The organism is Serratia sp. NA_13 (assembly GCF_052691735.1).
Genome location: NZ_JBQZFV010000003.1, coordinates 285,672 through 376,240, shown reverse-complemented (window position 1 = coordinate 376,240; position 90,569 = coordinate 285,672). Strand labels below are relative to the sequence as shown.

Genomic DNA, 90,569 nt, shown 5'->3' with positions numbered 1-90,569 from the left:
AACCTGCCAATGGCAGGTTTTTTTGTTTGTGACCCGCCACTCAGTATTAATCAGGCTGGCGGCGATACAGCGCTATGACAAAATCGGTTTCACAGGCAAAAGTTTCGCAACCGCTCAGGTACTGCTGAACCCCAGGCGAAGCGCGCCAGGCGAAAGGTGTCATCTGCAGCAGGTTGGCCGCCTGCTCGCCCGGCAGCGTCATCGGGTACGCCAATGACTCAACCCGTTCGCAGTCAAAACCGGCAAACTGCTCATCCTGTTCGACATGCAGTTGCACCTGCTGATACACCTGCTCTTTCAATTGATACAGGTGACGTGGGCCAGGCGACACCGTTACCACCACCCCACCGGGTTTTACTACCCGAGCCAGTTCTTCAACTTTGCAAGGAGCGTAAATACGCAGTATGGCGTCCAGAGCAGCATCCGCAAACGGCAGTCGATGGCTCGACGCCACGCAAAATGAGACGGCCGGGTAACGCTTGGCAGCATAGCGGATCGCCACCTTGGCGACGTCCAGGCCGTAAACGGTGATATTACGCTGCTGCGTCATCCGGGCGGCCACTTCCGCCGTGTAATAGCCTTCGCCACAGCCGATATCCAGTAACGCCCGTGCATCGCTCGCCAACGCCTGATCCAACAGCTCTGCCACCCGCTGCTGCAAGGGTTGATAGAAACCCGCATCAAGGAACGCACGTCGCGCCTGCATCATTTCCACACTGTCTCCCGGCTGCTTTGAGCGCTTATGCTGTACCGGCATCAGGTTGACATAGCCTTCTTTGGCGCAGTCAAACTGATGGTTAGCGTCGCAACGCCATTGCAGATGAGAAAAGTGAAGCGGCTGATGACACAGAGGGCACTGATAAGACATGGCTTGGATTCCAGAGAGATACGGCGCGGCTAGTCTAAAGAAGCCTTCTGTACGATGCAAGGCAGATGCCGCAAGCCCCTAGTCAGCGAGGAAAAAAACTGGCTACACTGACGTTAACTTTTCTGACGCAGGTAAAGACGTGATATGACCGATTTTTCCCCACTGCTCAACGCCATCCCAGCCATTCAGCACGGTTTCGGCAACAAAAGTGCACTGCTGCCTGGCCATCTGTTGGCCTACCAATCCACCCTACCGGAAAAAAAACAGGTGCATGGCGCACGTATTGTTGACGTGACGCAGGCGACGCAACAGTGCGGTGAAGCCGATGGCTTTTATACCACTGAGCCCGGCATTCTGCTGAGTGTGTTAACGGCAGACTGCCTGCCGGTGATTTTCAGCCGCAACGACGGCTCTGCGATTGCTGCCGTCCATGCCGGTTGGCGTGGCCTGCTGGATGGCATACTGGAGCAATTGGCATTACGTATCAGCCGTGATGACTCAACGGCTAACTGGGTGGCTTCCATCGGCCCTGCCGCCGGCCCCTGCTGTTACGAGGTCAACGAAGAGCTGGTCACCCGCTTCAAGCAACAGCTGCCACTGCCCGCGGCCTTAATCAGCCCTCGCTATCGCCACCTGGACCTGGCCGCCATCGCCGAATCCAAACTGTGTGAACTGGGGTTTGCCGCCGTTGACCATGCCGGAAGCTGCACCATCTGCACCCCCAATACGAACCCGCAGCAGCCACAGCGTTTTAAATACACCAGCTATCGTCGCAACAGTCACCGACGCGAGCAAGATCCCTCGCATCCAGGCATTACCGGTCGGAATCAGTACGCAGGGATTATCATTACCGGCAGATAACAAAAACGAAAAAACCCGCACCAAGGCGGGTTTTTTGTACAGCTGACGCTGATTAGATTGCAGTAACGTTTACTGCAGATGGGCCTTTCTGGCCATCTTGGATTTCGAACTCAACGTTCTGGCCTTCAGCCAGGGTTTTGAAGCCGTTACCCTGGATTGCAGAGAAGTGTACGAACACGTCTTTGCTGCCGTCAGCTGGAGTGATGAAACCGAAACCTTTAGATTCGTTGAACCACTTAACTTGACCTTTGATCTTTGCCATCTTGAGTATTTCCTTTGGATTGTTTAAACCGCCCGGAGGCGTTACATAGACAAACTAGAGTCGTTACTGCTTGAGGCACTAAGATAAGGATCGGCAGAGAAGCGGTATTCAACGCTAACGTTTTTACTCAGAACTTCTTTACTGAAAATGCCACACATATACAGAACTGTACCTCGTTTTACCCAGATGCGTTATCACATACTCTGTATTCGATGGCAAGCCATTTTTAATCACTGGTGGAGCTGTCGCACATATTTGAAACGGTCGAGAGCAACATAAGCTTAAATAGGCTAAAAGATGTTGAAGCCTTAGCTATTTTCTGCTTAACAGTGTCACCCCGCTACACTCCGCACCCAGACTGAATTTTAACAATTCTTTCATCCAATTGAACAATGTATGTGGCAACATATAACCCCTGACGAACGCTTAGAACGTTAAAAATTTTGAATCTTTATGAAATTTCTTATAAAACTTTTGAATATCGATGAACGGGTACATTTGATATCGGATGATCCGACCATTGAGTCACCATCCGGACGGCCCAACGCTGGAACCGCCTCACATCTGTGACCTCACCCGCCTGTGACAACGAAATAATACTGAAGAACATTATTGCCCTCAGTGAGGGTGCGCACAATTTGTGCAGCGGAGTTCTCGCGACAAAAATCAAATAACGTGCCACTTTAGGGTGCATAAGCATGCAAAATCAGAATTTACGCACTATTGCCGTGCAGTGGCCGAGAAATACATCACTGTTTACAGGGGTTAAATAACGGCAATAATCTTGAGCATAGTGGGAATCTATAGCTGAATTAAATCTTAAAATCGGTACAGGTATTTACGTCATCAATAACAATGCCATGCGGACGTATTTATTTTATCTTTTTCTACGCGTTGTCTCTATTCATGCCAACAGGCTGGATCAGACCCGAGATAAGCAAGGCCCTACACTAGCCAATGGCTACAACCCGCATCGGGACTGGCCTGCAGACGGTGGCGACAACCGCCCCCGCCATACAGGGCCAGAAATAACGCTTAAGAGTTAGCTTCAAGCGCAATGTGCTCACCAATTTTGATGGGTCGGAACCGGTGCTGCTCTATTCCCGCTGCACTCAGAGCCAGATTTAATTGCTGCGGCGGTTCATCCAATGACTCATCGGCCAACTCAAAAACGCCCCAATGGATCGGAATGACCCGCGGCGCATTTAATTGTTGATACAGCGTCACCGACTGCTGCGGATCCATATGCTGTTCCTGCATGAACCAACGTGGTGCGTAGGCGCCAATCGGTAATGCCGCCACGTCAAACGGCCCTAAACGAGCTCCAATATCGGCCAGGCGATCCGAATAGCCGCTGTCTCCGGAAAAATAGAAACGCAGCGCTGGGTGATGGATCACCCAGCCGCACCAGAGGGAACGATTGCGGTCCCACAGGGTGCGCATACTCCAGTGACGAGCCGGTGTGCAATGGAAAGTCAAATCGCCCAATTGCAAGCTATCCCACCAGTCCAACTCTTCTACCCGCTGCAGCCGGTAACGTCGGAACCAGTTTTTCAGCCCCAGGGGCACAATAAAGGTCGCGTGCGGAAAACGCCGAGCCAACTGCCGCACGGTGCGCCGATCGAGATGGTCATAGTGATTGTGGGAGATTAAAACCACGTCCACTGCCGGCAACTGTTGCACCGTCAACGGCGGCGGTGTTTTGCGCTTCGGGCCATAAAAACTCAGCGGCGATGCACGTTCAGACAATACCGGGTCGATCAGGATATATCGGCCATCCAGGCGCAGCAGCATTGAGGCGTGCCCCAGCCACCAAATGCTGTTTTCACCGCCGCCAAGGTCGGCACGCTGCCACCAGCGCTGGGTAAACTGCTGATAGCCCATTTGCGGAGGTTTGGGCAACCCCTGCTTTTTACGCTCGTTCTGCCAGCGTTTCAAATCCCCATCCTGACGCTGCGAAGGCTCCGGGTTACGAAACCCCTGCGGGGTATGGTGCGTTTTGCCGGCATCATAGTAACGATTGGTTATCTTCAAATTGCTCTCCCGACCACTGCGGACACCCAACACGGGCAGGTGGATAACATAACAAGATACTCGAGCAGCGTGCTTTGTGAACCGTGCTCACCTTAGGCTGTTTCCCTTAATTGTACGTGAGTACCGCTGGCGGTCATTTGAGCGCGCCCCAAAAACCCGTACTCCGCGTTGTCGGGCTTGAACGTAGGCCCGGTCTTGATTACAGACTTTTGGGTCTGCGACGGCACCACATCCAATTAAGGGACACAGCCTTGAGTGACCTTTTCGGCTATTGTGTTGTCACAGTCCTTGTGAGAATGCCAGGGCCGACTAGAGCCTGTTAAGCATCTCTTAAGATCCTTGTGATTTACTTATAGGACATTCAGAAAAGGAGAAGTTATGAGCCGTTCTACATCACGCAAGTCAGGTGTTCGACTGGGCCGTATCCGCAGCGCGATGCTGGCACAGATGCAGTATTGGAAAATGTATGCCGCAATGAAACTGCGCCGGGTACGCGTACCGGTACCGCTGGTGCTATTGTTTGGTGCGCTGGTGAGTTTCTTCATGCTGGGCGTACTGATGCTAAGCGTGGTGGCTATCGATGTCATCACCACCCTGTTCCTGCTGTGCAGGAAGCTGTTGGGATTGGGTCGCGCCACCCCAGGCAATGCCTTTATGCCACGCAGCTAATGAATGGAACGGAGGCGCCAGATAGCGCCTCCGTTAAAAATTACCGCCGTACTTTAGCGCCTTTGCGGCGCGTCAGCAGAAAACCAACCCACAACAGCAAGATCCACACCGGCATCAGTAATACCGATATACGGATCCCCTCGCTGAAATACATAATCACCAGAATCAGGCTCAGGAACACCAGGCACAAATAGTTGCCGAAGGGATACCACAAGGCCTTGAAGACCGGGATCACGCCCTGGCGGTTCTTCGCCGCGCGGAATCGCAGGTGTGCCAGACAAATCATAACCCAGTTAATCACCAGGGTGGACACCACCAACGCCATCAGCAACTCAAACGCCTTACCGGGCATGACATAGTTGATCAGTACACCGACCGAAGTCACCAGCGCCGACAGCGCGATCGACAATACCGGAACGCCACGCTTATTCACCCGGGTCAATGCCTTGGGAGCATTCCCCTGTGTCGCCAGGCCGAACAGCATCCGGCTATTGGCATAGACCCCGCTATTGTACACCGACAGCGCTGCAGTCAGCACCACCACGTTAAGCAGGGTCGCCACCAGGTTGCTGTTCAGCGCATGGAATATCATCACGAACGGGCTGCCGCCTTCCACCACTTTGTGCCAAGGATAGAGTGAAAGCAGCACCGTCAACGAACCGATATAAAAAATCAGGATACGGTATACCACCTGGTTGGTGGCTTTAGGAATACTGCGACGCGGATCGGCCGCTTCGGCGGCGGTAATACCCACCATCTCCAGCCCACCGAAGGAAAACATGATCACCGCCATCGCCATCACCAACCCTTCGATGCCGTGCGGCATAAAACCGCCCTGCTCCCACAGGTTGCTGATACTGGCTTGCGGACCGCCGTTGCCGCTGGCCAATAGCCAGGCACCGAAAACAATCATGCCGACAATGGCTACCACTTTGATAATGGCAAACCAAAACTCGGTTTCGCCGTACAGCCGCACATTAACCAGGTTGATCAGATTTATCAGGACAAAGAATACTGCGGCGGAAACCCAGGTAGGGATGTCCGGCCACCAATATTGAATATAGATGCCAACTGCGGTCAGTTCGGCCATGCCGACCAAAATGAACATCGCCCAGTAGTTCCAGCCGGAAAGAAAACCGGCAAAATCACCCCAGTATTTATAGGCAAAGTGGCTGAACGAACCAGCAACCGGCTCTTCAACCACCATCTCACCCAATTGCCGCATGATCAGAAAAGCGATAAAGCCGCCGATGGCATAGCCCAGCAGCACCGAAGGGCCAGCCATTTTTATGGTCTGTGCAATGCCGAGAAACAGGCCGGTGCCAATGGCGCCACCCAGGGCGATAAGTTGTATATGTCTGTTTTTTAAACCGCGTTTTAGCGGGGTATCCTGCTGCTGACCGCCCATATTATCCTCATATGGCGTGGGATCCTGCCGCTTTTGCACAAGATTTCGCCAATCAATAAATGTATCTGCGGGCGGCTTTTTAACACTTAACCCCGTGAGCATCAAGGAGTAGCGCCCCGGCAAAGATGGCCAGGGCGATATTTTAGACTGGAAATAACCCTATAGAGAGGAGGTTTTTAGCCGGACAGGCCGCACAACTTGGTCAGATTGCGCGCGCCAATCATCAGCGTTGCGACGTAGGATTGACGGCGCGTGACCACTTCGACCGCCACGCGATCGTTTTGATATTTTATCAGATAGGTTGACGGCCAGCCCTGTCGGCGCTGACCAAAGCTTTCGGCATGACGATCGATTGCCGCATGGGCAACCACCAGATGTGACAAGTTTTTATCACCTTTAATAATGCGCTTCATAAACAGGCTCCGCCAGAGACAAGTTCTGTTGTCATAAAAAGGGAAAGTCATCAGTAATTCTGGTGTTTCAACGTACCATTTCGTTAGTTTGCTGGCTCAACAGGAAACAGATCATTGCCGCGCGCAGTGGGCTGCTGCAGTCCGCCTGCCACTCGCCACACTGGGTGCTCATGCGTGCCTGCCACTGCGAGCTATCGCTTTGGGTATCGGCATTCAGACTGATTTTATTGGCACAGATAATCGGCCAGGCATCGGAGGGGTTCTTACAATAATCTTTACCTTTCACGCCGCCGTAAGGATACCACTTGTCCGGATTTTCTCCGGTGATCAGCGCAATGCTGCGGTTCACTTCGGCGTCGCTTTCTTCATACCATTTAATCATCGGCTTTATCCATCTTTCGTAGAGTTGGCGCTACATTACGACGTCAAGACGACAGATTTATGACAATGGGATGGCTTTTCATATTATCTATACTAATGTTTTCAGCACAACGCGGGTGGCAAGGCCACCCGGTAGGAAGTTTGCTTAACGCTCGGGGATAAAACCTTTGAAATCCAGCGCCGGGCTGAGATCGTCATCGTCCGTCACACTATCACCGCGCGCGCTTTGCGCCAGGCTTTTCAATAATGCGGTTTGTTGACGCTGCTGCTCGGCAATTTCCTGCAGCAGGCGGATCTGCTCATTGGCTCGCACACTGGCGCGATTCACCAGGAACCAGATCCATAATCCCACCAGCACTGCCAACACGGCGACAACCAGCGACACCAGGCTATTCGGACCAAAACCTAAATCGTACATGGACAACCCTATCTACTGCTAAAAACAGGCGGACATCTTAGCACTCCGGACGCCAGCTCGAACATCCCGATAGAAAATTGTCACGCACCGCTACGCAACTCACCAGGGAACGAAACGGGTGACGGAGCAAACTCCCAACGCAAATGTCCCCCCCGCATCGCAATAACTATCCAGCGCCAACAGATAAAAGAACAGGCAGGCAGCAAGGAAGGCAATTATCACGAGGATTTTTTTCCGCAACAAATTTAGCAATCTCACTGTTATCTTGATAATTTGTTCCGAATGTATCACAGCCAACCTAAACGAACTTTAACCTGTCGTTTAGAAGCCAGCGCCAGAACCACTTTTCAGATTGTTACCATTGCGGCCCGTTCTGCCGCGTGGCTATATCGCAATGAAGATAAATAACAAGGAGTCACAATGGGTAAGCTGATTAAATGGGCGGTTCTGCTGGCGGTAGTTTATGGCGCGTTTTTGTTCTCGGGATATGGCGTATTGGTCGGCAGCAATAAAAACGTCGGGGGGTTGGGATTGCAGTGTAAGTACATGACGGCACGTAACATGGTGATAGCTCAGTATCTGCATGGTGACAACGGCCTGATTGGCGTTGCCGACTGTCCGCTGTTCAAGAAAATCGAAACGGTGGTGGATTAATCACCACCGCTCAAACCGTCGCTCAGCGGCGGTTCCCCATCAGTTGCGGGTAAACTTCATTTCAATCAGCGCGATCGCTTTTTCAATCGCCCGCCGGGTCACGGGATCGGCACCGGCTGGGTGAGTGGTAAAATCGATGCTTTTCAACTGGCTGGCCATCTTGTCCCGCACCTCGGTGGGTGCAATTACATCGATAACATCCAGGATCTGTTTGATCACCAATTGGCAGGCTACCAGATCGGAAGCCAATTCCTGATCGTTGCTCAGCATGTCGGACATAATACCTTTCCTTCTTGATTCAGACGCCGCACACAATAGCATGCCGACTGGCGCTTTGCTGCCCCCTGGCCGTTTGCCGCTGAATTTTCAACGTTATTACGCATTGGCCGTCAAAACACCCGGTTGAATTGACCTATACTTGGGGCTTGAGCGGCGCGCATTTAGGCGTATCCCTCAGCCACACCCCAACAGGAGAAAGTTATGGCAAACCACAATGTGAAATCCTGGGCTACCGTGCGTGAGACCTCGGTTGAGATCGCCGAGGCTATTTTTGAACTGGCAAAAAATGACGAGGTTTTGGCACAAAAAATCTGGGAAGAAGGTAGCGACGAAGCGTTGCAAATGGCGTTTGCCAAAACCAGCGCCGACCAGTTGTACTGGGGCGAAGAAACCGTGGAGCGGAAAAACGTCTGATCGGCAAACGCTCACCAATAAAAAGCCCGGGTCATTGATTGCCCAGGCTTTTTCGGTAGTCTGTCAAACCCCTTTTGGGGCCATATTCTGCTCTGACTTCACGGCTCTTCACCTCCCATACCTTCCGCATTATTCATTCTCATCACCGGTGTCACCATAAAAGCGGCTACACCTACAATTACAACCAGAGTAATAATCACTGTCATTAACATGCGATCACCCCATCAACGCTGAATTGTCACGGCTGATTCTGTTTAGGCTGTTATTTTTTTCGACCTGACCCACTTCGGTAGCAGTGGCAGTGGGCAATCCCAGATTAGCCGTTTTTCGTTTCGAATGACAAGCCACCTGACGATGGTTTTTCCGAATAATTTCCCCCTGATGTCAGCGGCTTTTTTGTCCAGGGCGGCAAGTTGTGTATACTTCAGCGCTATGTAGATCTCACACAGACGCACTGATGATACAAGAACACCACCTCTCATTAGTCTGCGCCCTCAGTAAATGGGTCGAAACTCACCTTGGAAGAGTGATCCATCTCGAAGAGCTGGCCAAGTATTCCGGCTACTCTCTGTGGCACATGCAGAAGTTGTTCAAAGAAGCGACCGGGATTTCGCTGGGCAAGTACATCCGTGAACGCAGGCTGGCCGGCGCGGTATACCAGTTGCGAAGCAGTGACGCCTCTATTTTCGACATCGCCCTCGATTTCGGTTTCGGCTCACAGTCACACTTCACTTATATGTTCAGAAAGCGCTTCGATATTACGCCTTATGATTTTCGTCAGGATTTAAGCGTGGATCTGCATATCACCCCACCGCTGCACGTCATTCATCAAAAAACTGCCTGACCGACTTTCCCGCCGCCGCTAACGGCGGGTTAATGCGTCCACAGTACTGCCACCAGGCCAATCAAAGCGGGTAATGCCTGTACCCTTAGAATTTTACGACTGGCCGTCAGCCCGCCAAATATGCCCGCTACCAGCACGCAGCCGAGGAAAAATAGCTGTATTGCAGGTTCGTCTCGCCAGACGCCCCATGCCAGTCCTGCCGCCAGAAAGCCGTTATACAGCCCCTGATTGGCCGCCAACACCCGCGTTGCCGCGGCAAACTCGGCGGTAGTGGCGAACACTCGTCTGCCGGTGGGCTTCTGCCAAAGGAACATTTCCAGGATCAGGATATACAGATGAATCGCGGCGATTAGCAGCACTATTATATTAGAAATAATTATCATTTTATTTTACAGGGTTAATCAGGTATCAGGTTTAACAAGTATAACCACACTCTGAATATTTCGAATATACAGACATAAAAAAACCCGCCTGGGCGGGTTTATTGCATAATCATTCAGAGTTAGTTAAGAACAACAACCAGCATCGCTGCGATCGAGATCCAAAAAGCCGCCGTTGCAATAACAACATGGGATAATCTTGCACGATAGAGTACTTGGCTCATAATGACCTCACAGGCTTCTGACTAGCGGTGGACAACATCACTTCTTGAGATTTATCTTAATCCACTGCTCCGACCTTTTATTTGCGCCAGATCACTATTTACCAGATAAACTATATTTACACCCAAACATGCAATTTCGATCACATTAATTTAACGTTAATAGAGCGAAATGAATAAAGCCATTAGTTTGTTATAGCCTGACGATATCAAACATCGCTCCAGGGCAGGCGGGGCGCGGCCATACGCGGACCACAATAGCCAACAACATCGGGAAAACGCCTATTCCCCTGCTCCCAGTCATGCTGCGCACGGGCAATCTCCTGCTTGTTGTGCCCAACAAAATTCCACCAAATGAGAATCTCTTCGCTTAATGGAACTCCGCCGATTAATAATCCCCGACTTCCTTTCTTGGCATGTAACCCGATACGGTTAAGATTCTTACCTAAATAGGCAAACTCATTGGGTGAAAAATTTTCATCATTAAGCTCAAATGCACCAATAAGGGGCAAAAAGCCTATTTCAAAATCTTCCCGCAGGGGCAACTGCAAATAACTATCGGCCTGCCATTCCAGGTCAATGGCTATTAATGGTGAAAAAGCAATCACCGGGGAGTGATATTGTTCAAACTCCCCCACCAACAAAGTCTGTTTGACCCCATCACCTACCCAACATGGCAAATCAGGATAATGATCAAAACGCGGTGCCATATCGGCATGTTCGGCAGGCAAGGCGATCCATAACTGCGCGGCATGCAAACGCCGCGGTTCTCCCGTTGATTGCTCGGTATGCGTGATACCCTGCCCTGCGGTCATCAGATTGACCTGCCCGGGCCGTATAATCTGCTCGCTGCCCAAGCTGTCACGGTGCAGCACTTCCCCTTCAATCATCCAGGTAAAGGTCTGCAGACCAATATGCGGGTGCGGGCCAACATCCATCCCCTGCGAAGAGCCGCTGAAAACCGAGGGACCGGCATGGTCGAGAAAGCACCAGGCTCCCACGGTGCGCCGTTCACGGGTAGGCAAGGCACGATTAATCCCTATGCCGCCGACTTCGGCGTTGCGTACGGCAATACGCTGGATCTGACGGACGCCGTCAACCACGGGACAATCGCGGGAAGATGAAGAATGAGTTGGGCGGGAATTGCTCATGATAAAACGCTCCAGAACGTCACACAGGTGAGTGAACAGCTAGAAGCCAGCTTAGCATGAGCCGGCATCCAGAACGCAATCTGTGAGGCCCCGGCGCTAGGACGACTTGATATAGCAGCCCTTGATATCGACTTCATCGCGAGCATGCTTCAAATCGGAGAAGTAAGTCACACCAAAGAGTATTGATACTACTAACAACACGGAAACCAGCAGGCCGATAACGGCCAACAGCTTGGTTTCATCGTGGAGATTGTGCTCCATTTTATCCCCTGTATTGAAAGACGTCATGTCAGCCACAGCGTGACTGACAACGTAAAGATGATCAGGGAGCAGGACGCTATCGCCAGCACAATGACAGCAAATTGCGCATCTCCCAAAGTTTCACGGTAGTTTTTATCTTGTGAGGGATTACGTTGTTGTTTCACAGAATCTATCTTAACTCATCACGCGTTAACGTTTTTGTGAGGGGTGATTGATAAACGCCCGCTATTGCGGGTTTTTCAGATTCCGCGCCAATACCGCTCAGACCTCAAGAGTGGCAAGACGCTATCAATTTTCCTGCCGAGGGTCAACATTGGCCCAGAACTGAGATAGCGTAGAACCTATAACATTCGAAATTCTTATTACCAGAATAAAATAATTAACCTAACTTATACCAAATGAAATAAAAAAGCCCGACCAAAGATCGGGCTGGTAATCATTCTCCGGCGTTACTGCGGAATACGCAGAACCTGCCCTGGATAGATTTTGTCCGGGCTGGACAACATTGGCTTGTTCGCTTCGAAAATCTTGTTGTACAGATTGGCGTTGCCATACACTTCTTTCGAAACTGCGCTCAGGGTGTCGCCCTTTTTCACGGTATAGAAGCGGCTTTCTGCCGCAGCCTGTTCAACCGACACCTTGTCTTCCACACCGCTGATACCGGCCACATTACCTACGGCCACCAAGATCTTCTCTTTAAGCTCCTGGCTGACTGCGTCCCCAGTCACCACCGCTTTACCGTCAACCACCTGCACATCAACCTTGTCGATACCCGGCAAGCCGGTTTTATTGAGGTGATCCTTCAGCTTGGCGCTTTGATCTTCGGCAGTGGCATTGCCGGTCACTGTGTCCCACAGTTTTTCGCCCGCTTCTTTGACGAAGTTAAACAAACCCATATTCACTCCTTTCGATGGTTACAATGTTGCATTGACTTAAGGCTAGTTAAGCTTAGCACTGCAAGAAGGATATTCCATGGGCCCTGAGGTATTAAGCGGTTAGAGTAATCCGAAAGTGTCCTCTTTGGTTGCCGATCTGTCCGGTTGCAGCGAACCCAGGATGAAACAATCACCGACTTTACCTACAATAGGGTTATGGAAGGATCGGTGAAGGACTTGAGACGCGATGTACGCCTTGGTGATGTTTGTCTGTTATCTGGATGGCGGCTGCGCCGATATCGTGGTTGACGTACTGCGCGATGAACGCCAGTGCCTGATCAGCATGAAAGAACAGAACCTGCGCCATGCCGGTTGTTTTCCGTTTGAAGATTTTATCGATGGTTTTTGGCTGCCTGCCAACGAATATGCCCCGATGTAAGATCTCGGACAACTTTTCCGCTATTTTCCTTTGAGGAATTTCTGAATTCACCGGAAAAGTGCCATACCGGCGATGCTTTATAGCGCCAGTTTGCTAAATTGCTTCACCCGAACGATATGGAGACGGCGTCATGCCCGGATCTACCCCCTCAAACGAACATTATGAAGCCCTGTTACGCGACGTCAGCCTGGTCTTGGGCGGTGCGGTGATCCAGCTGATCAATCTCAATAAAAAAATTTCCGGCAATACTATTTTGGCCCATTTGGTTAACGAGATTGAGCATGAGACCAATCAAGAGCGCTTTGCCACATTACGCTCGGCAATTGAAGTGATGGGACAAGCACCCAAAGGATAATCGCTCAATAATAGAAAAGGCAGAGCTCACGCTCTGCCTCAGACTGATGACAAACCTCATTCCTGCCCAGAGCGAGTAGAAGCCGATAAATAAAAATCAGGAAAATCAATTCATTGATTTTCGGCTGCTCACCACAAAGCAGGAAAAACCACGCTTTTTCCTGCTTTGTCAGCAACTTAAAGGCAGAGCTCACGCTCTGCCTGTTTACCTTTTGATTCCCGACACAGGAAGAAGGTAATAGTCTTGAAACTTAGAAGCGATAGGTCAGGTTCACTGCCACGATATCGTCAGTGCTCAGTTTCAGCTTGTTATCGTCGTTCAACTGGTTGATTTTGTAGTCAACGTAGGTGTACATGTTTTTGTTGAAGTAGTAAGTCGCACCCACTTCCACGTATTTCACCAGATCGACATCACCAATCCCTTCGATATCCTTGCCTTTGGATTGCACGTAGGCCAGAGAAGGACGCAGACCGTTCTCAAATTGGTACTGAGCCACCATTTCGAAGTTCTGCGTTTTGTTGGCGAAGCCAGACACGCCGTTGCCGCTGATTGGCGTCATGTTGCGTGTTTCAGCATACATGGCAGCCAGATAAACCTGGTTGGCATCATATTTAACGGCCGTGGTCCAGGCTGTAGCGCTGTCACCTTTGCCGTAAGCCAGTTCTTTTTGCGCACTGGTGCGGTTGGAGTCAGAGAACGCTGCCGCCACGCCAATGCCAGAACCGCCGATGTCCTGATAATCCAGGGACATGCCGTAACCGTCGCCGTTCTGTTTGATCACGTCACGGCCGTCACCGTCGTTTTTACCCTGGTACTGCAACGCCAGGTTCAAGCCTTCTACCAGACCGAAGAAATCACGGTTACGGTAGGTTGCCAGACCATTGGAACGTGCGGTCATAAAGTTATCGGTGTAGCTGTAAGTATCCCCGCCGAATTCCGGCAGCATGTCGGTGTAAGCTTCTGCGTCGTACACTACGCCGTAGTTGCGGCCGTAATCGAATGAACCGTAGTCAGCAAACTTCAGACCGGCAAAACCCAGACGGGTTTTGGTGCCCGAAGTACCCTGCGCTTCGTCGTGGTTGGCCTGAACGTTGTATTCCCACTGACCGTAACCGGTCAGTTGATCATTGATTTGCGTTTCGCCTTTAAAACCCAAACGGACATAAGTCTTGTCGCCGTCTTCGGATTTATCATCGCTGAAAACATGCTTGGCCGATACACGACCATAGAGGTCGAGTTTATTGCCATCTTTATTATAAATTTCAGCCGCGTTGGCAAAGGAGGTGATTGCCCCGAGGGCAATAGCTAAGGCTAATACACTGCGTTTCATCATTTATTTTCCTAGATATTATAATTTTAATTTCTGCCCATCACGCCCAATTTATGATTTGGGCTGTGAACTTTATCATTTAGCGTTTTATGAGCGCCCCTAATAAAGGAGCCATGTGACATTAGCATCATGAATCCCAACTTCAAATAAAAAAGTTCATAAAACACCGTGGATAAAGCATGTTTATTTGTAAATAAATATTACAATTAAATATAAATTAACCCATTGATTACCATTGAAATTTACCACATAAATTATAACCAACTTGTTGAGTTGCACTAGTTTGGTGCAATTTGGTTTCTTTTTGCATACTTTCCATGCGATTCATAAATACCATGAAAGTTAGCATGGTTATGAATAACGTTACTTATTTCACATTTTTATCTGAGTAAAGTCATTGAGCTGATTTAGGGCCGCCCCCCGATTTTAAGACGAGCTTTTACCGATTCGAATAATTAATTCGATTCAAATCACCAAAAATGCCCACATGAGAAGGAAAAAGATAAAAAGCAAAAAAGAAATCGCAGAATATAAATCAGAGGGAAAATAAGAGGAATGAGCAGCATTATATACCGAGGTTATTTAAGGTTGCAGCCAACATCGCTACAACCTAAAACATTAAAAGAATAAACCCGCCTGACAAAACGTTCGTTCAATACAGCGTGCTGCGCGGTGCCTCAACCAGCACCATACCGGCACGCAACCCAAGCGCAACCCCAGGGTTAGGAAACAATATCCACTCGCTGGCATGCTGAACCCGGTACTCTTCGCCCGGTTGCTCACACAGCAGCGTTCCCCGCTTCAGCTCGGTAAAGTTGGCAGTATCATCACTGAGATGCAGCCTGAAGTCTTCACTACGCTTGATCAGCGAACGCTCTACGCGGAATAGCCGCAAAGCATCCCCCGCTCGTTGCGGCAAAGGCTCATCACTCACCGCCGTCTGCAAAGCACGGTTAATGGCGGCAAACTGCTGCAGATCGTTCACGCCGAACGGCCGCGCCTTGCCCAGCTCCAGCGTGCAGCTGGCGGCGCTGGCATGTTCGCTGGTGAAATGGCTGAAGGTACCACCCGGTGCACTGTGGAGCACCAATGCATCCAGATCGGCGGCGTCCAGCAAGGCCAGCATCTCTACACTATAAGGCCGCGTCTGGAACGGCAGAATGCCAAAGCGCGGCAGGCGCGAATCACGGATGGCCGTATGCAAATCATAATGGAAACGTGCAGCGCTCTCATCGGCGAAAAACGCCGTGATAACCTGCTCCAGCTGCTGTGCCCGCGCGGTTTCACCGCTATGGTCAAAATCGCGATAGCGGCCGCCAAACATCCGGTTCATATCACTGTGCAGATAACGCTTTCCGGCGCGCATCGCCGCCGGGTTACCCAGCACCACCAGCAGGCGAACCGCCAGGGAGCGATCGCCGTTGAGCAGGTCTTTGACCAACTGATTCAACAACTCAATCGGGGCGGTTTCATTACCGTGGATACCTGCAGAAAGCACTACCGCCTGGCGGTAACCCTGCTTAGGAGTGATTTCCAGCAGGCCTTCCGTTAGCCAACGCCAGTGCAAATGCGCATTTTCGCCCTGTTGCTCAGCGGGAACCTGCCCCGCCAGCGTCAGGGCCAACAAATCAAACATGGTGGCTCCGTCTATTGTTGGAAAGGATAAACCGAACCCAGCCCGAGGATGGTGGTCAGGGAATCCAGCGCTTCACGCCCTTCACGCAGCAGTTGCGGATCGGCAAGGTCATTTTGCGTCAGGCGATCGCGGTAATAGCGATCGACCCATTCATTGAGCGTGACGAACAGACTATCGTTCATCATTACGCGCGGATTAACCGCCCGCAGCTCCTGCTCATTGAGCGCCACACGCAGCCGCAAACAGGCAGGCCCACCGCCGTTGCGCATGCTCTCACGCAGATCGAATACCTTGATTTCATCAATAGGCCCGCCGCTGGCCGCCATCTCGCTCAGGTAACTCCAGACGCCGCTGTGCTGGCGCGACTCTTCAGGTACCACGATCATCATCTTGCCGTTGGGCTTGGTCAGGATCTGGCTGTTAAACAGGTAGGTTGCCACCGCATCCGCCACGGAAACCCGCGTCGTCGGCACCTCAATCGCTACCAGTTCGCTGTCCAGCGTCGCCATCTTGCGGCGCACTTCATCCAGCGCCTGTTGCTGCCGATAAAAAGCCTGCTGATGATGGAACAGCACGTTCTGGTTGCTAACGGCAATCACGTCGTTATGGAACACGCCCTGATCGATCACCTCCGGATTCTGCTGCACAAACACCGTATGCTGCTCGTCCAACTGGTGCAGACGGGCAATCGCCTCCCCGGCTTCACGCGTCTGACGCGCCGGATAACGCGTTGGTGCAATTTCGCCACCAAACTCCTGACGGCCGTAAACAAACATCTGCACGCTGCGTTTAGCGTAGTCGCCACCCAACCGGTTGTGGTTAGCCGCCCCTTCGTCACCAAACAGCGCCACCTGCGGCAAAGCCTCATGGTGGGCGAAATGGCGGGGGTCGTTAAACATCGCTCGCAGTACGCCAGAGGTGGTTTCAGCCTCTATCGCGCGATGGAATTTATTGTTCAGATTGGCGGCTGTGAAATGCACCTTGCCATCAGCACTGTCCGCGGAAGGCGATACCGTGGCCGCATTGGCGGTCCACATGCAGGAAGCGGAACTGAGCGCGGACAGCAGGCGTGGGGATTGCTGCATCGCCTGCGCCAACACGCTTTCATCGCTGCCGCCAAAGCCCAGTTTACGTAACATTGGCACATGCGGGCGTTCCTGCGGCGGTAAAACCCCCTGCTGGAAACCGAGATCGGCCAACGCCTTCATCTTCAGCAAGCCTTGCTTGGCCGCCAGCTTCGGGTTCGACACGCTATTTTGGTGCTGGGTCGAAGCCTCATTACCAAACGACAATCCGGCGTAGTGATGCGTCAGGCCCACCAGACCATCAAAATTGACTTCATATCCTGACATGCTGTTCTCCTGATATTGCAGGGGCGCTGCATGCTGCGCCCCTGCAGAAACAACGCTGTGCCTTGAAAAGCGGCGGGTAAAACTTAATTAAATGACAGCCCCGGCGACAGGCTGGTCGGCAACGTCAAACTTTCGCTTTCCAGCGACGCCATTGGCCAAGCGCAATAATCCGCTGCGTAGTAGGCGCTTGGTCGATGGTTGCCGGAAGCCCCCACGCCGCCGAACGGTGCCGCACTGGAAGCACCGGTTAACGGTTTGTTCCAGTTGACGATACCGGCGCGCGCTTCCAGCAGTAGGTGATCAAAGCGCTCACGCTGCGGCGATACCAGACCGACCGACAGTCCATAACGCGTCTGGTTGGCGATACGCACGGCTTCATCAAAGTCGTTATAGCGAATGATGGTTGTCAGTGGGCCAAAGTACTCTTCGTCCGGCACGTCACGCACGCCGGTCACGTCAATAATGCCGGGGCTGAGCAATGCGCTGCCGCTTTCCAGGCGCTGCATGGTCAGCAAGGCTTTGCCGCCCAGTGACAGCAGGTGATGTTGTGCCGCCAGCATTTTTTCTGCCGCCGCTGAAGAGATCACCCCGCCCATAAACGGCTGAGGTTCAGCGTCCCAACGCCCAATACGCAACGCACTCGCCACCTGCACCAAACGCTCGATAAAGGCATCGCCCTCATTACCGCGTTTCACCAGAATGCGGCGTGAACAGGTGCAGCGCTGACCGGCGGAAATAAACGCCGACTGGATCGCCAGGTTGACCGCCGCATCGCAGTCTTCAATCTGGTCAACAATCAGCGCGTTGTTGCCACCCATTTCCAATGCCAGGATTTTTTCAGGCTGCCCCGCCAACTGACGATGCAGGTGATAACCAGTGCCGGCGCTGCCGGTAAACAGCAGACCGTCGATATCGCTGCTGGCGGCCAGTGCTTCGCCGGTTTCACGTCCGCCCTGCACCATATTGAGCACCCCGGCAGGCAAACCGGCCTGCTGCCACAGCTTCAGGGTTTCCTCGGCGGTCTGGGGGGTCAGTTCACTCGGCTTGAATACCACCGTGTTGCCCGCCAACAAGGCCGGCACAATGTGCCCATTGGGTAGATGGCCGGGGAAGTTATAAGGCCCAAACACCGCCAGCACGCCGTGTGGCCGGTGGCGCAGCACCGAAGCACCGTCCGCCATCGCGGTCTGGCTAACGCCGGTACGCGCCTGATAAGCCTGCAGGGAAATCGCCACTTTGCCGATCATCGCCTGGACTTCGGTCAGCGTTTCCCAGCGCGGTTTGCTGGTTTCACGGCTGATGGTGGCCGCCAAATGCGACTTGTGCTCTTCCAACAGCGCGGCAAAACGTTTCACCCGTTGTTCGCGTTGTTCAAACGGAGTGCGCGCCCAGGCAGGGAACGCCGCACGAGCCGCTTCGCAAGCGGCGGCTACATCGCTGCCGTCGGCGGCCTTAGCCTGCCACAGCGGCTGATTGTCGACCGGATCGGTTTTGCTGAACTCAGCGCCACGGCCCTGCTGCCAGGCGCCATTAATAAACAGTGCAGGATGTGACATTACGCTTTCTCCTGTGCAATAAGGGGGATAACCCGCACCGGGCTGCCTTGCTCAACGCCCAGCGCCGCAGCGGTGGCCGCATTGAGGTGCAGACGGTCGTCATACAATTCGGCATTGACCAACAGTGCGCGGTAATTTTGATAATGATCGTTAGCCACCAGATGAACCGGCACATCGGCGCGCATCGGCGTTTCATCCAGCACCACTTTCACCAGGCGGCTTTGCTTGACCGCGCGGATATGGTCGATTTCCGCTTCCAGCGTCGGGCCACCGTCGAAGATATCGACATAGCCCTGATAACGCAGGCCTTCCGACTCCAGTACCCGGCGTGCCGGTACCGTTTGCGGGTGCACTTCACCAATCACTTTTTGCGCGTCTTCGGCCAGGAAATCGACATACAGCGGGTGCTTTGGCATCAGTTCGGCAATAAACGCCTTCTGACCGGTGCCGCTCAGGTAGTCCGCCTTGGCGAACTCGATGGAAAAGAAATGATTGCCAACGCTCTCCCAGAATGGGGAACGGCCCTCTTCATCGGAGAAGCCACGCATTTCGGCAATCAGGCGCTCAGAGAAACGTTCACGGAAAGCGGCAATAAACAGAAAACGCACCTTTGACAGCAGCTTGCCGTTTTCGCCGTGACGGTAGTCCGGATCGAGGAACAGCGTGCACAGTTCGGAATGGCCGGTGTGATCGTTGCTGAGGAACAGCGTCGGAACCGATTTATACACATTCAACTGCTTGGAGGCATGCACCTGAGTGCCAACGCGGAAGCTATACCAGGGTTCGGTCAGGCCAACCGCCACTTCAATGGCGCAGACCCCGACCGCCTGTTGACGCTCCGTGTCTTCCAGCACAAACAGATAACACTGCTCACCACGCGGAAGTTCGCCTTGCCAGGTTTTTAACGCCCGCTCAATGCGTGCCAGCAAGGTATCTTCGTCTTGCGGCAGTGAAGTGAGACCGATGCCGGACTTACCGGCGAGCGTCAGTAAATCAGCCAAATCGCGACGCTCTATAGGGCGAATAATCATCATAATGCGAACCTCTTCTTAATCAGGCTGCGCAGGTGTTGGCGCAGCCCGTGTGTTAGCTGCAAATCCGTGCCACGGCTCGCGCGAATCGCGCCAGCCCCTCTTTCACATCCTGCTCAGGAATGATCAGCGAAGGAGTGAAACGCACCACATCCGGGCCGGCGATCAGGGCAATCACACCCTCTTCGTTGGCCAGTTGGGTGATCTGTTTCGCTTTGCCGGCATAATCCTGGGTCAACTGGCAGCCAATCAACAGGCCGCCACCGCGTATTTCAGAGAAAATCGGGTATTGCTGGTTAATCTTGTTCAGGCCATCAAGGAACCACTGGTGGCGTTGCTTAACCCCATCCAGCACCTCCGGCGTGTTGATGATTGAGAACACCGCCCCCGCTACCGCCGTCGCCAGCGGGTTGCCGCCGTAGGTGGTGCCATGGGTACCGACGCCCAGAGTTTTAGCCAGTTCGTCCGTGGTCAGCATCGCGCCGATAGGGAAGCCGCAACCCAGCGCCTTCGCCGTAGTCAGCACGTCCGGCACCACGCCGTATTGAGTATAGGCGTACAGCTCGCCGGTACGGCCCATGCCGGTTTGCACTTCATCGAAAATCAGCACCGCGTCGTGACGGTCGCACAGCTCGCGCAGCCCCTGCAGGAAGGCTGGATCGGCCGGCAACACACCGCCTTCACCCTGAATCGGCTCGACGATCACCGCGCAGGTGTGATCGCCTATCACTTCAGCGGCGGCCGCCAGATCGTTAAACGGCGTGTGGGTGATGCCGCCCGGCAATGGAGCAAAGTCTTTGGAATATTTCGGCTGGCCACCGGCAGAGACGGTAAACAGCGTGCGGCCGTGGAAGGCGTTGTTAAATGCCACAATCTGATTCTTGCTGCTGTTGCCCTGGTCCAGCGCACGTTTACGTGCCAGCTTCAGTGCCGCTTCGTTGGCTTCCGCCCCGGAGTTACAGAAAAACACCTTGTCGGCAAAGGTGGCGTCAATCAACTGTTTGGCCAAACGCAGCACTGGCTCGTTGGTGTAGCCGTTGCCCAAATGCCACAGTTTGCCCGCCTGCTCCACCAATGCTGCCGTCACCACCGGGTGAGCATGGCCCAACGCGTTGACCGCGATGCCGCCGGCAAAATCGATGTAAGACTTACCCTGTTGATCCCAGACCTGCGAACCTTCTCCCCGTACCAGAATAAAATCAGCGGGGGCGTAAACCGGAACCATCCAGTCGTCGAAAGACTGGCGGGTAACTGCGATTGGCTGTTCCATAATGACCTCATAACCTCAGCAAAGACTGAATTTTGACTGTAAGGGCCGCTCCAGCCCGGATGTTCCGCAACAAAACAACAAAAACTGCGCCACAAGTTCGACTTTTCGACCGGTGATAACTCTGCCTTTCACCGCCTATTCAGAAACAAATCTGTTACATCAAACGCGTTTTTCGCTATTTATGCCGGGTATCGGCTCCTGGAACGGGGAATAAATGTTAACGAGCAGTTAAAATACATGCCGTTTGATAAAGAGTGTAGAGCAGCTATCGTGCCAAACTGGGATTTTTGGTGGATTTTTCGTTTTTTTACGCTAAAACAACGGGTTACAATGCATACTTATTCAATAAATATGCATTGGTAATGAATAATTGGAAAAATAAGGCCAAAAATCATCATTGGCCGCGAAATCCTATTCAATTACAAAAAACTTCAATAATTCTGATCGCGCTCGCAAAAATAATTTGGCCCGATCTGCGCCCGATCACACTTTCGCGCCACTTCGGTGCAAAAAACGCACCAAACACGGGCAAACCCGCGTCAGATCAGGCTCTGCGTGGCGGGGTGTGAACCATCATCGGGCGTATCTATGGGCAACTTCCGCGCCAGATCTCATATTTGTTAACTTACCGAACAAATTGTTGACAGTCTGGGAACGCGATAATAGGTTAATTTCAATGGAACACGTGTTCCATGATGAAAAAACACACACCACATCGACTGCACAGCATCGGAGTTATCATGGCTCATTTCTGCTTGCGTACTAACCATAGGATCACCGGGGCCGCACTGGCCGTGCTGCTGGCCCAGCCCATTTCCGCCAGCGCCAACACCAGCATTACCTTCGCCAACTATTTGCCGAATGATTACATCAACAAGGTGATTAAAGACTTTGAGACGGCACATCCGGATATCCAGGTGCAGTCGATCAAATGCGGCTTCGCCGACTGCCATCAAAAGCTGACGACCGCGCTGGCCGTCGGCCAGGGCGCCGCCGATATTTTCAGCGTCAGTACCATCAAGCTGGGCAGTTTTGCCAACTCCGGTGGCCTGAACAACCTGAGCGCCCCGCCATTCAGCATCGATAGTCAGGGTTGGCAGTTTGATCCTTCGATGATCAGCCTGGCAAAGGGCAACGATGGCAACATCTATGGTGTGCCCTACGACACCGGCCCGGTGATCATGATCTACCGTAACGACATGGTGCACAAAGCCGGCGTGAAGATTGAAGACATCACCAAAAGCTGGGACAGCTTTATCGCCTTCGGTGAAAAATTGAAAAAAGAGCAAGGCGCCTACCTGCTCCCAGCCGCTACCAGCCTGATCAACCCGCTGGTGGTCGGCATGAACAGTGAACCGGGCAAGCCGGTCTACACCAAAGACGGCAAACCCAATCTTGATTCGCCGCAAATCAAACAGCTGATGACGGTGATTAAAACGCTGTATGACAAAGGGCTGGCGGCCTCGCTCGACGGTTCAACCAACTCGCAGGAATACATCAAACTGTACCGCCAGGGGAAACTGTTCGCCGATATCGACGGCCCCTGGGACGAAGGCCGCATCGAGCAGGAACTGGATCCGGACGGTGCCAAAGCCGGGCTGTGGCGCGTAACCGGCGTGCCGGGCAATATCAAGGTCAATGCCGGCGGCACCACGCTGGTGATCCCGAAACAGAGCAAAAACGCCCAGGCGGCCTGGCAGTTCATTCAATACTTTATGCAGCGTGACGTAGTGATAGACGCGGCGAAAACCGCCGGCACCTTACCTGCCCGCCTCGACGTGTATAACGCGCCCTACTTTGACACACCGAGCAGCATTCTCGGCGGTCAGCATTCGATGCGCTACTACGCCAGCCTGGTGCCGGATTTGAAACCGGTCGCCTCATCACCGGAAGACAATATCGCCAACGAAATTCTTAACGAAGCGGCGAAGAAAATTCTGGTGCAGCATCAGGACATCGACAGCACCCTGCGCGATGCCAACAAGCTGCTCGAGCGGCGGATGCGCGCTTTGTAATCATCAGATACGGCGGTCAGTCGGCCGCCGACTTTATGTTTTCCGTCGGTTCGGGGAGTCTATGCGTAAGCGATTTTTCAAAGGGCTACTGCACGATCACCGCACTGCCTACCTGCTGCTGCTGCCATTTATGCTGCTGTTCGCGGTGTTCAACGCCTTCCCGATCTTTTTCTCGGCGTTTCTGTCATTTCAGTCGTGGAACCCGGTCAAAGGCCTCAGCTCGATGAAGTTTGTCGGGCTGGACAACTTTTACTATGCCTTCACCGACGATGCCTTCTGGGTATCGCTGGTCAACACCATCAAAATTACGCTGGTGTCCGGCCTCTGCCAGCACCTGTTCGCCATCACCCTGGCCTACTCATTGCTGCACATCATCATGCGCGGCAGACGCTTTTTGAAGGCGGCGATCTTCCTGCCCTACATTACCTCTTCCGTCGCCGTCAGCCTGATTGTGTTCAACCTGTTCTCCCCGGTCGGCATGGTTAACGAACTGCTCAGCGGGTTAGCCACCCGACTGCACCTCGGTGCGATGGCGGCTGCCTTGCCGATCAACTTCTTTGACAGTGACTGGATCCGCTTCACCATCGCCAATCAGGTGACCTGGAAGTTTACCGGCATCAATACGGTGATCTACATGACCGGCCTGGCGTCGATCTCACCGGACCTGTACGAAGCGATAGAGCTGGACGGCGCCGGCCGCTGGCAAAAATTTCGCTATATCGCCCTGCCGCTGTTGGCACCCTTTATCTTCTTCGCCACCTTGATGACGCTGATTGGCAATATGCAATTGTTCAATGAACCGATGATCCTGACGCAAGGCACCGGCGGGGTCGACAACAGCGGCCTGACGGTATCGATGTACGTGTACAAAACCGGTTGGTCCTATCTGGACATGGGTACCGCTTCGGCGATCTCCTGGATCCTGTTCCTGTTGATTGCCGTGGTCAGCGCCCTGGTGTTCTGGGGCTTTGGCAAGCGTGGAGGATTGAACGATGACCGCTAACGGCCGCCGTTTTGACACCGGCAAGCTGGTGATTTACCTGCTGGTCTCACTGTTTGCTTCGCTGTCATTATTCCCGTTCTATTGGTCGGCCTTGCTGGCGACGCAGGATACCCGCAGCATCATGGGCATGTCGCTGCGCTTTGGCAGCCATCTGCTGGAAAACTACCAAGGGCTGGAACAGCAGGTACCTTTCACCCGCGCGCTGCTCAATACCCTGTATGTCACCGCCATGGCGACGCTGACCAGCGTGCTGGTGTCCGCCGCTGCGGGCTACGCCTTCAGCGTTTATCAGTTCAAGGGCAAAAAGGTGCTGTTCACCACCCTGATGCTGACCATGATGGTGCCCAGCGTGGTCAACCTGGTGCCCTATTTCTTCGTGATCAAAAGCGTCGGCCTGCTGGATCAGTTCGCCGCCGTCTGGCTGCCCGCCGGGGTCAACATCTTCGGCATTTTCCTGGTACGTCAGTACGTCAGTTCCTCGCTGCCCAGTGAAATTCTCGACAGTGCGCGTATGGATGGCCTGAACGAACTGCAAATATTCCTGCGTATCGGCCTGCCGCTGATGCGCCCGGCGCTGCTGACGGTGGCGATCGTAGTGGTGGTCGATACCTGGAACAACTTTATGCTGCCGCTGGTGGCGTTGCAGTCGCCGGACAAACAAATTCTTCAGTTGGTGTTGCGCAGCCTGAGCGGTGCCACTGCCACGCCGTGGAACCTGGTGATGACCGGCAGCTTCCTGGCGATCGTACCGCTGCTGATCGCCTTTATCTTCTCGTCCAAACAAATGATGGAGAGCCTCACCCGTGGGGCGGTCAAAGGGTAACTTATGCAATCAATCGATATTTACCGCGTTAACGGCGCGAGCGAGCGTCAACAAGTGATCCTGTTTGCTGCCGCAGAAGACCAACTGCCTGCCACCTTGCAAAATGCCGGTCTGCAACGGGCAGGGGTAAGCACGCTTTATCCACTGGGTGACGGCCGTTTTGCGCTCAACATCGGCACGCCGCTGACCCCTGCCGCACTGCAGGATGCCGGGGCGACGATCGCAGCCGGGCAAAAAGACTACGGGCTGCAACAACTGCGCCTGACGTTGGCCCCAGAGTTGCCGACGGATGCCGAGAACTGGCGCTGGTTACTGTTCGGCCTGCGCCTGGGCGCCTATCATTATCAACATCACACCAACGCCCGGCTTGCCGATCCCACGCTGCCACTGAACAGCCGAGACGCGGCCACCCAGGCTCTGTGTGACTGGGCTAACCTGCACGCCGAGGGCGTGATCGCCGGTCGCGAACTGATGAATAAACCGGCCAACATTCTCTACCCGGAAAGCTTTGTTGAAGCGGTAGCACAGTTACCCTTCCGCCATCTGCGCCAAGAGGTATTGGGGGATGAACAAATGGCGGCGTTGGGCTTTGGCGGCCTGCTCGGGGTTGGCCAGGGCAGCGCCCGTGCGTCGCAGTTGCTGATCCTCGATCACCATCCGGCCAACGCCCGCCACACGCTGGCGCTGGTCGGCAAAGGCGTCACCTTCGACAGCGGCGGCATCAGCATCAAAGGCGCGGCACGCATGAGCACCATGAAGTTCGATATGGGCGGTGCCGCCGCGGTGGTGGGCGCAATGCGCATTATCGACGCGCTGCAACTGCCGATCCGCGTCATTGGCCTATGCGGGCTGGTGGAAAACATGCCCTCCTCCCGCGCCCAGCGCCCTGGTGACGTTGTCACTATGCACAACGGCAAATCGGTGGAGATCATTTCCACCGACGCCGAGGGCCGCATGGTGCTGGCGGACGTGATCAGCTATGCCCAGCAACGCTTCCAGCCGGATTATCTGCTGGATATCGCCACCCTGACCGGCGGCGCCGGCGTGGCACTGGGCAAGGAATATGCCGCCATGATGGGCAACGACCCGGCATTTCTGGCGCAGGTCACCCAGGCGGGCCAGATCAGCGCAGAACCGGTGTGGCCGATGCCGCACGGCGGCTGGTATCGCGGCGTGCTGAAGTCTGAATTTGCCGACTACCGCCACGGCGGTGAAGATCCGCACGGCAGCCCGTGCGTGGCGGCGACCTTTATCAGCGAGTTCGTACAACCGGGCCAACGCTGGGCGCATCTGGACATCGCCGCCATGTCGACCGATATGCCGCACCGCAAGCTGTATGCCAACGGCGCGTCCTCATTCGGCGTGCTGCTGCTGGCGCGGCTGAGTTCCCTGCTTGCCGAAACGGAGCACTGATGGCTTACGTAGAATTGCTTGATATCAACAAACGTTATGACAACGGCTATCAGGCCGCCAGCAACGTGAATCTGCAGGTGGAAAAAGGCGAATTTGTGGTGCTGCTCGGCCCATCGGGCTGCGGCAAGTCCACCACCCTGCGGATGATCGCCGGGCTGGAAACCCTGTCCTCCGGCGAATTGCGCATCGACGGCGAACGCATGAACGAAGTGCTGCCGAAATACCGTGATATCGCCATGGTGTTCCAGAGTTATGCGCTGTATCCGCACATGACGGTGTACGACAATATGGCGCTGTCGCTGAAAATCAAAGGCATGAGCAAAACGGAGATCGCCGGCCAGATTGCCGCCGTCGCCGAAATGCTGCACCTGAGCGAATTTCTGCAGGTCAAACCCGGTCAGCTTTCCGGTGGCCAACGCCAACGGGTGGCGCTCGGCCGGGCGATAGTCCGACGGCCGAAGGTATTCCTGTTTGATGAACCGCTGTCCAACCTCGATGCCAAACTGCGCAACCGCATGCGTCAGGAACTGTCGGCGCTGCACAAGGCTATTGGTGCCACCATTATCTACGTCACCCACGATCAGGTGGAGGCAATGACCATGGCGGACAAAGTGGTGATCATGAACCAGGGCAAAGTCCAGCAAATCGGCACGCCGCTGGATCTCTACCACCGTCCGGTTAATCGTTTTGTCGCCGAGTTTATCGGCTCACCGCAGATGAATCTGTTTGAAGTGCAGGTACAGGTTCAGGGGAGAAGGATTATGCTGCAAGGCGATTCGGGCCTGGTGCTGCCGCTGGCCGCCGCCGATTTCCCAGCGTTGACTCAGCAACAGGGAGCCTGGCTGACGCTGGGCTGTCGTCCGGAAGCCTGTCGTATCAGCGAACCTCTGGCAGAACCGCATCTGACCGGGACGCTGGTATACAGTGAAAATCTGGGGGCAGAAAGCAATCTGTTCGTGCAGGGCGACAACGGCGCGCAATACATCGTGAAACAGCATTCCCCGTTGCAGCAATCTCAAGGGCAACCGCTGGCGGTGACGCTGGATACCAGCGCGCTGCACTTTTTTGACTCACAAACCGGCGAACGGCTGGCTACGCAGGGGGAAACTGTATTACCGAGCGGTATTCTGTGAGACCCTATGTCCGCTGCGCGACCCTACCGCAGCGCCCTGTTTACCCTTGAGTATGCGCACCATGCCGATTAAAAAAGTCACCTCTCACGATGTCGCCCGCGTGGCTGGCGTTTCACGCACCGTGGTTTCCCGCGCCTTTTCCAATCAGGGCCGGGTATCGCAGAAAAACCGCGAACTGGTAATGCGTGTCGCCAGCCAATTGGGCTATGCCCCGGATGCCATCGCCCAGAGCCTGCACACCGGCAAAACCGGCTTTGTCGCGGTGGTGGTAAACCACTTTCATGACCTGTCCGACCTGGAGTTTTTCGACCGTTTAGTGGAGCAGTTGCAAAACAGCAACCGGCAGGCGGTGATGATTCGGCTGGAAGGCATCGAAGATCCGGCCGGTTACCTGAAGCAAACCATTTCCTATCACGTGGATTCTGCCGTGGTGTTCGCCGACCATATCAGCGCACGCGCCGCCAAGGATCTGTTTCGCGTCGCCACGCCGATTATGCTCAACGGCCTGGCGGCCGATGCCCTGTGCGATGCGCTCAACGCCGATGAGGCCCCCAGCCTGCAACAATTGGCGGCACTGATGGCGCAAAAGGGTCAACAACGGGTGGCAGTGCTTGGCGGGCGTAGCAGCGCCAAAGGAGAACAACTGCGCCAACAGACCTTTTTAGCCCAGGCGGCGCAGCAGCAATTGCAGATCGTGGCCCAGCTCAGCGGGGATTACAGCTATCTGAGCGGTTTCAAACTGGCGCCACAGCTGCTGGCGGCACAGCCGGCTCCACAGGCGATCTTCTGCACCGCAGATTCCATGGCGATGGGGGTGATGGATTATATTCGTTTGCATACCTCGCTGCGCATCCCGCAGGACGTCGCGGTCTACGGCTTCGACGATATCCCGATGGCCGCTTGGCCGAGCTACCAACTGACCTCGGTACGGCGGGATATCAGTGCGATGATCGCCGCCATTGTGCAACTGATCGAACTACGCAGCAGCAGCCCGAAGGCTGCGCCGCAACAGGTGACCATTCCCACCGAACTGGTGGTGCGCGCCTCCTGCTAACCCCACCTTTCAGCGGGTAGTCATCATCTCGGCATCGCGTAATTCCGGTGCTGCCATGCCGGTTTGCCACAGCCAGTATTGGATCGGGCCGGGGCAATTGAGGCTGACCACCTTGTGGTTGCCCTGCTTATCGACGGCATGGATCGTCACCCCTTCGGTATAACCGTCCTTCAGGTAGTTCAAATCCTCTATCGCTTCATACACCGCCTGATCCAGCGTCATGCCCATCTTCATGTATAACACCACGGCGCGGCTGGTACCGCAGCGGATGGTCATTTCCCCAGTGTGAGTGCAGGCACAGGCGCCATAGCGGCTGTCGGCATAGGAGCCGCTGCCAATGATCGGGCTGTCTCCCAACCTTCCCGGGTATTTCCACGCCCAGCCCGAGGTAGAAGTAGCGGCACTGAGGCTCCTCCCGCCATCCTGCGCTAAAAACACCGTGGTATCACGCACTCGCTCCGGATCGGTGGCGTTGTTCGACAGCCCGGCCAGCGGAATATTTGGCCAGTCACGACGCTGTTCGGCACTCATCGCCTGCTCCAGCTTTTCCCACCAGACGCGTTTGGAGTCGGCAATCAGATTGTCACCGGCCAGTGCGCCAATTTCGGCAGCAAAACGCGCTGCCCCGGCTCCGACCAGGATCTCGTGGTTAAGATCTTCCATCACCCGGTACGCCACCTCCACCGGATGCAAATAGCCTTGCAATGCCCCTACTGCACCAGTGCGCAAGCTGTCGCCGTCCATCACCGAAGCATCCAGTTCCATCTCACCCAACACATTGGGCCAGCCGCCATAGCCCACGGTGCGCACGCTCGGATCCAACTCCACCAGCTTGATGCCATCAACGATGGCGCGCAGGCCATTGTGCCCCTGCTGCAGCCGTTTGGCCGACAGACCGATGCCCGGATGTCCTTCAGAGTTTGCAATCACAATCATAGGGTTCTGTTTCCCGCACGGCGTTAAGCGCCCAAAAGAAGCACCGGGTTATCCGGTGATCGGCACCAATGGAACACGTGTTCCATTGGTGCTTAAAAAGTATCTTCGCCCCGTAGAAAAGTCAAACTCAGACGGCCGAAAGCGTGGCGTGGCACGCCTTTTCTCAACGTGCTGTACAACCAGCAAACGGCAGTCATTCAACTACACTGTGATCTCGACCGAAAAACGCTTGAGGAGCCATGATGTCCAAGAAAACTGTAGATCCCACCCAACCGGCCGCACAGCATGATATTCGCACCTTTCTGGATGCGTTGAATGCCGGTGGTGGCAAGCCGATGGAACAAATGAAACCGAAGGAGGCGCGCAAGGTGCTGGAGGGCGCGCAGCGTAGCGTCGAAGTGCCGCTGCGCGAGGTCGAAATCAGCGAGAAAACCCTTCATGTCGAAGGGCAGGATATCCTGCTGCACATTGTGCGGCCGGCCAAGGTCAAGGAAGCACTGCCGGTGTTTATGTTCTTCCACGGCGGCGGCTGGGTGCTGGGCGACTTCCCTACCCATGAGCGGCTGGTGCGTGATTTGGTTTACAGTTCAGGGGCGGCAGCGGTGTTCGTCAACTATACCCCGTCACCGGAGGCCCATTACCCGACCGCCATCAATCAGGCCTATGCCGCCACCGAATGGGTGGCCGAGTACGGCGACAAAATCAACGTTGACGGCTCACGGCTGGCGGTGGTCGGCAACAGCGTCGGCGGTAATATGGCGGCGGTGGTCAGCCTGATGGCCAAAGAAAAAGGCACCCCGGCGCTGCGCACGCAGATCCTGCTGTGGCCGGTAACGCACGCCAGCTTTGATACCGGCTCTTATCACCAGTTTGCCGAAGGCCACTTCCTGACCCGCAACATGATGAAGTGGTTCTGGGACAACTACACCACCGATAAAGCGCAGCGTAAGGAGATTTACGCCTCACCACTCAATGCCACGCTGGAGCAGCTAAAAGGCCTGCCGCCGGCACTGGTGCAGACCGCTGAACTGGACGTGCTGCGTGACGAGGGCGAAGCCTATGCCCGGCTGCTCAATGCCGCCGGGGTAGAGGTCACTTCCACTCGCTACAATGGATTGATCCACGATTACGGTCTGCTAAACCCCATCGCCCATGTGCCAGCGGTGCATTCCGCCATCCATCAGGCCGGACGAGCGCTCAAGCATTATCTGGCCTAGATCACTCGACGTAATGGCAGGCCACCCGATGCCCCGCGGCCACCGTACGTAATACCGGGGCCTGTTCCCGGCACTGTTCGTTGGCCTGCGGACAGCGGGTGTGAAAGCGACAACCCTGAGGCGGTTGCGCCGGGTTAGGCAATTCGCCCCGCGCCATCGCCTGCGGCTGGCGCTGCGGATCCAGACTTGGCACCGCCGCCAACAACGCCTGGGTATAGGGATGGCGCGGTTGACCAAACAGGCTGTCGCGGTCTGCGCTCTCGACAATCTGGCCGAGGTACATCACCGCCACGTCCTGACACAGGTGCTCCACTACCCCGAGATCGTGCGAAATAAACAGAAAGGTCACCCCCTGCTGCTCCTGAAGATCGGAAAACAGGTTGATGATCTGCGCCTGGATTGAGACGTCGAGCGCCGAAATAGGCTCGTCGGCGACGATAAACTCCGGCTGCAAGATCAGCGCGCGCGCAATACCGATGCGCTGCCGCTGACCACCAGAAAACTCATGCGGAAAACGGCCATAGTGCTGCGCCGACAGCCCACAGATCTCCATGGTGTCGATCACCCGATCGCGCAGCTCGTTTTTCTGCGCCAGCCCATGTTGCAACAGAGCTTCGCCAATCGCATCGCCAATGCGCATCCTCGGGTTCAGCGAACTGTAGGGATCCTGAAACACCAACTGCATCTTCGGACGCATCTCACGCAGCCGTCGTGGGCTGAGCGCATCCAGCGCCTGCCCCTTGAACAGCACCTCGCCGGCGGTTTTGTCATGCAGCCCAAGCAGCGTGCGCCCCACGGTGGTTTTCCCACTGCCGGATTCGCCCACCAGGCCGAAAATCGTGCCTTTTCGAATGCCGAAACTGACGTCATCCACCGCCCGCAGCTGCCCGGTAGTGCGGCCGAACAGGCCTTCCCGCAGCGGAAAATGCTTCTTCAAGCCTTTGACTTCCACTAACCACTCAGCCGACATCAACACGCCCTCCCGCATTCAGAAAACAGGCCGACTGGCGCCGCAATGGGCCATACAAGGGTGGAATGCCGTCGCGGCAGCGCGCACTGGCCTGAGCGCAACGATCGGCGAAGGCGCAATACTCAGGCAGTTTGGCCAAATCAGGAACCTGGCCGGGGATCGAATACAGCCTGCGCAGCCGCTCCCCGGCCACCGGCCGCGAAGCCATCAGCCCCTGAGTATAGGGATGCAGCGGGTTAGCCAGCACTTCTCGCGCTGCCCCCTGCTCCACTATCCGTCCGGCGTACATCACCACCAGTCGGTCGGCCATCTGGGCAATCACGCCAAGGTCGTGGGTGATCAGCATCATCGCCATATTATTTTTGCGGGTCTGTTCACGCAGCAGTGCCAGGATCTGCGCCTGTACGGTGACATCCAGCGCGGTGGTCGGCTCATCGGCAATCAACAGTGCCGGACGGCAGCTGATGGCCATGGCGATCATAATGCGCTGCAGCATGCCGCCGGAAAGCTGGTGCGGGTAGCTGGTCATCAACTGCTCCGCACGCGCCAGCCCGACCTCGGTAATCAGCGCCGTCGCCTCGCGCCAGGCCGCCTTCGGCGAAGCGCCGCGATGACGAGTCAGCGGTTCCACCAGCTGTTCGCCGATGGTCAGCACCGGGTTCAGGGCGCTCATCGGCTCCTGGAAAATCATCGCCAACCGATTACCGCGCAGATCGGCCATCTGCTGCGGCCGCAGCTCCAATAAATCTTGCCCATCGAAATGGATTTCGCCGCCGTCAATTTGCGCCAGCGGCTGCGGCAACAGCCCCATCAGCGCCATGGCGGTGACGCTTTTACCACAGCCGGATTCGCCGACCACCCCCAGCGTCTGTCCGGCATGCAGTTCAAAACTCAGTTGCTGCACCGCCTGCACCCGGCCCTGTTCGCCATTGAAAGTCACCGACAGTTGATTAAAAGCCAGCAGGGGTCTGCTCATGGTCTTGCTCCGTTCATTTTCGGATCGAGCGCGTCCCGCAGGCCGTCACCCAGAATATTTATCGCCATTACAGTGATAAAAATCGCCAGGCCCGGCGGCATCCACAGCCAGGGGCGACGCTGAAAATCGATCAGACTGTTGGCGGCATCCATCATGTTGCCCCACGACGGCGTCGGCGGTACCACACCCAGCCCCAGGTAGCTGAGCGCCGACTCACTGAGAATAGCGTTGGCAACGCCCATGGTCGCCACTACCACCAGGATGGGAATGGTGTTCGGCAACAGATGGCCAAACAAGCGCCGCCGGGTGGACAGCCCGAGCACTTCGGTCGCCAGCATAAAATCGCGTTCGCGCAGCGACAGGATCTGGCCGCGCACCAGCCGCGCCAGTGAAGGCCAGCCCAGCAGGCTGAGCATGATCATTACCATGTAGATACGGTAATCCGGCGAGACGTCCAGCTCAGACAGCATCACGCCCATAATGATCAGCAGCGGCAGGCTGGGGATGGTCATCAACAGATCGGCAAAGCGCATAATCAGCTTGTCCACCATACCGCCCAGATAGCCGGACAGCGCCCCCAGCAGGTATCCAAGCGTGACGGACAACAGCATCGACACCAGGCCGATGGTCAGAGAGATACGCCCCGCAAGCAGCAGGCGAGTATAAATATCGCGACCGAGAAAATCGGTGCCGAGCCAGTGTGCCGCATTAGGCGCCTGGTTGATATTCAGCGCATCACCGGCATCGTCCAGCCAGGGCGACAGCATCGGCCCGAAAATGCACAGCACCGCCAGTATCAGCAGCAACAGCATCGAGGCCATCGCCAGCCGGTGACGCCGCAGACGTTGCCAGGCCTGAGCGGTCGGGGGTGGCGACAGTTGCGCCAGCGCCGGAAGTTGCGCCTGCCGCCAGCGGCGACGGCGTCCAAAAAACAGCGTTGCCAACATCTTCACCTCAAACGAATTCGTGGGTCGGCATAGGCGTACAAAATGTCCGCCAGCAGATTGCCCAAAATGGTCAGCACCGCCAGAAACAGCGTAAAACCCATCAATACCGGATAGTCACGGGCGGCCAGCGAGTCGATGTGGATGTGCCCCGCGCCAGGCCAATTGAAGATTTTTTCGGTGATCAGCGCGCCGGAAAACAGCGCCGGTAATTCAAATCCCAGCAGTGTGATGATCGGCAGCAAGGCATTACGCAACGCGTGTTTGACGATCACCGTTTTCTCCTTCAGGCCTTTGGCGCGAGCGGTGCGGATGTAGTCCATGCGGATCACATCCAGCATGCTGGCGCGGAAATAGCGCGTCAGGGTGCCGGCCTGCAACATCACCAGCGCCAGTACCGGCAATAGCAGGTGCGCCGCCACTTCCAATACCCACGCCAGTCCAGTGGCCTCACTGCCGGTGCGCAGCATGCCGCCCGCCGGCAACCAATGCAGATCAACGGCGAACCATTTAATCAACAGCAGGCAGAGGAAAAAGGTCGGAAATGACATGGCGCCGAACACCGCCACGGTGACCAGATGATCGAACAGCGAATAGGGTTTCATCGCCGACGCCACGCCCACCGCCAGCGCAATCCCCCAGTACAACACCAGGGCGACCGAAGCCAGCAGGAATGAGTTCCAGATGTACTGGTTCAACAAGGTACTGACCGGGATTTGGTATTGCAGCGAATAGCCGAGGTTGCCTTGCAGTAACTGGCCGAGCCAGTGCCAATAGCGGATCAGCAGCGGTTGGTCCAGCCCGTACAGCCCGCGTAATTCGGCGGCGCGCTGCGGCGTCAGGTTAATGTTGCCGTCAATAAAATCGCCGGGCGTCAGCGCGAATATAAAGAAAATCAGCAGTGATGCCAGCAGCAACATCGGCAGGGTTTGTAGCAGGCGGCGCAGGATAAAATTTTTCATGGTGTTTTCCATTACCGCCGCGCGGAGGAGCGCGGCGGTACCTTGCCGTTACTGAGCCAGTTTGACGTCCGGCAGGCTGCCGGTCAGGCCATTGTAGACATCCGGTTTAAAGCCGGTGACGCGGGCGCTACTGGCACTGAGGATCTTCCGGTTACCCAGCAGGATCACCGGTGGGTCTTCCGCCAGCACCTGATACAGCCGGTGATACAGCGGTTTGCGCTGCCCGATATCCAGCGTGGCGTTAGCCTGAGTGATCAGCTGGTCTGCCTGCGGGTTGTGATAGCCGGTTTCACTCACCTGACTGATGAAATCGCGCACCCCGTCATGCGGGTCATTCAACCCACTGGTACTGAGCGACGCCAGGTCATAATTCCCGGCCTTGCGCTGTGCCAGCAACGCATTGAAATCCAATACCTGCGGCTTCAGTAGCACGCCTATCTGCCGATAGTTGTCTTTGGCGATCGGCACCAGCGCATCGTTAAGCAGTTTTTTGGTCACCAGCAGCGTCAGTTCCAGTTTCTTGCCGTCTTTCTGGCGAATACCGTCTGCACCCGGTTTCCACCCGGCCTGCTCGAGCAATTGTTTCGCTTTATTGACGTCATAGGCGTATGGATTGATACCATTCGCATCATAAGCCCAAGAAACGGGTGAGATCGGCTGGTTAGCCACCGTGCCGTATCCCTGATACACCACAGTAATCAGCTTTTGGCGGTCCAGGCCGTAGATCAGGGCCTGACGGACACGCGCATCCTGCAACACCGGCCGCTTAAAGTTGAAATCGATACGACTGTAGTCGCTTGAGCTGTACAGGTTGATATTGGCAAAGCCGAGCAGCTTCAACTGCTCAATATCATCGGGCTTGGCGGTAAAAGCGTCGTAGTCGGTTTCACCGGTTTGGAACAGCTGGAAGTTGGTGGCCGGGTTGGTCACGCGGTAAATAAAGCGCGCCACCGCAGGCTGGCCGAGATAGAAGTTCGGGTTGGCGTGGAAGCGGATCTCCTGCCCCGGAATGTATTTGTCGTAAATATAGGGGCCGTTGCCCAACGGCTTACCATTCAACGCGCGCACGCTTTCCAACTTGCCGCGTTGATAATCCTTGCCGTAATAGGCTTTCGACAACACCGGCCCGCCGATCAGTTGCAGCGTGGTCGCACCCGGCTGGGTGGTGGTGATCTCAATTGTGCGCTCGTCAATCACCTTCAGCCCGCTGACGCTGGGTGCGGTGCCGTTTTTGTATTCCGCACCGCCCTGAATGTGCGCCGGGGTAATGTCGGTTTCACCGTCATAGGCCGGGTCATGCAGAAGCGTCAGCGTAAAAGCGATGTCTTCGGCTTTGATGGGCGAACCGTCGCTGTAGAGCAGGTTCGGGCGTAGCTTGATGGTATATACGCGATTATCCGGGCTGACCTGCCAGGATTCAGCCAATCGCGCCACCGGTTTACCTGCACTGTCCAAGCCAATGAGCCGGGTAAAAATCACATCGGTGACGTTCTCATCCCAGCCGTTGGTGAACAGATAAGGGTTAAAGTTGCCCTGTGGTTCAAGTATACCGGCCACTACGGTGTCTTTACGCATCTTGGCGGCGTTCGGTACCAGGCTGGCATCGGTGGCCGGTGTGATCCCTTCCGTCAACGCTTCCGCCTGCGCACCCAATGAAATGCCTATCGCACTAGCCAGCGCCAAAGGCACCAGCCGTTTTTGCAACAGTTTGTTTATATTATTTTTTTTGCTCACCCACTGCCCCTTGTCTACCCGTTGATAAAATGTGACAAAATTTATCGCAGAGTAATGGGCAGCCGGAGGGCTGTCTAACAACGAAACCGGCATTCCTTTGCCGGAAAAAGCAATATGAGTTTTTCTATTGCGATACCAACCGATCCGGGTGTTCAGCCTGCGGGTTCGAGCTGACGGATAAGTTTGGCCAAGGTTTTGATTGCCGCCTCGTGTTTGTCGCTCCAGTCAAAAGAGGCGTTCAAACGGAAGCAGTGGTTGAAATGGTTGCCGGTGGTGAACATGCGGCCCGGCGCGATACTCACTCCCAATGCCAGCGCTCGCTGGTAGAGTTCCATCGACGACAGAGCCGGATCCAGCTCCAGCCACAGGAAGTAGCCGCCGTCCGGCTGGCTGACTTTGACGGTAGGCGGGAAATGGTGGGCGATCGCCTGGCGCATCATGCTTTGGCGCTGCGCCAGCAAGCGGCGCAGACGCCGCAGGTGAGTATCATAGCCACCGTGCAGCAGATAGTCGGCAATCGCCAACTGGGTCGGCACGCTGGTCGAGACGGTGCTCATCAACTGCAGCCGTTGGATCTGCTGTGCGTAGCGCCCCGCCGCCACCCAACCGACGCGGAACCCCGGTGCCAGACATTTGGAGAACGACGAACAATGCAGGACTTGCCCACCGCTGTCCCATGCCTTAGCCGGCTGCGGCCGCTCGGCACTGAAATACAGCTCGCCGTAAACGTCGTCCTCAATCAGGGAAATCTGCCTCTCACGCAGCAAACTCACCAGCCGCTGCTTGTTGTCGTCCGACAGGCTGGCCCCCAGCGGGTTCTGGAAGTGGGTCATCAGCCAGCAGGCCTTGATCGGGTACTGCTCCAGCGCCTGCTCGAGCGCATCCAGATCTATGCCGTCCTGTGGGTGAGTGGCAATCGCCACCGCCTTCAAACGCAGCCGCTCCAGCGCCTGCAACGCACCATAAAACGCCGGTGATTCAATCGCCACGTAGTCCCCCGGCTGGGTCACCGCCTGCAGGCTGAGGCTCAATGATTCCATCGCCCCGGCGGTAATCACGATTTCGTCCGGTGCCACCTGCATACCGCTCAGCGCATAACGCTGGGCGATGTGGCGGCGCAGTGCTTCATTGCCGGGCGGCAGATTGGCCAGTGAGCTGTGCGGCGTAAACTTGCGTGCCACACTGCTCAGCGCCCGCGCCAGCTTGGGTTGAGCAAATAAGGTGGCGTCGGGAAACGCCGAACCAAAGGGCACAATCTCCGGATCCTGGCACGCCTGCAACACATCGAAAATAAAGGTGTTGATATCGACCTGCTCACTCAGCAACAGCTTTGCGCCGTGTGCCGGCTGCGGCAATGGCTGCGGACGCGCCGCCACGTAATAACCGGATTGCGGCCGTGCGACGATCCACCCCTGACTCTCCAGCAATTGATAAGACTGCACCACCGTCATCAGGCTCAGTCCGGCACGTTTGCCGCTCTCGCGTAGCGACGGCAGCTTGTCCCCCGCCCGCCATACCCGGTTCTGGATCTGTTCACGAATCTGTTGTGCAAGCTGCTCGTATCTGGTCATAAGCCTTAACTGTTATATGAAAAAGTGAAATAACTGTCACTATTATAGTTAATGTACTCCGTGCTTAACTTGACGCCAAGCTTTCAATACAAAAATTACCGCCATACTGAAGAGGCCATTTTATGTACAATCCAAGGAGGCGCCATGCTGGGTCTTGATGCACTGGAACTTGCCAGAATACAGTTCGCCTTCACCGTTTCTTTCCATATCATTTTCCCTGCAATTACCATTGGCCTGGCCAGTTACCTGGCGGTGCTGGAAGGGTTGTGGCTGAAAACGCGGAATGAAACCTACCGCGATCTCTATCACTTCTGGTCAAAAATTTTCGCCGTCAACTTCGGCATGGGCGTGGTGTCCGGCCTGGTGATGGCCTATCAGTTCGGCACCAACTGGAGCTTCTTCTCCGAGTTTGCCGGCAGCATTACCGGCCCGTTACTGACCTACGAAGTACTGACCGCCTTCTTCCTGGAGGCCGGTTTCCTCGGGGTGATGCTGTTCGGCTGGAACCGTGTCGGCCCTGGCCTGCACTTCTTCGCTACCTGCATGGTGGCGCTGGGGACGCTGATTTCCACCTTCTGGATCCTGGCCTCCAACAGCTGGATGCAGACCCCACAGGGCCACGAAATCATCAACGGCCAGGTGGTGCCGGTCGACTGGCTGAAAGTGATTTTCAACCCGTCATTCCCGTACCGGCTGTTGCATATGTCCACCGCCGCCTTCCTGTCTTCTGCGTTCTTTGTCAGTGCCTCCGCCGCTTGGCATTTGCTGCGCGGGCGCGACACTCCGGCGATGCGCAAAATGCTGTCGATGGCAATGTGGATGGCGCTGATTGTCGCGCCGATACAGGCGATGATCGGCGATGCGCACGGCCTGAATACGCTGAAATATCAGCCGGCGAAAATCGCCGCCATAGAAGGACACTGGGAAAACCCGCCGGGTGAAGCCACTCCGCTGATCCTGTTTGGCTGGCCGGATATGGAACGTGAGGAAACCCGCTTCAAGCTGGGGGTACCTTACCTGGGCAGCCTGATCCTGACCCACAGCCTGACCGAGCAGGTACCGGCGCTGAAATCCTTCCCACCGGAGGATCGGCCGAACTCCACCGTGGTGTTCTGGTCGTTCCGCATTATGGTGGCGCTGGGCATGCTGATGATCCTCGCCGGGGTCTGGAGCCTGTGGCTGCGCTGGCGTGGTGGCCTGTATCAGTCCCGGCCATTCCTCTACTTTATTTTGTGGATGGGCCCTTCCGGGCTGCTGGCACTGCTGGCGGGTTGGTTCACTACCGAGATTGGGCGTCAGCCATGGGTAGTCTATGGCCTGCTGCGCACCAGGGATGCGGTCTCCGCACACGGAGACCTGCACATGAGCATCAGCCTGCTGGCGTTTATCATCGTCTACTGTTCGGTGTTCGGCGTGGGTTACTCCTACATGATGCGGCTGATCCGCAAAGGACCGCAGCAGCATGAAATACATGAAGATGACACCGAAGGCCGACCGGCACGTCCGCTGTCTGCGGTGAAAGAAACTCTGGATGACAGGAGCTGAACATGGGCATTGATCTTCCGCTGATTTGGTTTGTGATCATCGTATTCAGCACCATGATGTACGTGGTAATGGACGGCTTTGATTTGGGGATCGGCATCCTGTTCCCCTGGGTTAAGGGCAGCGGTGACCGTGATGTGATGATGAACACTGTCGCCCCGGTGTGGGACGGCAATGAAACCTGGCTGGTACTGGGGGGAGCGGCGCTATTTGGCGCCTTCCCATTGGCTTACGCGGTGATCCTCGACGCGCTGGCCATTCCACTTACCCTGATGTTGTTTGGCCTGATTTTCCGCGGCGTGGCCTTTGAATTTCGCTTTAAGGCCACGGCAGAAAAACGCCACATTTGGGACAAGGCGTTTATCTGGGGCTCCATTTTCGCCACCTTTAGCCAGGGGGTGGTGGTGGGTGCCATCATCAACGGTTTCCCGGTCAATGGCCGCAGCTATGCCGGTGGCGCTCTCGACTGGTTGACCCCGTTCGCGCTGTTTTGCGGGTTGGGGCTGGTGGTGACCTATGCGTTGCTCGGCTGCACCTGGCTGGTGATGAAAACCGCCGGTGACCTGCAGGCGCGCATGTACTGGCTGGTGACGCCGTTGCTAGCGACGCTGCTGCTGGTGTTGGCGGCAGTCAGTATCTGGACGCCGTTCGCTCACCCGGAGATCGCCGGCCGCTGGTTTACGCTGCCAAATCTGTTCGTACTGCTGCCGGTGCCGGTACTGGTGCTGCTCAGCGCCTGGGGCATCCAGCGCGGGGTAACACGCGGTGCACACTATTCGCCGTTTATGCTGACCCTGCTGCTGGTGTTCCTCGGCCTGAGCGGATTGGGCATCAGCATCTGGCCACTGTTGATCCCGCCATCCATCAGCCTGTGGGACGCCGCCGCTCCGCCGCAAAGCCTTGGCTTTATGCTGGTGGGCGCGCTGTTTATCATCCCGATTATTTTGGTTTACACCTTCTGGAGTTACTACGTGTTCCGCGGCAAGGTCAGCCATGAGCATGGCTATCACTGATGAGGGAGGAGAACATGCACGATAAAACCGCAATCGCATCCACTCCCTGGTGGAAACGCGTCGTCTGGCTGGTGATCATCTGGAGCGCCAGCGTGCTGGGGTTGTTCCTGGTCGCCTCGCTGTTCCGCCTGCTGATGACCGCGGCAGGCATGAAGTCGCATTGAGCTGCCAAGCCATAGTATGCCGCCGGCGTTATTTGCCGGCGGCATCGTCAAGCGGCAATATGCCGTTTTTCAGTCACTCAAGCGTCTGAGCAGGATCATCCCAAATGCCAGACACGTTCTATTCAGGCACTGATTTGATACCGTGCAACGCCATCAACTCGTTGACCATCGATTGATGTTCCGCAACCCATTTACGCGCCGTTTTATGTTGTTCCCACTTAACATCGATTAAATGTTTCATATCAAATTGCGGTTTATCTGCCTGCGCCAATGGATACAACGTTGGACGTATAATTTCAAACATCGCCTGCCCACACGCAGCGATTGCCGCCAAGGCGACGGGATCCAATGTTGCTAATTGATCTTTATAATAAAAACGGAATGGGTAATCACTGCCGGCCGGCTGAACATGCTGCGAGTTCAATCCCAGACTGCTGAGATAAATGTGAGTCAGAGAGGGCTTACTCTCATCCTGACTGCGTGGGATCATTATTACCGGATAGCTGTCGAGAATGCCGGTCGTCGGCGAATCTTTACGGAAAATAGACTTGAAGAACGCCTGATCGACCGGAATTTTCGACGTATCCAGACCATTCTCCAAACGATCGCGATAATACTCACGCATCTGCGAGGAGAACATCACGCCATAGCACTGTTGCCCGCCGGGCTGTACTTCAACATTGAGAAAATCATAAACCGGCAACGCCTGCTCATCCGATTCCCCTGTCGTTTTGCAGAGCAGCGAGTAATAAAACACCCGCAACTTTCTGTCCTCCCCCCCGTCAGCACAGTTTCGTTTGAACAACGCATTTGCCCGATTCAAGAACCACTCGATGGTTGCAGGACCAGAATGCGCCATATCATTAATATTGTTGTAACGCAGATATTGGTTGGCGTGCCTTTGCAAATCGCTAACGCGTAAATTCGGTGTTATTTCTATCTGCCGGGTAAAAAAGATGCAGTTCATTAATGAAACCCCACAATTAAACATAAGAGTTAATTATGCATAAAATGGAAGAAATGCAATAAAACAACAAATTGATATGATTTTAATTAAAATTATTTACGTTTTAATTATTTTTGAAGAGGACGTCAAAATGCAATAGATAAAAAATAATGACATTTAACCTTTAATCGGGCCGCCACCCGCAAAGTGGCGGCCTGTCAATCAGCGGCGGTTACGCACCAGTTGGTAGCGACGGGTCAGGTATTCCACCGGTACGCTCCAGATATGCACCAGGCGGCAGAACGGGAACAGCACGAACAGCGTCATGCCCAGCACCATATGTAGTTTAAAGATAGGTGCAACCCCCACCAGATGTTCTGATGCACCAGCGTGGAAGGTCACCACCGCCTGTGCCCAGCCCACCAACTTCATCATCTCGCTGCCGTCCATATGCTGGGCGGAGAACGGAATGGTCAGCAGACCCAGACACACCTGCACCACCAACAGCGTCAGGATCATGATATCGGCAAAGCTGCTGGTCGCCCGTACCCGTGGGTTGGTCAGACGGCGTTTTAGCAACATCGCCCCACCGATCAGTGTCATCACGCCGCAGACACCACCGACGATCATCGCCAGCTTCTGCTTCACTTCAATCGACAAGAAGGGTTCATACATCCAGTGCGGCGTCAGCAGGCCGAGGAAATGCCCGCCGAAGATCCCCAGAATGCCGATGTGGAACAGGTTGGAGGCCAGCCGCATGCCCTTTTTATCCAGCATCTGGCTGGATCCGGCACGCCAGCTGTATTGGCCGTAATCGTAACGCAACCAACTGCCGATCAGGAATATCGCCCCCGCCAGATAAGGGTAAATATCGAAAAAGAACTGATTTAAAAATTGCATGATTAGCTTCCTTTGGTTCCAGTTAGCGCATCCGTCAGGTCAAGGTATTGTGGGGCCACCGCGCCGGCAAAGCGGCGTTGGTGCGCCGTCTGCTGCGCCGAGGCACAGCCCTGCTCACCCAGACTGCCCTGTGAAATAAATCGCACCTGTTCCTCTTCCCATACCGCATCCAGCGCCTGTGGAGTATCGTCTCTGGCCTCACCTGCAACCTGACTCTCCAGGCTCCCGCTTTTAACCCCACTGCCAGATAGCGCCAGCAGCAGATCAAACAGCACCGCATACGGGCTTTCCCGCTGTTGTAATCTTGCACCCAACAGCGCCAGGATCGGCGCGATGTCCTGCAGCCCCTCGACGGCCTGATCCTTGCTGCGGCTGGCGAGATACTCCAGATACAGCGGCAGGAAATCCGGCAGTTCGCGGCTGTCGATCTCCAGCCCGGCTTCGCGGTATTGCGCCATCAAATCGACCATCGCCTGGCCGCGATCGCGCGACTCGCCGTGCACATGCTCAAACAACAACAGTGAGCTGGCGCGCCCCCGATCGAACAGCTCGCAGTATTCGGCCTGCACATCCAGCAACGGGCGAGCGCAAAAACGGCGAATAAACAGGATCAGTTGCGCACTGTGGTGCAAATCCAGCTCGCTGGCCGGCTCCAGTGCTTCGACCAATGCCTGCTGATGGTCAAACAGCGCCTGCTCCGGGTAATCCAGCAGGCGGGCAATCACTTTCAGACTGATCATGAGGCATCCTCCTGACGCGGCGTTTTTTGGCTCACATCAATAGCGTCAATGCGGCGGCTGTTGAACAGGTTGAATTTACCGTCGCTGCCGTGGCAGCCGTCGCCAAAGCTAAAGCCACAGCCTTTGCTTTCCGGAAAGGCTTCACGCGCCAGTTCACGGTGGCTGGACGGGATCACAAAGCGATCTTCGTAGTTGGCGATCGCCAGATAGCGATACATCTCCTGCGCCTGCGCTTCGGTCAGCCCCACCTGTTCCAGTGCACTGGTGTCCAGCACGCCGTCAACGGTTTCTGCCCGTTTGTAATGGCGCATCGCCAGCATTCGCTTGAGCGCCAACAGCACCGGCGCGGTATCACCGGCGGTCAGCAGGTTGGCCAGGTACTGCACCGGGATCCGCAGACTTTCCACGTCCGGCAGTACGCCGCTGTGCGCCAGCTCACCGGCATCGGCGGCGGATTGAATCGGTGACAATGGCGGCACGTACCACACCATCGGTAACGTGCGATATTCCGGATGCAGAGGCAGCGCCAGCCTCCAGTCCATCGCCATTTTGTATACCGGCGACTGCTGGGCGGACTCGATCACCCCTTGTGGAATGCCGTCGGCCAACGCCTGGGCAATCACCGCCGGATCATGCGGGTCGAGGAAGATATCCAGTTGGCTCTGGTACAGATCCTTGTCATTTTCGACCGCTGCCGCCTGCTCGATGCGGTCCGCGTCATACAGCAGCACTCCCAGATAACGGATACGCCCCACGCAGGTTTCCGAACACACCGTCGGCTGGCCGGATTCAATGCGTGGATAGCAGAAGATGCACTTCTCGGACTTGCCGCTTTTCCAGTTGAAATAGATCTTTTTGTACGGGCAGCCAGTCAGGCACATGCGCCAGCCGCGGCATTTATCCTGATCGATCAGCACAATGCCGTCTTCGCCACGCTTGTAGATAGCGCCACTCGGACAGGTCGCGACACAGGCCGGGTTAAGGCAGTGTTCGCACAGGCGCGGCAGGTACATCATGAAGGTGTTTTCGAACTGGCCGTACATCTCCTTTTGCATATTGTCGAAGTTTTTGTCCTTCGAGCGCTTGGAGAATTCACCACCGAGGATCTCTTCCCAGTTCGGGCCATTTTCAATCTTCTTCATGCGCTGGCCGGTGATCAGCGAACGCGGTCGGGCGATCGGCTGTTGCTTGCCCTGCGGCGCGGTATGCAAGTTCTGGTAGTCGTAGTCGAACGGCTCGTAATAGTCGTCCAGCGCCGGAACGTCCGGGTTGGCAAAAATCTTCGACAGCAGACCGACGCGGCCGCCCATGCGCGGTTCCAGCTTGCCGTTGATTTTACGGATCCAACCGCCCTTCCATTTTTCCTGATCTTCCCAGGCGTGCGGATAACCCACGCCTGGCTTGCTTTCCACGTTATTGAACCAGGCATATTCCATGCCCTCACGGCTGGTCCAGACATTTTTACAGGTCACCGAACAGGTGTGGCAACCGATGCATTTGTCCAGGTTCAGCACCATGCCAACTTGTGAACGAATTTTCATTTTGCTTTCTCCTGCTGGCTACCCTGCGAGTCGTCGTTGCCTTCACCGTCTAACCAGTCGATGCGGTTCATCTTGCGTACCACCACAAACTCATCGCGGTTGGAGCCGACGGTGCCGTAATAGTTAAAGCCGTAGGCCAACTGCGCGTATCCGCCGATCATATGGGTCGGTTTCGGGCAGACGCGGGTCACCGAGTTATGGATGCCGCCGCGCTGGCTGGTGATTTCCGAACCGGGAATATTCACGATGCGTTCCTGCGCGTGGTACATCATGGTCATACCGGCCGGAACGCGCTGGCTAACCACCGCCCGCGCCGTCAACGCACCGTTGGCGTTAAAGGCTTCGATCCAGTCGTTGTCCTCAATCCCCAAGTCTTTGGCATCTTCTTCACTCATCCAGACGATCGGCCCACCGCGCGACAGGGTCAGCATCAGCAGGTTGTCGCTGTAAGTGGAGTGAATGCCCCATTTTTGGTGCGGCGTCAGGAAGTTCAGCGCCTTCTCTTTGTTGCCGTTCGGCTTCTGGTTCAGCAACGGCTGTGCGGCACGGGTGTCGATCGGCGGGCGGTACACCAGCAGGCTTTCGCCAAAGGCACGCATCCATTCATGATCCTGATACAGCTGCTGGCGGCCGCTGAGGGTGCGCCATGGGATCAGCTCATGCACGTTGGTATAACAGGCGTTATACGACACATGTTCATCTTCCAGGCCTGACCAGGTCGGACTGGAAATGATTTTGCGCGGCTGGGCCTGAATATCGCGGAAGCGGATTTTTTCGTCTTCCTTGTTCAGCGCCAAATGGCGGTGATCGCGGCCGGTCATCTTGCCCAGCGCGTCCCACGCCTTGACCGCTACCTGTCCGTTGGTTTCCGGTGCCAGCGTCAGGATCACCTCAGCGGCATCGATGGCGGTTTCAATCTTCGGCCGCCCCGCAGCCGGACCATCAGCCTTCACGTAGTTAAGTTTTTTCAGGAAGTCGACTTCGGTCTGGGTGTTCCAGCTAATGCCCTTGCCGCCGTTGCCCAGCTTATCCAGCAACGGCCCCAGCGAAGTGAAACGCTCGTAGGTGGCCGGATAATCACGCTCTACCACTAAGATATGCGGCGCGGTAATACCGGGGATCAGATCGCACTCGCCTTTTTTCCAGTCTTTGACGCCGTAAGGCTGCGCCAGCTCGGCGGCCGAGTCATGCTGAATAGGCAACGTCACCACGTCGGTTTCCTGCCCCAAATGCCCGACACACACCTCGGAGAAGGCTTTGGCGATGCCCTTATAAATCTCCCAGTCGCTTTTCGAATCCCAGGCTGGATCGACCGCCGCCGACAGCGGGTGAATAAACGGATGCATGTCCGAGGTATTCATGTCGTCCTTTTCGTACCAAGTGGCAGTCGGCAGCACGATGTCGGAATAAAGGCAGGTGCTGGACATGCGGAAATCGAGCGTCACCACCAGATCCAGCTTGCCCTCGCCGCCGTTATCCAGCCATTCCACTTCCTCGGGTTTGGTGCCGCCCTGCTGGCCCAGATCTTTGCCCTGAATGCCGTTTTCGGTGCCCAGCAGGTACTTGAGCATGTACTCGTGGCCCTTGCCGGATGAGCCCAGCAGGTTGGAACGCCAGACGAACAGATTACGCGGGAAGTTCTGCGGGTTGTCCGGCTGCTCGGCAGCAAAGTTCAGGCTGCCTTTTTTCAGCCCTTCGACGGTGAAGTCCAGTGGCGACTGTCCGGCGGCTTTCGCCTGCGCCGCCAAATGCAGCGGGTTGGTGCCCAATTGGGGTGCCGACGGCAGCCAGCCCATGCGCTCGGCGCGCACGTTGAGGTCAATCAGGCTACCGCTAAAGCGGGTCTTGTCCGCCAACGGCGACAGCAGCTCTTCGGTGCCCACGGTTTCATAACGCCACTGGCTGGAGTGGTTATAGAAGAACGAGGTGCCGTTCATATGGCGCGGCGGACGTTGCCAGTCGAGGCCAAACGCCAGCGGTAGCCAACCGGTTTGCGGCCGCAGTTTTTCCTGGCCGACGTAGTGCGCCCAGCCGCCGCCGCTCTGACCAACGCAGCCGCAGAAGATCAGCATATTGATCAGGCCACGATAGGTCATGTCCATGTGGTACCAGTGGTTGACACCAGCACCGACGATAATCATCGAACGGCCATGAGTTTTCTCGGCGTTGTCGGCAAACTCACGGGCGATCCGGATAATGTTGTGGCGTGAGACGCCGGTGATCTGCTCGGCCCAGGCCGGAGTATAGGCTTTGACGTCGTCATAGTCGGTGGCGCAGTTGGCATCGTTCAGACCACGATCGAGGCCGTAGTTGGCCAGGGTCAAATCGTAAACGCTGGTCACTAACGCTTCGCTGCCGTCCGCCAGACGCAGGCGTTTGACCGGCAGCTTGTGCAGCAGGATCTCGTCCAGTGCCACGCTGTTGAAATGCTCGCTCTCGGTACTGCCAAAGTAAGGGAAGCCGACTTCGGCCACTTCGTCATGTGCGCCCAGCAGGCTGAGTTGCAACTCGACTTCCTGCCCGTCTTCACCGGCGCGCTGTTCCAGGTTCCATTTGCCCTGCTCGCCCCAGCGGAAGCCAATCGACCCCTGCGGCGCCACCAGCTCACCGTTGCGCTGATCGATGGCGACGGTTTTCCACTCAGGGTTGTTTTCCTGCCCCAGGCCATCCACCAGATCGGCGGCACGCAGCAGACGCCCGGCGGCGTAATAGCCTGCTTCGCGCGGTTCGAGCATCACCAGCATCGGCATGTCAGTGTAGCGACGCACGTAGTCACGGAAGTAGCCCACCTCACGATCCAGATGGAACTCTTTAAGCATCACGTGGCCCATTGCCAGCGCCATGGCGCTGTCGGTGCCCTGCTTCGGATTAAGCCACTGGTCGCACAGTTTGGCGACTTCGGCATAGTCCGGCGTCACCGCCACGGTTTTGGTGCCTTTGTAGCGCACTTCGGTGAAGAAGTGGGCGTCCGGGGTACGCGTCTGCGGCACGTTAGAGCCCCAGGCGATGATATAGGAGGAGTTGTACCAGTCGGCGGACTCCGGCACGTCGGTCTGCTCGCCCCAGGTCATTGGCGAGGCCGGCGGCAAATCGCAGTACCAGTCGTAGAAGCTCAGGCAGGTGCCGCCAATCAGCGACAGATAGCGGGCACCGGCGGCGTAGGACACCATCGACATCGCCGGGATCGGTGAGAAGCCGATAATGCGATCCGGGCCGAAGGTTTTGGCGGTGTAGACGTTGGAAGCGGCTATTAGTTCGTTTACCTCCTGCCAGCTGGAGCGAACAAAGCCGCCGCGTCCGCGCGCGACCTTGTAGCTTTTGGATTTTTCGGCATCGTTGACGATCGAGCCCCAGGCATCGACCGGGTCACTGTGCAACGCCTTGGCCTCACGCCACAGCTTGATCAGGCGTTTGCGCATCAATGGGTATTTCAGTCGGTTGGCGCTGTACAGATACCAGGAGTAGCTGGCGCCACGTGGGCAACCGCGAGGTTCATGGTTGGGTAAGTCCGGGCGGGTACGCGGATAATCGGTTTGCTGGGTTTCCCAGGTCACCAGGCCGTTTTTCACATATATCTTCCAGCTACAGGAGCCGGTGCAGTTCACCCCATGGGTGGATCGCACAATCTTGTCGTGCTGCCAGCGGCTGCGGTAGCCGTCTTCCCAGTCGCGGTTGGTGTTCAGCGTCTGGCCATGTTCGCCAGAAAAGGGTTCCGCCAACTGCTTAAAATAGCGGAATCGGTCTAGAAACTTGCTCATCCGGAATTCTCCTGAAGACTTTCATTGTTATATGAAGTGACATTGCTCAATCTGCCGCCAGCCTACTGAGGCCAGAACTGGGGCAAATTGATTGCGATCAAGAGAACGAAGAGAGAATAACGGCGACAGCGACGCACCTACCCCTAAAGTGTCAGAGCAAAAAATGGCGTTAATTAATTGAAAATAGGATAGAAATTATGACTTAGATATTCGGCGGGATGTACTGCGAAGTCAGCCGGGGTATTTGGGGGTAGGATGCGGATCGCGCCCGCATCCCTGGCTGCTATGTTGATGTTAGTGGAGGCAGAAGTGCGTTAGCCTGCATCCATTTCATGACCGATCCACTCGCCGCTGTCGCGATTAATAAACCGCAGATATTGCTCATACTCCTGTTCGCCGTAGAACAGGTTCAACAACGGGGTTTTATAGAATGACTGCCACATTTGGCCCAGCATGATCGGCCGACGTGGGACATAGATGTTTTCGATCAGGTTATAGCCAGTGGCCATCAGCATAAAGCACAAGAAGAAGTAGTTAAACCTGCCGCGAATGAACGAGCCCTGATGAGCCACGTAGTAAAACAGCAGGAATACCGACGCCACGCTGGCATAGCGGCTGGCCGCCTGCAACGAACTGGAACACAGGAACACAAATACCACCAGCCAGGCTGCGGTGTTTTTGATGTCCCCCACCTGGTTACGCATCGGGTTCGCCAACATGAAGACCCCGAGAAACAGCGCTGGGAACAGCACGATCAGGAAGTTAATCATCCCATTGGCATTGCCGGAGGTCAGGTAATCGCTGGCATACATACCGGATGTATAGACGTCGGAGTAACTGTTAATGCCAGAAATCGTAATATGAGAAAGGATAAACGGCAGTGCGAACTTGGCGGTCAGCAACGCAATGGCGCTAAACACTACCGTCAGCAAACGGTTTAGCCGCATTACCCGGCTGCACAAAAACACCCCGACCAACAGCATGCTGGAAAAGTGGGTCAGCATGGCGAATAACATCAGGCCGGCGGCCAGCGGCCGATTCTGTTTATGGCAAAACAGCACCATAGCCAACGTCATCACCGCCATCGAGAAGCCAAAACGCAGCCCCATACCGATGATAAACGGGTTGATCAGAAACAGCACCGCCAGATGCAGCAAGACAAACTGCCGAGGTGAAAACGCCTTGCCGGCGTGCAGCATGACAATATTGAGCGCAGCGAGATAGCAGTAAACCGACAGGCCAACGTACAGCCCCGGAATGACGTAAAAAGGGATAGTCAGCTTTTTGAAAATATAAAAGTTGGCGTACAGTACCACGTCCACCTTGCCCTGAATAACATCACCCAGGCTGGTGGCCGAGTTAATCGCATCATAGTTGGCAAAGTGACGGTAGAGATCGGCCAATGGTGGGATTTTAATAAAGAAGAAGAAAAAACACAGCGCAATCAGCAGATAAGCCACCGTATTTTTCTTTCCCGCCCGCAGCGTACCAATGCTGTGCAGCAAGGCAAACAACGGTACCGTCAGCAGCAGCACGCCGCCAATCAGCGTAGAACGTTCAAAGCGCATAATCATCCTCTGGCTAAATAATCCCCTCTCATGTGGGAGAGGGCCGGAGAGAGGGAGATGTTTACCTGACTAATTTCGTAATTCAGAATGGCACGCCACGGAAAAACACATTGCGGATGATATTTTTCATATACACCCCTGCCATCAGCCCGCTATTAACGTAGACAATCCCCTTCAGCCCGTATAACACCCCGGCCAGACGGCTCCTGCCGTCGGCAATGATGCGCGAGTTAATGCAGGTGTGGCGCAGACGCATGATGTTGCGCGCCCGGGGCGAAATCTGCGGCATCAATCGCTTTTCAAACTGCATTTTATTGCGGTAACCCAGGATGCCTTTCGGGCTGGAGGTGATGCGTTCGCCGTCATGATCGTTGTGCACTGCCAGGCGTTCATGCAACGTGCCGATGTTCGCCCCGGCTGCCAACAGCCGGTACAGGAAGATATGGTCCTGATAGCGCGGGGTATTAAAGAATCCGCGCACCGCAATGGCCATGCTACGCCGCAGCATGATCATCGGCGTGTAGGCCACGCCGGCCAGCATAAAGTCTTCCAGCCCTGCGCAACGCGCCCGGTAATAATGCTCGGTGCTGATCTGCCCGTCCTTGAGAATATCCATGTCGCACAGGCTGACGTCGTAACTGCCCTGCTGCATAAACGCCAATTGCCGGGCGATTTTCTGCGGATGGTAGTAGTCGTCATCATCCAGAAAGGTAATGTATTCGCCACTAGAGCGCAGGATCCCGCTGTTACGCGCCTGCGCGCCGCCGCCGTTGTGGCGACGTGGGGAGTAAATGATCTGCCCCTGCTCGATATAAGCAGCCAGGCGTTCACGGGTCGCCAGGCGATGCGCATCGCCCTGCGCATTGTCATCCACCACGATAATTTCCAGCGGACGATGGGTTTGCGCCAGCACGCTCTCGATGGCGCGTACCAACAGTTCACTGCGGCCATAGGTGGGTATGATGACGCTAACGGTAGTACTCATAATTTGATTCTGCCTGTAGGGGGCGAATACACCCTGCATACTTGAAGCTGCATCTTTGTTGGCCGCCCGCACTTACCCCGGTCACGTACTACTTGTACGCTCCCGGGGATGCGTTTGGTTGCCGCCGCGATGCCACTCCAATTATCTTGGGTATAGATTTGCCCCAATTGACATAGATGCGCCGCTATCCGCGCAGGTTATACAGCCGCGCCATCAGGTAGTAAGCCAGCGGGCTGCGGTAGAACAGCCGGTTCTTGCGGCTCAGCATTTTGCGCTCCTCCGCTCGCAGGCCGGAGTAGCGACGTTTCAGCTCGCGGGTTTCGCGCAGCGCATCACGCAGCCCGAAAAAGTCCAGCCCGACCAGCAAACGCGCCTTCAGCGTGGTTACGAAGAGTACCGAGTACAGCCCGTGCCCCATCCCCTCCCGGCGTGCCGTGTCGGCACCGTCGAGTGCGTAATCCAGGTCATCCAGATCGCGTCGTTTGGGCGCACGCGTGATGCCATTGGGGTTGGCCCGGTAACCCACCAGCGGCGTGTCGCAGACCACAATACGTTCCGCCTTCAGGTACAGTTGCGGGACCAACTGAATATCTTCGAAATTGCGTCCCGCCGGGAAACGCGCCTGATCGAACAGCGTCTTGCGGTAAATACGCGCCCAGGCAAACCACATACTGCGGTTGAAGCTGTCCGCCAGCAGCGCCATGTGAGCATCACGCTGCTGCGGGGCGGCATTGCCGGGCACGATAGCCATAGTGCCGTCCGACTGGATTTTGCCGTTGTTGACCGTCGAGAAACGCTGGGCGTTGAAGGCCACGATGTCTGCCCGCGGGTTATCGGCCAGCAAGCGCCCCAAAATGCTGAAATACCCTTCCAGCAGCACATCGTCGGAGTCAAGAAAGCCAACATAGCTGCCCTGCGCATGGGCAATGCCTCTGTTACGCGCCTCGCTCAGCCCCTGATTTTGCTGACGCAGAATACTGACCTGCAGTTTGTGCTGCGGATAGCGGCACAGCACATCTTCGGCAATGGTGATAGCGTCATCCGGGCTGCCGTCATCCACGATGATCACTTCCGCCCAGTCCGGCAGCTGTTGCAGCACTGAGCACAGGCAGGCCTCAATATAAGCCTCAACCTTATACACCGGAATAATCAGGCTCAGAGTGGTATTCATCATCGGTTATCCTCGGTTTTCTTTTTGACGTTGTACCCACACCGCCCGACTGCCCATCGACGGCAATTGGGCCTCAATCTGCCGTTGCCCCTGCACCTTCCAGCCGGTCGGCAGGTCAAAGCGCGCCGACATTGGCCGATAGTAAGGGTTGGCGATCAGCACCAGACCCTGCTCGCCGTTGATAAACAGCCTGGCCGGAATGGCAGTATTGTTGCCCTGCAACAGGGTGCTTTCGCCGGAAAGCAGGTAAGGGTTAAAGCTGACAATCTGCTGCGCCACGCTGGCCACACCGTGCCAGATAGCATCAAACTCCTGCTGGCTAAAACCGCCACGCTGACGCTTGTAGAACAAGTCGGTGTAGGAATAAAACAGGATGCCCTTCGCGCCGCCAATCAGCCCCAACCAGGCCTGATTGCGCATCTCCGCCTCCGTCGGTTGGCGCGGTTTACGCCCCGGCGCATAAGCGGCGTGATCCATAATCTGCATCACCAGCCAGGCCCCTTTGACCTGCCGCGCGACCTGGCTGGTAATGCGGCTGTACTCCAGCGTCCGCGTCAGATCGGCGTCTCTGCCGACCGGGTAAGGATCGCTGGCCAGCACATCCGAACTGTTGAAATAGGCGTTGAGCGTGCCGGTCTTGTCCAGCACCTGGAACGTCAGGTGATCCGGATCCAGGCGTTTTACCTGCAGATGCTTTTGCTCGATCTGCGGCACGTATTCCGGCCCCAGTTCATCATTGATATACCAGGCCAGCAGGTTCGGCTGGTGTTTGAACCTTTCCACATAGTTCGCCGTCAGTTGCGGATAGCTCAATTTGGTTTCCGGCGCGAACCGGGTACCGACATACATGTCCTTGAGCGAGAAAATCACCTGCAAGCCGTACTGCCGGGTTTTGCGGAAATAGTTATCGGGATCGCGACCGGTACCGTAGTTGTAATTGAGCAAGGTGTTGAAACCGGCATCGCGGATGCGCGCCAGATGCTCATCCGTCACCATCTCGCCGTACATATAAATACCGAGCGGGAAGAAACGCTCGCCCTGTTTCAGGGTATAACCCTGCGCGTCCAATGCCACTTTGGGCTGTTCGCGACCGACACTGATCGGCATTTCACTGCGCTGGCTCTGCTGGGAAGCCACGTCCGTCACCTGCTGCTGCAGGCGATACTCCCCGGCGGCAAGACCGGTAGGCAGCGGGAACTCCACCTGCTGTTGCCCGCTAATGCGATAACGGCGGCTGTCGTACTTCACGGCGGTGTTTTTGTCGTCGACCAGCGTGCTGTCCACCTGCACCTGCTGCGGCTCAACCACTTCAATCAGGCTCGATGCCGTCCCCTGGCCGCTGCGCATCTGGTATAGCTCCGGCGCGACCGGCTGCTGACAGGCATAGACATCATCAAACCAGGCGCTGCCGGTGGTCCCTCGGCGTAGATAGACGCCCAGCACCACCTTTACCGCGCGCGGCGGTACCCGAAAACCGCCCGTGACCGGTTGCCAGCCGCTGGTGCCCAGCAGGCCCTGCGGATAGCTGCCAGCCAAAAAACGCCCCTGACTGTCATAACTTTCGATAAATACCCCGGCTCCCTGATCCTCCCCCTTGCCCTTCAGGTTCTCACCGCGCACCCAGGTGCCAAAAGCCAGCTGCTGGCCCGGTTTAACCGACAGCGTCTGCAGCATGTTGTGGTAACTGGCGGGGTTGTGATTTTGATAGAACAGGCTGCTCTGGCCGCCGTGACCGCCCGCCACCACCTGTGACGAGGCCAGTGACCAGCCAGAGCCTCCCTGCTCGAACCCAGGATCCTGTACCAGGTTGTTGCTGCAGGGGGCAGCATTGACCAGACCGGAACCGAGCAGCAGGCAGGCGGTGGTTAACTTGCTGAGTTTCATTGTCTTTTCATCACCGCGTTGTACAGATAAGAGAAGAACAGGTAACAGGACTTCTGGTAGGAAAGCCCCAGATGACGGCGATAAATCTGCCATTGCCAGTCGGCCGCCTGAATTTTATTGCCGGATAGTGACTGCGCAGAGAGACGGTAAAAGGCCAGCGGCTCGGGTATGCAATACGCCAAATGGTTGCGCGCTTTTTCCAGCACCGACAGCCACATCACATAGTCCTCGTGCCCGACCTTGCTTTGGTACACCTTGCCAACCTGGCGCTGGTTGTACATCCCGGTCAGGTTACCGATCCAGTTGCTTTTCAGCATGTCCCGGTAGGCGATGATCTCCCCGGAACCTCGGTAATTTTTCACCCGCGTTGGGTCATCTTCAAAGGTGTAATAGTGTGAGCACACCACGTCATAACGGTCGGTTTTCAGGATGCCGACCTGACGCGCCAGCTTGTTGGGGTGCCAGACATCATCGCTGTCGCAAAAGGCAATATAATCGCCGCGCGCCGCTTCAATCGCGATATTGCGGGTTTCGGCCACGCCCTGGTTGGTGTTATTGCGAATGTAGGTCAGACGATCGTGAATAAAGGGTTTCACCACCTCAGCGGTCTGATCGGTGGAGGCATCGTCGATCACATACAGGTGATAATCCTGATAGGTCTGGTTCAGTACCCCGAGGATCGACTGTTTGATAAAGCCTGCGGCGTTGTAGGCCGGCATGATAACTGAAACTTTTTCCATCTTAACCTCCAGCGATAAGCTGTTGCCATTGGGGATAAATCCGCTCAGGGATGAACTGCTGCGCCCGCTCCAGCGAGTGCATAGAAAAGCGCTGCCGTAATTCACCATCGTCGATCAGCGCCAGCGTGCGTTGGCTGAAAGCCTCGATATCGCCTTCTGCCACCAGATAGCCATTCCTCGCGTCAACGATCAGCTCGGCTGGCCCGGTCAGGCAGTCAAACGCCACCAGCGGCAGACCGAAGCTCATGGCTTCAATCAACACCATCGGTAGCCCTTCGTAACGCGAAGTCATCAACAGCATTGCCGCCTGACGATAGTGGCTGGCAATATCCGCGGTCGCCGGTAGCAACTTCACCTGTTCAGTCAATCCGGCGGCGTCAATCTGCTGCTGTAGCGCGACGCGATCCGGGCCATCACCGACAATATGCAGTTGCCACCCCGCCGTTTGCCGTGCCACCCGTTGCCAGGCGGCAATCAGGCGATCAAAACCTTTCTGATGGCACAGCCGACCGACCGCCAGCGCCACCGGCTGTTGCAACTTTGGCTGCGGCGATTGCACCGGGAAAGGTGAAACGTTTTCGATCACCTGACATTTGCGTTCCGGCACCCAGCGGCTGATGGTGGCCAGATCTTTTTTCGTCAGCAGTACCGTGCGGTCGCCTAACCGATAAACCAGCACCTTCAGCCACTTCATCGGCCAGGCATATTGATGGAAGCTGACGTGTTCACTCAGCAGCAGACGGCTATGCGGACAGAGTAAACGCAGGTAGGGCACCATCAGCGCCGAGAGTTTCCCCATCGAAACGGTGACTATCACGTCATAACGGCCACGCCGCAGAAACCACGCCAACCGCCAGGGCCACAGCAGCGTTCTGCCGGGCATAAAGCGCAGCTTCACCGCAGAGTCCAGCGGGTAAAACGCCCGGTCACCGCTGATCGACACCAGATCCACCTGATGCCCCAGACGCGTAGCCAGCGCATTGGCCAGGCTGCTGGCGACCCGCTCGGTACCGCCTTTTTCGGCGATGTTCTCAATCACAATCGCTACTTTTCTTTGCTGCATGTCATCTCCGAAATCCCTCGCGGGCGCTGCGCAACAGACGCCCCCCCAACGGAAACAGCCCCAATCTGGCCAGGCAGTCGCCGTACAGTTTGATCGCCCTGAACTTGCTGCTCAGAGCCTGGCGTTCCGTACGCGATGAGTAATAGTTGAAAGCCTGCAGGTTTTCGCTGTACAGCGAGGCCAGCAGGTGTTTGCAGGCAAACCCGCTGATGTAACGGCCACTGGCGTTCAGATAGGCATCAATAAACTGTTCGCTGTCGTCGAGGTTCATCCGGCAACGATCCGTATCGACATCCCCGCAGCGGATGAACACCCCAAGCCCTTCGTCAAAGGCCACTTTGGCCCCCAGATTGGTGGCGTTGACCAAAAACCCCCAGTCCTGGTACTTGTAGAGGAACTCCGGGAATAAAAACCGTCGGTCCGCTTTTTTACGCAGGCTGATGGTGGAGGTACGAATATCACCCATGTCGAGAAATAAAAAATCTGCCCCCGCCACCCCCTCCTTGTAATCAAATCGATAGCTGCGAATATTTTTGTCACTCACCGTGGCGTAATTACCAAAAATAATGTCCAGCCGGGTGTCCTGATGGCGTTCCAGGCGACGGATAATATAGTTGGTACTAAAAGAGCCCTCCGGCTCCAGAAAGAAAACCACTTCCGCACGCGCCAGACGAAAACCGGTATTACAGGAAAAAGCCGTATTACTGCGAACTTTATTTTCATGTAATCGTGCTCGGCTGTTGGCGGCCAATAAGCCGCGCATATTATCCAGCTCTGGTTGGTCGGAAGCATTATCAACCACGATAATTTCATAATCGAACCCCAGGCAGGCATTAGTCATCCTGACTAATGTAGCGGCCAAGCTGGCTGAGTTATTAAAAACGGGCATGACAATCGATAAGTCCATTTATTACCTCAACAATATATTATCATTTGGCAAAACAGCATTATTGCCAACGGAATAGTTTGTTATCCCAGAATATCCTTGTCCGGTTATTCCCCCCCGTTCTGACGCGGGTAAAATCCGCGCAGCCTACCGGTTATTCAACTACTCCTGGAAATAACCTCCCCACTCCTGTTCAATGGTTTCTGGCGTCAGCCTTTGCAGACCGGCCCCTGGGGTGAATGTCAGCTCGCCAAAATAGATACGTTGCTGCACCTGATAAAAATCGACACGTACATAAGAGAATTGCTCGGCAACCTTGTGTGCCAGTGCCAGCATCTGTTCCAGCCGGCAGGGTTTATCCATCGGCACCTCGCTGTTGGGCACGCCCAGGCGGATTTCGGTGCGGTTCCAGTCGGCGTCAAAAAAATCACGCCGGTGATCGATAAAACGCTGGTAATCAATCTGGATGAAAAAGCGCACTTCGCCGCCGCGGTTAAAGCAGTGGATCTTGATGTCATTCGGCGTCTTGCCGTCTTCCAGCAACATTTTTTCCACCATCACACGGGGGGGGATATCTTTATAGTGGCGCTCGCGGTAAACCTGATAAAAATTCTGTCGCAACCAACTGTTGGTAAGAACTCTTAATTCATTAAAGCTGGTCTGGCTTTTATCAAACACCAGTTTATTATAACCACTGCCGTGGTTGGCCTTAATAACGAATGCATCAGGCAATGCCTCATACATCTCCTCAGTCAATTCTTTTCCCTGTGCGTAAAGTTCAATCAGGTACTCTTCCCCCCACAGTTTTTTAATATAATCCCGCACCTGATACTTATCGGACAATTGCGTGTACATTGCCAGGGGATAGACTTTTCTACGCATCAGTTTTTCGCTATACCCCACCGGCCTGGCCAAATGCGGCATCTTGCGAAAAAATAATGCGTACTTTAACTGATGATATAGTGCATCGGGTATATTACGGTAAAAACCCTCCACCAGATTATTTAGCATAAAGTTCTCGCACCTTCCCTATTAGTTGAGGTAAACAACGGTAGCAGGTGACCTGCAGCCGGGTAATTTGTCCTCTTCTGAAAAAACCATTAAGTACAAAAAATGAAATAAACTCGGTGATCAGCGTTGCAACCGCCGCGCCCGCAATGCCGTAACGCGGGATCAACACCAGATTCATCAACACATTGGCCAAGGCGGCCAGCGGCATTTTTATCGCGATAAATCGGTAACCGCCAAACAGCACAATCGCCCGATAGGACACGGTGCCCATGACCGAGAACAACGAAGTCACCGAACACAACGCCAGGATAGTGGCGGTTTCACGGTAGCTGTCACCAAACATCAGCGCCACTATTGGCCCGGGAAGCAGCGAAAGCAGCAAAATCACCGGCATCGAAAGCAGCAGCACCACCAGATACAACAGCCGGATGCGAGCTTCCTTTTCGACCTGGGTGCGGGCATTCGCCACTCCCGGCATCATCGAGGTGATCAGCGCAATCGGCACGAAGATCCAGCCCTGACTTAGGGTGATGGCGGCGCTGTACAACCCGACGCTATGCTCGCCCAGATAATTACCGATCATGATCTGATCGATACGGGTGTAGATAACTATCGACAAGCCCGAAACCGCCAGCGGCAACCCCACTTTTAACAGGTAGCATCCGTAACGCCGTTGATGACGCCTGCCGATAGGCCGCAGCCCACTGCGCTCTCGGCGAAACAGCACCCAGCGCACCGCGTAAGGGATCAGGCTGCTCAACACATAAGGCACGGCAAACCACTCCAGCGGCAATTTGACATGCACCAGCGCCAGCCGAACCACGATCGACAGCAACAGCGCCAGGTTGTTGATCATCGTGTTCAACTTCGATTTAAGCAGGGCGTCGTAATAGATTTTATAAACGTCCTGCACCGAGAAATAAGCGCTGAGCAGCATTAACGCCATCATGATCTGGCTGGTACGATCCTGCGTCAGCAGCGCCCAGGCCATCAGCGGCACGGCGATCAGCGCAAACAACTGTCGACGTAGGCGCATTGAGGCCAGCATCAGCCGGATACCGCTGTGCCGTCGCCGGGCGACACGGTTAAACAACACCGCGTCGGCCCCCAGCTGTACCAGCGGTACGGCAATGGCGATCACCGACAGCAGGTAGTTAATCAGCCCGTATTGCGCCGGCCCCAGGTAGCGCGCCACGTACACCGAAACAAAAATGCCTGACAGGCTCAGCGATACCCGTTCCAACATCAACCACAGGGAGTTCATCAGCATCGCTTTCATGCGGTTACTGAACCTTTTCCTGGTAGCTGGGGTAAGCAAAGGCATAGTAATCGGCATCGGTGGCGGTTTTCTTCACTATGCCGTTGAGGATCACCCCTTTAATCGTCACGCCGTTCTGTTCGAAACGACGGATACTGGTCTCAATCTGTCTGACGGTGTTGGCCTCAAAACGCACCACCATCAGCGCCGTACCGGCATGATGACCCACAATGGCGGCGTCGGTCACCGCCAGTACCGGCGGCGTATCGATCAGTACCAGATCGTAGTTTTGCCCTGCCCAGCGCAGGAAGTCGGCAAAGCGCTGATGCATCAGCAGTTCAGACGGATTCGGTGGCACCTGACCGCGCGGCACAAAGTTCAGATTGGCGATATCGGTTTTCTTCACCGCCTGAGCAGGTGCGATCAGCCCGGACAGCATGTCTGACAGCCCGTCTTTGGCGTTGTTGTTCAGCCAGCGGTGCAAAAAGCCTTTGCGCATGTCGGCGTCGATCAACAACACCCGCTGCCCTGCCTGGGCGATCACCACCGCCAGGTTGGTGCTGGTAAAGCTTTTGCCACTGGCGGGGCTGGCACCGGAAACCATCAGAATATTGTTTTTGGCCTCCATCATGGCGAAGTGCAAACTGGTCCGCAGGCTGCGGATAGCCTCGACGGATAAATCCTCCGGTTGCTCTTGCGCCAGGATTGGCAGCTTGCCGCTGCTGCTTTTGGTCAACAACTGCTGCTGGGTGCGATTACGCTTTTGCTGCCATGGCGACAGCGGCACCGTGGCATACACGCTGATGCCGCGCTTTTCCAGCGTATCGGTGTCACTGATGCCACGGTGAAGCGCGGCACGCAACACCACCCAAGAGGCTGACAGCACGCCCCCCATCAACAGAGCGAATAAAACGATCATCATTTTTTGCGGTTGCACCGGACGCAGACCGGTTTCCGCCTCATCAATAATACGGATGTTGCCCACCGTGCCGGCCTTGCTGATGCTTAATTCCTGCTGTTTGTTCATCAGTTGCATATAGACCTGCTGATCCACCTGCACGTCGCGGGTTAAGCGCAGAATTTCCTGTTGGGTTTTCGGCAAGTTTTGTACCTGCTTGCCCAGGCGGCTCTTTTCCGCGTTCAGCGTGGCGCGTTTTTCCAACAGCGCCCGATAGGCTGGATGCACGCGGGTATACAGCTTGGAGATTTCCGCCTCTTTGAAGGTCAGCTCATTTAACTGGCCTTCAAGCTGAACCTGGGTATCCAGTACCGATTTGGCCTCAAGCGACAAATCCACCGAGTCGTTTTGCTGACGGAACTGATTAAGTTGATTTTCGGCCTTGTTCAGCGAGCTTTGAGTACGCGGCAACTGCTCGTGCAGGAAGGCCAGCATGCGCTGGGCTTCCTCGGTTTTGCGATCCACGTTCTGTTGCAGGTAGTTGTCGGTGATGCTTTTTAGCACCGCCTCCGCACGCTGCGGATCCTCCCCCGCCAGGCTAAAGGTCATGATGCCGCTTTCCTTGCCACCGGGGGCGACGTCGAGCATGTTGCGCAGCTCATCCACCGCTTTCTGGCGCGGAACGTTAACTAGGGTGAAGGTTGTGCCAGGCAGGGCTTCCAGCGCGGTCACATTTAGTGCCCAACCGCCCTGCTGCAGGGCTTGCCCAACGCTGCCGCTGAACAATTTTTTGCCGTCATGGCTCAGGCTGTAGCGCTGTTGATCCTCTGCGGTCAGGGTCAGTTCCTGGCCCTGCATGACAGCCGGCACCTTCATGCCGGAGATGTTCAGCACCGGCGGCGTTTCACCGCTCAGACGGGCGATACCCTTGCCAAACAGCGGGAAGTAGTGCGGGCTGATACGCACAGTCAGACCAAGATCGTCGACGGTTTTGCCAATCACGTAGCGCGATTTCGCCAGCGAAACTTCGTCCTGAGTCGCCGAGTTCTGCCCGATGGAGCCTCCAATAGAGCTGTCCAGCGTTTCACGCAGCAGTGAATCACCCGAGAGCTGCTTTTCCACCTGCACCAGAGCCGTGGCCTGATAGATTGGCGTCGCCATCAGCGCATAAGCGCAGCCCAGAATACCGGCCACGCCGGTAACCAGCAGAATGCGCCAGCGGTTATCCCACAGTGGGCCAATCAGGCGCTCCCATTCCAGTTTGTCGTCCTGTTCAGCCATCACAATCGGCAATGCGTTGTTCTTCATCATCAGTATTCCTTAAGTCACCGTTACGGGATTACCAATTACGGACCCGCAACGTGGCCTCGCTGAGGTCGTTAAAGCTGGAAATGGTGGGTGCCAACTGGCTGATCAAACGGTTCCAGCGCGCGATCGGCGCCGCAGTGACGTACACCACGTCGTAAGGTTCCAACTGGAATTCGGTGCCCATTGCCAGCGCGGAGGCATCAGACAGGTCAAACTGGTACAGCGACGCCAGCCGCTGCGGCTGTTTGCCGCCATTCGGGCGGATCACGAACACGCCGGTGGCGTCGGCCACCGTTTGACTGATCCCTTCGGAACTGCCCAGTGCCTCGGTCAGCGTCATACCGCTGCGGTCCATTTTCAGCGTCGACTGCTTGCCAACCTCTCCCATCACAAATACTTTCAGTTCGTCGTTACGCGGCACATACAGGATGTCGCCCGGCTCCAGCAGATGGTTCTGGCTGATATCGCCGCGCTGCATCAGCGCCTGCAGGGAAATCGGCTGCTCTTTGCCCTGATGCGTCAGCACCACGTTGCGCCAGTCGGCATTATCGGTCAGCCCGCCGGCAGCGTTGATTGCGTCAAGAATGGTCAGCGGCACGTTGGTCACCGCCTGCTGCCCGGAGGCTTTCACTTCGCCGGTCACATAGACTTTCTGCGAGCGGAATGCGGCAATGCTGACGTCGACCTGTGGGCTTTCCACATAGGTCGCCAATCGTCCGGCGATCTGGTTACGCACTTCGCTAACGGTTTTACCTGCTACCTTCACCCGGCCGATGTAGGGGTAGAAGATCGAGCCATCGGCATGTACCCAGTTGCCGGTGTCGCTGGCGCTGCGGTACTGCCCTGCCGGGGTGGTCAGTTCCGGGTGGTCCCAGACGGTAACGTTAAGCACATCACCGATACCAATACGGTATTGATAGCTTTGCAGACGCTGGTCCAGCGCCAGATTTGGCCGCGCCACCGGCTCTACCCGGCGCATTTTTTGCAATAGCAGCGGCGTAACGCGATACACCTGGACCTGCTTGTTCAAATCGAAGTCTTCGTCCTGCTGAGTCACGACGTCTTTGCCATGGGTCGGCAGGTGAGAACCCGGAAAGGCAGTGCAACCGCTGAGCAAAACGCTGGACAGCACCAGTGGCATCCAATGAGGCAAATGAAGGTTCATAACGGTACCGTGAGAAAACGGGCCGCCTTTGCAGCCCGTTGGGGATTAACGATCGGCGGTAGGATTATCAGTAAAGATTCTTGCCTGGCGCGGTTCGTGCAACAGGGCAAAATAACCGAAGAAACAAAATACAAAGGCCAGCAGCATCAGGTGATCCGGTGTCTGCAGCACTTCACTACAGATGCCGACACAGGCCAGAGTGACCGCCAACATGCAGCTCATCCCCAGTGCCTGACGCGCATTGAGGCCACGGCGCATCAGAATATGATGCAGATGATCGCGTCCGGCCTTGAACGGGCTCTGGCGACGCATCAAACGGCGCACCATCACGGTCACCATGTCCATCAGCGGGATGGCGATTAACCACAGTGCGGTCACTGGTCGTATTACCGCGTCCTCACCCTGGGTGGCGACAATCAACAACCACAGCACGCTGAAACCAATCACCATGCTGCCGGCATCACCCATGAAAATCTTGTTACGCGCACCGAATGCGCTGAGGTTGAACAGCAGGTAGGCCGCCAGGGCCGCTATCAGGCTCAGACACCACCAGGCCTGAGCCTCATGCCCGGCCAGCCCGAACAAAATGGCCAACGCCATAAAGGTGACACAGGACAGCGCGCCAAGCTGACCGTCGATACCGTCAACCATGTTATAGGCGTTGATCGCCCCCCAGACCGCCAACGGCGTGATTAGCAACGCCGCATAGCCCAGCAGCAACTCCTGGTGGCCCCACAGGAACCCCAATGAAGAGAGTTGCATCCCTGCCGCCAGCATCATCGCCAGCGCGATCCCTCCCTGCACAATGACGCGCGGCGCCACCGGCAGATCAAAACGGTCATCAAGCACCCCCAGCATCACTAATGCGGTGACGCACAACAGATAGGTGGTGCTGTGCGGCAACCAGTCCGGTTGCCAGAAAGTCACCAGAGCCATGATAAGGTAGATAGCAATGCCACCGACCAGCGGTACATGCCCCTGATGGCGCTTACGGGCATTGGGTTTATCCACTAACCCCACCGCCAGTGCAGCGCGGCGGGCAATAACTACCAGCATCAGCGCCAAAATAAATATCACACTCAGTTGATATAACATGGTTCCTCCAGCGAATAAGCACGCTACCGCCCTTGAGTTACAGCTCCCAATGCGCTATTAACAAAAACAATATTTATATTGTCAGGATATAAGTCAGCATGAGTTAATCCTGTTAAATACAGATTTATCCGCTTGCCAGCAGAAAGAATAAAAACCTTAGCGTTGAATAAAGGTATCTCTAGGAAAACTCGTGCTTAATCGTTTTTTCGATCGCCAAATCAAGATCGACCGGCGCCACGAAATCATTTTGCACATTGCTTTTAAATTGCGTTCTGGCGCAGAATTTTTGCACCCGCACTCGGCTAATTGGAAATTTACGGCGACTTATTTTGCTCACCACATCCAAGGCCGTTGCGCCACAGAGACCAAATAAATAGGGAATGCGAATAGTCTTATTACTTTTTCCTAATGAAGAAGAAATAACGTCGACCAGTTGATTCATGGTGAAGTCGGGCTTATCAACATAATTGCTGACCTGATAGATTGCCTGCTGATCCAACGCATGCTCCAGTCTGGCGGCAATATTTTCTACGTAAGCCATAGACTTCATATTATTACCGCTGCCGATCATCACAAAACGGCCGCTGGCGATTTGCCGGAACAGGTTATAGACGTTGCCACGATTATTTTCACCAAACACCACCGTTGGGCGGATGATGGTTAATTTGTTGCTGCCATCGGCTTTGCGCCAGGCTTCGTAAACATACTCGGCCTCCAGCTTTGATTTGCCGTAATGGTTAAAGGGTTCGAAAAGCCCTTCCTCGCCGGTTTCCTGAGTCACGAAGCCGTAAACCGCCACCGAGGAGGTAAAGATGATTTGTTTGATATTCAGCGCCGAAGCCGTCATGCAAACATTGCGCGCACCATCAACGTTAACCTGATAATACAGTGAGACAGGATCGACGTTATCCTGATGCTCGGCCGCAAGGTTAATCACGGCGTCACAACCTACCAGCGCCTGCCGCAGAGTTTCGGGCTGGGTTACATCGCCAAACTGAGAGAGTTCAGGAAAATGCTCACTCGGCTTTTTATCTACGATGGTCAGCACCAGGTCGTTACGCGCACTCAGACGCTTAACCAAACGCGTCCCAATAAAGCCGGAACCCCCGATGATAGCTACTTTACGCTTATCCATAATTTGTCACTCAATCCGGTTTCCCATTATTCCCTACCGCACCATGAGGCAGGACGCTAATTGGCGTTAGAACATGGAATCCAGACTGGACAAAACAGAACGAGCTTTCAAATAACAAATAATGAAATAAAAATATTAGCCGAATGTAAAATTATCGATAAAGGTGAAATATCATCTGGAGCTAATTTTTAACATCGTAAGCAACTTGATACTCCATGGTTTTTCCCGGCAATATAAGATTAATCTTACCCACGCCTTTTACGTCTGAAGTATCGTATTTCACTGGCTGTTTAAACTTCCCCTGCTTGGGATCAACACACTCAATGGTCGCCTGCTCCAGATTTTCACCCTGATACAGACAAAGCAAACTTTGCGGCTCCTTGGTCAAAGGATTGTTCAGCGTCAAAGTGAGTACCACGCGGGTATTGTTTTGAATATCATTGATAATTGGCGGGCGAGTTTGGTTACCCAGCACATATGAAAAATGTGAAATAACCAGCAATGACACGAATACCGACAGGTATTTCACCACGCGAATGGCAGAAAATGAGAAAAAACCCGCTGAAGCCGGAGCTTTGTTTTTTATTGCCGTATTTTTAAGCATTGCGGGCGTGACAGACGAAGAAACCGGAGCAGCAACTTCCTCCGGCCGTTCTATTTCTTCAGTAAGAACTCCATCATCTTTATTGTCACTTTCAGAAAGTTCCGCTTGAATATCTTTATTGTTATCACTTTCGATATTCCATATTTCATCGGCGACATATTCATCCTCTTCAGAAATAAAGTGAAAAACCGCCTTGTTTTCCACCTTATAACCCAGACGAGGAATGGTTCTGATAAGTGTATGCTCAGCATCACCTATTTTTTGGCGAATGGATTTAATTGTTTGATTTATCGTTGAATCTGAGCAATAAGTTCCTTTCCATATGTTTTCTATAATTTCTGTACGGCTAACCAGTTCTGGGGACCTGGCGACAAGAAGTGAAAGTATCTGATACTCCTTCCAACGTAGGCGAAACTTTTCCCTGGACGGTGTCAGAACATCTAGATTCCTAATCTTTATTCTTTTATCAAGATTCACTTTTAATTTCCTTTGCGTGCCTGTCCTGCACACTTTGTATAGAAATATGAAAAAATGTTCAAGAAATTAAATGTAAACTCAACAGGTTGCATTCATCAGATATTTATTTTTATAAAAATTTGCTGATTTCATTTTTTACATCCCTCCTCAAATGGAGGTTATGATTCTTTGAATGACATTATTTCCCTGTTGGCAACATGGTTTCTTATCATGTTTACCGGCAATAAAATACAGCCAACTCGCTGTTTTTAAATAAAAATACAGCCATGTTATAAATTTGTTATTTAAGTGAAATTGTAAAATCTCATCTTGTCAGCGAAGGATATCACCTGTTTTTCCACCTAATCCGATTGCCAGACAGCCTACAAAAAGCCTGCCAAAACAGAATGAGAGTTGTCTGATTTAATCCTTCACGGGACACCAGGTTAAAATATAGAACCAAAATACAAAGGATCATTGTTAACTTTATGGGATGATTTTTGAATAACGAAAAAACCAAAATTCATTACCACGCCATAGGTCATACACAGTGTTTTATTTTCGTAATGAATTCGACTGAAAAATGAAAAATAACCAACAGAAAAAAATCCGTCTACCTAAAGTGAAAAGCACAGTTGAGAGAGAGGCCTATACCCTATAGTTTCCAAGTTGCAGTTAGGCGGCCAACTCGCTCATCCCCAGGCGCTTACTCAAGTAAGTCCCTGGGGTGAGCGGCAAATCTGTCAGGAACAGATTTGAACGCTGCAACTTGAAAGATGACGGGTATATAAACAAAGGGAAAAATGGCGTGCGATAATAAGAATATTACCTAAAGCGAGAGGGATTTCACTGAGGGAGTAAAACTTCACCTGGCAAAGGCAGGAAATAGTTCCTCCCCTGCCGGGGAGGAACTGGGGATATGTGAACTATTTTTTACGGCCGTAGACGACCCAGGTGACCAGCACACAGACTACGTAGAACGCCAGGAAGATTTTCATCGCCTCCACCGGTGAGCCGGTCAACGCCAGGGAGGTGCCAAAGGCTTTTGGGATAAAGAAGCCGCCTGCGGCCCCGATCGCCGAGATGAAACCCAGGGCTGCCGCGGAATCGGTAACCGCTTCGCGTTGAGCGCTTTCGTCACTGCCGCCGCTGGCCTTAACCCGATCTACGGTAATTTTACGGAAGATCACGGCTATCATCTGGAAGGTGGAACCACTGCCCAATCCAGCAGTGAGGAACAGCAGCATAAAGACGCTATAAAATGCGATAAACGACCCCGTATGCCCTGGCCCCGGTAAAGTCAGGAACAGCAAGGCAGCAAACACGGCCATCAACACAAAGTTAATCAGCGTGACGCGAATACCACCGAAGCGATCGGACAGCGCCCCGCCCACCGGCCGTGCCAAAGCGCCAAGGAACGGACCGAAGAAGGCATAATGCAAAATCACCACGTCCGGGAACTGGGTTTTGGACAACATGGCAAAGCCGGCGGAAAAACCGATAAAGGAACCAAAGGTGGCGAGATACAGCAGGCTCAACACCCATAGGTGACCGCGTTTGAGTACCGGCAGTTGCTGACGCAGCGACGCTTTAGAGGCCGCCAGATCGTTCATACCGAACCAGGCTGCCAGCGTACCGACCAGCAGGAAAGGCACCCAAATCCAGGCGGCGTTCTCCAGCCATAATGAGCTGCCATCAGCCTGTACCTGGCCGGTCCCCCCAAAGGCGCCAAAGATGGCAACAGAGATGGCCAGTGGGGCCACCAACTGCATCACACTAACGCCCAGGTTGCCCAGGCCGCCATTCAGGCCCAGCGCGCCGCCCTGCCTGGCCTTTGGAAAGAAGAAGCTGATATTGGCCATGCTGGAAGCAAAGTTGGCCCCGGCAAAACCACACAGTAAAGAGATAATCACAAACACGCTATAGGGCGTGGTAGCGTCCTGCACCGCAAACCCCAGCCACAGGCAGGGTACCAGCAGCAGGCCGGTGCTGATCGCCGTCCAGCGACGGCCGCCGAACATCGGGATCACAAAGGAATAAGGCACGCGCAGGATAGCGCCGGAAACGGAAGGTAATGCGGTGAGCATAAACAGCTGATCGGTGGTGAAATTAAAGCCAACCTTATTCAAATTGACCGCGACTGCGCTAAACAGCATCCAGACGCAGAAAGCCAATAGCAGGCAGGGAATGGAGATCCACAGGTTGCGGTTGGCAATGCGTTGGCCGCGTTGTTGCCAGAATGCGGTATCCTCAGGTTGCCAGTCCTGAATAACCGCGCCTGTTTGTTTTGATAATGACGTTGCAGATTGCGACATAAAAACCTCGGACACAGGATGATAACTTCGCCCACCCTAGGCGGCCCCCCCTACGGCAAAGTTGATGTAAATCAACCCGGATGCAGGTAGCCTACCGCCAGAAAAGCCCCACCATCCCTTTATGAGTAACTCTCCGCATAGATTTAAAATCTTGAAAATCAATACATTGGCGATTACACAGCGCCACTGGCAGCGGCTGACAAGGCAGACAGGAAACTAGTGAGTAATTCGTTAGAGGTATGGGGTTATCGCCGGGTATGATGAAAAATAACGCTGGATCGTTACCACACCCGCTGATTACCACCTGCGTTTGTTCCCTGGTTACCAGCCATATCTTGCTCTGCCGTCGGAGATCCAAAACCTATGAAACGCCTGTTAGCACCGCTTTCCATCGTGAACCAGGTGGCCGTCCTGATGTTGCTGCTGGGGATACTGGGCGTGGCCGGTATGAGCATTTCAGCCTGGATGTCGCAAAGCATTCAGGGCAATGCACATGCCATCAACAAAGCCGGTTCGCTGCGAATGCAAAGTTATCGCCTGCTGGCTCAGGTGCCGTTGAATGCACACAGCGAAGCGCTGATCCGCGAGCTGGATCAGGATGCCAACAGCCCCGATCTTCAGCGTTCAGTGACGCAAGAGCAACTGACCGAACAGTTTCAGGCGTTGGATAATTACTGGCAAGAAACCCTGCTGCCAAGGCTGCGGGCGGCCCGACAACCGGCGGAGGCAACCCCGCAGGTGATACATTTTGTTTCCCTGCTCGATACGCTGGTCTCGGATATCGACCACCATACCGAACGTCGGCTGCTGACGGTGATGCTGGTGCAGGCGGTGTTTATCGCGCTGACGCTGTTGCTGCTGGTCGGGACTATCTGTTACCTGCGCCGTCGTCTGCTGCATCCATGGCGTCAATTGGTGGCGATGGCGCAGTCAGCGGGTCGCGGCGATTTCAGCCGCCGTTTTGCCCAGCGTGGCCATCAGGATGAAATGGCTTCACTCGGCGGCGCGTTAAACACCATGTCCGACGAACTGGCCACCATGTACAACGGGCTGGAGCAGCGGGTGGCAGAAAAAACCGCCGATTTGCAGCAAAAGAATCAGGTGCTGAGCTTTTTGTATCACGCCAGCCGTCAGTTACACGCCAATGAGCCTTTATGCAGCCGCCTGACGCCGATCCTCAATCAGTTGCAAACCCTGACGCCACTGCGCGCCATCCAGGTTCGGCTGTACGAAAACAACAGTCAGGAACAGTTTGTCCAGTTGTGCGGCAACCAGCCGCTGCGGCCGGAATATTGCAATAACCCGGTGTGCAGCGCCTGCCTGAGCGACGACGAGCAGCAACAAGCCGATCACCCTTCGTTAAGCTGGAGCCTGAGTGACAAGCTGGGGGATTACGGGGTGATTGTCGCGCAACATGCGCCACAGCGCCCGCTGAATGACGAGCATCGACAATTGATGAGTACCTTGGTCGAACAGTTGACCAGCGTGCTGGCGATTGAACGTCAGGTGGATCATCAACAGCAGTTGATGCTGATGGAAGAGCGCGCAGCGATAGCCCGTGAGCTGCATGACTCCATCGCCCAGTCATTGTCATGCCTGAAGATGCAAACCAGTTGCCTGCAAATGCAGGGTGCCGAACTCTCACCCGCCAACCTGGCGCTGGTACAACAGATGCGCGAAGAGTTAAACATCGCCTACCGCCAGCTGCGTGAACTCTTGACCACCTTCCGCCTGCGGCTGACGGAACCGGGGCTGCTGGCCGCCTTGCAGTCGACGGTGCAGGAGTTTAGCCAACGGCTCGGCATCGCCATCCAGCTCGACTATCAGTTAACGCCGCGTACGGTGCCCGCTTATCAGGCCATCCACCTGTTGCAGATTGCCCGTGAGGCATTAAGCAACATCAACAAACATGCTCAGGCCAGCCAGGTGAGTATTCAGGTCGTCAATCAACGAGGCGAGGTCACTCTGAGCGTCTGCGATAACGGCTGCGGATTGCCGCCAGATACCGATCGCCCCGATCACTACGGCCTGATAATCATGCGCGATCGCGCCAAAAGCCTGCACGGCCACTGCGAGATTTTACCCCGCAGCACCGGCGGCACTGAAGTCCGGGTGGTATTTAAACCGGACAACCACGCCATCGACTAATGGGAGAAACCATGACCACCGAAACTGCCGCTACTATTTTACTGATTGATGACCACCCGATGCTGCGCAATGGCGTAAAACAGCTCATCGGCATGGATTCGCGCCTGCAGGTAATCGCTGAAGCAGGCAACGGCGAACAGGGTGTCTCGTTGGCCGAAGAGCATGATCCGGATCTGATCCTGCTCGATCTGAACATGCCGGGCATCAATGGTCTGGAAACGCTGGATCGCCTGCGCATGATCGCGCTCTCCGGGCGCATTGTGGTGTTTAGCGTGTCAAATCAAGAAGATGACGTAGTCAGTGCGCTAAAACGCGGTGCCGACGGCTATCTGCTGAAAGATATGGAGCCGGAAGAACTGCTGAAAGCGCTGCATCAGGCTGCCGCCGGTCAGATGGTGTTAAGCGAGGCGTTGACGCCGATCCTGGCGGCCAGCCTGCGTGAGAACCGCCCCAGTGCCGAACGCGATATCCAGCAGTTGACGCCACGTGAGCGCGACATTCTCAAGCTGATCGCCCAAGGCCTGCCGAACAAGATGATCGCCCGCAAGCTGACCATCACCGAAAGCACCGTTAAGGTGCACGTCAAACACCTGTTGAAAAAAATGAAGCTGAAATCTCGCGTTGAAGCCGCCGTCTGGGTGCTGCAGGGAAAAAACGGTTAATCACTGCCGTTCAACGGCCCGGTTTCCGCCGGAATAGTGGGCGGTTGCAGTATTTTCGCCGGTGGCAGTCCGTGATCAGCTTCAGCAGAGGCCGTCAGCGGTGGCGTCACCTGCAGTTGGATCCAGTTAGAGGTCACCAACTGCTGCTTGTCGTCTTCCAGCGTCACCGACAGGCGGTATCGGTTGGTGGCATCCGGTGAGTCGTCCCATTGCGGTACAATCAGGCTCCAGCCGTGCGGATCGTTACTGTTTTGCGACGGCGTCAGGCTTAGTGCCTGCGTATCCCCCTGCCAACTGACCCGGGTAATTTTGTTGGTGGTTTTGATTTCCAGCACCAGCGGCAAGGTTTCCCCCGGTTGCAGACGCCAGGGTGGCGTTGCCAGAAACACTTGCAGAGTTTTGCGTTGCTTAAACGCCATCACCGGCACATTTTTCCGTTCGATGTTGTCATAACGGCTGCCACGCAGCGACTTGGCCTGAGCGACATATTCCGGCGAAATCTGCTTCACCAGCGGTACGCCAAGCCGATAACTCAACGCCAGCTCGACCTGATCCTGACTGACCCCACCTTCCCCCATTTTGTGCAGCGCTTTCACCGTCACCAACGGGACCGGTGTGTAATTCACCCCCAGTTGCATGGCACGCGGGTCATTTTGCTTTTTGCCGCTGCCAAACAGATCGACGTTCTCACCCCAGTACTGTTCATAGCTGAGCGAGCCGCCAATCTGGCGGTAAAACGGCAGGTAGCCCTGAGTGGTGATGTCATACCCGCTCGCCGGACGACTGAGGAACTGGGCGTTATCCTTCTGTTGCGCCAGCGCCGACAGCGGATAGTAATAGTTAGCGGAAAAACGCAGATAATCGCCCCAGGCTTCGGCCCCCAGGCTGGCGCGGTTATGCTGACGTGCAAAATCGCTGTCGAGCACCGTGTTATACCCCAATAACCAATCACCGGCGACCCAGCGCTGGCCGAGACCAAAGTTGCCCAGCGAACCCTGGGTTTGCTGCAACAGGCCGAGTTGGCTGTAGGTCAGCAAGCCGTTAACATCATACAGCGGGCTGAACAACTGGCCGTTACTGCCGGAAAAATCCCCCTGGTCGGACATCACCAGCGACAGTTTGGCGTTACCCAGTGGTGAAAGCAGCTCCTGGGCCTGCTGTTGCAACACGCTGCTGGCTTGCCCCACGGCATAGCTCTCGGCGCGGGTGCGCACCTGTTGGCTGGAAACGTTATTCAGGTTACGTTCACCCAGCTGTTTGGCCATGGTGGCCCACTCTTTTTCACGCTCCGCGTCACTCGACGCACTGCCGCCCAGTTCCGGCAAATCGTTGGCCGGTTGCTGAGCCACAGAGTCCGGTGCGGGTGGTGATTCGGCGTAGGCGGGCAACGCGCCAACCAGCCACGCCAGCCCCACCGCTGGTAAACCGCTGGCGGGTGAGAAGAACAATTGAACGACTTTTCTCAATCGGTAACGCGCTTTATGGATAACGTCTGTCATTACACCGTCGCCGCCCCTTCATCCCGAGGGGTAGGCAGATAAACCTTTTTTTGCTGCCGTCACTCCAGACGACAGACAACCCAAACGTTGAGCAGTTTGCTACTCGATATTTCCCCCTAACGGGCACCGGACGGCCAAACTGCATCATGAACCCTAAAGTCTAGTGGGTTCCTCATCAGAAACAATCAGATAAACCTCATTCAACCAGGTGACAACGTCATACATAGCTCAATAATTTTAGCCAGTGATGTGATGGCCAGAAAAACGCTGAAACTCTTGCGGCTGAAATCGAAAATTCACTTTATTTCATCGCTGATTTTGGCGAAAAAAACCGCACATTAACATTCGAAAATAAATCAATCTATTGATTATGCTTAGTAATTCGCAATTTCAGTGTATTTCACCTGGTATTTAACAACATCTTGCGACCCCCTGCGCAATACCGATAATCGGTAAGTCATTTGCTCTGCATGAAACCCTTTTTGCCGCTATTTTGAACGCTAATTTCAGACCGGCAAGGACGCTTTTATGTTCGATAATCCTCAGCTCGATTTCTGGTTTCGTGGCCTGTTTATCCCGGCCATGTTACTGCCCGCCACCCTCGCCCCTCGGCTGATAAGCACCCTGCCGCCAGGCTTGACGCAGTACCGCATACCGAGGGTGCGCAGGGTGATGTTGATAGCCGTCAGTGCCGGGCTGGCAGCCCTGCCTTTCTCTATTCCACTGCTGCAACGGTTATTGCTGCTGCCGGTAGCAACGATATTGCTGGCGCTGGCTCTCATTGACTGGCAACACCGACTATTACCCGATCGCCTGACCCAACCGCTGCTATGGGCCGGGCTGTTAGTCAATCAGCAAGGCTATTTTGTTTCGCTGACAGAGGCGGTAACCGGGGCCAGCATCGGTTATCTTTCACTGTGGTTGCTCAATGCGGCCTATCGCCGCAGGCGGAAAACGGACGGTATCGGTCAGGGAGATTTTAAACTGTTGGCGGCACTGGGTGCCTGGACCGGCTGGGCCGCCCTGCCGATGCTGGTCACCGGTGCCGCAGCGGTCGGGCTGTGCGCGACGGCGCTAACCGGTTTACTGCGCAAACCCGGCAGGCAGGATACGCTGCCATTTGGTCTTTATCTGGCGCTTGCCGGCTGGCTGGTTCTGTTGGCAAACGCTGATATCGGCCCTTCACCCTGACACCAGGCTGACCTGGAAAGTCGGTACTTTTACCGGTATCTCAGTGACAACAGCCGGCGCGCCGTACAGACTGACCACCTCGCCAATCACCAGCAGGCTGGGTGACACCGGCCGCTGACGGGCAATTAACAGCGGTAACTCGGCCAAAGTCCCAATCAATACCCGCTGCTGCGGTAGCGTGCCACGTTCAATAATTGCCAAAGGTGTCTGTGCCGCCATGCCATGCTGCACCAGTTGCGTAGCTATGGTTTCGCTTAATGTCAGCCCCATATAAAACACCAGCGTCTGACCTGCAGTGACCAAGGCGCGCCAGTCCAGGTTCACCTCGCCATTGCGGCAATGGCCGGTGACAAAACGCACCGATTGCGCGTAATCACGGTGTGTCAGTGGGATACCGCTTGCTGCCGCACAACCACTGGCAGCGGTGATACCCGGTACCACATGGCAAACCACGCCATGACGCTGCAACTCAGCCATCTCCTCCCCACCGCGACCAAAAATAAAAGGGTCACCGCCCTTGAGTCGCACGACCCGATTACCGGACAGGGCTAACTCGACCAGCAGGTGATCGATCTGCTTTTGTGACAGCGTGTGGCAACCCATCGATTTTCCCACGTCAATACGCAGTGCCTCCGGCGGCAGCAGGGCCATCACCGCCGGGGAAACCAAACGATCGAACACCACCACGTCCGCCTGTCGGATCACCCGTAGCGCCTTTAACGTCAGCAGCTCAGCGTCACCCGGACCAGCCCCCACCAGCCACACTTCACCACGGCATACCGGCTGCCGCAGATCGCCGGCCAGCATCAGTTTATCTATATTGTTCATCTCACCACCTCCGCTAGGCCACCCGTTGGGCTGTATGCTGTTGAATCAGTTTTTTCAGCTCGGGCAGGCAGGAACCACAGTTAGTGCCGCATTGCAGGCTGGCACCCAATGCCTCAGTGCTGTGGCAACCCTGCTCGATTGCCACAATGATGCGATTCTCGCCTACGCCAAAACAGCTACAAATCGTGGAGCCCGCCGCTGACTGACCCGGTGCCCCCCGCCCCGCCAGCAGTGCCAGCCGTTCCGCCCCGGTGCTGGGAGCCTGCTCAAAGGCGTGGAGGATCGCCGGACGATCCAGCACCGGGGCATGTTGGCGGACATAAAACGCCAATTGCACCTCGCCCTGCCGCCAGCCAATCAGGTGCAGACCACGCTGGGCCAACTGAGCCGTTTGCAGCGTCAGCCCCTCCAGCGAGAAATGCCGCCGTAGCCAGGCTGGCCAGTCTTCAACCGGCTGCTGCCCGGCCATAATGTAGTGAGTCAAATCATCCTGCGCGACACGGCTCCAGTAGATCCCCTTGGGGGCGGCAACCTCGGCACGAATAAAAATCTCAGCCTGCCAGCTCGTGGGCCAATGACTGACCCGCACTGGCGCATGTTTGCTTTCCGGCTGGCCGGAGTCGGCATCCACCAGCGGTGGGATCAGGCTGTCGACCCGCCCCTGTGCTGTGAATTGATTGTTCCAGTGCATAGGAGCAAACAGGCTACCGCGCCGCTGTCCCGGATTGTACTGCGCGCGCGCCAGCATCCAGCCGTGGGGCGAGCTCAGTCGAACCAGACTGCTATCGGCAATGCCCAGTTTGTCCGCATCCTGCGGGTGTATTTCGCAGAAGGGTTCACTCAAATGGCGCATCAGCCGCGATGCCTTGCCGGTGCGCGTCATGGTGTGCCACTGATCGCGTATGCGACCGGTGTTCAACACCAGCGGATAACCGGCTGATACTGCATTGTGCGGCAAGCGTGGCGTCACCGGCAGCAGTCGCGCCTTGCCGTCGGCATGGAAAAAGCGCCCATCGCCAAACATTCGTCGACAACCATCAGGATGCTGTGCATTGACCGGCCACTGTACCGGTGCCATCTGCAACCATTGCTGTAGATCCCATCCCGCCAACTGACTGATATCGAACGCACGGGTGCCGTTATTTTCAAAACCGGACAGCGCCGCGTGCTCACTGAATACCTCCGAAGGATGTTGATAACCAAACGCCGCACCATACCCCATCCGCTGCGCAACCTGGCTAAGGATCCACCAGTCGGCACGGGCTTGCCCCGGTGCCGGCAAAAATGCGCGCTGGCGTGAAATACAGCGTTCGGAATTGGTCACGCTGCCCTCCTTTTCTCCCCAGGCCAGTGCAGGCAGGCGGATATGCGCCAACTCAGCGGTATCGGTCATCGCCATCACTTCGGACACCACCACCAATGGGCAGTGTTTTAGCGCCTGCCTTACTGCATCGGCATCCGGCAGGGAGACCACCGGGTTAGTGCCCATAATCCACACCGCCTTTACCTGCCCGGCAGCAATCGCCTGGAATAGATCCACCGCATTCAGCCCCGGTTGTTGAGCAATGCGCGGCGACTGCCAAAAACGCCGTACCCGGTCGATATCCTCGGGGGTGAACGCCATATGTGCCGCCAGCTGATTGGCTAATCCGCCGACTTCCCGCCCGCCCATGGCATTGGGTTGACCGGTGATTGAAAACGGGCCGCTGCCCACGCGGCCAATGCGCCCCCCCGCCAGGTGCAGATTGATAATCGCATTGCATTTATCCGCACCGCTGGTCGATTGGTTAATACCCATCGAATAGAGCGTGACCCAGTTATGGGACGCGGTAAGCAGGTGGAAAAACGCCAGCACGGCACTCAGTGGCAGCTCGCAAAACTCGGCCACCCGCTGCGGGGTCCAATCCACCGCCGCAGCCAACGTGGCCTCGGTGCCGTTGGCATGCCGTTGCAAAAAGGCGGTATCCAGCTTCCGCTGTTCTGCCAGCCAGCGCAGCCCCCCGGTAAACAAAGCCGCGTCGCTGCCGGGGCGCAGCGGCAAATGCAAGTCGGCAATATCGCAGGTCGCCGTCTCACGCGGGTCAATCACCACCACCCGCATCTGCGTGCGCAGCTTACGGGCTTTCACCAGCCGTTGATAGACCACCGGATGCGCCCAGGCGGTGTTGGAACCGGTCAATATCACCAGATCCGCCTGTTCGATATCTTCATAGCTGCAGGGCACCACATCACCGCCGAATGCCCGCTTGTAGCCGACCACCGCCGACGCCATACACAGTCGGGAGTTAGTATCGATATTGGCCGCACCGATGAATCCCTTCATCAGTTTGTTTGCCACGTAATAATCTTCGGTCAGCAGTTGGCCGGAGGCATAAAACGCCACCGCCTGCGGGCCATATTGCTCAATAATCTGGCTAAAACGCTGTGCCACCTGCTCAAGCGCCTGATCCCAGCTAACCGGCAGGCCATCAACCTGCGGCTGTAACAAGCGGCCCGTCAAGCTCAGTGTTTCACCCAGCGCGCTACCTTTGACGCACAGTCGCCCCTGATTGGCCGGGTGCGCCACATCGCCGCGGACCGCCAGCTCACCATTGTTCTGCTGTTCAATGGCGACCCCACAACCCACGCCACAGTATGGGCAAGTGGTGCAATGTACGGCGTTCATGACGTCACTTCCGCCGTTTCTGGTCGTTTGGCCTGTACCGACAGTGGTGTACTGCCTACCCACACGCGGCCAGCCTCGACCCGCACCGGCCAGACGGTGACAGCACGCCCGGTATTATCCACGCAGATGCCGTCACTCAGGCGAAAACGCTGTTTGTACAACGGGGAAATCACCACGGGTTCGCCGGCTACGTCACCCAGCAGCCCGCGTGCCAGTACGTTGGCGTCGCTGTCCGGCTCCAGATTGGCCAACGCATAAACCCCCTTGTCCGGCAGATGGAATAGCGCAATCTGTCGCTGCCCCAGCCGGGCGGCAATACCGGCGTTGGCCGGGATTTCCGCCAGCGCACAGACATCCTGCCACTGTTCCTGGGCGGCCGCAGCCGGTTGCACCTCAATCATCTGCCCACGTTCCACAGCTGTCGCCGGGCGACGTTGTCCGCGCTCCGCCTGCCAGACTATGGCCTCATCCGGCTGCTCGCTGTTAACAAACGGACGGAACAGTTTGAGGCGATCCGGGCTGGCGAGCGTGGTTTGCCATTCACATTGGTAATGACTGACCACAGTTTCCATTTCGGCGTCCAATTCGCTACCGATCCCCAGGCTGTCTTGCAAGACCACTTCACGCAGGTAGTCCAGCCCGCCTTCCAGATTGTCCATCCAGGTGCTGGTGCGCTGCAGGCGATCGGCGGTACGAATGTAGAACATCAGGAAACGGTCGACCGTACGGATCAGCGTTGCGGTATCAAGATCGCTGGCAAACAAATCTGCATGGCGTGGTTTCATGCCGCCGTTGCCGCACAGGTACAGGTTCCAGCCTTTATCAGTGGCAATGACCCCGACGTCTTTGCTCTGCGCCTCTGCGCACTCTCGGGTACAGCCGGAAACCGCCATCTTGATTTTATGTGGCGACCTCACCCCCTTGTAACGATGCTCCAGTTCGATAGCCAGCGCGGTGGAATCCTGCACGCCATAGCGGCACCAACTGGAACCGACGCAAGATTTCACCGTGCGCAGTGACTTGCCGTAGGCATGCCCGGTTTCAAATCCGGCGTCGACCAATTGCTGCCAAATCTCCGGCAATTGCTCCAGCCGGGCGCCGAACAGGTCAACCCGCTGGCCACCGGTAATCTTGGTGTAGAGCTGATAGCGCTGGGCAATTTGGCCGATGGCGATCAACCCTTGCGGAGTGATTTCCCCGGCCGGTACCCGTGGGACCACCGAATAGGTGCCGTCTTTCTGGATATTGGCAAAAAAACGATCGTTGGTATCCTGCAGCGGCAGGTGCTGCGGCTTGAGCAGATATTCGTTCCAGCACGAAGCCAAAATCGACCCCGCCAGCGGTTTGCACACCTCACAGCCATACCCATGACCATGCCGGGCCAGCAACTCGTCAAAGGTGCGGATGTTGCCGACGCGGACCAGGTGATACAGCTCCTGGCGCGAATAGGCGAAATGCTCGCAAATGTCTTTCTTCACGTTCACGCCGCGCTGCTGCAATTCGTGCTCCATCAGCTGTTTGACCAAGGCCGCGCAGCCACCACAGCCGGTGCCCGCTTTGGTACAGGCTTTGACCGCCGCCAAATCGCCGCAACCTTGTTCCACCGCGGCACTGATATCGCCCTTGCTGACGTTATGACAAGAACAGATCTGCGCCGTGGCCGGCAAGGCGGAAACGCCCAGCGCTTTCGGTGCAGCCCCTGCCGTTGCGGGTAAAATCAGGCTTTCCGGCACGGCAGGTAACGGCAGGTCATTTAGCATCATCTGCTGCAGCGTACTGTATTGCGCACTGTCGCCCACCAGTACCGCCCCCAGCAATCGCTTGCCGTCCGCGTCAATCACCAATTTTTTATACACTTGCTCCGGGCCGTCGACCCAAGTGTAACTCTGGCTGCCGGGAGTGTGACCATGAGCATCACCGATCGACGCGACTTCCACACCCAACAATTTCAGTTTGGTGCTCATGTCCGCGCCACAGAACACGTTTTCGCCGCCAGCCAGCCGATCGGCCAGGATGCGTGCCATTTGGTAGCCCGGTGCCACCAGGCCGAAAATTTGCCCGTTCCACAAGGCGCACTCACCGATAGCATAAATCGCCTCATCGCTGGTGCGGCACTGGCTATCGATCACAATGCCGCCGCGTGCCCCCACTTCCAGTTCGGCAGCACGGGCAAGCTGGTCACGAGGACGAATGCCGGCAGAAAACAGGATTAAATCAGCCTCTAAGCGCTCACCATCGGCAAAGTTCATGCAGTGACGGTGTAACGAACCGTCACTAATCGCCTGAGTTTGCTTGCCAGTATGCACGCTGACGCCCAATGCCTCGATTTTGTTGCGCAGCATGGTCGCGCCACCGTCATCTAACTGTACCCCCATCAGGCGCGGCGCAAACTCCACCACATGGGTGTTAAGCCCAAGCTGGCGCAACGCGTTGGCAGCCTCCAACCCCAGCAAGCCGCCACCGACCACCACCCCGACGCGCGCGGTTTTGGCGCAGTCTGCGATTGCGGCCAGATCGTCGAGCGTGCGGTAAACCAGGCAGCCAGGGCGATCATTGCCGGGGATCGGTGGCACAAACGGATAGGAGCCGGTCGCCAGCACCAACCGGTCATAAGCCGTCTCACGGCCCTCGGCATCCATCACGCATTTACGTTGTCTGTCGATGGCGCACACCTCCTGCCCCAAGCGCAGCTCTATACCATTACGTTCGAAGAAGTCCGCCTCGACCATCGACAGCGAGTCCGCACTGCGGCCGGAGAAAAACTCGGACAGGTGTACCCGGTCATAAGCTGCCACCGACTCTTCGCCAAACACCACAATGTGGTACTGCAAATGCAGCTCGCGAGTGACCAGTTGTTCCAGGAAGTGATGACCGACCATGCCGTGACCGGCAACCAACAAGACGGGCTTGTGCATATCAGATATCCTCTCGTCAGACGCCGCAGGCGTCAGGGGTTCGCTGCTGCCAAACAGTAAGTCATCCGGGTGTTGCACCGGCAGGCCAAGCTGCTGCAGATAAAAAGGGCTGTCCTGAGCGTCGCCATACAACACCACGCCCTGTAATTTGCCGTCACGCACCAACAGGCGGCGGTAATGCTGCGCCTGCGGATCTTCGGCGTGATGAACCTCGGTGAGCCCGTTGACAACCATTTCGCCAGCGCTAAAGACCTCGACGCCACTGACTTTCAGGCGGGTATGCAACGGCGTTGGTCGGTAGCCCGCCACCGACTCCCCGCTCAGCCGTCGCGCCAACAGTTCAGCCTGCTGCCAGCAGGGAGCCACCAGGCCCAAAGTGCCCTCGCCAAACTGAGCACATTCACCGATGGCAAACACCGCCGGATCTGCCGTTTGCATCTGGTCGTCGATCACGATGCCACGCCGACAGGCCAGTCCGGCGGCCTGCGCCAGGCTAATTTCCGGCTGCACCCCGATGGCGATCACCACCAGTTCGCAGGCCACTATTTCGCCGTTACTCAGGCTAGCCGAATTCACCTGTTCGTTTCCCTGAAACCGGCTGACTTCGCAGTTCAACCGGCATTCGATACCACGCTGCAGCAGGTTATGTTGCAACATCCGCCCTGCCTGAGCGTCCAACTGGCGTTCCATCAGGTGCTCGCCCCGGTGTACCACGGTGACGCGCATGCCTCGCTGCGCCAGTGCCGCTGCCGCCTCAATCCCCAATACGCCGCCGCCCATCACCAACGCCGACCGGCCCGGACGGCAACGGCTAAGCATCGCTTCAACATCATCCAGGGTGCGGAAGCCATAAACGCCGTTTAATGCCCCACCCGGCAGCGGTGGCCGCAAGGGGCGTGAACCCGTCGCCAACACCAGCAGGTCATAAGGCAACCGATGCCGGGCAGTACTCACCCACTTTTGCTGCCGATCCACCGTCAATACCGGGTCTCCGGCCAGCAGTTGCACCCCCTGCTGCCGATACCAGTCATAGTCATGCAGCAGGGTGTCGCTGAACGTTTTGTCCCCCGCCAACACCGGCGACAGCAGAATGCGGTTGTAGTTACCCCGCGGCTCTTCGCCAATCACTGTGATGGCATAGTGCGCAGGCCGCAGCCGGCAAAGGGTTTCCACCAGCCGCATGCCCGCCATGCCGTTACCAATCACCACCAGTCTGGGTTTATCCATCGTCTGGCTCTCATGCCGCTTTCGCGTGCTTTTCGTAAAGGAATTTCAGCACCTGCCGACGGTAATGGTGATATTGCGGATCATCCGCCAGCGCTACCCGTGAACGTGGGCGCGGCAGCGCCACCGGCAAGATTTCACCGACGGTGGCCGACGGGCCATTGGTCATCATTAGTACCCGGTCTGACAGCAGCACCGCTTCGTCAACGTCGTGAGTGATCAGCACTATGGTCGTGTGCAGCCGCTGCTGGATTTCCATCACCGCGTCCTGCAGATGTGCACGCGTCAGCGCGTCCAGGGCGCCAAAGGGTTCATCCATCAACAGCACTTTGGGTTTCATCGCCAATGCGCGAGCTATGCCAACGCGCTGCTTCATACCACCGGAGATTTCATGCGGACGTTTTTCCAGCGCATGGCTCATATGCACCAGCGCCAGGTTGTGTTCAATCCAGTCGCGCATTTCACTGCGCGTCATCTCATGACGAAACACCTGATGCACCGCCAGCGCCACATTCTCGTAAGTCGTCAGCCACGGCAGCAGCGAATGGTTCTGAAACACCACACCGCGCTCCGGGCCAGGCCCGGTGATTTGCCGGTTGTCACACAGCAACACGCCGTCGCTGGGCAAGGTCAGCCCGGCGATCAAATTCAGCAGCGTTGATTTACCGCAGCCGGAGTGGCCGATCAGGCTGAGAGTTTCCCCAACCTGAATATCAAAGCTCACCCGATCCAGCGCAATAAACTCCCCCTGCGGGGTGGCAAAACGCTGGCTGACGTTCTGGACCTGAATAATCGGTTTCATGACGTACTCCTAGCGGTTCGGATAACTAAAACGTTTTGCCAATAACATCAGTCCCTGTTCGAGCAACAGCCCGACCACACCGATCACGATAATGGCAATAATGATGTTTTCGACGTTGAGGTTGTTCCACTCATTCCAGATCCAAAAACCAATGCCGATACCGCCGGTCAGCATTTCCGCCGCCACAATCACCAGCCAGGCGATGCCGATAGACAGACGCACGCCAGTCAGCACGTAAGGTAGCACCGCAGGGAACAGGATTTTGCGCATCACCGTCCACTCCGACAGCTTGAGCACCCGCGCCACGTTGAGGTAATCCTGCGGAATACGCGTGACACCCTCGGCGGTGTTGAGAATCATCGGCCAGATGGAGCAGATGAAAATGGTCCAGGTTGAAGCCGGCTCCGCCCGCTGGAACAGCAGCAGGCCAATCGGCAACCAGGCCAGCGGACTGACCGGGCGCAGCAGTGAAATGATCGGGTTGAGCATGTTGGCCAGAAACGCAAAACGCCCCAGCAGAAAACCGGCCGGAATACCGACCAGGGCCGCTAGCCCAAAACCGGTCGCCACACGCTGCAGCGAAGCCAGTACGTTCCAGCCAATGCCCTGATCGTTCGGCCCGGCGGAATAGAATGGGTCGGCAAACAGCACCAGTGCCGCCTGCCAGGTGGCCCAAGGCGTCGGGAACCCCTTGCTGTTAAGCGCCGCAACCTGCCAGACCACAAGGGTCAACACCAATCCGAATACCGCGGGAACGCCCCGGCGGAAAGCCTGTTGTAACAGCAACCCCCTGCGGGTTTTACGAGGCAGCGGTGACTTGACCTGGCGCTTTAGCGGCACAATTTCCGCACTGATTTCTGCACGGGATGACGCAGGAATATCGATTCGTTCAGCAAGATTTTTCATTGGTCGCCTCAACGCTTTAAAGTGAAACTGTTGGCGTATTCCGCCGGATTGCTACCGTCCCAGCGCTTGCCGTCTAACAACGTGCTGGGACGCATATCCCCGGTGGGCAGGTTCACCCCACCCACCGCGCTGGCTGCCTGCTTATAGTTTTCTATGCGATTGATTTTCTTCGCTACGGCCAGATAGTCCGGTTCGGCATTCAACAGGCCCCAGCGGCGATGCTGGGTCAGGAACCACATGCCGTCAGACAGATAGGGATAGCTCACTTCGCCATCGTGGAAAAAACGCATCGCATGCGCGTCCTGCCACGACTTGCCCAGCCCATTCTGGTATTGGCCAAGCATGCGACCGGTAATGATCTCCGGTTTGGTATTGATGTAGGCGCGCCCCGCCACCACCTGAGCAGTTTCCTGTCGGTTGGCGTCCGAACTGTCGATCCAGCGTGCGGCGTCAAGTACCGCAGCGGTCAGCGCACGAGCGCTATTGGAGTTGGCCGTCACCCAGTCGCCGGTGGTGCCCAGCACCTTTTCCGGGTGATCAGGCCAAATCTCCTGGCTGGTCACGGCGGTAAAGCCAATGTCCTCGGCAATTGCGCGTTGGTTCCACGGCTCACCCACACAAAAGCCGCTCATGTTGCCGATTTTCATGTTCATCACCATCTGCGGCGGCGGTACCACCACATTGCGCACGTCGTCAAACGGGTGAATTCCGGCGTTGGCCAGCCAGTAATACAACCACATGGCGTGGGTGCCGGTCGGGAAGGTTTGGGCGAAGGTATAGGTGCCTTTGGCGCTGGCATCGACGGTTTTTTTCAAGCTGGCCGCATCGCTGACGCCGGCCTGCTTTAACTGGTTGGAGAGCGTGATCGCCTGGCCGTTGTTGTTGAGCGTCATCAACACCGCCATATCCTGCTGTGGCCCGGCGACGCCTAGCTGCAGGCCATACACCATGCCGTACAGCACGTGCGCCGCATCCAGTTCACCGGACAAAAGTTTGTCGCGCACCGCCGCCCAACTGGCCTCCTTGCTGGGGATAATTTTGATGCCGTACTTCAGATCGAACTGTTTAACTGCCGCCATCACCACCGAAGCGCAGTCGGTAAGTGGAATAAAGCCCACGCGGATCTCTTTTTTCTCCGGGGCGTCAGAGCCTGCCGCCCAGGCGGCGTTCATCAGGCCAGGCAACATCATGCTGCCGCCCAGTGCCGCGCTACCGGCCAAAAATCGGCGGCGCGTCAGGTTAAACCCGGAGGGTTTGGTGTGCGTCATCGGCAAGTCCTTCAATCAGGCGATAAAATAAAAAAGGCGTCCCATCAGCACATTCCACCGTTGGGGTGAACATGCTGAAAGGACGCCTTTATCCATAATCTTGTTGGCAACCCGACCGCCATTGGCCGGGTTACGTTTTAGTAATGCAGCTTACGTGCCAATAATGCACACCCGTCATACTTGAAGCAGCCTCTGTGTTGGCTGCACGCCTTGATGCAACTCCAATTATTTAGGGTTTTAATATCGGATGCTGACAGAGAAACGGCATGCCACATCCGAGATGATAGATGCACCCTATACTGCTCTCGCGTGATTCGGGGCTAACCTCTACACCTTATAGGTAGCGTTTTGCACAATTAAAAGGCAGTAACTGCACTGATGGTGTGCATATACTCCTTAGGGAGCATTCCCGCTAGGCGGCAGAATATCCGCCACCGCCAGCATGGCGTTGGCGATATCAATCAGCCGTTGGTTCTGGTTCATCGCCATCTTCAGCAACAGTCGATGGGCCGCCTCCTCGGTTAAGCCGCGATGCTGAATCAACAGAGCCTTAGCGCGTTCTATCTGCTTGCGTTCACTCAAGGTCGCGCGCGCCGTTGCCAGTTCTTCCGACAGCGCATGCAGTCGTTGTGACTGCTGCTGAATCAATTCCAGCATCGAGCGCCCCAGACGCGGATGGAGGCCGTCCCCCTCCAGTGGCGATGCATCCCTCAAGGGTGCAGCCACAAAAACCGCGTAACTTTCTCGCATCGGCTGTGGCGCGTAATCTGCACCGTCTGCAGCCAGTGCGCGCTGAGCCTGCGTCAGATTGTGGCGGCAACTGACCATCAGCGCCTCCTCGAGCCGGTCCTCAATCTGTTTCATCAAATCGATACGAGCACTGGTGATCTCAAACCAGCGCAGACTGGTGTCAGCTTTATTACTCAGTTGAAATTGGGTACAGGCGATACGGCGCAGACGCTCAAACTCGCGGTCATCTTGTTGCTGCATACGCCGCCACTGGGCCAACGATGGCTCATCGGCAAACTCGTTGAAGGTAGTAAAACAGCGTTCTTGCCCTTCGATGAGCACCAGTAGCTGCTGATGCGCCGACTCATCGAAATGCATGGAGGCAAAACCGGCCGCACCGATTGCCCGTTCCTGCCCGGCCAGTTCCTTGCCCTGCATAAAACTGAACATGGCGATCAACGCACGTGCCGTGGTGGGTTCCGCACAGGCATCCGCCGCTTCAAACACCAGCGCCAGCAGGCTATGAATAACTTCATTAAAGGTGCCCATGGCGTCAGGCTGTAGAATTTGGCGTTGCTGCACCTGGCAACGCAGCACGGGCAAGCCGGCAAGCTTATGCAACGCGCATGCAATGCGGCTGAACAGGCGGCTGGCGCTGGCCAGAGGTGCGGTGCTGTCATCCAACTGCATCAGTTGGCGCTGCACCGCCAGCTCGGCCTGCTCAACTTCCTGCGCCCTTCCGGCCAGGCGTTCACCGAACAGTGCCCCCTGTGAACACAGGTAAATATTGACGGTACCGCGTTCCCGTTGGAGTACGTGGATCAGTTGGCAAACCCGGCCGACCAACTGCCCCATTTGCAACAATTGTTGTAGCACGGTGATCTCACAGCGCTTGGAGGCCAGCAAAAATTCACTGGCGCTGGGCGGGAAGGCGTGATTACGGCTCATAACAGGATCCCCGATTCGCTAAATAAACCGATCCTGCAAAAGCCGTGCCGTGGCGGGCTATTTACTCACGCGATCCAGAGACAGCATGCTGTTGGCGATATCCACTTTGGCGTCTTTGATGTTATCGCGCAGCGCCACCAGCGTTTGCCCCTGCAATGCCACCACGTAAGGTGAACGGGTCTGTAATTCACGCTGTAAGCTGGCATAGTGGGCGGCGCGTTTTGCCCCGTCACCTTCCCTCCGATTAAATCTGGTAATCGATCACCGTATCGAGCTGTGAGGAAAATACTTTGTCTTTGATTTCGGTTAGCGACAGCGTCGGGTTACACAGCTGGATAAATCGCCAGGCATAGTTACGTTGTAACTGACTGCGTTTCAAGCCTAACCAAACGGTATTAGGTTCGAACAGATGCTCGGCGTTAAGGCTGACCAACCCATGGTCGCGTTCCTTCTCGTATGACATATCCGCCAGAACGCCAACCCCCAAACCTAGTTCAACATAAGTTTTAATCACATCTGAATCCTGTGCGCTCAAGGCAATATCCGGCGTTAACCCAGCGGCTTTGAACGCGCTATCCAGCCGTGAACGACCAGTTATGCCCTGTCGGTAGGTAATCAGCGGCAAGGTGCTGAGCATTTCCAGCGTCACCTGCGGCTGGCGGGTCAGTTCATGCCCCTCCGGCACCAGAATGGTGTGATGCCAGCGGTAATAAGGAAACGCCGCCAGAGACTCATCACTCATTAGCCGCTCACTGGCAATACCGATATCGGCTTCGCCGGAAGCCAGCATGCCGACGATTTCCTCGGGACTGCCCTGATTCAACACCACTCTCACTCGTGGATACAGCGCCCGGAACTCTTTAATCACCCCCGGCAGGCTATAGCGCGCCTGGGTATGGGTAGTGGCGATATGCAACTGGCCAGAATCGTTACTGCTGAAGACGTCCGCCAAACGGCGGATGTTATTAGCATCATTCAGGATGCGCTCCGCCACCACCAGCAGCTCTTTGCCCGGCTCGGTCATGCCTAATAAACGCTTGCCGCGGCGAATAAATATCTCAATGCCCAGCTCTTCTTCCAGTTCCCGAATATGACGGCTGACCCCTGATTGTGAGGTAAATAAAGTGTTGGCCACCTCAGTCAGGTTGTAGTTACAGCGCGCCGATTCCCGAATAATTTTTAATTGTTGAAAGTTCATCCACTCCCCCGGTCGAACAATTATTGTTAACACAGTGATACGGAGTCTGCCGTGAGGGGACAAATAAGAAATAACCTTTAGTTATGCATTTTGATGCTAAGTGAATTTTTCAGCGCTGTGAGTTAGCATTTTTTCTAGTCTGTAAATAACCAATTTCTTTAAAAGCAAAGAGATAAATATCCATCTTAAAATTGTGGCTTAAATGCTTATGCAGAATAAAGTTATTAAATATAGGTATTAGATATATGAAACGCAAAAGGCTCAACATGTTGAGCCTCAGACTGATGATAAACCTCATTCCTGCCCAGAGCGAGTAGAGGCCGATAAACAAAAATCAGGAAAATCAATTTATTGATTTTTGGCTGCTCACCACAAAGCAGGAAAAACCACGCTTTTTCCTGCTTTGTCAGCAACCTAAAGGCTCAACATGTTGAGCCTTTTAAAAACGGGGTGTAGGGATTAGGCCGTCGCCTCTCCAGCAACAGGGCCGGAGGTATTCTGTTGCAACCACTGCTGCACATAGCTGACCAAATCGCCAATGCCGTCGTCCTTCATGCCATGGTTTTTCAGCTCGGTATCGAGTGAGAACAGATACTGGGCGTTGGTGCCCAATGGCCCGCTGGCGCTGGCGATCAACGGGGCAATCACCTGGTGGCTAGTATCTTCTTCAAACAGCGGGTGCTGCGGGTTCATCACAAACACCAACGCGGTCACCACCTGGCCATCGGACAGGGTGAGGTCACACCAGGTCGGCAAATAACAGCCGGTCAGCATTTCACGTTTCCACAGCAGTTCCAGCTCTTCGCGCAGCTTGGCCTCCGGCAGGCGAAATGCCAGACCGGTGGTATCGCCCCCCTCTTTCAGCGCCAACATACGCCCCGGCTGATGCAAGGTGCCACGTCCGGCAGTCAACCGCAAACAGAAGGCACGGTGCCAACCTTGCAGCGTGGCCGGTCGCACCTCTTCGGGTTCAAACACCGGGTTCCACATCAATGAACCGTAGCCGAAAACCCACACCGGGCTGTTACCCGGTCGGCGGGATAAAGTACAATCCAGTGAGGCCGCACGCTGCTCTGATGTCAGTAACAGCGACTCCTCAATGGTACCGAATGCTGTTTTGCAATCCGCATTTTGCAGAAAATCTCGCGTTAACACCTTAACAACCTCCCGGGAATAAGATTGCTCATACTCCCTAACCACTGTTCATCTTTATTATTGAGTGCGGAATTTTATTAATTCTATAACCCTTTCCGCGATAATAATGACCTTATTCTTTTCTCATGGAGCAATCAAGTTTCACACGTGGTTTAAAGTGAAAAAGTATTTGTACTCGGCAGCAATAATATCGAAAGGTAAAATGCCGCACCTAAGCATAACGAGATAATGCCGCTCAATTAGGTTATCCCGTCGTAAAAATGCCTGCTTTTGCACGTAGCTGCCGTTGTCATCACCGCCACCAGCAAACAATTCTCATTATCAAATGGCATGATATACTCAGCGCCAAACGAACATAAGGAGAACCCCGTGACTACCGAAGCCCCACGCTCACGCGCACCCTACCTGATTGCAGTCAGTGCCATTCGCGATATTACCCCGCACCTGCGCCGTATCACCTTCACCGCGCCGGACCTGCGCTATTACCCGGCCAACGCCGCCGCCGCACACATTAAGATTTTTCTACCGCTTGCAGGCCAGACACAACCGGATCTGCCGACGCTGACCGAAAACGGCCCGCGCTGGGCAGTTGACGCGGTACGCCCCATTGTTCGCACCTATTCCATCCGTGCAGTGCGTCCAGAGCTGGCGGAGGTCGACATTGAATTTGCCATTCATGACCACAGTGGGCCGGCGGTTGATTTTGCACGCGCGGCAAAAGCAGGCGATAAAATTGGCATCAGTAACCCCGGTGGCCCGAAACCCATGCTGCCAGAGGCCGATTTCTACTGCCTGGCCGGTGATCCTGCTTCTTTACCCGCGCTGGCGGCTTTGCTGGAAAGGCTACCGGCACACAGCGAAGGCAATGCCTTTATCCGCGTAGATAGCGCAGCCGACGTGATCGAGCTGAAAAAACCTGCTGGCCTTGAGTTGAGCTGGATCATTGGCGGCACCGAGAAAACCGCTGAGTTGATTACCCAGTTTTGCGCCTTGCCGCAGCCGCAAGCCGAGACCCAATACTGGCTGGCCGGTGAAGATCGTCTGGTGGTTGAACTGCGCCGCTTCCTGCGCCGCGATCGTCAATGTGAGCGTAATCGGCTTTATGCCGTACCTTACTGGCGTGAGGGGTTAAACGAAGAGGGTTATCATAATAAACGGCATGAAATTATGGACAATATTGATGACTGATGTGGATTTTTTCCTTTATTAACGGTGTCATACATGCAAAAAATGCAATTTATGTGACGTTAATGAATTAAATCAACCTCACCGCGTAAAAGTAAGTAAAGAAAACCGCATCCCGTGCGGTTTTTTTGTTAATCTAGTCACAGTTTGCAAACATTTGCGTTCGCAACTAAAACAACATCACATCATTCCCCGGCACGTACCACCAGGTGTATCCTATTATTATTAAATATAATTACATTCTGGATGCGCAGAGTTGCCTTTAACGGCAGTCAGCGATGACGGGACCACGCTGTTTGAGAAGGAGTACCACCAAAATGAAGTCGCAAAACGATCCTGGCCGATCCAAATCCCGCCACACTGAGTATTCCCTGCTGTTCCCCATCGCCGCCCTGGTGGTGCTAAATCTGTGGGGCAGTACCACCAACTTTCCGCTGATCGTCGGTATTAACCTCATTGCCTTGATCGGTATTCTCAGCAGTGCTTTCAGCGTAGTACGCCACGCCGACGTTTTGGCTCACCGCCTGGGTGAACCCTATGGCTCACTGATCCTCAGCCTGTCGGTGGTGATCCTGGAAGTCAGCCTGATTTCAGCGCTGATGGCGACCGGCGACGCGGCCCCGGCGTTAATGCGCGATACGCTTTATTCCATCATCATGATCGTTACCGCCGGGTTGGTGGGTGTCGCGTTGCTGCTCGGTGGGCGCAAGTTCGCCACCCAGTACGTCAACCTTGGCGGTATCAAACAGTACCTGATGGCCATTTTTCCGCTGGCGATAATCGTTCTGGTATTCCCGAGCGCATTGCCGGGCGGTAACTTCAGCACCGGTCAGGCATTGTTGGTCGCGGTGATTTCTGCCGCCATGTACGGCGTGTTCCTGGTGATCCAAACCAAAACCCACCAGAGTCTGTTCGTATACGAGCATGAAGATGACGACGGCGACCCGCACCACGGCAAGCCTTCCTCACACAGCAGCGCCTGGCATG

The 90,569-nt window shown here is 55.5% G+C and carries 81 protein-coding genes (1 of these 81 only partly in view); 23 read left to right on the top strand and 58 right to left on the bottom strand.

From position 1 onward, the window contains the following. Positions 1-46: 46 nt before the first annotated feature. On the bottom strand, positions 47-868 hold the full coding sequence (gene rlmA, locus ACUTSU_RS08440; protein WP_445654013.1) for a 23S rRNA (guanine(745)-N(1))-methyltransferase: 822 nt from the start codon (positions 866-868) through the stop codon (positions 47-49). Between the two features lie 144 nt (positions 869-1,012). Between rlmA and pgeF the strand changes: the two genes are divergently transcribed. Further along, positions 1,013-1,729 carry a peptidoglycan editing factor PgeF gene (gene pgeF / locus ACUTSU_RS08435; RefSeq protein WP_445654012.1) on the top strand — a complete coding sequence of 239 codons (717 nt, stop codon included), beginning with the start codon at positions 1,013-1,015 and terminating at the stop codon, positions 1,727-1,729. 52 nt (positions 1,730-1,781) lie between these two features. On the opposite strand, the gene cspE is transcribed toward pgeF, so the two are convergent. The 3 genes from cspE to ACUTSU_RS08420 all read right to left on the bottom strand — a co-directional run bounded on the left by cspE (position 1,782) and on the right by ACUTSU_RS08420 (position 4,025). Then, entirely contained in the window at positions 1,782-1,991 is a 210-nt protein-coding gene (gene cspE, locus ACUTSU_RS08430) for a transcription antiterminator/RNA stability regulator CspE (RefSeq protein ID WP_002221949.1), read from the bottom strand. Positions 1,992-2,032: 41 nt separating this feature from the next. Further along, the gene (locus tag ACUTSU_RS08425) at positions 2,033-2,149 is read right to left on the bottom strand and encodes a DUF2627 domain-containing protein (protein ID WP_071593021.1); all 117 of its coding nucleotides are present in this window, start codon (positions 2,147-2,149) and stop codon (positions 2,033-2,035) included. Positions 2,150-3,026: 877 nt separating this feature from the next. Beyond that, positions 3,027-4,025: an MBL fold metallo-hydrolase gene (locus tag ACUTSU_RS08420; RefSeq protein WP_445650612.1), complete on the bottom strand. Its 999-nt coding sequence runs from the start codon at positions 4,023-4,025 to the stop codon at positions 3,027-3,029. A gap of 378 nt (positions 4,026-4,403) precedes the next feature. Between ACUTSU_RS08420 and ACUTSU_RS08415 the strand changes: the two genes are divergently transcribed. Continuing rightward, the gene (locus tag ACUTSU_RS08415; RefSeq protein WP_445654011.1) at positions 4,404-4,694 is read left to right on the top strand and encodes a hypothetical protein; all 291 of its coding nucleotides are present in this window, start codon (positions 4,404-4,406) and stop codon (positions 4,692-4,694) included. 40 nt (positions 4,695-4,734) lie between these two features. Here ACUTSU_RS08415 and ACUTSU_RS08410 read toward each other — a convergent pair whose 3' ends face one another. The 5 genes from ACUTSU_RS08410 to mgrB all read right to left on the bottom strand — a co-directional run bounded on the left by ACUTSU_RS08410 (position 4,735) and on the right by mgrB (position 7,557). Next, the gene (locus tag ACUTSU_RS08410) at positions 4,735-6,102 is read right to left on the bottom strand and encodes an amino acid permease (RefSeq protein ID WP_426505003.1); all 1,368 of its coding nucleotides are present in this window, start codon (positions 6,100-6,102) and stop codon (positions 4,735-4,737) included. 176 nt (positions 6,103-6,278) lie between these two features. Next, complete coding sequence (locus ACUTSU_RS08405) at positions 6,279-6,515, bottom strand: DUF4060 family protein (RefSeq protein ID WP_012145549.1); 237 nt, start codon at positions 6,513-6,515, stop codon at positions 6,279-6,281. 67 nt (positions 6,516-6,582) lie between these two features. After that, positions 6,583-6,897 carry a phage protein NinX family protein gene (locus tag ACUTSU_RS08400; protein ID WP_445650610.1) on the bottom strand — a complete coding sequence of 105 codons (315 nt, stop codon included), beginning with the start codon at positions 6,895-6,897 and terminating at the stop codon, positions 6,583-6,585. Positions 6,898-7,041: 144 nt separating this feature from the next. After that, positions 7,042-7,314 carry a YebO family protein gene (locus tag ACUTSU_RS08395; protein WP_445650609.1) on the bottom strand — a complete coding sequence of 91 codons (273 nt, stop codon included), beginning with the start codon at positions 7,312-7,314 and terminating at the stop codon, positions 7,042-7,044. A 99-nt stretch (positions 7,315-7,413) separates the two neighbouring features. Continuing rightward, positions 7,414-7,557 (bottom strand): PhoP/PhoQ regulator MgrB, encoded by a 144-nt coding sequence (gene mgrB, locus ACUTSU_RS08390; RefSeq protein WP_112362318.1) that lies wholly within the window; start codon positions 7,555-7,557, stop codon positions 7,414-7,416. Positions 7,558-7,734: 177 nt separating this feature from the next. On the opposite strand from mgrB, the gene ACUTSU_RS08385 reads away from it, so the two are divergent. After that, complete coding sequence (locus ACUTSU_RS08385) at positions 7,735-7,968, top strand: YobH family protein (RefSeq protein WP_445650608.1); 234 nt, start codon at positions 7,735-7,737, stop codon at positions 7,966-7,968. 39 nt (positions 7,969-8,007) lie between these two features. On the opposite strand, the gene ACUTSU_RS08380 is transcribed toward ACUTSU_RS08385, so the two are convergent. Beyond that, the gene (locus tag ACUTSU_RS08380) at positions 8,008-8,247 is read right to left on the bottom strand and encodes a DUF2766 family protein (RefSeq protein ID WP_153860058.1); all 240 of its coding nucleotides are present in this window, start codon (positions 8,245-8,247) and stop codon (positions 8,008-8,010) included. A gap of 201 nt (positions 8,248-8,448) precedes the next feature. On the opposite strand from ACUTSU_RS08380, the gene ACUTSU_RS08375 reads away from it, so the two are divergent. Together ACUTSU_RS08375 and ACUTSU_RS08370 are read left to right on the top strand one after the other, a co-directional pair. After that, a complete protein-coding gene (locus tag ACUTSU_RS08375; RefSeq protein WP_012145555.1) occupies positions 8,449-8,661 on the top strand; it encodes a YccJ family protein in 213 nt (70 codons plus the stop codon). A gap of 457 nt (positions 8,662-9,118) precedes the next feature. Beyond that, a complete protein-coding gene (locus ACUTSU_RS08370) occupies positions 9,119-9,505 on the top strand; it encodes a helix-turn-helix domain-containing protein (protein WP_445650607.1) in 387 nt (128 codons plus the stop codon). A 29-nt stretch (positions 9,506-9,534) separates the two neighbouring features. On the opposite strand, the gene ACUTSU_RS08365 is transcribed toward ACUTSU_RS08370, so the two are convergent. From ACUTSU_RS08365 to lysM, 5 genes are all read right to left on the bottom strand, one after another. Then, a complete protein-coding gene (locus tag ACUTSU_RS08365; protein WP_445650606.1) occupies positions 9,535-9,888 on the bottom strand; it encodes a DUF1304 domain-containing protein in 354 nt (117 codons plus the stop codon). 427 nt (positions 9,889-10,315) lie between these two features. After that, entirely contained in the window at positions 10,316-11,257 is a 942-nt protein-coding gene (locus ACUTSU_RS08360; protein ID WP_445654010.1) for a pirin family protein, read from the bottom strand. Between the two features lie 96 nt (positions 11,258-11,353). Next, positions 11,354-11,518, bottom strand: coding sequence for a hypothetical protein (locus ACUTSU_RS08355; RefSeq protein WP_017893125.1), 165 nt, complete (start codon positions 11,516-11,518; stop codon positions 11,354-11,356). A gap of 23 nt (positions 11,519-11,541) precedes the next feature. Further along, positions 11,542-11,682: a hypothetical protein gene (locus ACUTSU_RS08350; RefSeq protein ID WP_445650604.1), complete on the bottom strand. Its 141-nt coding sequence runs from the start codon at positions 11,680-11,682 to the stop codon at positions 11,542-11,544. A gap of 285 nt (positions 11,683-11,967) precedes the next feature. Next, the gene (lysM, locus tag ACUTSU_RS08345) at positions 11,968-12,414 is read right to left on the bottom strand and encodes a peptidoglycan-binding protein LysM (RefSeq protein WP_135316927.1); all 447 of its coding nucleotides are present in this window, start codon (positions 12,412-12,414) and stop codon (positions 11,968-11,970) included. Between the two features lie 226 nt (positions 12,415-12,640). Here lysM and ACUTSU_RS08340 point away from each other — a divergent pair, with 226 nt between their 5' ends. Both ACUTSU_RS08340 and ACUTSU_RS08335 read left to right on the top strand, forming a co-directional pair. Beyond that, positions 12,641-12,832: a YdfD/YebW family protein gene (locus tag ACUTSU_RS08340; RefSeq protein WP_012145560.1), complete on the top strand. Its 192-nt coding sequence runs from the start codon at positions 12,641-12,643 to the stop codon at positions 12,830-12,832. Between the two features lie 130 nt (positions 12,833-12,962). Further along, complete coding sequence (locus ACUTSU_RS08335; protein WP_445654009.1) at positions 12,963-13,187, top strand: biofilm development regulator YmgB/AriR family protein; 225 nt, start codon at positions 12,963-12,965, stop codon at positions 13,185-13,187. A gap of 250 nt (positions 13,188-13,437) precedes the next feature. On the opposite strand, the gene ompC is transcribed toward ACUTSU_RS08335, so the two are convergent. The 6 genes from ompC to ACUTSU_RS08305 all read right to left on the bottom strand — a co-directional run bounded on the left by ompC (position 13,438) and on the right by ACUTSU_RS08305 (position 21,362). Continuing rightward, positions 13,438-14,520: a porin OmpC gene (ompC, locus tag ACUTSU_RS08330; protein ID WP_445650603.1), complete on the bottom strand. Its 1,083-nt coding sequence runs from the start codon at positions 14,518-14,520 to the stop codon at positions 13,438-13,440. Between the two features lie 649 nt (positions 14,521-15,169). Further along, positions 15,170-16,153: a succinylglutamate desuccinylase gene (gene astE / locus ACUTSU_RS08325; RefSeq protein WP_445650602.1), complete on the bottom strand. Its 984-nt coding sequence runs from the start codon at positions 16,151-16,153 to the stop codon at positions 15,170-15,172. An 11-nt stretch (positions 16,154-16,164) separates the two neighbouring features. Then, on the bottom strand, positions 16,165-17,505 hold the full coding sequence (astB, locus tag ACUTSU_RS08320; RefSeq protein ID WP_261122212.1) for an N-succinylarginine dihydrolase: 1,341 nt from the start codon (positions 17,503-17,505) through the stop codon (positions 16,165-16,167). Positions 17,506-17,588: 83 nt separating this feature from the next. After that, positions 17,589-19,061 carry a succinylglutamate-semialdehyde dehydrogenase gene (astD, locus tag ACUTSU_RS08315; protein WP_445650601.1) on the bottom strand — a complete coding sequence of 491 codons (1,473 nt, stop codon included), beginning with the start codon at positions 19,059-19,061 and terminating at the stop codon, positions 17,589-17,591. After that, entirely contained in the window at positions 19,061-20,095 is a 1,035-nt protein-coding gene (gene astA, locus ACUTSU_RS08310) for an arginine N-succinyltransferase (protein ID WP_445650600.1), read from the bottom strand. Before astA ends, astD begins: the two co-directional genes overlap by 1 nt. A gap of 52 nt (positions 20,096-20,147) precedes the next feature. Further along, positions 20,148-21,362, bottom strand: a complete 1,215-nt coding sequence (locus ACUTSU_RS08305; protein WP_261094571.1) for an aspartate aminotransferase family protein — start codon at positions 21,360-21,362, stop codon at positions 20,148-20,150. Between the two features lie 290 nt (positions 21,363-21,652). On the opposite strand from ACUTSU_RS08305, the gene ACUTSU_RS08300 reads away from it, so the two are divergent. The 7 genes from ACUTSU_RS08300 to ACUTSU_RS08270 all read left to right on the top strand — a co-directional run bounded on the left by ACUTSU_RS08300 (position 21,653) and on the right by ACUTSU_RS08270 (position 28,803). Further along, positions 21,653-21,931, top strand: coding sequence for a hypothetical protein (locus tag ACUTSU_RS08300; RefSeq protein ID WP_445650599.1), 279 nt, complete (start codon positions 21,653-21,655; stop codon positions 21,929-21,931). Between the two features lie 171 nt (positions 21,932-22,102). Then, complete coding sequence (locus ACUTSU_RS08295) at positions 22,103-23,377, top strand: ABC transporter substrate-binding protein (RefSeq protein WP_445650598.1); 1,275 nt, start codon at positions 22,103-22,105, stop codon at positions 23,375-23,377. Positions 23,378-23,438: 61 nt separating this feature from the next. Beyond that, complete coding sequence (locus ACUTSU_RS08290) at positions 23,439-24,380, top strand: carbohydrate ABC transporter permease (RefSeq protein ID WP_445654008.1); 942 nt, start codon at positions 23,439-23,441, stop codon at positions 24,378-24,380. Further along, on the top strand, positions 24,370-25,203 hold the full coding sequence (locus ACUTSU_RS08285) for a carbohydrate ABC transporter permease (protein ID WP_445650596.1): 834 nt from the start codon (positions 24,370-24,372) through the stop codon (positions 25,201-25,203). The genes ACUTSU_RS08290 and ACUTSU_RS08285 overlap by 11 nt, the downstream gene beginning before the upstream one ends. 3 nt (positions 25,204-25,206) lie before the next feature. After that, complete coding sequence (locus ACUTSU_RS08280; protein ID WP_445654007.1) at positions 25,207-26,616, top strand: leucyl aminopeptidase family protein; 1,410 nt, start codon at positions 25,207-25,209, stop codon at positions 26,614-26,616. Beyond that, positions 26,616-27,749 (top strand): ABC transporter ATP-binding protein, encoded by a 1,134-nt coding sequence (locus ACUTSU_RS08275; RefSeq protein WP_445650594.1) that lies wholly within the window; start codon positions 26,616-26,618, stop codon positions 27,747-27,749. Before ACUTSU_RS08280 ends, ACUTSU_RS08275 begins: the two co-directional genes overlap by 1 nt. Positions 27,750-27,810: 61 nt before the next feature. Further along, the gene (locus ACUTSU_RS08270) at positions 27,811-28,803 is read left to right on the top strand and encodes a LacI family DNA-binding transcriptional regulator (protein WP_445650593.1); all 993 of its coding nucleotides are present in this window, start codon (positions 27,811-27,813) and stop codon (positions 28,801-28,803) included. A gap of 9 nt (positions 28,804-28,812) precedes the next feature. Here ACUTSU_RS08270 and ACUTSU_RS08265 read toward each other — a convergent pair whose 3' ends face one another. After that, positions 28,813-29,739, bottom strand: coding sequence for a N(4)-(beta-N-acetylglucosaminyl)-L-asparaginase (locus ACUTSU_RS08265; RefSeq protein ID WP_445650592.1), 927 nt, complete (start codon positions 29,737-29,739; stop codon positions 28,813-28,815). A 242-nt stretch (positions 29,740-29,981) separates the two neighbouring features. On the opposite strand from ACUTSU_RS08265, the gene ACUTSU_RS08260 reads away from it, so the two are divergent. Continuing rightward, positions 29,982-30,956, top strand: a complete 975-nt coding sequence (locus tag ACUTSU_RS08260; protein WP_445650591.1) for an alpha/beta hydrolase — start codon at positions 29,982-29,984, stop codon at positions 30,954-30,956. A gap of 1 nt (position 30,957) precedes the next feature. On the opposite strand, the gene ACUTSU_RS08255 is transcribed toward ACUTSU_RS08260, so the two are convergent. The 6 genes from ACUTSU_RS08255 to ACUTSU_RS08230 form a co-directional block, all read right to left on the bottom strand. After that, a complete protein-coding gene (locus ACUTSU_RS08255) occupies positions 30,958-31,926 on the bottom strand; it encodes an ABC transporter ATP-binding protein (RefSeq protein ID WP_445650590.1) in 969 nt (322 codons plus the stop codon). After that, positions 31,916-32,902, bottom strand: coding sequence for an ABC transporter ATP-binding protein (locus tag ACUTSU_RS08250; protein ID WP_445650589.1), 987 nt, complete (start codon positions 32,900-32,902; stop codon positions 31,916-31,918). Before ACUTSU_RS08250 ends, ACUTSU_RS08255 begins: the two co-directional genes overlap by 11 nt. Further along, entirely contained in the window at positions 32,899-33,849 is a 951-nt protein-coding gene (gene opp4C / locus ACUTSU_RS08245) for an oligopeptide ABC transporter permease (protein ID WP_445650588.1), read from the bottom strand. The genes ACUTSU_RS08250 and opp4C overlap by 4 nt, the downstream gene beginning before the upstream one ends. 2 nt (positions 33,850-33,851) lie before the next feature. Continuing rightward, the gene (locus tag ACUTSU_RS08240; RefSeq protein ID WP_445650587.1) at positions 33,852-34,808 is read right to left on the bottom strand and encodes an ABC transporter permease; all 957 of its coding nucleotides are present in this window, start codon (positions 34,806-34,808) and stop codon (positions 33,852-33,854) included. Positions 34,809-34,856: 48 nt separating this feature from the next. Beyond that, the gene (locus ACUTSU_RS08235; RefSeq protein WP_445654019.1) at positions 34,857-36,512 is read right to left on the bottom strand and encodes an ABC transporter substrate-binding protein; all 1,656 of its coding nucleotides are present in this window, start codon (positions 36,510-36,512) and stop codon (positions 34,857-34,859) included. 182 nt (positions 36,513-36,694) lie between these two features. Continuing rightward, positions 36,695-38,113, bottom strand: coding sequence for an aminotransferase-like domain-containing protein (locus tag ACUTSU_RS08230; RefSeq protein WP_261122205.1), 1,419 nt, complete (start codon positions 38,111-38,113; stop codon positions 36,695-36,697). A gap of 144 nt (positions 38,114-38,257) precedes the next feature. Between ACUTSU_RS08230 and ACUTSU_RS08225 the strand changes: the two genes are divergently transcribed. The 3 genes from ACUTSU_RS08225 to ACUTSU_RS08215 are packed head-to-tail and all read left to right on the top strand — an operon-like array spanning position 38,258 to position 40,832. Continuing rightward, a complete protein-coding gene (locus tag ACUTSU_RS08225; protein WP_445650585.1) occupies positions 38,258-39,658 on the top strand; it encodes a cytochrome ubiquinol oxidase subunit I in 1,401 nt (466 codons plus the stop codon). Positions 39,659-39,660: 2 nt separating this feature from the next. Next, entirely contained in the window at positions 39,661-40,668 is a 1,008-nt protein-coding gene (gene cydB, locus ACUTSU_RS08220; protein ID WP_445654006.1) for a cytochrome d ubiquinol oxidase subunit II, read from the top strand. 14 nt (positions 40,669-40,682) lie between these two features. After that, a complete protein-coding gene (locus ACUTSU_RS08215; protein WP_445654005.1) occupies positions 40,683-40,832 on the top strand; it encodes a DUF2474 domain-containing protein in 150 nt (49 codons plus the stop codon). Between the two features lie 118 nt (positions 40,833-40,950). Here ACUTSU_RS08215 and ACUTSU_RS08210 read toward each other — a convergent pair whose 3' ends face one another. From ACUTSU_RS08210 to ACUTSU_RS08115, 20 genes are all read right to left on the bottom strand, one after another. After that, positions 40,951-41,799 carry a hypothetical protein gene (locus ACUTSU_RS08210; RefSeq protein WP_445650582.1) on the bottom strand — a complete coding sequence of 283 codons (849 nt, stop codon included), beginning with the start codon at positions 41,797-41,799 and terminating at the stop codon, positions 40,951-40,953. Positions 41,800-42,000: 201 nt separating this feature from the next. Next, the gene (gene narI / locus ACUTSU_RS08205) at positions 42,001-42,678 is read right to left on the bottom strand and encodes a respiratory nitrate reductase subunit gamma (protein WP_445650581.1); all 678 of its coding nucleotides are present in this window, start codon (positions 42,676-42,678) and stop codon (positions 42,001-42,003) included. Between the two features lie 2 nt (positions 42,679-42,680). After that, the gene (gene narJ, locus ACUTSU_RS08200; protein ID WP_445650580.1) at positions 42,681-43,418 is read right to left on the bottom strand and encodes a nitrate reductase molybdenum cofactor assembly chaperone; all 738 of its coding nucleotides are present in this window, start codon (positions 43,416-43,418) and stop codon (positions 42,681-42,683) included. Next, positions 43,415-44,959, bottom strand: a complete 1,545-nt coding sequence (gene narH / locus ACUTSU_RS08195) for a nitrate reductase subunit beta (RefSeq protein ID WP_445650579.1) — start codon at positions 44,957-44,959, stop codon at positions 43,415-43,417. The genes narJ and narH overlap by 4 nt, the downstream gene beginning before the upstream one ends. Continuing rightward, on the bottom strand, positions 44,956-48,717 hold the full coding sequence (locus ACUTSU_RS08190; RefSeq protein WP_445650578.1) for a nitrate reductase subunit alpha: 3,762 nt from the start codon (positions 48,715-48,717) through the stop codon (positions 44,956-44,958). The genes narH and ACUTSU_RS08190 overlap by 4 nt, the downstream gene beginning before the upstream one ends. Before the next feature lie 314 nt (positions 48,718-49,031). Continuing rightward, positions 49,032-50,285, bottom strand: coding sequence for a hypothetical protein (locus tag ACUTSU_RS08185; protein WP_445650577.1), 1,254 nt, complete (start codon positions 50,283-50,285; stop codon positions 49,032-49,034). A gap of 82 nt (positions 50,286-50,367) precedes the next feature. Further along, complete coding sequence (locus ACUTSU_RS08180; protein ID WP_445650576.1) at positions 50,368-51,270, bottom strand: glycosyltransferase family 2 protein; 903 nt, start codon at positions 51,268-51,270, stop codon at positions 50,368-50,370. Between the two features lie 184 nt (positions 51,271-51,454). Beyond that, on the bottom strand, positions 51,455-52,444 hold the full coding sequence (locus tag ACUTSU_RS08175) for a glycosyltransferase family 2 protein (RefSeq protein ID WP_445654004.1): 990 nt from the start codon (positions 52,442-52,444) through the stop codon (positions 51,455-51,457). Between the two features lie 3 nt (positions 52,445-52,447). Beyond that, positions 52,448-54,325 (bottom strand): carbohydrate-binding protein CenC, encoded by a 1,878-nt coding sequence (locus ACUTSU_RS08170; protein ID WP_445650574.1) that lies wholly within the window; start codon positions 54,323-54,325, stop codon positions 52,448-52,450. After that, positions 54,322-55,065 (bottom strand): glycosyltransferase family 2 protein, encoded by a 744-nt coding sequence (locus tag ACUTSU_RS08165; RefSeq protein ID WP_135344187.1) that lies wholly within the window; start codon positions 55,063-55,065, stop codon positions 54,322-54,324. Before ACUTSU_RS08165 ends, ACUTSU_RS08170 begins: the two co-directional genes overlap by 4 nt. A gap of 1 nt (position 55,066) precedes the next feature. Continuing rightward, complete coding sequence (locus ACUTSU_RS08160; RefSeq protein ID WP_445650573.1) at positions 55,067-56,128, bottom strand: glycosyltransferase family 4 protein; 1,062 nt, start codon at positions 56,126-56,128, stop codon at positions 55,067-55,069. 1 nt (position 56,129) lies between these two features. Continuing rightward, a complete protein-coding gene (locus ACUTSU_RS08155; protein ID WP_445654003.1) occupies positions 56,130-57,035 on the bottom strand; it encodes a glycosyltransferase family 2 protein in 906 nt (301 codons plus the stop codon). A 141-nt stretch (positions 57,036-57,176) separates the two neighbouring features. Next, on the bottom strand, positions 57,177-58,025 hold the full coding sequence (locus ACUTSU_RS08150) for an ATP-grasp fold amidoligase family protein (protein ID WP_445654002.1): 849 nt from the start codon (positions 58,023-58,025) through the stop codon (positions 57,177-57,179). After that, entirely contained in the window at positions 58,015-59,304 is a 1,290-nt protein-coding gene (locus tag ACUTSU_RS08145) for a flippase (protein WP_445650570.1), read from the bottom strand. Before ACUTSU_RS08145 ends, ACUTSU_RS08150 begins: the two co-directional genes overlap by 11 nt. A gap of 4 nt (positions 59,305-59,308) precedes the next feature. Further along, positions 59,309-61,492, bottom strand: a complete 2,184-nt coding sequence (locus ACUTSU_RS08140) for a polysaccharide biosynthesis tyrosine autokinase (protein WP_445650569.1) — start codon at positions 61,490-61,492, stop codon at positions 59,309-59,311. Positions 61,493-61,520: 28 nt separating this feature from the next. Then, positions 61,521-62,654, bottom strand: coding sequence for a polysaccharide export protein (locus ACUTSU_RS08135; RefSeq protein WP_445654001.1), 1,134 nt, complete (start codon positions 62,652-62,654; stop codon positions 61,521-61,523). Positions 62,655-62,699: 45 nt separating this feature from the next. Next, positions 62,700-63,749, bottom strand: coding sequence for a UDP-N-acetylglucosamine--undecaprenyl-phosphate N-acetylglucosaminephosphotransferase (gene wecA / locus ACUTSU_RS08130; RefSeq protein WP_445654000.1), 1,050 nt, complete (start codon positions 63,747-63,749; stop codon positions 62,700-62,702). Between the two features lie 178 nt (positions 63,750-63,927). Next, a complete protein-coding gene (locus tag ACUTSU_RS08125; protein ID WP_445650567.1) occupies positions 63,928-64,884 on the bottom strand; it encodes an NAD-dependent epimerase/dehydratase family protein in 957 nt (318 codons plus the stop codon). 181 nt (positions 64,885-65,065) lie between these two features. Beyond that, positions 65,066-65,965, bottom strand: a complete 900-nt coding sequence (locus tag ACUTSU_RS08120) for a winged helix-turn-helix domain-containing protein (protein WP_445653999.1) — start codon at positions 65,963-65,965, stop codon at positions 65,066-65,068. Positions 65,966-66,870: 905 nt separating this feature from the next. Further along, complete coding sequence (locus ACUTSU_RS08115) at positions 66,871-68,259, bottom strand: NarK family nitrate/nitrite MFS transporter (RefSeq protein WP_445650565.1); 1,389 nt, start codon at positions 68,257-68,259, stop codon at positions 66,871-66,873. Between the two features lie 363 nt (positions 68,260-68,622). On the opposite strand from ACUTSU_RS08115, the gene narX reads away from it, so the two are divergent. Together narX and narL are read left to right on the top strand one after the other, a co-directional pair. Next, positions 68,623-70,407, top strand: a complete 1,785-nt coding sequence (gene narX, locus ACUTSU_RS08110; protein ID WP_445650564.1) for a nitrate/nitrite two-component system sensor histidine kinase NarX — start codon at positions 68,623-68,625, stop codon at positions 70,405-70,407. An 11-nt stretch (positions 70,408-70,418) separates the two neighbouring features. Next, a complete protein-coding gene (narL, locus tag ACUTSU_RS08105; protein ID WP_445650563.1) occupies positions 70,419-71,069 on the top strand; it encodes a two-component system response regulator NarL in 651 nt (216 codons plus the stop codon). On the opposite strand, the gene ACUTSU_RS08100 is transcribed toward narL, so the two are convergent. After that, complete coding sequence (locus ACUTSU_RS08100) at positions 71,066-72,568, bottom strand: YchO/YchP family invasin (RefSeq protein ID WP_445650562.1); 1,503 nt, start codon at positions 72,566-72,568, stop codon at positions 71,066-71,068. The genes narL and ACUTSU_RS08100 overlap by 4 nt on opposite strands. Positions 72,569-73,096: 528 nt before the next feature. On the opposite strand from ACUTSU_RS08100, the gene ACUTSU_RS08095 reads away from it, so the two are divergent. Further along, the gene (locus tag ACUTSU_RS08095; RefSeq protein ID WP_445653998.1) at positions 73,097-73,759 is read left to right on the top strand and encodes a prepilin peptidase; all 663 of its coding nucleotides are present in this window, start codon (positions 73,097-73,099) and stop codon (positions 73,757-73,759) included. Here ACUTSU_RS08095 and cobA read toward each other — a convergent pair. The 9 genes from cobA to ACUTSU_RS08050 all read right to left on the bottom strand — a co-directional run bounded on the left by cobA (position 73,751) and on the right by ACUTSU_RS08050 (position 88,397). Next, positions 73,751-74,587, bottom strand: coding sequence for a uroporphyrinogen-III C-methyltransferase (gene cobA / locus ACUTSU_RS08090; RefSeq protein ID WP_445653997.1), 837 nt, complete (start codon positions 74,585-74,587; stop codon positions 73,751-73,753). The genes ACUTSU_RS08095 and cobA overlap by 9 nt on opposite strands. Before the next feature lie 13 nt (positions 74,588-74,600). Then, positions 74,601-77,252 carry a nitrate reductase gene (locus ACUTSU_RS08085; protein WP_445653996.1) on the bottom strand — a complete coding sequence of 884 codons (2,652 nt, stop codon included), beginning with the start codon at positions 77,250-77,252 and terminating at the stop codon, positions 74,601-74,603. After that, positions 77,249-81,394: a nitrite reductase large subunit NirB gene (nirB, locus tag ACUTSU_RS08080; protein ID WP_445650558.1), complete on the bottom strand. Its 4,146-nt coding sequence runs from the start codon at positions 81,392-81,394 to the stop codon at positions 77,249-77,251. The genes ACUTSU_RS08085 and nirB overlap by 4 nt, the downstream gene beginning before the upstream one ends. 10 nt (positions 81,395-81,404) lie before the next feature. Then, entirely contained in the window at positions 81,405-82,193 is a 789-nt protein-coding gene (locus ACUTSU_RS08075) for an ABC transporter ATP-binding protein (RefSeq protein ID WP_445653995.1), read from the bottom strand. A gap of 9 nt (positions 82,194-82,202) precedes the next feature. Next, positions 82,203-83,099 carry a nitrate ABC transporter permease gene (gene ntrB, locus ACUTSU_RS08070; RefSeq protein WP_445653994.1) on the bottom strand — a complete coding sequence of 299 codons (897 nt, stop codon included), beginning with the start codon at positions 83,097-83,099 and terminating at the stop codon, positions 82,203-82,205. A gap of 8 nt (positions 83,100-83,107) precedes the next feature. After that, complete coding sequence (locus ACUTSU_RS08065) at positions 83,108-84,367, bottom strand: CmpA/NrtA family ABC transporter substrate-binding protein (RefSeq protein ID WP_445653993.1); 1,260 nt, start codon at positions 84,365-84,367, stop codon at positions 83,108-83,110. 396 nt (positions 84,368-84,763) lie between these two features. Then, positions 84,764-86,044 carry a nitrate- and nitrite sensing domain-containing protein gene (locus ACUTSU_RS08060; RefSeq protein WP_445650554.1) on the bottom strand — a complete coding sequence of 427 codons (1,281 nt, stop codon included), beginning with the start codon at positions 86,042-86,044 and terminating at the stop codon, positions 84,764-84,766. 244 nt (positions 86,045-86,288) lie between these two features. Further along, positions 86,289-87,242, bottom strand: coding sequence for an HTH-type transcriptional regulator Cbl (gene cbl, locus ACUTSU_RS08055; protein ID WP_135316988.1), 954 nt, complete (start codon positions 87,240-87,242; stop codon positions 86,289-86,291). A 459-nt stretch (positions 87,243-87,701) separates the two neighbouring features. Then, positions 87,702-88,397, bottom strand: coding sequence for a gamma-glutamylcyclotransferase (locus ACUTSU_RS08050; RefSeq protein WP_445650553.1), 696 nt, complete (start codon positions 88,395-88,397; stop codon positions 87,702-87,704). Between the two features lie 369 nt (positions 88,398-88,766). On the opposite strand from ACUTSU_RS08050, the gene ACUTSU_RS08045 reads away from it, so the two are divergent. Both ACUTSU_RS08045 and chaA read left to right on the top strand, forming a co-directional pair. Further along, positions 88,767-89,585: a siderophore-interacting protein gene (locus ACUTSU_RS08045; protein WP_445650552.1), complete on the top strand. Its 819-nt coding sequence runs from the start codon at positions 88,767-88,769 to the stop codon at positions 89,583-89,585. Positions 89,586-89,899: 314 nt separating this feature from the next. Then, positions 89,900-90,569, top strand: the 5' portion of a protein-coding gene (gene chaA / locus ACUTSU_RS08040; protein WP_445650551.1) for a sodium-potassium/proton antiporter ChaA. Its footprint extends 431 nt past the window's final position; the window shows 670 of its 1,101 coding nt (coding positions 1-670); the start codon lies at positions 89,900-89,902; its stop codon lies beyond the right edge, outside the window.

Excerpts from the sequence above, each read along its gene's own strand:
- cbl (WP_135316988.1), bottom strand. The coding sequence starts at position 87,242 with ATGAACTTTCAACAATTAAAAATTATTCGGGAATCGGCGCGCTGTAAC.
- nirB (WP_445650558.1), bottom strand. The coding sequence starts at position 81,394 with ATGGATAAACCCAGACTGGTGGTGATTGGTAACGGCATGGCGGGCATG.
- cobA (WP_445653997.1), bottom strand. The coding sequence starts at position 74,587 with ATGAACAATATAGATAAACTGATGCTGGCCGGCGATCTGCGGCAGCCG.
- rlmA (WP_445654013.1), bottom strand. The coding sequence starts at position 868 with ATGTCTTATCAGTGCCCTCTGTGTCATCAGCCGCTTCACTTTTCTCAT.
- ACUTSU_RS08380 (WP_153860058.1), bottom strand. The coding sequence starts at position 8,247 with ATGTCCGACATGCTGAGCAACGATCAGGAATTGGCTTCCGATCTGGTA.
- ACUTSU_RS08125 (WP_445650567.1), bottom strand. The coding sequence starts at position 64,884 with ATGGATAAGCGTAAAGTAGCTATCATCGGGGGTTCCGGCTTTATTGGG.
- wecA (WP_445654000.1), bottom strand. The coding sequence starts at position 63,749 with ATGTTATATCAACTGAGTGTGATATTTATTTTGGCGCTGATGCTGGTA.
- ACUTSU_RS08165 (WP_135344187.1), bottom strand. The coding sequence starts at position 55,065 with ATGGAAAAAGTTTCAGTTATCATGCCGGCCTACAACGCCGCAGGCTTT.
- ACUTSU_RS08140 (WP_445650569.1), bottom strand. The coding sequence starts at position 61,492 with ATGATGAAGAACAACGCATTGCCGATTGTGATGGCTGAACAGGACGAC.
- ACUTSU_RS08340 (WP_012145560.1), top strand. The coding sequence starts at position 12,641 with ATGTACGCCTTGGTGATGTTTGTCTGTTATCTGGATGGCGGCTGCGCC.
- ACUTSU_RS08285 (WP_445650596.1), top strand. The coding sequence starts at position 24,370 with ATGACCGCTAACGGCCGCCGTTTTGACACCGGCAAGCTGGTGATTTAC.
- ACUTSU_RS08425 (WP_071593021.1), bottom strand. The coding sequence starts at position 2,149 with ATGTGTGGCATTTTCAGTAAAGAAGTTCTGAGTAAAAACGTTAGCGTT.
- ACUTSU_RS08135 (WP_445654001.1), bottom strand. The coding sequence starts at position 62,654 with ATGAACCTTCATTTGCCTCATTGGATGCCACTGGTGCTGTCCAGCGTT.
- ACUTSU_RS08255 (WP_445650590.1), bottom strand. The coding sequence starts at position 31,926 with ATGTCGGCTGAGTGGTTAGTGGAAGTCAAAGGCTTGAAGAAGCATTTT.
- narL (WP_445650563.1), top strand. The coding sequence starts at position 70,419 with ATGACCACCGAAACTGCCGCTACTATTTTACTGATTGATGACCACCCG.
- ACUTSU_RS08225 (WP_445650585.1), top strand. The coding sequence starts at position 38,258 with ATGCTGGGTCTTGATGCACTGGAACTTGCCAGAATACAGTTCGCCTTC.
- ACUTSU_RS08175 (WP_445654004.1), bottom strand. The coding sequence starts at position 52,444 with ATGATGAATACCACTCTGAGCCTGATTATTCCGGTGTATAAGGTTGAG.
- ACUTSU_RS08185 (WP_445650577.1), bottom strand. The coding sequence starts at position 50,285 with ATGCGCTTTGAACGTTCTACGCTGATTGGCGGCGTGCTGCTGCTGACG.
- ACUTSU_RS08190 (WP_445650578.1), bottom strand. The coding sequence starts at position 48,717 with ATGAGCAAGTTTCTAGACCGATTCCGCTATTTTAAGCAGTTGGCGGAA.
- narX (WP_445650564.1), top strand. The coding sequence starts at position 68,623 with ATGAAACGCCTGTTAGCACCGCTTTCCATCGTGAACCAGGTGGCCGTC.
- lysM (WP_135316927.1), bottom strand. The coding sequence starts at position 12,414 with ATGGGTTTGTTTAACTTCGTCAAAGAAGCGGGCGAAAAACTGTGGGAC.
- ACUTSU_RS08270 (WP_445650593.1), top strand. The coding sequence starts at position 27,811 with ATGCCGATTAAAAAAGTCACCTCTCACGATGTCGCCCGCGTGGCTGGC.
- ACUTSU_RS08280 (WP_445654007.1), top strand. The coding sequence starts at position 25,207 with ATGCAATCAATCGATATTTACCGCGTTAACGGCGCGAGCGAGCGTCAA.
- ACUTSU_RS08250 (WP_445650589.1), bottom strand. The coding sequence starts at position 32,902 with ATGAGCAGACCCCTGCTGGCTTTTAATCAACTGTCGGTGACTTTCAAT.
- ACUTSU_RS08150 (WP_445654002.1), bottom strand. The coding sequence starts at position 58,025 with ATGCTAAATAATCTGGTGGAGGGTTTTTACCGTAATATACCCGATGCA.
- ACUTSU_RS08100 (WP_445650562.1), bottom strand. The coding sequence starts at position 72,568 with ATGACAGACGTTATCCATAAAGCGCGTTACCGATTGAGAAAAGTCGTT.
- astA (WP_445650600.1), bottom strand. The coding sequence starts at position 20,095 with ATGATGATTATTCGCCCTATAGAGCGTCGCGATTTGGCTGATTTACTG.
- ACUTSU_RS08180 (WP_445650576.1), bottom strand. The coding sequence starts at position 51,270 with ATGAGTACTACCGTTAGCGTCATCATACCCACCTATGGCCGCAGTGAA.
- ACUTSU_RS08215 (WP_445654005.1), top strand. The coding sequence starts at position 40,683 with ATGCACGATAAAACCGCAATCGCATCCACTCCCTGGTGGAAACGCGTC.
- ACUTSU_RS08230 (WP_261122205.1), bottom strand. The coding sequence starts at position 38,113 with ATGACCAGATACGAGCAGCTTGCACAACAGATTCGTGAACAGATCCAG.
- ACUTSU_RS08240 (WP_445650587.1), bottom strand. The coding sequence starts at position 34,808 with ATGAAAAATTTTATCCTGCGCCGCCTGCTACAAACCCTGCCGATGTTG.
- ACUTSU_RS08365 (WP_445650606.1), bottom strand. The coding sequence starts at position 9,888 with ATGATAATTATTTCTAATATAATAGTGCTGCTAATCGCCGCGATTCAT.
- ACUTSU_RS08145 (WP_445650570.1), bottom strand. The coding sequence starts at position 59,304 with ATGAAAGCGATGCTGATGAACTCCCTGTGGTTGATGTTGGAACGGGTA.
- ACUTSU_RS08375 (WP_012145555.1), top strand. The coding sequence starts at position 8,449 with ATGGCAAACCACAATGTGAAATCCTGGGCTACCGTGCGTGAGACCTCG.
- ACUTSU_RS08260 (WP_445650591.1), top strand. The coding sequence starts at position 29,982 with ATGTCCAAGAAAACTGTAGATCCCACCCAACCGGCCGCACAGCATGAT.
- ompC (WP_445650603.1), bottom strand. The coding sequence starts at position 14,520 with ATGATGAAACGCAGTGTATTAGCCTTAGCTATTGCCCTCGGGGCAATC.
- narH (WP_445650579.1), bottom strand. The coding sequence starts at position 44,959 with ATGAAAATTCGTTCACAAGTTGGCATGGTGCTGAACCTGGACAAATGC.
- ACUTSU_RS08360 (WP_445654010.1), bottom strand. The coding sequence starts at position 11,257 with ATGAGCAATTCCCGCCCAACTCATTCTTCATCTTCCCGCGATTGTCCC.
- ACUTSU_RS08385 (WP_445650608.1), top strand. The coding sequence starts at position 7,735 with ATGGGTAAGCTGATTAAATGGGCGGTTCTGCTGGCGGTAGTTTATGGC.
- ACUTSU_RS08075 (WP_445653995.1), bottom strand. The coding sequence starts at position 82,193 with ATGAAACCGATTATTCAGGTCCAGAACGTCAGCCAGCGTTTTGCCACC.
- cspE (WP_002221949.1), bottom strand. The coding sequence starts at position 1,991 with ATGGCAAAGATCAAAGGTCAAGTTAAGTGGTTCAACGAATCTAAAGGT.
- narI (WP_445650581.1), bottom strand. The coding sequence starts at position 42,678 with ATGCAATTTTTAAATCAGTTCTTTTTCGATATTTACCCTTATCTGGCG.
- ACUTSU_RS08115 (WP_445650565.1), bottom strand. The coding sequence starts at position 68,259 with ATGTCGCAATCTGCAACGTCATTATCAAAACAAACAGGCGCGGTTATT.
- ACUTSU_RS08295 (WP_445650598.1), top strand. The coding sequence starts at position 22,103 with ATGGCTCATTTCTGCTTGCGTACTAACCATAGGATCACCGGGGCCGCA.
- opp4C (WP_445650588.1), bottom strand. The coding sequence starts at position 33,849 with ATGTTGGCAACGCTGTTTTTTGGACGCCGTCGCCGCTGGCGGCAGGCG.
- ACUTSU_RS08410 (WP_426505003.1), bottom strand. The coding sequence starts at position 6,102 with ATGGGCGGTCAGCAGCAGGATACCCCGCTAAAACGCGGTTTAAAAAAC.
- astE (WP_445650602.1), bottom strand. The coding sequence starts at position 16,153 with ATGTTTGATTTGTTGGCCCTGACGCTGGCGGGGCAGGTTCCCGCTGAG.
- ACUTSU_RS08290 (WP_445654008.1), top strand. The coding sequence starts at position 23,439 with ATGCGTAAGCGATTTTTCAAAGGGCTACTGCACGATCACCGCACTGCC.
- ACUTSU_RS08265 (WP_445650592.1), bottom strand. The coding sequence starts at position 29,739 with ATGATTGTGATTGCAAACTCTGAAGGACATCCGGGCATCGGTCTGTCG.
- ACUTSU_RS08370 (WP_445650607.1), top strand. The coding sequence starts at position 9,119 with ATGATACAAGAACACCACCTCTCATTAGTCTGCGCCCTCAGTAAATGG.
- ACUTSU_RS08355 (WP_017893125.1), bottom strand. The coding sequence starts at position 11,518 with ATGGAGCACAATCTCCACGATGAAACCAAGCTGTTGGCCGTTATCGGC.
- ACUTSU_RS08405 (WP_012145549.1), bottom strand. The coding sequence starts at position 6,515 with ATGAAGCGCATTATTAAAGGTGATAAAAACTTGTCACATCTGGTGGTT.
- ACUTSU_RS08415 (WP_445654011.1), top strand. The coding sequence starts at position 4,404 with ATGAGCCGTTCTACATCACGCAAGTCAGGTGTTCGACTGGGCCGTATC.
- ACUTSU_RS08170 (WP_445650574.1), bottom strand. The coding sequence starts at position 54,325 with ATGAAACTCAGCAAGTTAACCACCGCCTGCCTGCTGCTCGGTTCCGGT.
- ACUTSU_RS08395 (WP_445650609.1), bottom strand. The coding sequence starts at position 7,314 with ATGTACGATTTAGGTTTTGGTCCGAATAGCCTGGTGTCGCTGGTTGTC.
- ACUTSU_RS08155 (WP_445654003.1), bottom strand. The coding sequence starts at position 57,035 with ATGGACTTATCGATTGTCATGCCCGTTTTTAATAACTCAGCCAGCTTG.
- ACUTSU_RS08060 (WP_445650554.1), bottom strand. The coding sequence starts at position 86,044 with ATGAGCCGTAATCACGCCTTCCCGCCCAGCGCCAGTGAATTTTTGCTG.
- cydB (WP_445654006.1), top strand. The coding sequence starts at position 39,661 with ATGGGCATTGATCTTCCGCTGATTTGGTTTGTGATCATCGTATTCAGC.
- astD (WP_445650601.1), bottom strand. The coding sequence starts at position 19,061 with ATGTCACATCCTGCACTGTTTATTAATGGCGCCTGGCAGCAGGGCCGT.
- ACUTSU_RS08335 (WP_445654009.1), top strand. The coding sequence starts at position 12,963 with ATGCCCGGATCTACCCCCTCAAACGAACATTATGAAGCCCTGTTACGC.
- ACUTSU_RS08305 (WP_261094571.1), bottom strand. The coding sequence starts at position 21,362 with ATGGAACAGCCAATCGCAGTTACCCGCCAGTCTTTCGACGACTGGATG.
- ACUTSU_RS08210 (WP_445650582.1), bottom strand. The coding sequence starts at position 41,799 with ATGAACTGCATCTTTTTTACCCGGCAGATAGAAATAACACCGAATTTA.
- ACUTSU_RS08400 (WP_445650610.1), bottom strand. The coding sequence starts at position 6,897 with ATGATTAAATGGTATGAAGAAAGCGACGCCGAAGTGAACCGCAGCATT.
- pgeF (WP_445654012.1), top strand. The coding sequence starts at position 1,013 with ATGACCGATTTTTCCCCACTGCTCAACGCCATCCCAGCCATTCAGCAC.
- ACUTSU_RS08085 (WP_445653996.1), bottom strand. The coding sequence starts at position 77,252 with ATGAACGCCGTACATTGCACCACTTGCCCATACTGTGGCGTGGGTTGT.
- ACUTSU_RS08160 (WP_445650573.1), bottom strand. The coding sequence starts at position 56,128 with ATGCAGCAAAGAAAAGTAGCGATTGTGATTGAGAACATCGCCGAAAAA.
- ACUTSU_RS08065 (WP_445653993.1), bottom strand. The coding sequence starts at position 84,367 with ATGACGCACACCAAACCCTCCGGGTTTAACCTGACGCGCCGCCGATTT.
- ntrB (WP_445653994.1), bottom strand. The coding sequence starts at position 83,099 with ATGAAAAATCTTGCTGAACGAATCGATATTCCTGCGTCATCCCGTGCA.
- narJ (WP_445650580.1), bottom strand. The coding sequence starts at position 43,418 with ATGATCAGTCTGAAAGTGATTGCCCGCCTGCTGGATTACCCGGAGCAG.
- ACUTSU_RS08095 (WP_445653998.1), top strand. The coding sequence starts at position 73,097 with ATGTTCGATAATCCTCAGCTCGATTTCTGGTTTCGTGGCCTGTTTATC.
- ACUTSU_RS08275 (WP_445650594.1), top strand. The coding sequence starts at position 26,616 with ATGGCTTACGTAGAATTGCTTGATATCAACAAACGTTATGACAACGGC.
- astB (WP_261122212.1), bottom strand. The coding sequence starts at position 17,505 with ATGTCAGGATATGAAGTCAATTTTGATGGTCTGGTGGGCCTGACGCAT.